Origin of the sequence: Fictibacillus sp. NRS-1165, assembly GCF_050468105.1 — a bacterium.
Classification (GTDB): Bacteria; Bacillota; Bacilli; order Bacillales; family Fictibacillaceae; genus Fictibacillus_C; species Fictibacillus_C terrinigri.
In genome coordinates this window covers 1-108,642 of record NZ_JBDPNU010000029.1, presented here as the reverse complement: position 1 = coordinate 108,642, position 108,642 = coordinate 1, and the positions used below count along the sequence as shown (strand labels likewise).

Below are 108,642 nucleotides of genomic sequence, written 5' to 3'. Positions count from 1 at the left end.
CTTTCTGGACAGCCCCTTTTTATGACTAGACGGACTGTTCCACCTTCTGCAGCATCGTGCCGTTTTGTTCAAAGTTGATATGCCAGGAAAGAGCTTTTTCCAGTACGTGAGGCGTTTGCCCCCCTCTTTCCCTCGCCTCCTCATAATAGGCAGTCAGCTGCTGCCGGTACATCGGATGGGCACAGTTTTGAATGATCTTTTCCACGCGTTCTCTAGGTGATAGACCGCGCAGATCCGCATAACCCTGCTCGGTGACAATCACATCTACATCATGTTCGGTATGATCTACATGGGAAACGAATGGAACGATGCTGGATATATTTCCGTTCTTGGCAACGGATTTGGTCACGAAAATACCTAGACGGGCATTACGTGCAAAATCCCCGGAACCGCCAATCCCATTCATCATCCTCGTTCCCATCACATGAGTAGAATTCACATTTCCGTATATATCCAGCTCCAGTGCGGTGTTGATCGAAATGAGTCCCATTCTCCGGATCAGTTCAGGATGGTTAGAGATCTCCTGAGGCCTGAGCACCAATCGGTCACGGTATTTTTCAAAGTTGGAGAAGACCTTGTCCATCTTCTCTGTGGATAGAGTGATGGAACAGCAGGATGCAAAACGCACCTTATCTGCGTCAAGCAAATCGAAAACCGCATCCTGCAGCACTTCAGAATAGACTTCCAGATCCGTAAACTCTGAATCCAGCAAGCCATGAAACACTGCGTTTGCAACCGATCCAATACCGGATTGAAGGGGTGCCAGTTTTTCTGTCAGACGGCCCGCGTTTATTTCATCCCTAAGAAACGAGATCAAATGCTGAGCCATGATGACAGTTTCATGATCCGGTTCTACAATGGTGGACGGGGAATCCAATTGATTCGTAAACACTATCCCCTTTATTTTGTCCACGTCTACCTTCATACCAGGTACACCAATTCTGTCATCAGGCTTCATCAGCGGGATAGGCGAACGCTCTCCCTGTTTCTCCGGCTCATATAGATCATGTATACCTTCCAGCAGTTCGGTTTGTGCGGTATTGATCTCAATGATGATGTTTTTCGCGTGCTGTGAGAAGACCATGGAGTTGCCGATCGATGTTGTCGGAATGATCATGCCGTCTTCCGTAACTGCAATCGCTTCCAAAATAGCATAGTCGATAGATTCCAAAACATTCGAACGAATCCATTCTGACGTATGGGACAAATGCTGATCCACAAAATGAAAATCTCCCGCGTTTATCCCCTTTCTCATGGTGGCATCCGCCTGAAAAGGAAGGCGCTTGTTCAGCATGTTCTTCTCTGCAAACAACTTATCAACATCTGATCCTAAAGAAGCACCGGTATACACATTTACTTTTAACGGCTCCTGCTCTGCCCGCCTTGCCAGCGCAAAGGGAACGGCTTTCACATCTCCTGCACGTGTAAAACCGCTCAATCCCAGGGTCATCCCATCCTGGATCCACGATGCCGCTTCCTCTGCTGATACAATCCGATCATGTAAGCGTTGATCTCTAATCCTGTTGTAAACGCTTTCCATTCTCTCCACTCCTATCTCTCTCTTTTCATAAGTGTAGCAAAGGAAAACTGGCATGCGGAGCTGAAGGGACAAAACACAAAAAATTAAGATAAGACAGAACATTCAGTTCTTAAAACAGAAAAGTTTTTTTCAGAACCCGAGCAGATTTCTAAAATAGCTCGCATAAGACTGGCTGACTGGCACCTGTTCTCCGTTCTCCATTTGTAATAAAAATGTGGAATGGGTGTCCGGATAAATCTCACGGATGTGATGAACGTTGACGATGAATGAGCGATGACACCGCACAAAGTCATCCTTTGGCAATAAGAAATCAAATTCATTCAGCGTGTCCTTATGGCTGCCCGTATGCTTTTCACTGACCACATATGTTCTCCGGTCCTTCGCCTCTAAATAGTGAATATCGTTGAACGAAATCGGAATCCAGCCATCTGCGCTTTTTACCGTAACCACTGTCTTGCCGCTCGTTAATGCCGGAAAGATTGCGGTGACACACCCCTTCAGCTCTCCTTGATCCATCAATGGAACCGCCATACCATAATAAGGAGTGCCAAAAATATCCCGGTTAATAAACTGAGATACTTTTTGTTTGGAGATGAGCGCCTTATGCGTAATGGTGCCTTCCTTAATTGCATCTCCCGGTTTGATCTTCAGGTTGATTCTTTTGCTTGGCTGATAATAAATGTATTGATCTGCATCTGTCACCGCGATGGAAGCTTCATTTGAAAATAGCTCACTGATTACATCAAGAAGCGCTGATGTTTTAAACCGTTCCATGGCTCACACCTTTTCTCTGTTTACTGATTTCTTTTATTTTATCATGAAAAAAGAGAACGGATTTCCGCTCTCTTTTAATTCTTTTCTTTTTCTGTAAGCTCCAGTGTAAATTCACCAACGGCCTTCTCCTTGTATAAATCCGTGAGGGATGTGGAATACTGGCTGATTTTTGCTTGGAATTGCAGTTCCATCTGAGGCACCTTTACTTCAAAATCATTTTGGTACAGCAGTGTAGTGATCTCGTGATACTCACTGTGCTTGACTTTAAATTTGAAACTTACTCTAATCAGCCCGTTGTCGGCTTCTGAAAGAAGAAAATCCGATACATGAATTTCCCTCTCATTAAGAAGGACGGTATTCACCATGAAAACAACTCCTAGAAGGATGACTGCTGTTAAATGCTGCAGGAACCGTCAGCGCATTGATCATCCTGATTTTTATTCTTCCCGTTATCGTTAAGCAACTGAATCGCGCTGTTGTTCTGTTCTTCTTCCCGAACCTTTTCAAGGACTTCGGTAAAGACTCCCTCCGGCTGAGCACCTGACACACCGTACTTTTGGTTGAATACGAAGAACGGAACACCCGTGATTTTGAGCTGAGAAGCTTCCGCCTCATCTTTACGAACATCATCCGCGAACTTTCCTTCCATTAATACAGCAAGGGTTTCCTCCCGATCAAGACCAGCCTCCGCCGCAAGTGTTGCAAGGGTTTCATGGTCGCTGATATCGTGGCCTTCTGTAAAATAACCTTTAAGTATGCGTTCTGTCACTTCCTTCAGCCGTCCCGTCTGCTTGGCAAAATGAGATACACGGTGGGCATCAAACGTGTTCGCCGGTTTCATGTTTTCGAAATCATAGGCTAAGCCAACTTCCCGAGCCCTCTGTGTCATCTGATCGTTCATGCCTTTTGCCTGCTCATAAGACATGCCGTATTTCTCTGAGAGAACGGTATGCATGTTTTTATTGGTTTCATTTTTGAATGAAGGATCAAGTTCAAAGCTTTTGTAAATAACTTCTACGTTTTCCCGTCCTTCGAACTCGTTCAGCGCGTTCTCGAACCTGCGTTTTCCAATATAACAAAATGGACAAACATAATCTGACCATATCTCAACTTTCATGATGTTACCCCCTATTTACTTTTAATATTCCCTATTGTATCCATAATCATTGATTCATGCAGAATTACTGCTCATAAAAGTAACCAGAGCATGCAGCTCTGGTTTCATCCAGCACGGATGTTACAAGCGGGATTTAGGAATTTACCGTCCACTTATTGTCGATTACCGTCCACTTTTTACGGTTTACATGCGGCTTTTGAACAATTACGTGCCAAACACAGCAGCTCATTCCCTGCCAATGAGCCCATCCATCTAGGCATTACTCCGCACTCTCTCGCTATATCGATGTTTCTCAAGCTCAACCCGTATGGTTTCAGGAATCACTTCGGATTTCCGCTGTTTGACATCATGGTTGACATAGACAGAAGTACCTTTTGCACATAGCCTTTTATCCTGGCGGATTTCTTCGTAAAGCTCCAGGCTTGTGTTTCCGATTCGTTTCACCCATGTATATACCTCGACCTCTCTTCCGAAATAGATCTGGTCTACATAGTCAACATTCATGTTCAGAATGATCATTTTCCAGTTTTGGAAGGAGCTGTCCGGTGTGAACAGTTTAAACAGTTTGTTCCTGCCGGCTTCGAACCAGATGGGTATGGTCGTATTGTTGATATGCCCTACACCGTCTGTTTCCGATACGCGCGGTTCAATGATGGTTTTAAACATATTTCTTCTGCCCTTTCGATTAGTTGATAGATGGAATTGCAGGTGCACCAGTATGGGCATTCTTGTAGATTGTAAAGATGTCTTCCTCTGATAGAGGCAGCGGGCTTCTCGCCAGTAAGCGTTTTTGTTTCACCGCATCCTTCGTCAGATCCTTGATCATTTCAGAAGGTATTCCATATTCTGCTAGAGTTGTTGGCAAATCTACTTCTTTCACCAGCCGTAAAAATAAGTCGAAATGATCTTCTTCAACACTGCCGAGGATTGTACGTACCTTGTCCATTTTTTCTGGACAGCTTGAAGCGATGTAAGACATGACGTAAGGAAGCAGAACCGCGTTGGATTCTCCGTGCGGCAGCTTAAACTGGCTGCCAAGCGGATACGCAAGAGCATGCACCCCTGCTACCCCTGCATTAAAAAAAGCAAGTCCGGCAATATAGCTTCCGTGACTCATTGCCTCTCTCGCCTGGCGGTCATGCCCTTGATGAACCGCTTTTTTTAGAGAGCCTGCGATCAGTTCCATCGCTTTAACGGCAAGGGCATCAGTGGCTTCATTCGCCTGGATGGAAACAAACGCCTCAACCGCATGGGTCAGGGCATCGATTCCTGTCGCAGCTGTTATCCTTTTCGGAACCGTCATCGTCAGCTGGGGATCAACAATCGCAGATCTGCAAGCAAGAAATCATGAGTGACCACATCCTTCGTTCCTTCAAGGGAAAGAACGGCAATATTGGTCACTTCACTTCCGGTACCCGAAGTCGTCGGGATCAGAACTTTGGGCAGTTCTTTATTCGTTAGTTCACGTGTACCTTCCAGGTTAAGATAGTCTTCAACATTGCCTTCATTCTGAGATACAACGGCCGTCAGCTTAGCAAGATCAAGCGTGCTTCCGCCTCCAAGTCCAATCACACCATCAAAACCACCGCTGCGCGTATAGTCCACCAGCCTTTGTCCGCATGACAGCGATGGCTCAGGTTCTACATCCGTATAAACACTTACGTTATACCCGCTGAGCAATGGCATGAGCTGCTCCTCGACCAGCCCCATCTTTAGCAGCGCAGCATCGGTAACCACCAGCAGATTGGCAGGTTCCCAGTTCTGTAGCTCATCACCAATCTTTTCAATAGAGCCCCATCCCGTATAGGATACTTTTGGAAATTTCAAGCTTGAGATCATTTCTTACCTCCTTCTTGCTTCATTTTTCTACTTCGCCTTTCCTATCGGTAATCCTTTAATGATTGCATACAAATGAAGCAGCCGTTTATAGGCTGCTTCATGTTTTTACTTTAAACCTGTCTCGCCCAATGGCGGTGCTGCGCTACAGCGTGGATAAAGGCTTCGCTATTTCGGCTTTCCAAGATTTCTACTCCAGCTGCACCCGTATCGACCCCCGCCGCAGTGCCTTCACCCGACGCCCCGATGGCTTTGTAGTGGGAAAACGCCTCATTGACAAAGGTTGTTGCTTCTTTCACGGCTTTTAAGCTATTCACACTGTCTTTTCCACCAGCCACATAAACGGCGTCGTAGAGGACCGAATCACTTGTAAGCAGCGTTTGGTCAACTTCCATCTCCTGGCCATCGCTGCTTGAGATCGGGTTAAGCGTCTCACTGACGATTTCCGAAGTGATTCCAGCGTGTTTCAAAGCATCTTTCAGCTCGCTGACTTCCTCAAAATCAAATCCGTCTTCAGCAAGGATCGCCACTTTGCGTGTTGCCGGAGTCTTAATCGTGTTTTCCTGACTTAATGCAGGGGAAGACGCTGTTTCCTGAGAAGGCTGACCACTTGCCGAAACTTTTACACCCACTCCCGCAGCAATCTGCTCGGCAAGTTCAGCATCCACGTTGCTGAACAGATTGACAACCTGCTGTTGAACACTCTTACTCTTCACTTTTCCGACTTCAAAACGGAACGCTTTAATAATATGCTTCTTCTCGACTTCCGTCATGCTGTTCCAGAAGAGCCTTGCCTGGCTGAAATGGTCCTTGAAGCTGTCGCTTCGCTGTTGAACCTTGCGGCCTTCGACTTTTTCCTGATAATGAACATAGCCGCCCTCTGCCTCTGCGGCAGGTGCCGGATCGTTATTTTCCAAAGAGTTTTTATGATAAGCTACCGGGCCTTGATTAATCGTCATGCGATGCATGCCATCACGCTGGTTGTTATGGAACGGGCACACAGGACGGTTGATCGGAAGCTCATGGAAATTGGGTCCGCCAAGACGGGAAAGCTGTGTATCTGTATAGGAGAACAATCGGCCTTGAAGGAGCGGATCATTCGAAAAGTCGATCCCCGGGACTACATGTCCCGGATGGAAGGCGACCTGTTCAGTTTCAGAGAAGTAATTATCAGGATTGCGGTTGAGCGTCATCTTCCCGATAATTTTCACGGGAATAAGTTCTTCTGGCCAGACTTTCGTCGGATCGAGCACATCAAAATTAAATTTAAACTCATCTTCCTCATCGATCATTTGTACACCAAGCTCCCATTCAGGGAAATCTCCTTTTTCGATGGCTTCATAAAGATCCTGGCGGTGGAAGTCTGGATTCTTACCGGCAAGACGCTGCGCTTCATCCCAAACAGGGGAATGAACACCCAGCTTCGGCTTCCAGTGGAACTTAACAAACCGGGCCTGTCCCTGGTCATTTACAAAACGGAAGGTATGCACACCAAAACCTTCCATCATACGGTAACTGCGGGGAATGGCACGGTCGGACATCGCCCACATTACCATGCCGATTCCGAATTATTGGCAACAAAATCCCAGAACGTATCATGAGCAGTGGATGCCTGAGGAATTTCATTATGCTGCTCCGGCTTAAACGCATGAACGAGATCCGGAAACTTGATGGCATCCTGAATGAAGAAGACAGGGATGTTGTTGCCGACTAAATCATAGTTGCCTTCCTCTGTATAAAACTTTGTGGCAAAGCCTCGCACATCGCGGACGGTATCACCAGACCCGCGTGAACCGGCAACCGTAGAAAAACGGACAAAGACCGGCGTTTTTACAGATGGATCCTGAAGGAAACCAGCTTTCGTAAACTCTTTCATGGATTCATAGACTTCAAACTCACCGTGCGCTGCATAACCTCTTGCATGCACAATCCTCTCAGGAATGCGCTCATGGTCAAAATGAGTCATCTTTTCACGGAAATGAAAGTCCTCCAATAATGTTGGTCCTCTTACACCGGCCTTTAAGGAATGTTCATCCTCTGAAACGCGAAGCCCCTGATTGGTGGTCAGTTTTTTTCCTTTATTATTCACTCTGAATGCCTGAAGCTGCTTCTCCTTCTTATTCTCCCCGCTGCCGCTTTTCGGATCGTTCGTACTCAATGATCATTTCCTCCTTGTATGTTCGTTTTCAAACTATAAATTTATGTAAACACAATAGAACGTTTCCCTTCCTTTTTAAAATTAAACTAGTTTATTAGAATACAAGATCGAATTGGTAAATAAATAAAAAATCAGCCGGAGTGGCTGACTATGGTCGTTTTCTGTTCATTTGATTTTTCTTAACGATCGACCTCACCGCTCCTTCGATTTCCTGATACCCCGTACAGCGGCATATGTTGGAATTGAGCCACTCGGCAATTGTATCGTCATTGGCATCCGGAACTGTGTTCAGCATCGCGTGGCAGTTCATAATAAATCCCGGAGTGCAGTACCCGCATTGAAAGGCAAAGTGCTCAACAAAGGCCTGCTGGATAGGTGTCCCTTTCAAACCTTCAATGGTTCCTTTCTCCCGCCTGCCGCTTTGCATGCCAAATAGGCGAGCAATTCAAGCTGGATGGAGGCTTTGCCGCCGTAACCGCCTCCTACAAACGGAGTTTCCACGATTACTTTCCCTATATCCACTTCAAAGTACTCATGAATCAGCCGTTTGATCATAAAAGGAGCCTGGGAAGAAGACGTGATGACGACGTCCCCGTTCGATCGAATCTCACACATAGAACACCTTGTTTCCATGGCCGCATGATCAGAGGGTGAAAACGAAAAGTATTCTTCCACTGTTACTTCACTTTCTGCCCACCCTTTCTCCATATTTCCTTTCCGGATCTTTGTCTGGTTTGCGATATTGGTGCCAGGCACCGGGTATACTCTTTCTTCTTTTTGATAGGTCCCTAATTGTTCGTGTACGAGGGGAGCGTCCTTTTTCAAAGCTTCTGTCGGATTATTGACAACGGGCAATGGTTCATATTCGATTTCAATCAGATCCGCAGCCTTTTTAGCCAGATGAGGTGTATCAGCTACAACAAGTGCGACTGCCTCACCGTGATACCTTACTCTTTCGGTTGCCAAAGGCGGACGGTCACGAATTTCTTCACCTGTAAGCGGAAAACGCTCCCCGGCAAGAACGGCCCGCACACCAAAAACTTGAGACGCCTTTTCTGTTTTAATGCTCTTGATTCGGGCGTGGGCATAAGGGCTGACGACCAATTTGGCATGGAGAATACCTGGCGAAGAGTCATCCGCCGTATATTTTGCCTTGCCTGACACTTTATCCCAGGCTTCTTGCCGGATTACACTTTTTCCAATGTAGTCCACGGCTATCCTCCCCCCGCATCTGTTCTTTGACCTCCTTGTAATCTTCTTGAGTATCAATATCTGAAAAAAGAGTAGGGTTACTGTAATGAACGATCTTGCCATTTAAATATTTATTAGTTCTAAAGATATGGCGTGCACCATGGTCTCCGGATATTCCTTTCACCTGTGCTGCCAGGTGCCTTGAAAAAACCACCGGTGGCCTCATTCGTTTTTGATGGCATGCTGCCACAAACGCCAATGGGGATTCTTTGTTAAAGTAAAGGATCAGTTCATTGATCATTTCTTTCGTAATAAAAGGCTGGTCCGCAAGAAGTACGATGATTCCGTCGGGTAAAAGCTCTTCTGCTTTTTTTATCCCGGCAACAAGAGAAGAAGACTGTCCCTGTACTGAATCTTTACATGTCAGCTGACTCCATTTTCGGTGATAAGGACTTTTATGGAATGAGCAGTCCATCCAGTCGAGGCGATCATCCTCTCTCGTCACTACAATAGTATGGTCGATCAACGATTGAACAGCTGCCCGGAACGCCCAGTTTCCCAGACATTCCGTGCCTAACTGAAGCCACAGCTTCGGGAAACCCATCCTCTCGCTCTTGCCCGCCGCAAGAAAAACAGCTACAATCTTTGCTTCTCTCATAAAATACTTCCTTCAGACCGCTTTTCCAGCCGATAAACCGAGATCAGCTCTGCGAGAATGCTTACTGCAATCTCATGGGGACCTGATGAACCGATAGGAAGTCCTATCGGTGAAAAGAGGAATGCTGGTATTTGTTTCGTTTCCAATAGCCCCTCTGTCCTGTTACGCGGCCCGAGCACACCAACATAGCGAAGATTTTCTTTGAGAATCAGAGACAGAAATTCTTTGTCTTGCTGAAAGTTATGGGACATGATTACCGCGAAATCTTCAGAGTTAAGAGCAAGCTTATCAAAAAGCTCTGAAGGAAAACCAACGATTAAGTGATCCGCAAAAGGAAATTCATCATGGTTGCATAACGCCGAACGGCAGTCACAAACGGTTACAGACCATCCCGTTTCCGATGCCAATTTAGCCACCGCCTTCGCATCTTCTCCCGCTCCGAAAATGACCAGCCGCCGCTTGGATTCAAACCGATACGAAAAGACCATGTGTTCTCCATTCGTTTTAATAAGTCCGTTTTTGATAATGGTTTCCTTCTTCATCTCTTTATTAAAGAAATTTTTAATGATTAGCCGCCTGCCATCACTCAAACATTCCTTGCGATGCAGAACTGTCTTTCCCTCTTCCAGGGACCGTTTCACATCAAGAAGCTGGCCGCGAAGATTTTCGTCTACCCTCTCCACTAAAACATAAAGCACCCCGCTGCAGCCCGACCCCGTTCCCCATAAAAGGTCTTCATCACTTTTTTGGTTATAGACAGCATATTGCGGCTGGCCGTCCAACAGAACCTGTCGGCTTCGTTCCTCCAGATCGCTTTCTACACACCCTGCACTGATCATTCCCGTTTTGCCGTCTTGATGAAATAGCAGCATCGCCCCTTCCTTCAGGTAAGAAGAACCTTCCACGTGAAGGAGTGTGGCAATTACACAATGCTCCTTCAATCCTTGTAATCTGTCAGCTATCTCATAAAATTGCAACTCTATGTTCACCCCCTGTAAGGCATCCTGCGAAATCACCTTTCAGTGAACGGAATCAACCTCATCAGCATGATTATATTCATGAGGAGCACAAACTTAGAATATGGGATTTTTACTCCTAAAAAACTTCACAATCCTGCCTCACAAATTTTATTGACACCCCATTACCATCCGTTTACAATGAGAGTCGAATCATTGAGAAAAAAATTTCAAGCCATAAAAAGGATACCGAGACCTTTACTGAAGGGCATCAGTAAAGGTTTTTTCACTTGATATTGTTACTGGAGGTACATTGCGTGTTAAAAAAATGCATGAGCTTTTTTAAGCTCGGACAGGCTACCATCGATCTTAAACTCGATTCCTATGAATTAAAGCCTGGAGAAAAGGTCAACGGATCTTTTCTTCTTAAAGGAAGATGGATGAAACAAATTATCAAACGGCTCGAATGTGACCTGATTGTTCAGAACGAAGAAGATCATACAGAGCGTATGATTGAATCCGTCACTACCATCTATATGTCTAAAGAGCTCCCCCCCGATGGCAGCATAGAAATCCCAATGTCCTATCAATTGCCCGAAAACCTTATATGCTCCTCCCCGATGGTTACGTACCGCCTCCAAACACGTCTCATCTGCGAAAACACCCGCTGTGTTGATCATGACGAGATTACAATCTGCAGTTAAAATAAAAATCCAGCCGTTTACATCCGGCTGGATTTATTTTGTGTTTATTTTCATTTGATGTTTTGTCATTAATCTCATTCCGCATTTGCACCGCATGCTGTGCTTCAGGTATTTAATCTCACTATGGCATTTGGGGCATTCGGTATGTTCGGCAGCAGCCATGATCACAGTCCTCACTTTTTATGATTTGTTTCTGCACTCGTTGCATAAACCATAGAATTCCAACGTATGATGGTCCACGACATAATCCGTTAATCTTGAAGCTGCAGATTCTACTTCAATCAATCTCGGGTAATTGAAATCGACAATCTTATGGCAAGATTCACAGATCACATGGTAATGCTTTTCGCCTGCTACTTCATATTTGCTGCTGCCATTACCAAAGGATAACTCGTTGATGATGCCTAAGTTTACAAATGATCTCAGATTATTATAAACCGTAGCCAGTGTAATGAACGACGGAAGCTGCCGATGAATTTCTTCAGCCGTCAAATGCTGCCCCGGAGAGATGATCGTCTGTAAAATAAGCACCCTTTGAGGGGTGACCCGCAAGCCGCTTTCTTTTAACTTTTGTTTGGTCAATTGCTCCGCATCCACGGTCAACATCCTCTTTTTTCTTAGTTTGGAAACAAGTATCCGCTCGTCAGCGGATACTTGTTAATTGAGAATTCATTATGACAATTGAGAAAAAAGTCGAATTAAAGCGCTTGTTGCGGAATCGCTAAACCAAGTCCATCCGCAATTCTTTTCCCATATTCAGGATCTGCTTTATAGAAATGCTGGATCTGACGAAGCTTAATTTCTTCTTTTTCTACCGGCCTCATCGCTTCCACAATGTTGTTAACAAGCCGTGTGCGTTCTTCCTCACTTAATAGGCGGTACAAGTCTCCAGCTTGTGTATAATGATCGTTATGATCATAGCCAACACTTTCGGCAACGCCGTATACAGGATAAGCGGCCTGTTTATTTTCAGGTGTTTCTTTAGGGCCTCCGAAGCTGTTCGGCTCATAGTACACTGAACCTCCGCCATTGCTGTCGAAACGCATCTGCCCGTCACGCTGATAATTGTTCACTTCATTTTTAGGACGGTTGATCGGCAGTGCCTGATGATTTGCTCCTACTCGGTAACGGTGGGCATCCGAATAGGCGAAAAGACGGCCTTGCAGCATCTTATCGGGAGAAACGTCGATACCGGGCACCAGTGTTCCTGGTGAGAAGGTTGCTTGTTCCACTTCTGCAAAGTAGTTTTCCGGATTTTTATCCAGCACCATTCTTCCCACTTCAATCAGAGGGTAATCCTTTTGTGACCATACCTTGGTGACATCAAATGGATCGAAGCGATACGTATTGGCATCTTCCAGCGGCATGATTTGAACATACAGTTTCCATGCAGGGAAATCACCTTTTTCAATCGCGTTAAACAGATCCTCCGTGTGGTAGTCAGGGTTTTCCCCTGCAATTTTAGCCGCTGCATCCGGAGCCAGATTTGCTACACCCTGCTCTGTTTTAAAGTGGTATTTGATCCATACGCCGTCTCCTTCAGCATTAACCCATTTAAATGTATGGCTGCCGAAACCGTGCATATGACGCAGGGTTGCGGGGATACCGCGGTCGGACATCAATATAGAAACCTGATGCAGGGATTCAGGTGAAAGCGACCAGAAATCCCATACGGCGGTTGGATTTTTCAGATGGGTTTTCGGATCTCTTTTTTGTGTATGGATGAAATCAGGAAACTTAATGGCATCTCTGATGAAAAAGACCGGTGTATTGTTCCCGACAAGATCATAGTTTCCTTCTTCTGTGTAAAACTTAACTGCAAAGCCGCGAGGATCACGGACAGTATCTGCAGATCCATTTTCACCTGCAACGGTGGAAAAACGTACGAAAAGAGGAGTGCGTTTTCCGACCTCAGATAAGAAAGCAGCTTTCGTATACTTTGTAACATCCTTTGTCACTTCAAAATATCCATGAGCCCCTGCACCTTTCGCATGAACTACACGCTCAGGCACTCGTTCTCTATTGAAATGCGCAAGCTTTTCCAATAGATGAACATCCTGGATCAAGGTAGGACCGCGTGAACCTGCTGTGATGGAATTTTGATTATCTCCTACTGGTGCTCCCCAACTGGTCGTCAAATGATTCTTATTCGTCAATTGTATCCCCCCAAAAGTTATTTAGAATTATTATAAATACAATGATAACACTTCTCAGTAAAAAATCAATACTTTTTTATAATTATTATTAATAAATAACTGAAATTATGTAGGATTTCTCAAAAAAGTGCCAAATAAATATTTACGAACACCTGTTCTTATGTTAATCTATAAAAGAAGGCGCGGATGGTAGCCGCACCTCCCCCGAATAATTCTCTTTGGCCAGCTCGATTAATCAGCTGGCCGCTTTTTTTATCCCTCGAATATAACGTATGCTGCAGATGCAGGAATTTTGCCTTAATCTATACTTTTCATAAACTCAGTATCTAATTTGTTCTATACAATAAAAACCCCCTCTTCCAAAATGAAGAGGGGGTGCACATGCTATCCTTTGAAAACGTCAGATACGATTTCATAGGATCGCAATCTTTCTTGATGATCAAAGATTTGAGCATTGACAATCATTTCATCTGCTTGTGTTTCATCGAGGAAAGCCTGAAGTTTTGTTTTAACCGTGTCTGGTGTTCCGATGATGGTCGTTCGAAGCGATTGTTCAACGGAAGCTTTCTCATAATTGGACCAGATCCCATCCATTGTTTCAACTGGCGGCTTGAGTTTGGAAGGAATGCCTCTGACAAGATTTAAGAACTGCTGCTGCATGGAAGTTGCCAGATAAGCGGCCTTCTCCTCTGTATCAGCCGCTATCACATTAACTCCTACCATAGCATATGGCTTGTCCAATGCCTGTGAAGGTTTAAAGTTTCTGCGGTATACATCAAGGGCAGGCAATGTATTGTCGGGAGAGAAATGGCTCGCGAATGAAAAAGGCAAACCTAGCTCCGCTGCCAGCCGTGCACTGAACCCGCTTGAACCAAGCAGCCAAATCGGAATGTCCAGCCCCTCACCAGGGATCGCTCTCACCGGATTGCCTGATCCGTCAGGTTTTAAGTAGGCGCGAAGTTCATCCACTTGCTCCGGGAAATCCTCCCCGTTGCTCATGTTTTCCCGCCTGAGAGCTTTAGCCGTCACTTGGTCGGTTCCTGGAGCTCTCCCTAATCCAAGATCAATTCTGCCAGGAAACAAGGATTCAAGCGTTCCGAACTGCTCAGCAATGACCAACGGGGCATGGTTCGGCAGCATAATACCGCCGGATCCTACGCGGATTGTCTCCGTTCCTCTTGCTACATGTCCGATAACAACAGCGGTTGCTGAGCTTGCGATTCCAGGCATGCTATGGTGTTCTGCCAGCCAATAGCGGTTATACCCCCACTTTTCTGCGTGCTGTGCTAAATCAAGGGTGTTTTGAAGAGATTCTGAAGCGGTTCCTCCCATGACGATAGGAGAAAGGTCCAGCACAGAAAATGGCATATCTTTCAGCTGCTTCTTAGCAGTTGGTGAATTTTCCTGGGACATGATTGTAGTCCTCCTTTCAAACGCCTTGCTATAAAAATTTCAGATAAGGATGTATTATTCTAAACCTTACTTTTGATTGTAACAACAAAATGTAAAGTATCTAAATTTTATGCTCAAGTTGTTCAAGCTAAACATTCAGCGGCAATCAGTTCATAGGAACGAATACGGTCTTTGATATCATGAGTAATCGTAACAATCATCATTTCGTCGGCTTCATAACGTAAATTCAGTTCTTGTAAACGTGATTTAACCTCAGCTGGGCTTCCGGTAATGGACAGCTTTTTCATCGAATCCAGCCACTCATGTTCCTCTGGAGTCAGGGGATATTGCTTTGCTTCCTCAAGAGAAGGAACACCATTTCTTCCCTCTCCCTTTGCCAGTTGGATCTTCCAGATTTGATTCGGGAGTGCTAAATCTTCAGCCTCTTCTTTTGTTTCTGCACATAGGGTTGAGACTGCCACAATGGTGTTTGGACCCGGCGACCAATGATTGCTTGTAAACTCGGATCTGTATTGATCAATGATATGAACTGCGTCCTGGTCACTCATAAACTCTCCAAATGCGTAGGACAAACCATGTTTTGCAGCCAGGATGGCACTTTTTTTGCTCGTCCCCAGGATCCATGGTTCAGGAAGAACCGCCGGCACAGGTGAAGGAGAAATCTTTGAGAACATCTCATCGGGCGGAAAGTCATTTTTGAAAAAATGAAGCAAGGTTTCTACTGACTCTGGCATCTTCCGGACGTGTTCCAAATAGTTATCCGAGAGTGCCATCGTTGCCTCCGCTGATCCCCCAGGAGCTCTTCCTATCCCTATATCCATTCTGCCAGGAAATAATGTAGCGAGGAGATTATACGTTTCTGCCACTTTATACGGCTTGTAATGAGGCAGAAGAACCGCTCCAGAACCTAAGCGGATCGTTTCAGTCTGCCCGCCGATATACCCTAGCATCACTTCCGGCGCGGGACAGGTAAGTCCAGGAAAATCATGATGTTCAGCGATCCAGTATCGCGTGTAGCCTAATTTCTCTCCCGCCTGCGCCAGGCTCAATGAGTTTTCAAGAGCCTGCTGGGCGGTCTGTCCGGCGGACACCGGCGATTGGTCTAGAATACTTAATCTCAAGAGCATTCCTTCTTTCTGCAAAGAGCTTTCCTTGCTTATCATTACCAATATATTAGCGAATTTCTATGAATCCTAAAAATAAAATGAACTGAAAAAAAAGCATGCCAATGACTTAGGCATGTTTTTTCGCAGGTTGAATGTTGCTTGTTTTGTTTTTTGTGAAGCAAGCTTCTCATTGTCAAAGTTAGATTCCGGAAGTAATTTACTTCTCTCCTGTAAATTTAATGCCTTTGACAAAATAGCGGTTAAAGAAAGCGTACAGAACCAGAATAGGGAGAGTAAAGACCATGGATGCGGCCATAATGTAATTCCAGAAGCTTATGAACTGTCCTTTAAAGGAATTCAGTCCGAGCGGCAAGGTAAACATGCTTTCATCAGACAAAATGACGAGCGGCCGCATGAAGTCGTTCCAGAATGCCATAAAGACAAAAATGGTCTGTGCAGCAAGTGCCGGTTTGGCCAATGGAAGAACAATTCTGAAGAATGTACCGAACTTGCCCAATCCATCGATGGCCGCTGCTTCTTCCACTTCTTTCGGAAAGTTGATGAAAAACTGCCGCATCATGAAGATAAAAGTTGCATTGACAGCTCCAGGAATAATCATGCCCTGGTACGTATTCAGCCACCCCAGTTCCTTAAGGATGAGGAAGTTCGGAATAAGCGTGACCTGAAATGGAATCATGAGAACAGCCAGGATGATGATGAAGATGCTCTTCTTGCCGGGAAAAGTGAGCCTGGCAAGAGCATACCCGGCCATGGAATTAAAGATCAGATTCAAAAAGGTACCCGCTGCAGCGATGAATAGACTGTTCAACAGCCAGCGGCCAAAGAGCGGCTCCCTTGTAAAAATTTCTTTATAGTTATCGAGTGTGAAATTTTCGGGTATGAAGTAAATGGTTCCGCTTACGATTTCACCGAGTGATTTAAAGGATGATGACAGGGCCCACAAAAACGGAAAAATAGTTATAACCGCGTAGATGATCAGAATCGCGTATAAAATAGTTCTGCCGATCGGTCGCTTTTTCACTGTATCCCTCCTTAGTAAAGTGATTCTTCTTTTGAAAATTTCCGCTGCAGCAAGGTCGCGATCAAAATGATGATGGACAGCAGGAAAGCTAGTGCAGCCGCATATCCCATTGTTCCGAGCGACTTAAACGCGTATTGATAGATTAAAAGCACGACAGTGAGCGTTGAGTTGTTCGGACCGCCCGAGCCGGCTGAGAAGATGTACGATTGGTCAAACAGCTGGAATGTGCCGATCAATCCCATGATGACAACGAAAGAAGTGACTGGCCGCAAATTGGGAACTGTGATATGCCAGAATTTTTGCATACCGCTGGCGCCGTCCAGCTCTGCAGCTTCATAATGGCTGTCCGGAATATCCTGAAGGGCTGCCAAATAGATCACCATAAAGAACGGTGCAGTTGCCCAAATGTTCATGATCATGATCGCGATCAGAGCTACATCCGGATCCCCGATCCAGTTATAGGTCGGCAGGTGAAGGATATTAAGAAGGTGATTGATCAATCCGTTCTGATTGTACATCCACATAAAGATCAACGTTAATACTGCCGATGAAGTCAACGTGGGTAAAAAGTAGACAATTCTAAAAAATTTCTGCCCTTTCATGCCTGCGTTAAGAGAGGCAGCCAGTACAAGAGCGAGCATCGTCTGCAATGGAACCACAATCACGACATATAAGACCGTATTTTTCAAGGCGATATGCGCCCTGTCGTCAAAAGTTACTTTTAAGAAATTATCCAGTCCGCGAAATTCATAATGAGAGCCTCCGAGCAGCTGCACTTTATGGAAAGAAAGGAAGATGGCATACAGGATGGGAGCGATTACAAAAATGCCAAGAATCACCAACACCGGTGTCATAAACAAGTAACCCTGTCCCGCTTCCCTTGTGCGTTTAATAAATGACTTGCCTCGTTTCATGTTCCTCACCTCTTTCTTTTATCATTCTGTTACTTTTATTTCTTTGTTAGCTTGTTTTTCAGCGTCCTTTAATGCTTCGTTCAATGGCCGTTCACCAAGATAGGCACTTAAGAACTGGTTGTTGAAATTATTCATGATGATTGGCAGCATCGGTCCGTCCTGCCAAACTGTTGCATACTTCGCTCCTTTAACGAGCGGACCTCGCAATTGGTCTTTGTCATAGCCTAATTCAGCCGCCACCGATTTTCGAGTCGGAAGGGCGAATCCTTTGCTTGTCCACTTCTTCATTCCTTCTTTTCCTGTCAAATATTGAATCAATTCCCAAGAGGCTTTTTTATGCTTTGATTCTGCATTCATCACATAGCCGACGGTGAAGGACATCGTTCCTTTTTTTCCATTGATCGTTGGCAGTTCTGCTGTTCCATAGTCCACCTTTGGAAATGTATCTTTCATAAAAGGGATGTTCCAATTCCCTTCCATTACCATCGCTGCCCTTCCCTGCCCGAACATTTCACCGCCGGAGCCAGAACCAACCTCGGATGGCTGTGCGGCTGTCTTGTCTTTCAGGTGCATCTCTAAAAATGGCTGGAGCGAGCGGACGACACGGTTCTGCGCGAAGGTGGCATGGTCTTTTGTGATTACTTGTCCGCCCTGAGACTCCGCCATGTAATAAAGCCGTTCTATCTGTGGCATGACACCCAGTCCATACACTTTATTGCCTTTCGTCAGTTTTTTTGCATCAGCGCGAAGTTTTTCCCATGTTCTTGGAGGCTCGCTGATGCCGGCTTCTTTAAACATTTTTTTATTATAAAAAAGGGCCAGGGTTGAATAATCCTTGGGGAACCCATAAATCTTCCCGTTCTCTTTAAAGGCATCCAGCTGCTGTTTTTCAAAATCCCCGATATCAAAGTCCTTGTCCACATACTTGTCGAGCGGTTCAATCGCTCCTGTTTGAATTAATCCAGGTGCTTCGAAAGCATCCAGGTAAAACACATCAGCCGCTGTACCCCCAATTAGCCGGGTCTTTATGACATCCATGTACTGGTCATTGATCTGGTTGAACTTGACGTCGATGTTTGGATGTGATTTCTCAAAGTCGCTCAATACATCCAGCAGAAGTTTTTTTTCAATGGGGTTACCTCCCCAGCCGCTTAGTGTAATTGTTGTTTTGTCATGTTTTGACTCTGTCTCTTCTTTTGAGCTGCATCCCGTAAGAAGAGAAGAAGCGAGCAAGGCAGCCACCCCGGCTGCCGAAATGGATTTTTTCAGCTTCATTGCGATACGCTCCTTTCTGAGGATCTGTTATGCCTGTTCACTTAGTAGTACCTCGTACCCGGTTGTGTTGTGGTCTACTGATACTACATCCTTTCCGTCTTTTTTTTTCACGGAGAGAGACAGATGTCCCTGTCCAATTTTAATGCGGGTTACCTTCAGTTCGTTGACTTGGTCGATCAGCCTAGGAGATAAGTGGATCACTCCGTTTAAGCCGTCAGGGAAAAGTCCGAGCATGGTCTGGATAAAAACAAACGGTGTTCCCGCAGCCCAGGCTTGCGGTGAACATGCAACCGGATATTTTACTGCTCTGCCGGCTGATGTGCCATAGCCGCAGAATAATTCAGGCAAACGGTCATATTCAAAGTCCTGGGCCGCTTGGATTAAACCGTCCATGATCTTATTTGCTTCTTTTTGGTGATTTGTTTTACTCATCCCCAGGAGAATCATGCTGTTATCATGAGGCCAGACGCTGCCGTCATGGTAGCTCATCGGGTTATACCCCGCTTCTCCTTCTGCCATCGTTCGGATGCCGTATCCTGAAAAGAATCGAGGCGAAACGAGTTGATCTACCGTCTGGTGTGCATGTATTTCATCCATCATACCTGAAAATAACACGTGCCCCGGATTGGAGGTCATCGTTCCTACTTGATTTTTATCTTTATCAAGGGCAATTGCATAAAAAGATTGATCTTCCATCCAGAACCGATCGTGGAAATTCCTTTTCAGCTGCTGTGCTTGCTCTCTCAGTCTTACTGCCTCATCCGATTTACCTGATTTTTCGTAGAGGTCTGCAATCCCCATTTTCGCCTGGTACACATACCCTTGCACCTCAGATAAAGCGATTGGAGTTTCAGCATAATCCCCGTTTCGATGCACGACCGAGTCGCCGGAGTCCTTCCACCCTTGGTTCGCGATTCCTTTGCTGGACTCTTGATGGTATTCGACAAATCCATCGCCATCCCGGTCACCATACTGATCAATCCATTTGAGAGCGTCTTCAACATTTTGCTTCAGCTCTTCAGCAAGCACAAGATCTCCGGTCCATTTTGTATATTCCGTTAAAAGAATCAAAAAAAGAGGGGTCGCATCAATCGTTCCGTAATAAGGTGTGAATGGGATCTGTCCTGTCGCCGCCAGTTCTCCATAGCGGATTTCATGCATGATTTTACCTGGCTGCTCATCACGCCATGGATCGGCTTTCGTCCCTTGTTGAGAAGCCATCGTCATCAATGTTCCTTTTGCGATTTCCGGATTAAAAGGAAGCATCTGAAGAGCGGCAATGAGGCTGTCCCTTCCGAATGGTACTCCGAACCACGGAAGTCCGGCAACTGGAAATCTCCCAAACCCGATGTCTGTCAGCAGTACCCGAAGATCAAGGACTCCGCGTTCTACCAATCTCTGAAGCGCTGGACTGTCACATTGGACTTTCGTTGTTCCTTCTTCCCACTCACGGTAAGAAGCTTCTAATTTTTCATGAGCATCATCAGGAGCGATCGCCTTGCCTGACTGACCGCCGATCTCAGGAATAATGGTAAAGGTCACAGACTGAACCTCCGAATGGCTCAATGAAAAGTGAAAGGTAATTCCTTCTGTGTCTGATACAATATCGGCTTTCCGATCCCAAGTTACCTTTGTAGCTCGCTTTACATGATCAGCACCTTCGTAATAGTAGTTGATTCCATTATCGGTTCGCTCTTCCCCAGAACGCTCCCCAACTTCACCGTATTGAAAACCGCGGACAATGAACATGTCAGTAAAATCAACATCCAGCAATAAACTAATATCAAACTCAACTGGTTTTGGAAAAAAGCTTTTTACCTGGATCGTTTCGTACAGCACTCCGTTATAGATTAAACGCTTTCTTTCTAGCTGGATGGACTCTCTCCAGAGGATCAGCTCACCGTCCTCCTCCATATGAGGGTTGGTCAGCAAAATTCTTGCACTGTAATTTTCATCTGCAGAAGATGAAAGCAGAATCGGATCTTCACCATTGATTTTTAAATCAAACTTGCTTAAAAAACGTGTATCCTTCGTGTAAAGCCCCAATCCATACGTGTTGTCAACAGGGATATTCCCTTTATCGTCTGTTAGTAGAAATAGATCGTTTTCTTTGATCACTCTGTAATCCATCGTTCTCCTCCTGGTTGAAACCGAAACGTTTCGGGACCCATCAAAAAATATAGAATCCGAAACGTTTTCGGTTCGCTCGTTTTAAAAACCACTACTCTTCGTGGTTTTTAGCTGTTGATTCTCTTTGAATTAAATTTGTATTTAATACTTTCTTGCGGCTGCCCGCTTTCCCCTCTAGAATCTGGATCAGTAAAATGGCTGATTCATAGCCGATCTGATAACGGTCCTGCGCTATCGTTGTGAGAGTCGGCGACGAATAGGAAGCCAGTATAATGTCGTCAAAGCCAGCAACAGACAGCGCTTGTGGAACTTGTTTCCCCATCCCGGCTGCGGCTTTTATGGTTCCAAGAGCCATTAAATCACTTGCACAGAAAATGGCGGTAATCTTGGGATTTTTCTTTAACAGTTCAGCTGCCTGGACCTGAGCTTCTGATTCCGAAAACGCACCATCTACTACATTTTCCTCTTTGAAGTCCAGCTTTGCTTCTTCCAATGCGAGACGGTAGCCCTCGAGCCGTTCTCGACTGACAAATGCCTGTTTGTGGCCGTTGATCATCCCGATCTGGCGATGCCCCAGTCCAATGAGATGCTCGACAGCTTTTTTAGCTCCTTCTTTATTGTCAGTAGTCACATATCCTACACTGTCGCTTTCAATGGGAATGTCGACGAGTACACAGGGAATATCGCTTTCGACTACTTCCCTGAGATAAGGGTCATCCGTTTTGATTCCCTGCAGGATTACACCGTCTACTTTTCTTTCCTGGCAAAGCTGATTATACGTTTTTTCCTGCTGCAATTCAGTATTCGTACTGAATAGGATGAGGTCATAGCCCCGTTTTCCCGCACAGTCATTGATTCCGCAAAGGACTTCATACGTAAAATTATCCTTGCTGCCTTCGATCTGCATCCCTGAAACAAGGAGCCCTATTGTTTTCGTCTTTTTCATCACGAGGCTTCGTGCCAAAAGGTTCGGGCTGTAATTCAGTTCTTTGGCAACGGCTTTAATTTTGTCTCTCGTTTTCTCGTTTACATCGGAATAACCATTAAGAGCTCTGGAAACAGTTGTCACTGAGACTCCGGCATGTTTTGCGATGTCTTTTATAGTAGCCACATGCATTCCTCCAAAACGTTTCGGGAACGTAATGTCTATACTATAACGTTTAGAGAAGGCGCTTTCAACCCTTTGGTTAAACTTTTCGATATGTAAAAGGAGATTCCAATCCGCGTTGTACCGCGTCTTGAGCATCTCCTTCGTGATTATTTCCCTTTTCTTATGTTAAATTGATCTTCAAGCATGCTCCAGTTATGAGGGAACGGCTCACCAAGCACCCAGTAGGCAATCCCCCGAAGGTTATAATATTTTAGCTGGTTGAATTTTGCCTGGGCGCTTTCTTCGTTCTCGAACCAGACTACATGTTTAACGCCTTTATCATCTGTATAGTTGAAATAGGGTGAATGAGCTTTGTTGTCGTACTTGATATCTGCGCCTTCCTTGATGGCGAGTTCAGAGGCCTCCTGCGGAGCGATTCGTTTGGCCGAAGGATTATCCTTTTTGTAAGGAAGAATCCAATCATAACCGTAAAGAGGGGCTCCCATTACAATCTTATTCCGCGGAATCACGGATGCAGCATATTCAATAACTTTCCTTACCTGCGGGATCGGTGACACCGCCATCGGCGGGCCTCCTGACCATCCCCATTCATAGGTCATGAGGATTACAAAATCCGCCAGCTGACCATGTTTTTTATAATCATGGGCTCCGTGCCATGGTCCTGACTGCTCATCACTCGTTTTAGGCGCAAGTGCTGTAGAGGTGATAAATCCTGCTCTTTTCACACGTGGCAAGATGGATGCCAGGAATTCGTTGTAAAGCTCTCTATCTTTTGAACGAATATGCTCGAAATCGATGTTGAGTGCCTTATATCCTTTTGCTCTCATCGTCTGAATGACATTTTTGATCAAACGCTCGGATACGGTTTTGTCTGTAAAAATTTTATGTGCCACATCAGGGGAGAAATTTCCTTCTGTAAAGTTAGTCAGGACGAGCATCGGAACTGACCCTTGTTTTTTTGCAGCGGCCAATGCCTGATCGTCTTTAATTCCGATCAAATTTCCGTCTGGTTTCACCCGATAGCTGAAAAATGCAACATAGGATAAGTGCCGGCCTACATCTTTAACTTCTTTTACAGCCGCCCTCGGGTCAACCGGTTCAAGAAAACCTATTGTGGAGATTTTGGTTTTCTTATGAGCCGTTTGTGACGGTTTTACCTCTTTTTGTTTACTGCCATTGTATTTTACCTGCTGCAGCCTCGGATGCTCTTTTCCGGCCTGATCTGCATCCGCAGCGCCCTCCTCCTGGCTTTTCGTGCCTCCGCACCCCGACAGTGCCAGTGATAGTGCAAATGTAATTGCGAGAATCTTCTTCAATTCAGTACCTCCTTTTTTCCTTATGTTTCCTTTACGAAATGGCAGTTATACCAGAAGATGACGAGCAAAATTTGGAAGCAGGGTCTTCAAAAAGGGGGGGAATTACGTTACGCTTGGAGAAACCAAAAGAAGAAAGGCGGGCAATACATGAAATGGCCTTATCTATGCATCGCAGGCGGAGCCGCTTTATGGGGAACCATCGGTATTTTCATTAAAGAATTGTCGTATATCGGGTTTACCCCCATTCAGATTGTTGTATTAAGGGCATTGAGCGCCTCCCTCGTGTTTATCATGATCACTTGTTCTTCTAACCACTCACTGCTCAGGATCAAATTAAAGGACAGCCATTATTTTATAGGAACCGGCCTGCTCAGTATCGCTTTTTTTAACTGGTGCTATTTTAAAGCCATGGAAGAAATGTCACTTTCGGCCGCTGCGGTGCTGTTATATACAGCTCCGGCTTTTGTCTTGATACTGTCACGCTTCTTTTTCAGGGACTTGATCACAGCCAAGAAGGTAACAGCGCTCGCTATTACATTCCTCGGCTGTCTGTTTGTTGTTGGTTATTTGCCTGCTGCGCATGCAGGCGTTTCACTGATCGGATTATTCACAGGTTTGGGAGCTGGGTTAGGATACTCTTTATACAGTATTTTTGGGAAAGCAGCATCCGTTAAATACCATACATTGACTATTACAACCTATACGTTTCTTTTTGCAGGACTGGCGTTATTTCCAGTCAGCGGCCTGTCCGCCTCTTTCCATCTGCTGGGCAATGGACAGACACTGCTCTATATTGCAGGGCTTGGAATCTTTCCAACTGTCCTTGCGTATCTTCTATACACAGTGGGACTCAGGCATGTTGAACCAAGCAGGGCCGCCATCGTTTCTACGATTGAGCCCGTTGTTGCCACACTCACCGGATTGTTTCTTTTTCAAGAAGCACTGACGGTCTGGCAGACTGCCGGTATTCTGCTCGTCATTTCTGCCGCAGTCGTTGTACAGGATAAAAAAACGCGGGAAACTCTTCAAAAAAAGATCAGTGCTTCCTAAAAAAAGAGGCGGGATCCAATGATTCCGCCTCTTCATCCTTTATTTTTTCTTGGCCAGCCATCGGGCCACATTTTCCGCATCCTTGCCTTGAATTAATTCTGCGGGCATACCGCCACCGCCATTTTTAATCTGTTTCATTATTTCTGCCTTGTTATGCTCTTTTCCGACTTCCTTCAACGCTGGCCCTGTACCGCCTTCCAGGTTGTTTCCATGGCAGCTGGCGCAATTTTGTTGATATGTTTTCTCCGCAGAAGCTGTATCCATTGTGCCGCTCTTTCCGCCTCCGTTGTCCCCGCCTGAGGAGCAGGCTGACAAAGCTAGAACCAATCCTAAAATAAACGTAATCTTTTTAAACATACATGTGGCCTCCCAAAATAGATAAATATTCCATTACATTCAAAGTTTCCACATCATTTAAGGATTTAAACATTTTTCCTATTTAATTAACTTTTCTAGAGAAGCGTCCGCATTTTGTTTACAATGAACCTATTACAACTACCCGAAATGAGGAATACAATGATGAAAGCTTTAACATTCCATGAATTTGGAGGACCAGAAGTATTGCAATATGAGGATGTTCAAGATCCAATACTGCGAAAGAATGAAATACTTGTTCGAATGAAAGCGATCGGTCTCAACTTTGCAGATGTTTATCGCAGAAAAGGGAATTATCACTTAAAAGGCAATCCTCCCTATATTGCCGGCTATGAAGGCGCAGGAGTGGTCGAGGAAGTCGGCGAAAATGTAACAGGTGTAAAACCAGGAGACCGGGTGGCCTTTGGCTGATGTGCCTTTTGCCAATGCCGAACTTGTCGCTGTCCCGAAAGACCACCTTATTCCTTTGCCTGAAGGCATCTCATTTGAAGCAGCCTCTTCCCTTCTGCTTCAAGGGCTGACGGCTCAATACCTGACAAAAGACAGCTATCCTGTTACTGCAGGCACCCTTCTTGTTGTGCATGCGGCAGCAGGAGGTGTAGGCCAGCTCCTTATCCAAATCTCCAAAGCATTGGGAAGTTCAGTAATCGGTCTAACGTCTTCTCCTGCAAAGAGGGAAGCAGCTTTGTCCGCTGGTGCAGACCATGTATTTCTCTACGATGAGGACTGGATATCTAAAGTAAAGGAAGTCTCTCCAGGAAATAAAGGAGCAGATGTGATTTACGATTCCGTAGGAAATACGCTTTCGGAGAGCTTTAATGCAGTAAAAATCGGGGGCACCGTCGTATTTTATGGAATGGCAGGCGGCGACCCGCTCCCAGTTGATCCCCGTATGCTGATGGACACTTCAAAAACACTCACAGGCGGGGATCTATGGAATGTCATTACCTCCCATTCCGAGAGAGTATTCCGCGCCAGTCAGTTGTTTGATATGATTCAATCCGGCTCTGTCAAAATCCCGGAAGTCACATCCTTTAAGCTTTCTGATGGTGCAGAAGCCCACCGTTTCTTGGAAAGCCGAAAGAGCACAGGCAAGATTTTGCTTATTCCCTAATGAAAAAGCGAGTGGTTCTCTCTGATTCCACTCGCTTTTTGCTATTCATATTGAAGGTGCAATGCCTTGATCCGTTCCTTCGTCATCGTAAGCAACAGCTGGTTATTGAGCGTTTTTGCCATCTTGTAGGTCAGCATTAAAAACTTCTCCAACCCTGGCTTACACCCTTTTACAAAAGCCAATTCATCACACTTTGTTTCAGAATGCAGATTGATTTCTCCTTCAAGGACAGGGTATTGTGAATGCCCGATCTCATGCCAAATGATCGCTTGCTTCATGTCTCTGTCTTTACAAAAAAAAGCATAATCATACACTACGATGAAACGGTCATATTTAGGATCAAGAGAAGAATAGCACAGCGTCAAAATTCGATTATCTATGTTCCATAAATGGAGCCATTGCTCGTTTTCAAGGCCAAACGTTCTCATGATTTCGGATTTATCTTCTATAATGGCTATACGCTCACCATATATTTCTTCATTTAAACTTTCACAGAGACAGATCACGGCCATCTCTCCTTTTTTTTCTTTCACCTCTTTCTTTTAACATATGTGACAACCTCTTTGACTATTCTGCGAGTTTACTTGACACAGCAAAAAAGCCTATCCATAAAGAATAGGCTTTTACCTTGCTTGCTTCTAGACAGGCAGCAAGATGGTTACAGTCGTCCCTTTATTTAATTTACTGGAGAAAGAAATCATCCCTTTATGATTTTCGATGATCTTAAGACTAACCATAAGACCGAGGCCGATTCACTTCTCCTTATTCGAATAAAAAGGCTCGCCAAGCCGGTTAAGCCTCTCCTCACTGATGCCGACCCCTTGATCTTGAATGGTTAAACACACCTGTTCTTTATGGAGTGAGGTTTTAATTTTTAAGGTTCCTCCACTGGCCATCGCTTCTATTGCATTTTTGATCACATTGATCAGCACTTGTTTGATTTGGTTTCCTTCACTTCTCACAAGTGGGAGATCGTCGGAAAGGCATGTTTTAAACTGGACATTGTTCAAGTTGGCTTCAGAATCGAGCAAAACGATCGTTTGCCGAATAAATTGGTTGATATCGTTCCATTTGTAGACCATATCGGTGTGAGGCTTGGCAAGAATCAGAAATTCATTAATAATCGATTTAATCCGGTCCAGCTCAGAGAGAATAATTTCGCTCACATGTCCACTAGCTAGTTTGTCAGATTTCCGGAGCAGCTCTTCTTTGTCTCTCAAATCCGTTATATCTTCTACAATTCCAGCTACCCGCCAAATGTTTCCGTGATCATTATAAATGGGGAATGCCCTTGAACGCACCCACCTTAATTCATTATCGGGCCGGACGATCCGATACTCTATTTCATATTCCGTTTCAGGAACGGACTCAAACGTGCCAGAAATTCGATCCATGTCTTCAGGGTAGACAGTACTTCAGAGCAGACTTTCTCATGGCCTGCTTCCAGGTGACCGAATATTTCCCGGACACTTCGGCCGATATAGATATCGGGATTCACTTTATGCTTTTTCATCCATTTCCCGTACATTCCCGTGTGAATCAAGTCTTTATCAAGCGTAAACACCGTGTCCTCCATGGAAGTGACGAGAGACCTGAACTTTTCCTCGCTTTTGCGGAGAGCTTCTTCGATTTTGCCTCTCCCTGTAATCGGATTAATCGTTACCACCACTTGGCGAGCACTTTCCTTGTCCATGCAAACGGGCATTGTGCTCACCACATACCAGTGGTACGACATTTTTTCAGACAAAACAATGCCAATGATTCTGTCCTTGATCGCCTGTCCTGTCCTTAATGTAATTTGAGAGGGATAATTGTTGAAATCCAGTGGGGATCCGGTTTCATCCAATGCTATGAATTTTGCTTGTTTGTACGAACAGCCTTCTACCTTTGCACTGGAAAGGCCCAGCATTTGACAGGCAGCTGAATTGATATGCTCGATAACTGCTGAGGAAGAAAGGATAGGCACCCCGCTTGCTACAGCATTGAATAGATTTTTAATATTTTCTGCAGTGTAGTATGCAGAGCCTGTACCCGTGCTTTCATCAATTAGTATCATATAAATCAACCTTAACTCAATATTTTAAAGATTGCTTCTCTTCCTTTCATCATAGCACAATCCCTCTTTTACATAAATTGTCTTTCTCCCTATTTGTAAAGAAAAACGGTATGCATAAACGAGCCCTTTTTTCGTAAAGGAGGTTCTTGTCCCTTTCTCGCATTCCATGAAATGAATATAGTATTTCAAAGGGGTGAATTAATATATGTCAAGAAGAAGTGAATCTTCTCGCCACCGGAGGGATGAATCCTCAAGAAGGAGAAGAAGTTCCTCATCAAGAAGAGGAAGAAGAAATGAATCCTCATCAAGAAGAGGAAGAAGAAACGAGTCCTCATCAAGAAGAGGAAGAAGAAATGAGTCTTCATCAAGAAGAGGAAGAAGAAACGAATCTTCATCAAGAAGAGGAAGAAGAAACGAATCTTCATCAGGAAGAGGAAGAAGAAACGAGTCTTCATCCAGCAGCAGTATCAATTTCACGGTTGATATTGAATCATCATCCAGCAGTTCAAGCAGTTCCAGCAGTTCAAGCAGTTCCAGCAGTTCAAGCAGCTCCAGCTCATCAAGCAGCTCTAGCAGCTTCCGCCGCTCAAGAATGAGATCAATGTTCCCTGTGCAGGGCGCTCAGCAGAATCGAAGAAACCAGCGTCCGATTCAAGTAAACTGCAACTGCGGTCAACAGAATCCAACCATGGGAGCCATGGACAGGAACAGACCAATGCAGCAGCGTCCAATTCAAGTTACTCAAAACTGCAACTGCGGCAGAGGCCAGAGTCCTACGATGGGAGCCATGGACAGGAACAGACCAATGCAGCAGCGTCCGATTCAAGTCACTCAAAACTGCAACTGCGGCAGAGGCCAGAGTCCTACGATGGGAGCCATGGACAGGCAGAGGCCGCGCTGCCGACGATTCTGTGAGAACGTTTGTCATTCTTTGTTCGGAAGACGAAGACAGCAGTGTATTGAGGATTGTCTTGCGTGTCGAGACGATCGAGGCAACGTGATGGGCACCATGGACGACAATGACTCTAACTGGAGATCACCAGGTAATAGAGGCGATGTGATGGGTGTACAAAGCGATATGAACGACGGCCACTACTGGGACTATGAATTTTAATCAGTAAAATTACAAAGGCACCCTCTTTCCTGTAAGGGGAGGTGCCTTTACATATTCAAGGATAATTCGCGGCTTGATCGGGCATTTTAGATAGATACGGAGGTGGATGCAGATGAAACAGTTTGATTTGGCTCATTTAACGAGTGAGCAAAAAGCAAAACTGGATCAGATGGAGAAAGAACTGGATGTCGTATTGATCGCTTGGGACAGGCAAGGGAAGGCAGACAACATCCAGCAAAACAATAATTTTGACATCTAAAAAACCCTTCGCATGAAGGGTTTTTTCATTGGTGCCAGGCACCATTTCAAGAAACATGAAAAGTCACAGGCTTCATGGCAGGCTCGATGCGTTTGAATTGATACCTGTTTTTCATAAGGTACTCCAGAAGCTTTGGAAGGCTTTCCAACGTTTCTTTCCTTTCGTGCAGCAGGATGACAACGGGTTCTTTACGATGTTCCATGTTTTTTATCTGAACGATGGAATATTCCACATACTGCGGGCTTCGGAACGACCAGTCCTTGCTGTCGATGGTCCAGTCCCACAGCTGATAACCGTGCTCTCTTACTGCATCCTGGTATGCTGGCTTCATATAAGGTGCACTGCCGTATGGCGTCCGAATAAGAACGGACTTTTTGCCCGTGATCTTCTGAAGCGCCAAATTATCCTGATCCATTTCCTGAACGACGGTTTCTTTTGTGCGGTAGATCTTTTTGGGATCATGGGAAACACCGTGGAGGCCAAGAGCCTGTCCTTCTTGATCCATCCGTTTAACGGCCTCGGGGAACCTTAAGATGTTCGGTTCCAGCATAAAAAACGTGGCTTTTGCTTGGAACTGGTTCAATATATCCAAGATCCCTCCCGATACATGGGAAGGGCCATCATCAAATGTTAAATAGACTGTTTTTCGTTCAGAAGGATCGATTTGTTTTTGCTTCGTTTCTGATTTATGTACAGCCGGAGCAATTGCGGCTTTTTTCGTTTTTTTGTTTTCTATCTTTATTTTCTTTGGTGTTTTTAGCTTCTTTACTGAAGTTTCATTCTTTTCTTGGATGTTATTTGTCTCTTTTTGTGACTGTGTAGCGGTTGATATGTGGGCGGTTGTCTTCTTGGCTATTTGAATCTCCGCGCCTGCATTGGCAGCTGTAGCAGTTTTCTCTTTCGGCTTTTTGGTTTCATTGGCGGTTTTTGGATGAGATGAATGCGATGCCGGCGTTTTCTGAGAATATGGCTTTTTCTTTATTTCCTCTTTATGCTGCTTTCCCATGGCCTCGTTTGCTTTAATTTTGTTCACATGCCATGTTCCGAAAATCACAAACAACGTTACTAAAGACAACACTAATAAAACCGCAGCTTCTCTTTTGCCGGCCTTTTGTCTTGCTTCCCCTATAGATTCTCTCACCGTTTCCTCACCTTATCTTTACATAACTTTTATACTCTCTCAGTATAAAGGTTTTTTTGTAAGAAAAGGTAAAAAAATAGAAAATTTTATAAAAATAGTAATAATTCCCCCGATGTATGCAAGATCATACGATTAGTCTTTCGCATCCTGGTCTGCCTGTTCATCGTCAATAGGCAGGAAGGACAAAACTTCTTTCACAATAGCATTAATTTTCCCGTCTATAAAAGAAGAACCGAACTTCTCTTTAGCCTTCTCAATCTCTTGCTGCACTTCTTTTTCGAACTGGATCAAAGGGACATCTTCTTCTGCTTCATTGTATAGGTCAATCATCGCTTCGAGCCCTTCCTGCATGCGGTCAATGGCATCACTATAGAGCTTCTTGCTTTTTTTGTTGAGCTTCATATTTTATCACCCGTTCTCATTATCTCCGTTTTTTTATGCCTAAATCCTTTTTTCTAGACATGTACCCTGTCCGTTTCCGGCATTCTTCATAAATTGAAAAGTGAGTAATGGCTAAACTTAAATTATAAAGGAGAGAACGTTTAATGTATCATTACGGTTATGGCTGTCATCATCCACGTGTTATTGTTCACCCTACCCAGTGCTGTGTTCAGCAGCACTTCTACACCGAAGAGGTGGTTCACGTCCATCCTGTGCAGATCCAGCATGTCAATCACCTGCTGTATCAGCACGTTCATGAATATCCTGTCTCCCAATATGAAACCTGCCAGGTTCATCACCAAAACATTCAATGCGGCGCCCCTCCTTGTTGCTGATCTGATCACTTTTCTGCCTGTGAAACCAAAGGTTCACAGGTTCTTTATATAAAAAGAGAAGAAGTGTTGAAACTCCAATCACACCGTGATATATTGATTTCTTGAATAAGCCTGACACCCGGCAAACAGCCAGGCTAAATTGGACGGTTGAATGAGCCAACCCTTGTGGTTGGTTTATTTGCTTGAATGGATTTTCACTGTGAAAGGGGGATTAATCATTAACACATGAAAAGCTATATTAAAGAATTCATCTTAATTATTGTTGGGTCATTCTTTTTCTCTCTTGGCGTAAACTGCTTCGCCATTCCAAATGAATTGGGGGAAGGCGGGGTCACCGGTATCTCCATGATCTTATACTACCTCTTCTCCTGGTCGCCAAGTTACACGAACTTTATTATGAATGGCATCCTTTTAGTGATCGGGTATAAGCTCCTTAACAAGCGAGTGACACTGTATACGGTCTTCTGCATTGTTTTCACATCGGTTTTCCTTCATATGACAGAAGGATTAGGCTCACCCGTTAAGGATACGATTCTCGCTTCCGTGTTTGCCGGTATCTTTATTGGAATAGGTCTCGGGCTGGTACTACGATCAGGGGGGACCACCGGAGGTTCGACCATACTTGCTCGAATGGCAAACCAGTATCTGGGCTGGAGCATCAGTGGTTCCATGCTCGGGTTTGACCTGTTGGTCGTACTGAGCTCGTATTTTGTCATCGGAGCACAGAACACGATGTATACCGTCATCTCCATTTACATCTCTACAAAAGTGCTTGATTACATTATTGAAGGCTTCGATACCCGTAAAGCGGTCACAATCATCTCCCAGCAGGCTGATGAAATTGCAAAAAAGGTAAACGACGACATGGACAGAGGTGTGACTGTGTTTTCGGCTCATGGGAGCTATACAAAGGAATCAAAAGAAATCTTATATGTAGTAATCAATAAACAAGAATTGTTTGAGATAAAAAAAATAGTGCATCGCATTGACGAAAAAGCCTTTGTCGTCATCCATGATGTCCGTGATGTCTTCGGGGAAGGATTCACTTTTCCAAAAACAGAGGTTTCCTGAGAACAAAAAAAGGCCTGCCGTTACGCCCAAAGAGGTTACGCCGGCAGTCCTTTTTGTTTGTTATACCGCTTGTTTGAGAATAAATTCTCTGATCGCATGAGCCACTCCATGCTGATCATTTTCCAATGTAGTAAAATGGCAAATTTCTTTAATTTCAGGCAGGGCATTACCCATTGCTATGCTCGTGCCCGCAAATTTCATCATCGGCCAGTCATTCAAGTTGTCCCCAATCGCAACTGTGTCCTGGTAGGGTATGCTAAAATGATCCGCCATTCCTTTTAATCCATTTCCCTTATTGGCCATTTCATGGTTGATTTCAAGATTGTGTTCTGCTGAACTCGTAATAGAAAGCCCTGTATATGCTAAAGCCGATTTTCGGATTTCCGCGAGTTTATCCAACGAATATGAGAACGGAAGAATTTTATTAATGGCCAGGTCATCTGTCCATATATCCCGGAAGGAAGAGATCGGAACTTGACCAAACTGCACCAGGTAGCCTTGAGCGGCTTTCCACAATTCTTCTGAGTTGATCTCCGGATTTGCTGATTTAACCATATCTATTTCAACCTGAACCCCTTTTTCTCCGAAATTCGGGGTATAGATTCCTTTATTCGTATGAAGATGGTAAAAAACGTTCATTTCTTCCAGTTGAGAGAGGATATTGAAGGCCGGTTCCTTTTGAAGGGGATGAGCCTGCACAATTTCCCCTTTATCATATAGGACAGCTCCATTGGCACCAATCACCGGGCATTCTAGACCTGCTTTCTCAAGAAGATTCAAAACATCTTCCACTGCACGGCCCGTACAGATGGCTACGATATTGCCTTGAGCCTGAGCCTCTTTAATGGCCCGCACGTTTTCGCTGCTGATAAACCCCTCCCTCATCAACAGTGTTCCGTCAAGATCGATTGCGATTAATTTCATGTTGTCCTCCTTACAGAATTATTGTTTCTACATCAGATTGTTCAAATAATGCCGTTAAATGGCGGTCGATTTCCTGGTCCGTCACTAAAATGTCAATGTCCTCCAGCCCGCACACCTTCTGAAAATAACTGCGGTTGAATTTCGTAGAATCAGCCAGTACGATGACTTGATCAGAACGCTTGATCATTTCCTTCAATAAAAAACCTTCTTCCTCAAAAGGAATGGTCAGCCCGTTTGAGGAGATGCCGCATGCTCCAAGAAAGAGTTTGTTGACCCTCATATCAGATAGATGCTGAATCGTTCTTGCTCCATAAATGGACCGGTGTTCATTGTTCAGCACCCCCCCAAGCATGTGGATCGACACGTTACCTTTACGGGACAGGATTCCTGCGATATCAATAGAGTTTGTTACGACTACATTACGATCAGTATTTATATTCTCAGCCAAATATTGCACTGTGGTGGATACATCCAGGAGAAGGTGGTCTCCATCCTGGATAAGGCCAGCGGCAAATTTCCCGATTTGTTTTTTTGCCTCAGAATCTTTTTTCAGGCGCTGATCGTAGTTAAATACTTCATGATAAAGAATTGGAAACTTCGCACCGCCCCTTGTTCGGACAATTTTTCCTTCTTCCTCAAGTTTTACCAAATCTCTCCTTGCCGTATCTCTGGAAACCTTATTCATTCTGCATATCGTTTCCATATCCACACGGTCATGCTGTTTTATATAGTTAACGATGGCTTCCATCCGTTCATCCTGATACATCTCTTTTTCACCCCTCGCTAAGTAATTATAAGTATTTCTAAGTATTGTTGCAATATTTTATGCAAAACCAAAAAAAAAATAAGCAAAAGTGATGCAAATCTTCACTTTTGCTTACATCTGCTTTTATTGAAGAGAAGAGAAGGCTTGATTCCAGCGCCTTGCGTCTCCAACCGCCTGTTGATCTGTTTCAATATCATGTGGTGCATTAGCTGTTCCAATCATATAATCTGCAAAGGACATACCCATAAAATCGAAAATATGCTGAAATTGCTGAATTAACGGCAATGCCTTAATCTTCGGCTGATCTCCACCGCATGTAACAACATAGACCTTCTTTTGGCTCATTTTCTTTTTAAATTCAAAACGGCTGTCCCGAAGGCTCTGTGACCAGCGATCTACAAAGTTTTTCATAAGCCCAGACATGCCGTACCAATAAACCGGGGTGGAAAAAATCAAAATATCATGTTCAAGCACCTTATCAATCACTTCGTCATAATCATCCGCTACAGGCTGAAAGCCCCCGTCCGCGTGCCTTAAGTCATCAATGGGCGTTATCTTTTTATCTTTTAAAATAATTGGAGTATATTCGATACCCTCAAGTGCAATTTCCGTCAGCTGCTGGGTATTTCCATCGATCCTGGAGCTGCCTATGATCGCTGCAATTTTCATTCCAATCCCACCCTTATAATAGTATTTTTCTGTATCATACAAGAGATTCCATGGTCCTGCCCAGCAACTGAACTTCAAGGTTATCGAAAATGTTCTTTTTTACGCTGTTTTGCTTTAAACGCACACCAAGAATTTCTGGAAGCTGCATAACTTCCAATGGCTGCATAGCCGTAAAAAAAGCCCATAACGATCCCAGCGATTAAATCCTGCCGGTGACTATAAAAAATGGATAGCACAAGACCGATCACCAGAGCTGCTGTCGGTATTAATGCCCTGGGCAGAGGGGTGAAAAGCTTAACGAGCTGCGTCAGGATCAGAACGATGGGAACAGCGAGCACTCCGTCCCAAAAATTGGTATGAATAACTGGAAAGACTTCCATGCGCGGTTCCTCTCTTTTTCTAAAGTACCCACAGTATGACCAATCTTTCAAAGGTGAAAACATACAAAAACAGGTGCCAGGCACCACGATTACACAAGTGTGTAATTGCGGTGCCTGGCACCTAGCCCTTAAACCTTTAACAAGCTTTCGACTTTTTGGATGAGGTCTTTCAATTCATTCTGAAAGGACTTCATCTTTTCCATTTTGTCCTCAAGCATATTTCGCTGTTCTTTAAGCCCTACCGCAATTTCTTCAAGTTCAGATTGCTTGAAGGTCTTGTCCCTTGACGTTTCATATTGCACTTTATGCTCCAGCACACGTCCTTTAATGCTAAGAAAATGCTGAAGTTCCTGTAAAGAAAAGCCGAGCACTTCCTTCGCATCCACAACTCGCTTCAACTGTTCAATGTCCTCTTCGGTGTATAGACGGACTTGTCCGTCGCTTCGCTCTGGAGGCTGTATGAGGCCGATCTCCTCATAGTAACGGATGGCCCTTTTTGTTATCCCCGTCATCTTTGCTGCTTCATCAATCTTTATCCAGTTCACCCTGATCACTCCCTATTATAAAGTATACATTTATGGTTACGTTAACGTCAACGTAACTAGAGGGGCAATATGCTGATACGGTGAGGAGTAAAGAGGTTTGTTCCTTGTTGAAATTGATGCGTTTGGTGAGTAAAGCGTGTCGAACCGCGAGTAAATGCCCCAAACCCGTGAGTAACGCACCCGCACAGTGAAGATTAGCCCCAAAACCACCTCAATTACCTCCTAATTACCTAATCAGGAATTGAAAAGACAATTTTTAAAAGAAAAACCTCAAGGATGAGCTTCCTGAACCATAAATTTGTTCCTATTTATCATAAAACCATTGAAAGATCAACCAAATTAAGATGGTTTGCACCTGCCACACGAAGATCAGCCAGTAAACCGCCTCTATTTGCATCTTTTTCCCTTTCCTGCAAACCGATTCCAAAATAAAAGAACCGCCAAAAGGGCGGTTCTGGTTAATTTCTATTAATAGTTTCGTTCCGACCATTGATTTTCTGTTATGGTGCTTTGAATTTTCTTTCCGGATGAGTTCATTGCCTTCACATCTTTTACATACCAGCCGCGGCCGTTGACAGAAGCATCTGTTTTATAAACAAAACGGACAAATTTAGAATTTTCCGGAAGAAATGCCGTCTGCTGCTTCCAACCATCACTTTTTCCTGTAAACGCCATATCCGTCTTTTGCCATGTCTTGCCGTCTGAAGATGCTTCAACGGTTCCGTTATCACTGTTCTTTTCAATCTCATACCAGGTGTGGAAGCTGATGCTTTCAGCAGGTTCACTTAGTTCAAAAACAACAGGACAGGTAATCGAGTCGCCGTAGCCAGCAAACCGTGCTTTTTCATTTCGTTTCAATGGAACAGGAATCGAGTCAGCAGCAGAACGCGCCACTTCCCGGCGTACAGGATTTAATGACGGAGTATTGCGCGTTGGATGAACGCGGTTGGTCAGAGTTAGAACGATCATCTTGTTTTTTTGGCTGACAACCATCGTCGTACCGGTAAAGCCCGTATGGCCTAGAGTCGCCGTATCCGATAGAGCATCCATGTACCAGCCTTGATCCAGCTCCCACCCCAGCCCATGGGAGTTGGAAGGAAACTGCGGAAGCTGATTTTCTTGAAGGAGTTCGACAGTAGATGGCTTTAGAATCCTCTTATGTCCATACTTTCCGTTTTGAAGCATCATATGAGCAAACACCGCCAGATCGTGTGCGGAGGAAAAGACGCCTGCATGGCCGGCAACACCATCAAGCGACCAGGCATTCTCATCATGTACCTCTCCCCATACGATGCCCCGGTTAATATATGGTTCATATTCTGTAGCTGCAATACGGGGTTTTAGGTAGGCCGGCGGATTGTACATCGTGTCTCGCATCTTCAGCGGACCCGTAATTACTTCTTTAACGTATTGATCCAGACTTTTTCCTGAAAGCCTTTCGACAAGAACACCCAGTGTAATCATATTCAGGTCACTATATGTATAGGTTGTTCCGGGTGCATTCTTTAATGGGTGAGTCAGCGCAATATGGAGACGTTCCTCTCTGTTGCTTCCCATCTTATATAAGGGAATGAACGGCTCAAAGCCGGAAGTATGTGTAAGAAGCTGGCGGATCGTCACGCTTTCCTTTCCGTTTTCCTTAAACTCAGGAATGTAGTCAGCCACTCGGTCATCCAGTTTAAATTTACCTTGTTCATACAGCTTCATTGCCGCTGTTGCCGTAAAGATTTTACTGATGGATGCCAGGTCAAAAATGGTATTTTTTGTAATCGGAACCGGATGCTCCATTTCTGTGAATTGATTATCCGTATAACGGGCGGCATAACCGTAAGCCTCCCATTTCGCAATTGAACCTTTCCTGGCAATTAATACAACACCGCCAGGGATCATCTTTGTTCCCATCGCTTTGTTCATCGTTGTGTCGATGCTGCTCAGTGATTCCGGGTGGAGCCCTGCACTTCTCGGGGTACCATTATGAATGACCGGTGAAGAGGAGCCCGGATGATTCCAGTCACCTCGCTGTTCATGATCCTGCTTTTCGCTTTGCGCCTTAGCCATCGCAGGCGTTCCTGCAGTTAAAGCAAGATTTATCCCTAATAAAATGGCTGCCGGCTGTTTCCATCTTCTTAACATTGCTTCTCCTCCGTTTTCAGAAAATTCAATTCATTAACTAAAGGGTAGCACGTTACACTGAAAAAGCCATGCCACTAAGGTCCTGATCTATATTTTTCCATTTCCTATTTTCCCATAACTTTTTCAATTACAAGACTTTCAACCAAGCACATTTACTAGACTTTATCCCCCCTCACAAATGAATAAAGCATGACTATTGCACCTGTTTTTTTCTTTACTTCCATACTATAATCTGATAGTTAATATTTTCTAAATATATGTTTATAGACAGGAAACGGAGAAATGGAGGGTGTTTAATGATCAGATGGCTTAAAAGAAAGAAATTCATTTCAAATGCATATATATCGCCAAACGATAGGAACCCCATTGATTCCCGTTCCTCAGCAGCAGCTCGTCTGGAGCCAAAATCCATTTCACCTGACAAAGAAGTTGAACATTATAACAGCAGGCTTTTGCAATTTGGCATTGATATCTGTCAGATGCCTAGGTGGACACCCCCGACAACGAATACTAGAAAAGAAGCCTTCATCATCGCATCATACATAGCAAACGACATTGAACTACGATCATTTTTTCTTAACAAAAGAAGTCTGCCCACCTCCCAGCTTTTAAAAAAGTTTCAAAAGAAGAGCATCACTCGATATGCCCCCTATATTATCGCTACAGCTCTTATCGTGATTGAAGACTATCATAATCTTAAAGGCTATTTGCCAGAATAGGAGGCCCCTTTCGATGACTAAGGGAATTGTGGTAGAAGTTAAACGCCGCCATTTAATCGTTCTGTCAGAGGGCGGCATTTTTCGCAAAGTTAAAGTTTCAAACAGACAATATAGTGTTGGCAGTGATATATACTTGCCGAACGAATCGGAAAAACAACGGGCGTTCCTGCTCCCCGCCATTAGATGGAAAACAGCGACAGTGTTTGTGATGGCCCTGATCTTGTTACTTTTCCAATTTGCTCCTTATACAGGACAAGGTGTCTATGCCTATGTAGGGATTGAAATGAACCCAAGCATTGAGCTCGAAATCGATGATGACATGCTCGTACAGAATATTAATGCTTATAATGCTGATGGAAAAAAAATTGTGGCGATACTCGAAGATTGGAAGAATCAGCCGATCGAGAAAGTTACAGAAAAGATATTTGAGATCTGCAGAGCAAAAGGATTTATTAAACCGAATCAGGAAGTCATCGTTACAACCACCATTAACAAAGATGTTTCAAAAAAAATACAGCGAAAGATCGAGCAAAAAATTAATTCTTTGATGGAAAAGAAAGCACAGGAAAATCAAATTGATATGACCTCATTAATTATGTCATATCAAGAGCGTAAACAAGCGAAAAAAATTGGCGTTTCACCCGGAAAATACGCGATTTTCATGGCTGCAAAAGAGGCAGGCATCCATATTACAAAGGCCGATATTAAACTAAAAAGCATTCAGGAACTGTCAGAAGTAGTGGGATCGATTAGCGACCTTCTCTCAACGGCACAATCGAATGAATATCACCGCGTTGCCGTTTATGTTCATATTGAACCTGCTGCAGGACAAACAACTGCCATTCCAAAAACGGTCAACGATGACTCTTTGACAATTGTCGCTGATCCAGCCATCGTAAAAGCTGCAGAGCCGATACCGGTCGTAAACGAGCCTGGTGCTCCTTCTGGAAGTTCAGACCAAAAAACTTCACCTGCATCAAGCAGCACGCCTCCCCCTTATGCAGGAAATGTAAAAGCACCAGCAGATGAAGTAAAATCAAATGGAGACGGACAGGCCACAACACCTTCTGCTCAGCCTTCGAGTTCCGTTTCAGTGCCAGAAAGAGCAGCGCCATCTCCAGCATCAGCAAACGAGACTGCCAAACCGGCTGAACCTGTGCCTGCCCCGGTTTCAAGCTCTAAGCCGGATGCAATAATACCAGCAGCAACAGAGAAAGAGAGCGGCGAACCTGCTCCTCCTCCAGCAAAAGAAGAAATTAAAAAGCCTGCTGCTGCTGTTCCGGTGAAAGAAAAAGAAGAAACAAAACCAGAAGAAAAATGCAATAAAGAGGAAAACCAGAATACGGACTCAGCAAAACATGGGGGCACTGATACAAAAACGGATCGTTCTGCTTCAACTGTTCCTGCAAATGGAAGTGCTGATTCCACAGTAACCAAAACATCTGACGAATCGCCGTCTAAAGAATCAGGACAGGAAGAAAGTCAAAGAAAACCAACTACATCGTCTGAAGATACATCCTCCCCTGAAGCGGAGGTTCCTGAAACTTCTCCTTCAACAGAAAAAATCAGGACTGCAGGTCCAGACGAACTGTCTTCATCGGATGAAACACCGTTACCTGATTCAGAGGACAGATTTGCTCCATCCGTTGATTCACCGCATGAAGAACCGCTTGCAGCAAATGAAACACCAGTGGCTCAGGATGAAACAGTCCCGGCTTCCGAGACGAATATGACAGAGAAGGCGGCAAAAGAACAGGCGGATTCAAGTGTAAGTAAAGAATATCATTCCGCTGATGACACGGTAGAGCATACTGAAGAAGTTGCAAGAGGAAAATCCTTTGAAACTGAAAGCCCTGTGTTGATCACGACCGCCGCTTAAAAGAAAATCCTGCCTGAACATTTTGTTCAGCAGGATTTTTTTATTGAAGGCGTGTTAGCCGTTCCTTTAAATAGCGATTTCTGCTCTTTATAAAATCTAAAATAAAATCGGGCTCATCATCAAAAAGAGAAAGTGACCGATGCTTATAAGGATCTTTCACGAGGTAAGGCCGCAAATTTTTATGCAGTTGAAAGATTTTCTGCTCTAAAGCCCTGCATGTAAACGCGTCTTCCAGCACTTCTTCCATGATTTGCTTATATTGGCGCTTGAATGGACGATGAAGTAAAAGCCGTGCCGTCAGTGAGTTATAGCCTTCAATTGGGACGTACCTGTTTCCCATGATATCCCCGTGGATATCCCTTCCCCAGGTTGCATCATAATCCCATGGCAGAATCTCAAAGCGGCCAGAATCACCGTTTTTATATAAAGCATAATTATGGATAAATCCATCAAAATTTTGTGTACATACGGCACCTGCGAGCCACTTAAAATATTGCTCCACGTCCAGAAGTTTTTCTATTTTGAGGGGAAAATCGTTTTCTGAGGCGGTAAGAATACACTTCATAAGTTTCCGCAGATTATTGAAGGAGTGGTCCTGATCATATTTTATTTCATAACCTGCAGTTATTGAACGCTTTTTCCTTTTCGTTGTGGGGTTATACTTGGAGAAGTTGGCATTTTCTGAAATGGCATAATAGATACTGCCCTCAGGCAGCCCTCTCTTTCTTAAAAATCTTTTATCCACCGACTCCAGCGCTAGATATATACCTTGATAAAGGTTGTTGATATAGAGGACGATATAATCGGCCTCAGGAGATAGCACACCGATCTCACGAAAGAAATCAAGGGAAAGCTTATTTCTCATCAGGGATGGATCTACATACTCTGCGTTCAAATGAATTTTTACTGCCCCATTAAAATCTTGTTTTTTTGAAAACTCAAGATCGTAGGATTTTTTAGGAAAGGACAAGATATGCGCACCCCTGAACTTTACTTTGGTGCTCCACGTTGTCCCGCCTGTTTTGATCTTCCCCTTAACAGGCTGCTTCGCCCACTTTCCTTTTTCAATGGTCTTTGCTCCTTTAATGGGAACTTTAAGGTAATATTTCGGTATCTCCTTATACTGCATTCCATCAGCCTCTTTCCCGTTTTACTTTATCTCTATGACAAAAAGAGCGGCACCGCTACAACCCAATTTTGTAAAAGTGGCATTTAATCTAAACGGATGTCCAAGCATAACGCAAAAACTTACGTACAATATTTTTGAAAAGAGGTTACAAGAGAATTCTTTTCACCTAAATAAAGTACGGGAGGTCTATTCATGGGCAGCGTATGGCATAATGATCCATCTGAAAGCTCCAGCGAATGTTCAAGCAAACATTCAAAGAAACGTTCCAGCTCAAGTTCCAGCTCAAGCACACATAAAAAGAAACATTCAAAACGTTCCAGCTCAAGCTCAAGTAAACACAAACATTCAAGCAAACGTTCAAGCTCAAGCTCGAGCTCAAGTTCAAGTAGAAGATCTGGTAAGAGATCTGGCCGCAGAAGCAGCAGCAGCAGCAGCAGTAGCAGCAGTCATCGATCACACAGAAGGAATCGAAAGATCGTGATTAAAGCGAACAAAGTGATTGTAAAACAAAAACGCAGTTCCAGCTCCGATTCCTGCCATTAAAAAAAACAGATAGGGCAATTGCTCTATCTGTTTTTTATGTCGATGGTAGGCAATAGCTGTTTTTTCATAGAAAGAGGCACTTGTACCATCGCCGATAGGTGCTTGTTTACATATATTTTTACTATGTAACAACAAAAATCAATCTACAGTTCTGAAAGGAGAACATGAATGTCTGACTTTGATATGGAATCATTGGTTGGCAAAAACATCTATGTGAACAAAGGGGGACCGGAAGCCAAGTCAGGAAAGTTGCTTCACATGGGCTATAACTATGTTGTTGTAGGTGCAGATAATAATGAAGGGTGCGTTTACTATGCGACCCATCACTTAAAGAGCTTTGGGGAAGCCGTCCAAAATGACAACAATCAACAGCAAAACGGCAATGAATACTCAAACCAAAACTCAAACCAAAACCAAACTTGGGAGTACTTCACACCTTCCTGCTTTTCCGCGATTATGGATAACATGATTGGCGAATACATCCAGATCAACCGCGGGGGCCCTGAATGTGGAAAAGGGAAACTGCTCGACAGCACTTACGATTATGTGGTCCTATCTAGTGACAACGACGGTGTCGTCTATTTTAATACCAAGCATATAAAAAGCATAAGTGTGGTTCAGCAGAACCAGCAATCAGATGATGACGGAGACGGTGAAAATGATTCTGAATCCGGCTCAGAGAGCGGAAAGTCTTCTGGAAAGTCTTCTGGCAAATCCTCTGGTAAATCTTCAGGCCAAACATCTGGAAAAAGCAGCGGAAAACAATGGTGGGAGCAACAAGATGAGAGCGGCTCTCAAAACCAAGCCGAGCAAGATCCTGAATACTTTAGAGAGTATGGCTTTAAAGATTTATTTGAACGCCTCAAATATAAAAAAGTTAAAATCAACCGCGGCGGTCCGGATTGTGTTGAAGGTATGCTGACAGATTACGTCGGCGGCTATGTCTGTGTGTATGGCGACAATGTCATTCACCGTATTCTTCCGCGTCATATTAAAAGCCTAAGCTTAAGCTATAACAACAACAACAATAATAACAATAATAACAACAATAACAACAATAACAATAAGGACAACAACAAAGATAACAACAAGGATAACGACAAGAACAAGAACAAGGACAAGGACAAGAATAACGACAAGAACAAGGACAAAAACAAGAACAATAAATCAGGTAAATCTAGCAAGTCTGGCAAGTAATCTCAAAAGCCCTTCAGAAACTCTTCTGAGGGCTTTACTCGTTTGCAGATTTCGATGTTTTGCTCAATTTTTTCTGGGACATACTTGTACTATCATGTTTGTAGGATGTGCTCTATGAAATTTGAAGAATTCTTTTTTTCATACCTGCGGCTCCCTATGCTGATTCGCTTATTCAGCATCATCGGATCCCTGATGATTCTTTTCGGTGTCCTCATTCATTTTTTAGAGCCGAAAAACTTTCCAACCGTATTTGTAGGAATCTATTGGGCGGTCATGACAGCGGCAACCGTTGGTTTTGGGGATTTTGTTCCCAGATCCTTTAGCGGCCGGTTTATCGCCATCCTTCTTGTTTTTTTGGGAGGATCTTTTATCGCTTTTTTTACCGTTCATGCGGCGTCAGCTGTTATTAAAAGCCAAAATAAATATAAAGAAGGGAAACTCATGTTTAACGGAACAGGACATCTATGTATTGTCGGATGGAATGAACGGGCAAAGCAGACCATCAGTACTCTATCACAAGAACAGGACTCATTCACCATCATGATCATTGATTCGTCACTGAATGAAAATCCATTGTCCAATCAAGGGGTATTTTTTATAAAAGGCAGCCCCGCTAAGGACGAGACGTGGGAGAAGGCTAACATTAAAGAGGCAAAGGCTGTTCTTTTGACAGCTGACCAAAATATGAAAGAAGCTGAAGCGGATATGCACACCATCCTATCCATTATTACAGTTAAAGGGCTTAATCCTTCCGTTCATGTGATGGCTGAAATATTGACACCGGAACAGCATAACAACAGCATGAGAGCCGGTGCCGATGAATTGATAAATACAACAAATCTTGCCAGTAACTGCATGGCTCAAATTAGTTTCCAATCGATGAGAAAAGGGTAAGGAACGGTTCCTTACCCTTTAGTCAGCTAACAATTGGGACTCTGTTTTTTCAATCAGTTTTTTGCCGATGCCGATCCATTTCTCATCGATTGATGCATCCGGATTCTGAGGCTCTGAGAACTGGTTTAAGCTTCCTGACAGGTTTCCTGCACTGACATTGTCATCGAGACCGATCTGATATTTGTGAGCGAGGAGGAACGGTTCTCCCAAGGTCACCATCGCTCCATCGTCACCGATTTCCTTTTCATACGCCGTAAACGGCACTCTGACGAATGTATAGCCGACTTCATCATCCAGTTTGTAATCAAAGTAGCCGTGGTCATAATCCCAGTTGCCTCCGATTGTATAACCAATCTGCTTAAGCTTATCCTCCAGTTCATTAAACGCAAACACTTCATTCTCCAGCTTGCTTTGTAACGGAATCATTCTTATCTCCTTTATTGGTAACGGTTTACCTTTTATCATCCCCCAAAAGCATAAAAAATAAAGCCCCTGCCCTGTGGGCTAGGAGCTTTATGATTTAAAGACGTTTTTCAAGTTCTTCCTTTTCTTTTTCAAAACCAGGTTTACCGAGAAGCGCAAACATGTTTTTCTTATAGGCTTCAACCCCTGGCTGATCGAATGGATTTACTCCAAGAAGATAGCCGCTGATGGCACAAGCCTTTTCAAAGAAATACACCAGATATCCGAAATGATACGGTGTCATTTCCGGAATGTTCACGATCAAGTTCGGCACGCCGCCATCCGTATGCGCAAGCAATGTCCCCTGGAACGCTTTCTTGTTCACAAAGTCCATGGTTTGTCCTGCAAGGAAGTTCAGCTTATCCAGGTTTTGATCGTCTTCCTCGATCGTCATTTCTTCACGTGCCTTCTCGACATTCAGGACAGTTTCAAACAAATCACGGCGTCCCTCCTGCACATATTGGCCCATGGAGTGCAGATCCGTTGAAAAGTCAACAGATGCTGGATAGATGCCTTTGTTGTCTTTCCCTTCACTTTCACCATACAGCTGTTTCCACCATTCGGAAACATAATGAAGGTTCGGTTCATAGTTCACCATCAATTCGATCGTTTTACCTTTATTGTAAAGCGCGTTACGAGCAGCTGCATATTGGTAAGCTTCATTTTCGGCAAGGTTCGGATTGGAATAATCCTTGCTCGCATCTGCCGCTCCGCTCATCATTTCTTCGATGTTTACACCGCTGACTGCGATCGGAAGAAGCCCTACCGCTGTTAGCACGGAATAGCGTCCGCCTACATCATCAGGAATCACAAAGCTTTCGTAGCCTTCTTCATCTGCCAGTGTTTTTAATGCACCTTTTGCACGGTCAGTTGTGGCATAGATACGTTTTCGTGCTTCTTCTTTGCCATACTTCTCTTCAAGGAACTTGCGGAAAATACGAAACGCAATGGCAGGTTCAGTCGTTGTTCCAGATTTAGAGATCACGTTTACGGAAACATCTTTGCCCTCTAATACATGAAACAAGTCTTTAACATACGTAGAAGAGATGTTTTGCCCTGCAAAGATAACCTGCGGGGTTTTGCGTTCTTCTTTAGAAAGCAGATTGTAGAACGAGTGATTGAGCATTTCAATTGCCGCACGGGCTCCTAAGTAAGATCCGCCGATACCAATCACGATCAGCACATCAGAATCACTTTTGATTTTTTCGGCACTTTTTTGTATACGCGCAAATTCTTCCTTATCATAGGCTGTCGGAAGATCGACCCATCCTAAAAAGTCGCTTCCAGCACCAGTTTTATCATGGATTTGCTCGTGTGCTGCTTTTACTAATGCAGATAAATTAGATACTTCATGCTCACCTAAGAAAGGCAAAGCCTTGCTGTAATCAAAATGCAGTTTATTGGCCATGTTTAAACGCCTCCGTTTTTTGTTCTGGTTTCTTTTACTTTAACCAAATAAAAAATGTTAATCAAGAAAACGGCCGCTTGAAAACGTTTACTCCAAGTAGTCGTAATATTTAGAAAAAATGCGAATCCTCTGAATAAAAAAAGAGAGGGAACTCCCCTCTTTTTCCTTATAGAGACATACGAAGAATTTCGAGTACATCCTTTTTATTCAACTTTTTAAAATTACCGAATTCACCATTTGCCATGGCTTTGTCTGCAATGAGATCAAGCTTTGAATCGTCGATGTCATAGTCTGCAAGCCGATGAGGTGCACCGATAGAAGTCCAGAATGCAGAAAGCTTGTCAATTCCTTCGAGCGCAACTTCACGGTCTGATCTGCCTTGTGGATCTACGTTAAACACACGGACAGCTAATTGCTTCAAGCGTTCAGGTCCTTGATCAAGCACGTGGCGAAGCAGGTTCGGGAACAGGATCGCTAATCCGCCGGCATGAGGAATGTCATAAACGGCCGAGACTGCATGCTCAAGATTATGAGTCGCCCAGTCACCTTTTACCCCCATAGCAATCATTCCGTTCAGTGCCATTGTCCCGTTATAAAGAATCGTTTCACGCAAATCATAATTTTCAAGATCATCTACTAATTTAGGAGCTGCTTCCATAACCGTTTTAAGGATGGATTCAGCAAAACGGTCTTGAAGGTGTGCATTCTCTGTATGGTTAAGGTACGTTTCAAGAACGTGAGACATCATATCCACCATTCCGTAGACCGTATGGTCTTTTGGCACTGTAAATGTATTCACTGGGTCAAGAATAGAGAACTTAGGGAACACCAGCGGGCTTCCCCATCCATATTTTTCATTCGTTTCCCAGTTTGTGATAACAGAACCAGCGTTCATCTCAGAGCCTGTAGCGGCCAGGGTAAGAACCGTACCGAACGGAATCGCATCTTTAGGAGTGGCTTTTTTGGTTACAAAATCCCAAACGTCCCCATCGTATTTGGCTCCTGCTGCGATCGCCTTAGTGCAGTCAATAACACTTCCTCCGCCCACTGCAAGGATGAATTCAACATTGTTCTCTTTGCAGATCTCAATCCCTTTTTTAACCGTAGTCAATCTGGGATTTGGTTCTACACCGGATAATTCATGAACTTCAGCACCCATTTTTTTTAGCTCGCCGGTTACTTGATCGTAAAGTCCGCTCCGTTTAATGCTTCCGCCCCCATAAACAAGCAGTACTTTTTTCCCGTAGGGTTCCATTTCAGAAGATAACTGGCTAAGCTGCCCTTTACCGAAAACTAATCTTGTCGGATTATAGTACGTAAATGAATTCATTTATTTTTTCCTCCTTCATTTCCAATACTTCGTTAGTATTATCTATCAGATGGAAATTAAAAGTAAAGAAATCGGCTTAAAGCACTGATAGCTTCGCAAAACTTAAACAAACATTTGAACAAACATTAAATTTCATAGGGAACGACGTTTATGTTTAAGTGGAAGGTGGAAATGTATAATCCTAACAGAAAGATGTCATCCTATTACTGCTATCTATTTAATCCCTAAGGGAGGTAATGCCATGAATGGATTACAGCGCACGGCATTAGCATTAGTTATCATTGGTGCCATTAACTGGGGTCTTATCGGTTTCTTCCAATTCGACTTGGTGGCGGCGGTCTTCGGCGGACAAGATGCAGCTCTTTCCCGCATTGTTTACGGGCTGGTTGGATTATCCGGCTTATACTGCCTGACTCTCCTTTTCAAACCGTCACATGAAGTTGAACGAGAAGACAGCATTGAAACCAACCGCGTGTAATATGTACGTTGAAATATAAAAAAGGTTCTTCCTCTAAGGGAAGAACCTTTTTTATTACTTCTTAAGGCGTTTGTTCAGTTGAGCTTGACGGTCTGTAGACTCTTTCAACCACTCTTTAAGTTTAGCTTCAAGTGTGTTAAAGCCTTTGGAAGAATCTTGAGCCGCTTGCTTCTTCGGTGCAGGACGGCGCTCCTTTTTAGGAGCTTGTGCCGGAGCTTCCTGAGTTTGACGGATGGACAAAGAGATCTTCTTAGAATCCTCGTCAACAGAAAGGATTTTAACCTGAACAACATCCCCCACTTTTAATACGTCGTTAATATCTTTAACAAAGCTATGAGAAACCTCAGAGATATGAACTAATCCCTGAACTTCGTCGTTTAAAGCGACGAAAGCACCAAACGGTTTAATTCCTGTTACTTTACCTTCAACGATGCTACCAACTTCAAAATTCATGAAAACACTCCTAACTATTTTTTAACCTATTAAGTATAACACATACAGGAAATAAAATAAAACGAATGAAACAGGATAAAACCTCCTGCCCATGCCTGTTTCCGCGCAAATAGGGCATAAGAATGACATTTGCATCATTCCCATACCCATATTTGCATGAAATGGAAACTTTTTTTACAAAAAATCAGACTAATTTCTCCGGATTTAACAAAGCTTCTGCTTGTTCTTCGGTCACATATCCTTTTTCTACAGCTACTTCTTTTACTGTTTTGCCCGATTGATAGCTTTCCTTTGCTACTTCTGCCGCTTTTTCATATCCTATTCTTGGATTTAATGCGGTAGCTATCGCCAGGCTTTGTTCCATCAATTCGTTAATACGGCCTTCATTCGCTTCAAGGCCGCTGAGACAGCGTTCGGCAAAGACCGTCATCCCCGAAGACAGAATGGTGATCGAATGAAGAAGGTTGAAGCCGATGACCGGCATCATGACATTAATCTCAAGCTGGCTGCCAATCCCGGCTGTAGTAATGCATGTATCATTGCCGATGACCTGGGCACAGATCATATACATGTTTTCAAGAATCACGGGATTTACTTTTCCAGGCATGATGGATGAACCCGGCTGAACAGCAGGCAGGATAAGCTCTGCTATTCCTGTCCGTGGTCCTGAGCTAAGGAGACGCAGGTCAGAGGAAATTTTAATCAGATGGATCGCTAGCTCTTTTAGATGGCTGCTGATCTGGATGGCCGCCCCGTTATTCTGCATGAATCGGAAGCGGTCCGTCGGGTTTCTGAACGGCAGGCCGGTTCTGTCGGCAACCTCCTTGATCGCGCGGTCCGCATATTCAGGGTGGGCGTTGATTCCCGTGCCTACTGCATTTCCCCCAAGTCCGATCTCAAAGAGGAAAGGCTCACTCTGTTTGAAGGCCTCATATACTTTTTGCAGGCTTTCCGCATATCCCCCAAATGAGTGTCCGAGCCGCATCGGAACAGCATCCTGCAAGTGGGTTCTTCCTGATTTGATGATATGGTGAAATTCCGCCTGCTTATTCCTCAGCGCAATTATCGTTTCCTCGAGCGCCGGATAAAGCTTCTCATACAGTTCCTGTGCTGCTGCGATATTGATGGCAACATGGATCGTATCATTGGTAGACTGGGCCATGTTTACATGATCGTTCGGATGGACCTTGCTCCAATCTCCTTTTGAACCGCCGAGAAGCTCAGAAGCACGGCTGGCGATTACCTCATTGGCGTTCATATTCTGTGATGTTCCTGCTCCAGCCTGATAAGCATCAACGACAAACTGATCTTTCAGTTTGCCTTCCATAATTTCCTCTGCTGCTTGAACAATGGCATTGGCTCGTTTTTCATCGAGCTCTCCGCAGTCCCGGTTGGCTGCAGCTGCGCTCGCTTTGATGATCGCCTGTGCCCTAACAAAAGCAAAAGGCAATGCTTGCCCGCTGATCGGGAAATTCTCCACCGCCCGCTGGGTCTGGGCCCCATAGTATGCCTCCTTGGGCACCTTCACTTCTCCTAGCGTATCCTTCGCTATCCGATATTCTGTCATCCTTGGCACATCTCCTTTCTGTTATCGGTACCTGGCACCACGATTACAAACATGTCAAAAAGGGGTGCCAGGCACCGTAATCCAGGCACCATAATCTACACATTCTCTGTATTCCCTTTTTTCCTTCTTTTATGGTTTAACTTTTGGGGAGCTGTCCATAATGATAAGGCAGCATTCAATATTCCCCCTTTTTCTTTTGACAGGCATGCCACCACATGCCTGTCTTTTTTGTCTTTTCTTGCATCGCAGAAAATAAAAAAAGCCTCCTAAACACAGAGACCTTGTACAGCAATACAAATCATTCAGAAGCCGCCCGGTTCGTCCTGTTCTTATGTAAGGAGATGACCCTGGCAGGAAATTTATTAATTTTTCGGTGCTCAGTCCTGAAACCGGCTTTTTTTTGTTTCATGAAAGTCGCTTTTGAAATGGGGCGGGGACGGGACCACGAAATAGACTCCGGGTTTCTCCAGGAATCATGGGTGATCAGCTCAGTTTTATAATAATAGCAATTCCCGCTTAAGTATTCTTCACATATATATAATACGGTGTGTTTACTATGCATCCGTTTTTCGCTCCATTTTTTGATACATTATCCCCTTTTTTATCCGCATTATTCATGGAAAGAGCCTGAAGTTAGATCTTCAAGCCCTTCACTTCCTTATCTAAAGAACCACCATAAACCTCCAAAGATAAGGAGAAGTATAAATATGATAATCAAGACAGCCCAAATCCAGCCGTAACCATATCCACCGCCGCCACCGCCGCCTACGCCATAGCCGTAGCCATAGCCATAGTACGGAAAGCCACCACCATAAGGATATGCCATATATTACAAACCTCCTTCATCTGTTGCGTCCTACACACTAATAAAATATGTTGGACCAAGGTAAAAAGGAATAGCGGCAAGCGCGGATTTTGTGCATGTTCAAGGAAATTATTTCTTTTGTAAAAGGAAAAAGATTGGACAAAATAATGGTGACGCAAGGATGATGGAGGAATGCAATGGAAATGAAAACACAGCCGCTGCTTACTCCGGCATATCGGAAAAGAATAGGCGAAGTCGAACTTTACTATGAAGATTTTCAGCATAAGAATTCTGATGCCCAAGTCCTCATTTTAATTCATGGGTTTCTTTCTTCCACCATCAGTTTTCGGCAGCTGATTCCCCATTTAACAGAAGATTATCGCGTGGTGGCCATTGATTTGCCGGGGTTTGGTAAAAGCGAAAAATCAAAAACCTTTAAATACTCACTGGAAAGCTACGGAAAGCTCGTGCTCTCGTTCATCAAAGAGATGGGATGGAAAGATGTCGTACTTATTGGTCATTCCATGGGCGGCCAGGTCGCACTCCATGCCTCGATGCAAGATGGAAAATGGATCAAGAAGATTGTACTCCTCGGCTGCTGCGGGTATGTTAAACGGGCGAAAACCACCATGATCTGCTGCTCCTATCTCCCCTTTTTCTCTTGGGGATTAAAAAGATGGGTGCTGAAAAAGGATCTTCGCTATAATCTAAGCGGGGTCCTCCATAATATCGACCTTGTTACGGACGATTTAATCAAGGATTATAGAGCACAATTTTTAGAGAAAGGATTCTTTGACAGCTTGATTCGTCTCCTCCGCCACCGAGAAGGAGACTTAAAGCCTTTTGAACTGAATACTATCGTTCATCCCATTCTTCTCATTCACGGCAACGATGATAAAGTCATCCCATTAACTACCGGTAAACGGCTTCACAGTGATTTAAAAAATTCGAAGCTCATCGTTTATAAAGATGCCGGACACCTCATCATGGAGGAAAAGCCGTTAGATTTAGCGAGAGACATCAAACAATTCATTTCAAACGAAAAAGAAGCGCTGCAGACGTCTGTCTGAGCGCTTCTTTGTTCATTGGTTGTTCTCCCGGCTCTTCATCATCTGCTGCCAAACCGAACCTGCAGCTTCCTCACCGCTTTGGATGCGTTCGAGAGCAATCTTTGCCTGCAGTCGCACTTCAAACTCTGGATCGTCTTCTGCGTCTTCTAGTGCCGGGATGGCCGTTTCATCTCCTACTTCAAACAGGAATCGTGCAGCGCGCCAGCGAACGAGCTTGTTCTTGTCATGAAGCGCGTCACACATGGCAGGAATGGCACTCGGATTCCCAAGGTCGGATAAACAATCTCCTGCCGTCCGGCGAACCGCGACGTTCTTGTCCTTCAATCCCGCGTTTAGGAGAGGAAGTACTGCCTTATCTTCGATCATGCCAAGATAAACAACGGCCAGGCGGCGGATGGAAGGTTTCGGATCCTTCAATGCCTGCTTTAACACCATAATATCATTAACGGTTGGATTCATTCGTTCCAAAGCGGCATACCGGGTGTGCCAATCTTCATCCTGCATTTTTTCAGCGACTTCGGATGTTGATACCTCCTCTTTTGGTGCTTCTTTTCCGGATTCCATGGCAAAGGCCTGTTCCACTAGTTTTTGAACCCGATCTTGATCATAAGCGGCCGCAATCTCTTCTACCACTTCCTGTGCGATTTGTTCAAACGTTCCGTAGCGAACACCCTGCTCTACCCATTGACGTTCCATCACAAGGTTATCAGACGCTTTTTGAGCTTCGAGCGCAGCTTTCATAAAACGCTCCGGAAGGCCGGCGCGCCGTTCTTCATTTTCGGTTTTCAATTTCACCTGCATCGGCAAGCCCCTGAACATTTGAATGAGGACTGTAATTTCCAGGTATTCTTCTTCCTTTTTCTCCTGTCCGGCAGCTTCAGACAGCTGTTCATCTGAATCTCCGAAAACTTCCCGGACACCAGCCAGCACCTCTTCCCAATCTGCCCGCGGATGGCGGTCAAGTGCGATGAAATCAGCCACATGGTAAACGCTTTTCACGCCTTCCACTTTGAAAATTTTTTGGATATAGTCAGGTGCACCCTCCAGGTTGTCCTTCGTGTAGTTGTAGCGTTCATTCCCCGGCAGCGTTTCGTCCATGTTAATTTTCATGGAGTTTGGACTCGGTGTTGGTTCAATGCCCTTAATTTTCATACGCTCACCCCTTAAATCAAATTCTGTTCTTTTATATAGGAAAGCACTTGTTGCTTTTCACGGTCAGTAAACTTATATTCACAGTCTACACCTTCATCATGAACGATAAAATCCTGAACCTCGCCATCACGATCGAATACAACAAGTGCGCTTGGATCATGCAGATCAGCAGGAAGCTTCGTCTGTCTTGACAGATCAAAATTCAAATATACATTAATCCAATGCTCGCCCTCCATCACTTCAGGATAAAACGCGGCAAAATCCGCTTCGAAATAATTTTGAAATCCATACTTATACATAATGTTCCCCCGTATTTGCTTTAAGCTTCACTTCTATTATAAACAATCGTCACAGTTGAAACAAAGATAGCGGTTTTTCTTACGTTTTACAGTTTTCGGCTCTGACACAAAAAGAGTTGATCATTGTCCTTTGACTTCGATCAACTCTTCGCGTGATTCCTTATATTTTTCTTAATACGGCACGAACGGGACTTCCGTCCGCTTCTTTTAGCGGCAAAGGCAGCGCGATCAACTCATATTCTCCTGGCTTTACATCATCAAGGACTATACCCTCTAAAATATGAATGCCGTTTTGGCGAAATGCATGGTGAGCAGGAAGCTCTTTGCTGTCGAGAGGATCCACTGATGGAACATCCACGCCAATGAGCTTTATTCCTTTTTCTGCTAAAAAGGCAGCCAGCTTTTCATCAAGATAAGTAATGCGTTCTGGAAAAACACTTCTGTCCTTCCAAGACCCCGTCTTAAGAAGCACGCGTTCCATTCCTTCTAGTGGGATGTCCGCCAGCTCCTCAGGCCCAACTGTATCTTTACCCGTAACATCTACCAACAGGGCCTTCCCGGCATAGAGCTCTATATCCAGATCCAGCACACGTTTCCCTTCATTGTCAAAGTGGTACGGTGCATCGATATGGGTTCCTGTGTGTGTGCTCATTTGCACTTTGCCGACATTCACGGATCCTGAATCCGCTTTCGTCCAGGCTAACTCGAACGAATACGGAGTGTCTCCTGGCCAGGCCGGAACAGAAGGAGTTAATGGCATGGAGATATCAATCAGTTTTCCACACATTAAGCGATCACCTCTCGTACGTTTGAAAATTTTTCATACTGTTTCTCTTTCATAATTTTCTTTAACCGATGAACAGCTGAATGGACATCTTCAAATGAAGTGTAGAGCGCTACAGGTGCGAGGCGGATCACATTCGGTGCCCGGAAATCAGGCACAATTCCGTTTTCTTTTAAACTTTTGCAGATCCTGGCTGCCTCCTCATGCTCGAGGCACACATGTCCTCCCCTCCGATCGTCATCTTTTGGGTTCCCAATGGAAAAACCAAAACCCGAAAGCTCTGTTTCAATCAGTTCCATCATATAGTTTGTCAGCTTAAGAGATTTTTCTCTCAGCCGATCCATGCCGGCCTCAGCAAAAATCTCGAGCGACCCGATTAATGGAGCCATACTTAAAACATGAGGCGTTCCGATCTGATAGGCACCTGCAGACTCAGCTGCAATAAAATCGTGATCCATATCAAACTGCTTTTCTTTATTCGAACCAAACCAGCCGGCAAGGCCAGGCTCCTTTCCAAAATGCTTTCGATTAACGTACAATCCTGCCACACTTCCTGGTCCAGCATTGAGGTATTTATAATTGCACCAGAACGCAAAATCCACTTCCCACTCTGACAGCTGATGAGGAACAGCACCAATGGAATGGCATAAGTCGAACCCGATAAGTATTCCACGCTGATGTGCTTCCTCTGTTAAACGTTTTATATCGAGAAGCTGGCCGCTTCGATACAAAACAGAGGGCAGCACAATGAGCGCAATCTCATCTGTCATTGCATCAATAATGTCTTCTTCCTCAATTAATCTTCCGTCTCGGCTTTTCACTCTGATTAAATGCTGGCCGGGATTAAGATCTAGCATTGACAGCTGGCTTTTCAAAGCATAAATATCGGATGGAAACGTTAATTCATCTGCCAATATTTTCTTTCGTGTTGCTGACGGCTTGAAAAAAGTGGAGGCCATCTGATGAAGGTTGCCTGTTGTTGAACCAGTAACAATCACTTCATCATGGTATGCGCCAATTAAGGGCGCGATTTTTTCCCCAAGCGCTTCACTTAACGTAAACCACGGATGTTTTCCGTTCATCCAGCCGTCAATTCCGAAATCTCTCCAATCTTTTAACGACTCCATCAGTGTTTTCTCTGCTCTTTTCGACAGAAGCCCCAACGAATTTCCATCTAAATATAGAACGTTTTGATGGGTATAAAATTCACTTTTAAGATGATGCAATGGATCCTTACTGTCCAATTCTTTCCATTTCTCTTTATCCATCAACGCCTCGCTCCTATTCTGTTTTATTATTTTATATTAAACAACTGGGAGCAAACTATCAATGTAAGCGGTTTCTTTACTGTTATATTACAATTACATAACAGGCAAATTACGACATATTACTAGAGAATAACATCCTATAATAAAAATGTGAATTAAGCACTATGAATTGGTTAAATTTGTATCATCAACTGCCTGTCGGTAACGCCACCCTCCAGTTACAGGGCAAACATGGCTGAAAAGCATGGACGCAAAATCACAGGTCTAAGGGAAATAACTATGGCGGCTGGATTACCTAGAAAACCACCAATTTCAGGAGGGAAACATGCAAAACCTAAACGAAACACATCTTGATCAAGAATGGGTAGTTTTGATTTTACAAGCTAAAAAATTAGGATTAAGCCTGGAGGAAGTACGAAAGTATCTGCAGCAATCCTACATACAACAAAATATGCCTTTAGTTAAAGCGACATCAGGGTGATGTCGCTTTTGCTCTATTTACAGCCTATAGTCCATAAATGTATAATGAAATCAAATTTGCAGTAAAAAAGAGGGATCATCATGATTGGTGAACTTGTGAAAAAATATCGAAAAGAAAAAGGTCTATCTCTATCCGCACTAGCAGAACGAGCAGGTATCGCCAAATCCTACCTCAGCTCCCTTGAGCGAAACATACAAACCAATCCTTCTGTACAGCTGCTCGAAAAGCTGGCCGCCGTCCTGGATATTCCTGTTGAAAAATTGCTGAATGAAAAAGCTGAGGTCAATGAGGCGGAGCTGGATTATGAATGGGCAGAGCTCGTAAAGGAAGCTATGGAGTCTGGTGTCAGCAAAGACCAATTCAAAGAATTCCTTGAATTCAACAAATGGAAAAATAAGAACCAAAGTTAAACCGGCGTCTGGATGGACGCCGGTTTTTTATACATAAAAATCGATGAGTGGAACGAGTTGCTTAAATGGATAAGGTATAATATAAGCTGTAGGCAGGTCCTTCTTGTTTTCCCATATCATCAATCGCTCTCTCACATAATCAAAAGGTGCTCTTCCCTTAAATTCATTATTAATATATAATTCACATGCGTTTTTTCCACAGTAAATCACCTTCACTTTATTTCCAGCCACTTCACTTAAATAGATTCCACTTTCGAGCCGTATCATTTCTTTGCATCATCCTTTGCCTGCTGTTTCCAGCGTTTATAGGTGTAACAACCGTGTCTCCTATTGATGGATACCAATTTTGCTTCCGTTACTGGTTAACAATCTTTATTAACTTAGCCTTCACAATATACCGGTGTGTCGGGTTTTTGAAGGGATAACAGGTAATTAAAGTGATGATGTTTTCGTTTGTTTTACTATGTAATACAGACAGATCAGTCGGATTGACGATATCTTTAGCGAACATCCGATACGTGAGGGCTTTTTCTTTTGTAGCAATGGTGATGAAATCTCCCATTTTCACTTCCGTCAATCTATTAAACTGTTTACCATACGTATAGCTTCTATGGGCAGCAATGGCCGCATTTCCGTTTTCACCGATGGCAGAAGTGCCGGAGATATGTCCAGCGGCAATTTTCAAATTGGCCAGACTGGCACCTTCCAGAATCGGTAAACGGAGGTGAATTCTTTTGATATCCAGTGTTCCAAGTAAACGGTTGGGCTGTGGACTTCTCATGGAGGGTTTCACAGGTTTTTCTGTTTCAGTGAAAACTTGATTTAACATTTTGTAGTTGTCCTTTGCTTGTTCGTTGGGCGGGTGATCCCATGACTTAAGTAATTGGTTCTCCTGGTTCGTGTAATAATAGCTCTTTAGCTTTGGATAACACATCGTTAAGATTCCAGCAGTGATCAGCACATATGCTAGCCACTTCATAACTTACTCCCTTTTAAAAGGATTTGGGATTACAGACTTCTTCACAAGCAGAAGAATTAACCCTGATGAGAAGATGAAAAAGCCTAGAATCATGATAGGATAAGGACTGCTTTCACCGGTTTTCGGCAAGGTTGAAATGCCTGGTGTTGTATTGTTTGATGGTGGATCAGTTTGTTTGGACGGCGGTGTGTTGTTGTCTGTTGTGGTGTCATCTTGATCGCTTGGCGGGTTATTGATATTAGAGTCTGAGGTCAATAGTACAAGTTCAAATTCAGTTTTCAATCCTTGAAATTCGTTTCCGGATTCCCAGGGAAATGAAATCGTTGCTGTTAGTTGTTCTTCTGTTCGTGGTTGTAGTTTACGCGGTTGTAGTTTCTTGAAGCCGCTGAGTTTTCCTTCATAAACAACTCCATTTTTATCACTTAATTTAAGAAGAAGCTGATTAAAGAATTTTTTAGAACCATTCTTGTAATTGGATTTTGTATTATAAGTAAAAGGAACATTTCCCTTGTTTTTTACCACTAAAGTTCTGGTCGCCCAGTCTCCGGGTTTCATGTTGTTCACATCAAAAAGAGACTCGGTTGGAGAGGTTGCAAGATCTATTTTTGAGGTTGTATTGGATGCATCTGTTTTCCCAAAAGGAAAAAAACAATAAGGGTAAGCAGCAGTGAAATGGAATATACAAACACAATTTTAAATTTATTTGAGTTAAATATCATGATCTGTACCTCCTCGCTTTTAATTTGGAGGTCTGACTTTGTTTCTCGCATAACATCTATACTATAAAAGAAAGGTGGGATGCCCCACCTTCCCTTTTAATTTAAATTACTTTACTACGCCAGCGCCCTGCTTGCCTTCAAATGTCCAATCAAGAGTTAAAGAATCACCTTGGAATTGGTTTTGGTCGGCCTTGTTCTCAACAAATTCATATTGTACATAAAGGGTATCTTTAGTACCAGCCGCTAGTTTTCCCCCTCTTTCAGCTAACCAGCCACCAAAGATATTGCCTTTTATTACATCTGGAGACAATGTTTTAAGATCTGCAAGTGTAGTTGAGTAAATCGGAACATCAAGCTTATCAGCATTTAGCAAGAAGTTGACACGGATATGTTTACCAAAGTCTTCACCTGCATTGTCACCTTTAGCATCAGTAACTTTGTAATCTGTAACTAAGTTAATAGTCGCTATGTCAAGATTCCCATCATTCGCTAATTTGAAAGAACGAAGCATTGTGTCACCAGGTTTGATTTTATCTACGTTAATAATCGTTGTTGGATTAGCATTTAAATCCAATGTTCCCGCTGCAAATGTTCCATTAGTTTTAGCTGAATCACTAAAGTATGCATAAGTTCCTCCACCTACTAAAGACAATCCTAATGCTGCTGAGGCTACCCCTAAACCTAATTTCTTTTTCAAACTCATGTTCAACTTCCTCCCCTTCCCCATTTTCCATGGGTATGTAGTTTTTATATTGAACCTGCAAAGAGGTTTCTCTGCAGAGTTGCAACCGTTAATTACTTACTGGCGGTGTCTCTTCTTTTTTTGTTACTTCGATTTCCCGAAAGGCTTTCCAGATGGTGACCACAGAGTAGATGAGAAGGAGAATTCCGGGAACGATCATCAATAAAGTGGTACCTTTTTTGGATTGTGCAAACTCCATTCCGTATCCCACATAAGGAACGGTGAACCCTTTGTATTCTGCGACTGCGTTGTTAGCAAGTACCGGTTCCAGGTCGGGGGCATCATTGTTATCACCCTTTGTGACGTATCTGGTATTTGATCCGCTGCCTTCCACTTTGTTTATCCTGTGGGTAATCAATTTATTTTCAGAAGCCTTAAAGGTTATGACGTCACCCTTTTTAAAACGGGTCATGTCACCACCAGGCTTAACTGCAATGATTGAGCCTGTGTGGATTCGCGGTTCCATGGAGCCGGATAGGACTGTTTTTAGCTGGTAACCGAGAAAACTAGGATCTCCTCCTGAAGCTTTTGACGAGATGACTACAACTGCCATAAACAACAGGGTTGCAAATAAAACCGTTGTAACAATATTGCTAAGCCATTTTTTAACTTTGATTGTCTTCATTACTATCACCCTTCTTTGAATCTGGAACTGTCATTTTTTGATCTATTGAATTTTGCTCGGCATCTTTTTCGGCGTCTTTGTTTACAGCTTCTTTGTCCTGTTCACCTTCATTGGTTTTACTATCTGCTGCTGGCTCTGGTTCTTTTGTTTCATCCTTAACTTCTGCAGGCTTTTCAGCCGGTTTTTCCTCTGTATTGTCATTACCTGAATCGCCAGACACTGGTTTCTTTTCTTTCTCGCTCTCTATATTTTCTTTTTTGCCATCCTTACTTTTATCTTCATCTGTATCTTGTTGATTACACCCAGTTATTGTAATTCCATCACTCCAAAGATCTCCCTTACCTGGATGTCCTGGTCTCTGGAATGCTTTAAACTTATAAACACCATCTTTCGTTGGCAAATATGTAAGGGTTTCTTTATGGTTCTTTGTCAGCGCATCAATTTTTCCAGTATCGACTTTACTGCCATCCTTTGGATTTCCTAGTTCAGCCCACCAAACTTCGTATTTAACAGGACCCTGCATCTTCTCACCCTTGTTTACTATTACAGCGCTAATGCTGCTGCATGAAGCTTCGTTAGATGCCGATAGGAAGGTCAGTGAGCTTTTATCCCACTTCCCGTCGTCGGTCTCCCAAGTCCCTGCCTTAATCGTTCCGCTAACTTTGGATGTATCATTAAAGTAGGCATTTGTAGTTCCGGTCAGACCGTAAAGGGAGTACATAAGTGAATAAAACATAATGCCACTTGTAAACTTAAAACATATACCCAATGCTTCTTTCTGAACTTTCTCAATCGCTTGCTTCTGATGTGTCTCCCTCCTTTTTTACTAAGGACTTAGACCCTGCTCGTGTTCATGTCGTTCTTATTAACGAACAACTCGTGTTCAGTATAGAACGATTTTACTATTTAAAAAACCTGCAAAATTGGTTAAATTTGTTCTTTTTAACGTACAAACGTCCTTGTTATCTTCTTCAATCGCCTTTTTTCTTAATTTTTCGTTATTTTCAAAGAACATTTCGTCCGTTTTAAAGAACATTCGCAAATTTCCCTTGAATTCCTTGCTAAATGACCTAGTATGGAGATAGGAGGAAAACGCTTACTATGAAAAAAATAACGATTATTTCAACCATCTGTGTGGTCATCTTGCTCTTAATACTTATTCAAGTCCTGAGAAATAAGCTGACTGAGGAAAGCAGCCATGAGCCTGCAAGCAGCGAGAGGCAAAATAAAAAAGCCGTAAACCCGCCAAAAAAGGCACAGCCCAAAGAGACCGTCCATACGGCAACCATCGGAGCAGTCGGGGATATCCTCATACATGACAGGGTGTACGATAAAGCGAAGAAACGTGATGGAACCTATGACTTTAATCCGATGCTGAAAGAGGTAAAGCCATATTTGGAGAACCCGGATATTACAGTGGCAAATCAGGAGACGATGATCGGCGGGGAGAAAATTGGACTATCTTCATACCCTTCCTTTAATTCGCCACAAGAGGTTGGAGATGCGCTGAAGAAAAGCGGTGTGGATCTGGTGACCATTGCGAACAATCATACGCTGGACCGCGGGGAAAAAGCGATTTTGAGTGCGATCAACCATTGGAACGAGATCGGAATGCCGTATACCGGTGCTTTTCAATCATCCAAGGATCAAAAGATAATCCGTATCCTGAAACGGAATGAGATCATCTTTTCATTCTTGGGCTATACCTATGGAACGAACGGGATCCCTGTGCCTAAGGACAAACCGTATCTCGTTAATCTGATCAATGTGGAGAACATGAAAGCCGACCTTCTTAAAGCAAAAAAAATCGCTGATGTTGTCGTGATCAGCCTCCACTTCGGAAACGAGTACGAGCGGATGCCGAATGAGTCACAAAAAGAGCTTGTGCAGCTGGCAGCGGATTCAGGAGCAGATATCATCATTGGGCATCACCCTCATGTGCTTCAGCCTGTGTCCTGGATCAAGAAAAAGAACGGAGAGCGGGCTTTTGCAGCCTATTCTCTTGGCAACTTCTTTTCAGGGCAGACAGGCCCTTACAAAAATATTGGGGGTATGATGGATATTAAGGTAAAGAAGATACAAAGAGGAAATAAGATAAAGATTGAGCTGGAGAATCCTTCATTTCTCCCAACCTGGGTGGACCGCTCATGGCAGGTGCATCCGATGAAGGACGTAAAAACACAGCAGAAACAATATCGTGAAATAAAAAAACATATGAACCAATATGTACCTGAGCTTCAGTTTTCATTTTAATATAGAAGAAGGAGACCTGGTCTGATCTGAACTGTATCCCCAAAAATCGGGGAAGATCAAACATGGTCTCCTTTTTATGCTTCGCCTTTTGATTTCGGGCTCTTCGTATCGCGTTTAGGAATATCGTCCACAAACTTATCGTCGGAGAATTCTACATCTGTCATGCTTTCGGTTGGGGTTTGATTGTTCTTGGCGGCAGCATTCGTGGAATGTTTTCTTTTAGCCATGATAAATCCCTCCTGATTTTATTTTCCTCTATAGTTTGTGAAGAAAAGGGAAATCTGATTCCAAAAGAAAAAGCATTCCGAAACGGAACGCTAATCGCCGATGGCTTTGCTGACGCAGTGGTCGCAAACGGATATTTGTCTTTCTTCCCAGCTGGTGAGCTCGTTGTTGCAAACCATGCAATGCTCGGACTGCATGGCCAGCTGGTCTCCTTGCTGGTTTTCTTCGTTCACAAAGTCCATGATGGAATCCGCCTCCTTCTCCCTAGTATATTCAAAAAAGAAGACTGCTTATTCTATACTATTGTTTGATATTTCTGACAAAAATCCTGCTTCTTCCATCATTATTTTTTAAAAATAAATACAAGCGAAAGAACAGCCCCGATACCACAGATTAACGATCAGCAGAACCATTGTCAGAATTTCCATGGTTTCTTACTCCCTTCAGTTTAAAAAAGGAGAAGCTCGCCTTTTTGCAGAATGTATCTTCCTTGTACAGGAGGAATGTGCTATGTATTTTTCCAAGATTAACAATGCTTCACTCACACTTGAGCAGGATGGAGGTTCATGGCTCCTAACCATCCCGAAGATGTATGGTGTTCCATATACATTGCATTGCTTCTTGTATCCAAAAAAGAGGCAGGTTATGAATTTATCTCCAGCTGTACACCAGAAAAAGTGGAAGTGATGATGATGAATGGAGATAACAAGGAAATAATAGTTCACCACGAAGATATGGACGGAATAAAAACATCTTATACCAAAATAGAAAGAAGCAGCTGATCGAACAGCTGCTTCTTTCTGCTTCTATTTATAGTTTAGTTTCAAGTGGCGCTGATAAAGAGTGATCAGGATTTGAATAACTGTTTGCCGATCGGCATGATTGATATAACTTTTCTTTTACTTTTCCATCTGATCACAGACGGTATGAAGATTACCGCACACAGGCACTTCTTTCCTTTCCTTACCGAATAGAGCATAAACTACCTTTATTACTATCATCGGTACCTCTAGGAAAATTTACATGCGTTTTTCTTCTTTTTTGTAATTTTTTTCAAAAAAAAGATTTTCTAGTCCCAACTAAACCGCTCTTCTTTCCAGGGATCTCCATACATGTGATACCCGTTCTTCTCCCAAAAGCCCGGTGTTTCCATGGGCAGGAATTCAATGGCTCGGAGCCACTTCGCACTTTTCCAGAAATAGAGATGGGGAACCACCGCCCGCAGCGGGTACCCATGCTCTGGCGTTAACGTTTGTCCATTGTGAGAATGAGCCAGCAAACTGGTTTCTTTCAAAAAATCATTCAATGGAAGATTTGTTGTCCATCCTTCTTCCGCATGCAGAAGGACGTATTTGGCCAAGGGATGAATGCCGACATGCTTCACAACATCCCTTACAGCAACCCCCTCCCATTCGTTATCCAGCCTGGACCAGCCGGTTACACAATGGATATCATTGGTTGCCGTTGATTTGGGAAGTGCCAGGATCTCCTCATAGGTAAAAGTTGTCGGATTTTCCACCATTCCGTAGATCTTCAGGTTCCAGTCATTTAAATCGTTATAGTAAGGAACATCGCCGTAATGGAGCACCGGCCAGCGGGTCGTAACATTCTGGTTGGGCGGTACCCTCTCCCGATCCTTTTTCTTCGGTGTTTTTCCAAAAAACATATTCTGCACCTCCATGAGATTTTATATGTAAACCTTGTATAAAAATTAAGTTGACAATTATCACTTCTCTGAATTACCATCAATATAGATAAATTACCACATGAGGTGAACATAATGAAATTTAGAGCGATTGATTTAACCCTCGCTGCGATGTTTGCAGCATTGATGGCCGTAGGAGGAAATATTACAGCATGGATGCCTGCCCTCGTCTTCGGATCAGTGCCTGTTACCCTTCAAACCTTCTTTTGCATTTTGGCAGGTCTGCTGCTCGGAAGCCGTCTCGGTGCTGTTTCCATGATCGTATACACGCTTGTCGGTCTGGCTGGCGCTCCTGTATTTGCAGGATTCTCCGGCGGACCTTCCATCATTTTCAAACCGACCTTTGGATTTATTTTATCATTTATACTTGCTGCTTATGTAGCCGGAAAAATCCTTGAACTTGCGAAAAAACCAAGTCTGCCGGTTTTCTTTACTGCTTCGTTTGCAGGTTTGATCGTGAACTACTTTGTCGGAACGACGCTTCTCTACGCCGCGCTGACCAACTGGGCTGCGGTTGATGGTGTCACCTATCTGGGCACTTGGAAAGGAATGCTTTTGTTCCTACCAAAGGATATTATTCTGACCGCGGTTACTGCAGTGATTTCACCACGAATCTATAAGGCAGTCTCTAAAAACCGCCGCACATCGAATTCAAATGCAGCATAAAAACAAAGAGGTACATCCCGAAAGCAGGGTGTACCTCTTTTTTATGCTTCGTACACAAGGTCAGCAAACTTTGTCGAATAAAAAGTTTTGACAATGGAAAGACGAATCACATATATTATAACCATCGGTTAGTAACCGATGGTTAGGAGCGATAAGTAATGGTAAGCAAACAAGAATTGCGTTCGGAAGAAACAAAGAATAAGATACTCAAGGCTGCTGGTAAACTATTCGGAAAGCGCGGATATGACGTTGTAACCATCAGAGAAATTGCAAAGGAAGCCGGATGCTCGCATACGGCTATCTACCTGTATTACAAAGATAAAGAATCACTGCTCCATCATTTGGCGATGCCGCTCTTACATGAGCTTAAGGAGCTGCTGGAGAAAATTGATCAACAAACAAATCTGAATGGTCCTGCCAAATTAAAAGCGATCTGTCTAACATTCATTGAATTTTGTCTCCTGCATCAAAGCATGTACATCACATTTATCAGTGCCAATGCATCCAGAGTGGATGAACAGGATCCGAAACTGCAGATCAACAAAGTACGGATTGAACTTTTTCAGCTGTTAAAGGATGTGCTGAACAATGCCCTCACACTATCTGAAAATGAACAGTCTCTTGCCTTTTCTCGTATTCTTTTCTATAACCTGCACGGCATGGTGAGCACCTACCTCAATCATAAAGAGCCGCTTCAAAAGCTGCTGGACCGTCTGTCATCCACCTTTGAACAAAGCATCGATGCCCTCTATCTCGGTTTTCAAGAAATCATAAAACAAGGAGCAAATAATGAAAGTTGAACAAATCTCCCCTCATATTTGGAGCCTGAAAACATGGATGATCATACCGATCCATGTCTGGGCTGTTCGCGGTAAAGAAGGGATCACCCTCGTTGATGCTGGGATCCCTTTGATGGCCAAAGGAATTTTAAATACAATTGATCAATTAAATGCTGGACCTCTTCAAAAAATCTTGTTAACACATGGCCATTCGGATCATACGGGCTCTATTTCAGCCATCTTGAAAGACCATAACATTCCGGTGTATGCCCATTCCGTTGAAATCCCTTATCTGGAGGGTGACCTTGCCTATCCTCGAAGAAAGAAGGCTGTTTCATCGGTCTCAAAAGGCATTACCCTGCCCCTTTCTGCCGGAACCGAAGGTGAACTTGAACTCATTGATGGACTAAGACCCTACCTTACTCCGGGATACTCTCCCGGACACACGGTTTATTACCACGAAGAAGATCAAGTCCTTCTCGCGGGTGATCTGTTCACGTCTAAGAAAGGAAGACTGAAAAAGCCGATGCCCATGTTCACGGCAGATATGGAAGAAGCCTTCAAGAGCAGCTCGATCGTCAGCCATCTCAAGCCGAAACGTCTAGAGGTTTGCCATGGAAACAGCGTTCTTCATCCCGAAGCACAAATGGCTGACTACCGTTTAAAGTCTGAAATTCAATAAGAAAGCGGGGAATCATCCATGGCCATCCTGGGGCCCATTCTTTTAGGTGTGCTTTTTCTCTCTGGGCTCTTTGTATTAGTAGCCTTTGGATACTGGGGATTTCACATGGTCAGCGGATTTTCAAAATATGTTCTCTGCCTTGTGGCTCCCCTTCTGGTGGCTGTCTTTTGGGGAACATTTCTTTCTCCAAAGGCATCGATACCGGTCCCTATCTCTTTGCGTACTTTGCTTCAGCTCACTGTGTTTGCCACTGGTACTATTGCGCTTTATTCCTCCGGACACTCTAAATCAGCCCTTTTTTCCTGACCGCCAGTTGCTCATCCGGTCTCTTGGACTATTAATTCTTTAATCCCTATTCTCTTCATAAAAAATCCCGAATGAAGGACGTTTTATAGTGTCCATCATTCGGGATAGTACATACCTTGGTTAGGTTAAAATACGTTCCTTAATAACGCTACGATCGTAAATACAATGATTAAAATAGGTATAGCTAAAATGATGTACCAAAAAATACGTGCTGCCAATGATTTCTTTTCGCTCATAACGAACCCCTTTACGGTTGTAACATTAGTATTGTCCTCATTTTAATCAAAATGCAGCAGCTATGTCCATTTCCTTGCACCCTTCATTCCTTGTATAAAATATAAAAAAGACCTTTCACTAGTATTTTATGATTTATGTGTTTCTAAGAACTGCTTTCCGTATTCTCCATGATGGTGAATGGTAGCGTGCTCGATTTGAACGGTCGAATGCTTAAGTTTATATTTATCTTTCAGCATTTCATTAATGGCGAGAATGATGCAGAACGGCTGGATGTTTTCATTAATGAAAACATGAGCGGTCAAAGAGTGATGATCGGTGGTTACCGTCCATAGATGCAGTTCATGAACATCCTCCACCCCTTCCACTTTATATATATCGGATCTGATCGCTTCCAGGTTCAAATCGTCCGGAACAGATTCCATCAGGATCAAATAGGATTCTTTAATGATCTTGTAACCGCCTGTAAATATAATCCCGCCAATGATTAAGCTAATTAAAGGATCAAAGAAATATAGATCCGTAAACTTAATGAGAATCGCAGAGATAATTACCCCTATCGAGCTGAGCAGATCACCGATAAAATGCCAGAGGGCGCTTTTTACATTTAAGTTTTCCTCTTCCTTCATGCTTCGGCTTAACACTATGGTCAGCACAAGGTTTACGGTGAAGCCGATCACTGCAATGATGAGCATCAATTTAAAGTCGATGGTTTCCGGTTTAATGAAACGTTTGATGCCCTCAATAAAAATACCAATGGCAATGATGGCCAGGGCAAGCCCGTTTAAAAAGGAAGCGATGATTTCAAAACGCAAAAAACCAAAAGTGAATTTGGCATTCGGCTGCCGGGTAGCCAGGTAAATGGCCAGCATACTTAAGCTGAGTGCCAGTACATCTGAGACCATGTGGGCGGAATCCGATAACAGCGCAAGAGAGTTGGAGATCAGCCCGCCGATTACTTCAACGATCGTAAAAAACAGGGTCAGCAAGAGGGTAATCCACAACGTTTTTTTTGACCGGCTCTGCACTTTTACATGAGGGAGATGGTGATAATCGTAATCCGCCATTGTACAATCCCCTTTCCTTTATGTATTTTAAAATAATTATAAAGTAATAATAATTATATTATAATACAGATCGAATCATCCCGCAATCCTCTTTTTCTTTCAGAGTATGTAAAAAAGCATGACAGGTGCCATGCTTTTCTGCAATATTATTTAAAATCCAATGCCAGCCGGGCTAACGTACGTACCATTACCCCTGTTGCTCCTTTGGGGCCGAGGCTCGAGGCCTTGGAGGAATAGGCTGTACCCGCAATATCCAGATGAACCCAAGGGGTTTTCCCAGCAAACTCTCCGACAAAAAGCCCGCCGGTTATGGCATGGCCCAACCGCCCTGTGGAGTTGTTCAAATCGGCCATGTCGCTTGATCTCAGCATATCTTTAAACGGTTGATGGCTGGGCAAAAGCCATATCAGCTCTCCTTCACTCCCTGCGGACCGGCTTACCTGGCCGAATAACTCCTCGTTATTTGTTAGTGCACCCGTCGTACAATCTCCTAAAGCAACGACCACTCCTCCAGTGAGCGTCGCAACGTCTACCAGATAGTCTGCTCCCATTTCTTTCGCATAAGTGATGGCATCAGCAAGGATCAGCCTGCCTTCCGCATCTGTATTACGTACTTCAATCGTTTTCCCGCTCAGCGATGTAAACACATCTCCGGGTTTCATTGCTTTTCCATTGATAAGATTCTCGCTCGATGGCACGACAAAAAGTAGGTTGGTCTTCGGTTTCAGCCGGCCGACCGCTTCCATCGTACCAAGTACGGCCCCGCTTCCTCCCATATCACTTTTCATTTCATGCATGTTAGCACCCGGTTTAATGGAATAGCCGCCTGAGTCAAACGTAAGCCCCTTACCGACCAGGGCAAGAACATGATCCCACGTATCCCTTCCTTTATACTTCACCGTGATCATCTTAGGAGGCTCATCTGAACCTTGTGATACGGCTAGGAGCGCACCCATGCCCAGCCTCTCCATGTCCTCCCTATCTAAAACTTCATATTCCATACCGAATTTGATGGCAATCTCTATCGCTGCCCGAGCAAGATCTGTCGGCGTCATAAGATTGCCCGGAGTATTGATAAGATCTCGTGCCGTATTAATCCCCGCACCAAAGGCATGGCCTGTCGCAAGCCCGGCCCCAGTCTGGCTGTTTGAACTGTAAACCGTAATTTCAGTGAGCTTCTTGTCGCGTTCATTCGTTCGCTCTTTATAGTTTTCAAATTCATAGCTTCCCGCTACAACCGCTTCCGCAAAAGCATGTGCGAGCTTATCACAAGACAATCGATCGCTTTCAAAGGTTTCCAGGACGATAGCTGCCTTTTCCCGCTTCTCCCGCTTCAGAAGCTGAACCGCTTTGCCGAACGCTTCTCTTATCGTCTCGTAGTTCGCGGCTGCCCGCCGTCCTAAACCGATAAAATAAAGCCGTTTCGCTCCAACAATCCCAAATGTATGAAGCTTCGTAACCGATTTTGCCGATGCTGAAAGGTCTCCTTCCCTCAAAAGCTCTGTAATATGGCCGTTAAATGCCGCATCTAGTTCGGCAGGAATTCCATCAAGTTTTTTGTGATCGGACCATATGCCGATCAATAACACTTCTTCCGGGTTGTTCTTATTCCAATTTGCCTTTACGGTAAACATACACAACCTCCTTCTGCATGGTATGCTACTGTCAGTTTATTCTTCCTGAGGATCATTTAGTAGCAGGATCAATTCCGGTAAGGCCGGCAGTTTATCCACATCCTCATAAGGGACACTGTCGATTTCATGAGGTATTGTTTTCAAACAGGCTTCCATAAAGCGATACACCTCTTGTAAATCGATTCCCCAATAAAAAGGCCGATACTCTTGGAGGTAACGGTGGGCGGCCTGCATCATACTCCTCGCACCTTTTACATTTCCATACTCATAATGATAGATCGCCACTGTCATCTGCAGCAGCCCTTTTAAAAAGTAATTCCCTTTATCGATCAGCCACATTTCCTCAAGCAGGTCATGGCACGTATAGTAATCTCCCTCATTGAACGAAATGAAAAACTCATAGTATTCCATTGGATAATCCATCAGTTCTCCCATCCCTTCTCCACTATGATAACAGAAGGTGCATTTTCTTCCGCCTTTAATGCCATCCCCTGCAGAACATTAGATTGCAAACCTTAAAAAAAGGGTATTATGAAAGCATTAGAACAACCTTATCTCGATACATTGTAGAAAAAGGCTGCGAGGAGACGATCTATGGACCTATTATTCAATTTTCCTTTACTTGCTTCCTTATTAGGAATATTAATGGCTCAATTTTTAAAAATACCAATTACCTACCTGGAGACAAAACAAGTGAGATGGGATCTGTTTATCAGTACAGGCGGTATGCCTAGTTCACACTCCGCCGCCGTTACAGGGCTTGCAACAGGAGTTGCTCTGAGAGAAGGATTGGGCAGCTCTATTTTTGCCGTTGCTGCTATGTTTGCCATTATTGTGATGTATGATGCGAAAGGAATCCGATGGCATGCAGGAGAACAGGCTGCCGTATTGAATAAGTTAGTGACAGACTTCCGGGAGCATGTGGAAGTCAGCCAGGCAATGAAAAAACAGGACGTAAAAGAAAAGCATAAACAATTAAAAGAACTTCTTGGCCACCAGCCGGATGAAGTCTTTTACGGCGCACTTCTTGGAATTGTCCAAACGCTGATCGTATACTGGCTTTTCTTCGTACTTTAAGGGGTGACGATTCGTGAGATTGATATCTATTTGTCCGAGCAACACAGAGCTAGTTGATTACCTTGGGTTGACAGAACAGCTTGTCGGTGTGGATGACTTTTCCGATTGGCCTGAAAGGGTCCGCTCCTTGCCGAGGCTCGGTCCGGACCTATCCATTAACATGGACATGGTCGAGGAACTGAAACCGGATCTCGTGCTCGCTTCTTTAAGTGTTCCAGGCATGGAAAAGAATGTAGAAGAACTGAAACGCCGCAACCTTCCGCACGTGGTTTACAATCCCACCACTCTTGAAGATATAGCCGAGGATTTGAAGGATTTGGGAAGTAGGACAGGCGTGGAAAAGCGTGCAGTTTCTCTCGTATCCCAATATAAAGAAATCATCAATGAGTATCAAACGTTCGCAGCCGGCATTAAAGAGAAAAAGCGGATTTACTGGGAATGGTGGCCAAAGCCTGTTTTTACTCCTGGCAGGCAGAACTGGCTGACACAGATTTCACATCTTGCCGGAGCTGAAAACGTTTTCGAAGATGTTGAACTGGCAAGTGTTCGAACCACCTGGGAGGATGTCATTCAACGAGATCCTGATGAGATCTGCATCGCTTGGGTGGGGGTTAGGAAGCAGAAAGTAAAACTCGAGCTTTTGGAAAAACGCCCGGGCTGGTCCGAGCTTAGAGCAGTAAAGGAGAAAAAAGTGCATATTCTTGAAGAACATCTCTTCTGCCGGCCTTCCCCCAGACTGATTGACGGTCTGCATAAACTGCATCAGGTGCTGTGGAAACAGCCGGTCTCTACAGCGAATTAATGATCTAGCAGAAAAGCTTCAAGCCGTTTGGCTTGAAGCTTTTTTTAATACAATTGTTTCCGGTTGACGTGCATGGTTTTTTTTTCATTCCATGCTTTGAGTTCCTGCTCAGTCACTGTCCCTGAACCGTTTTGAACGACATAGACCTTTAATGTTTTCTTGCCCCATTTTTCATAAACATCCTTTGTCGTTTCATAATAGAGGTCTATTTTTTTTCCCTTGATCGCTGAACCTGTATCGGCCACTACACCGAACCCATATCCTGGTACCCAAAGGATGGTGCCAATGGGAAAGATTGACGGATCGGCCGCAATGGTAGAATAGAGATCCCGCTTGACCCTTAATCCGGATTTTGTAATTCCATATGCGGGGTGTGCCTTATTTTTGCCAGTAGACTCCTCTCCAGCCGTATAACCTGTGGCGGTTACAGTGACCGAAGGATAAGGGGAAAAATCAAACTCCTTCACCGCTGAAACATTTTCCGGCTCTGCGGTTACAGTAAATTCTCGTTCCCAGAACAAAGACACCTCTTCGAGGGCCTGAGCGATAAACTTAATCACATCCACCTTCATGGATTGAAACAAGCTTTCCTGCTGTGTTTTCTGTTGAGAAGCCGCCCATTCGGTTACATCCTTAGCCTCCACACCTGAGATCGAGTGCAAGGTGGTTAGCAGAGCAAGGATAAACATAGCCGTCATCAAGAGACGTTTTATGGCATTTCGTATAAAACGCAAACTTTCACTCCTCTCTAAAACGTAGTATTTTCCAGGAGAGGTAAACTTTATACGGATAAACGTCTCAAATAGGAGCTTTTTGGCATAAAAAAAGAACCTTCTTAATATACACAGAAGATTCTAGAACATTTGATACCCTCTTACCCGAAGCATTTTAATGGCCAATCCGGCAAAAATGGCACCAACCATCCCGCTTGCAAGAATACAGATGTCTACAGTCTGAAGATGAATTAAATCATGGCCGAGTTCTGTAAAACTTTGTCCAGGGCTAGAAAAGTATTTAAAAAATTTCACATGATCAATGATCATGATCACGACCACCGGATAAATGACCGCCATAATCCATGTTGAACGAAGAAGCATGTTTAAAAGGAAACCAATTCCAAAAAAAAGGACGATAAATAATAGCATGGAAATAAACAACTGCGGTAAGTACATTTCTTCACCCCCGTATTCAAAGCTAGTTTACTGAAATAGGGGATTAAAGTCAATATTAGGATAAAGAAAAAGGAGCCCGGCATCATGGGCTCCCTTCATCCATTAGCTTTCCCTTTTTCCGCTTCCACAGCATTCCTCACAAGTTTCAGAGCCACCTAAAAGAAGCTGGAAATACCCCTTGCCTTCACAATATTGACACTTTTCCTGTGTTTTCGTTCTTGTTGATGTTTCCAAAAGATGACACTCTCCTTGTTTGAATTTTCTGATAATATATCAAGAATACAAAAACTTGAAAAGGCATCATTTCCGTCCATATCGTCCATGTAAGCGTAAACATGAGAAGATATCTAGTCATACATTCTATTTTCATACAATTTCAACGATTATCAAAAATTTTATAAGAGGTGTACCCAAAGACATCACCAGGATTTAAATGCTCGATTACGGTTTCAGTTTTCTCATTTAAAAAATGGTGAACCATCATCGAGGTCGCAGGGTCAGCCTTCAGTTCCTCGGGGGTGAGAAACCGTGCTTCCTCTATCTCTCCCTGCTGAGGCATTAATTTTCCGCCAGCAGCTTCAAGGAGAAAAACAACCATATTATCACTGATTTCACTTTTGATAACGCCCGTTCGGATACCGAGCACATGGATGGCTCTGCTCAAAATCCCTGTTTCTTCTTTCACTTCACGAACAGCAGCTTCATCCACCGTTTCACCTTGGTTCACAAAACCTGCTGGAATGGACCATCTGCCCTTTAGCCCGCCATACTTTTTCTTAACAACGAGCCATTTGCCGTCCTGGATGACCAGCCCTGCGGCTGCGAGCCAGACACTCCCTCTCTTTTTCTTCGAACTCATAAAAGTGAATCCCTCCTAAACATAAAAAGAGCAGAGGCCCCGAAGGACTTCTGCTCTCATCATATCATGCCGTCAGGCATTAAAATAATTTAAGTTTACCTTTTTTGATGACCATTGGAATGCCGCCAAGCAAGAAAAGATAACGGTTATCGATCACTTTTTTCATGGCTGAAGCTGTGGAACCGAATAATTTTTTGTTTCCAACGACGCCGATCGCTTCACCTTTACCAAGAGAAGCTACAGTACCTTTAATGTCCGGCTTGAATTCCTCAAGCTGCCCTCCGCCATTGATCAGCGTTTTCAAGTTGCGGCCAATCGTATAAGCCTGCTGAATGGCAATTTGTGCGGTTGGGGGATAAGGTCGGTTGATTTCTTCATTGATAATAAGAGCACAGTCACCTGCAACAAAGATATAGTCATATCCAGGCATGCGAAGGTCTTTATCAACTTTTACACGGCCACGCATGGTTTCGAATCCAGCTTCTTCAACCAGGTGGTTACCACGTACTCCGCCAGTCCAAACAACAGTAGCGGCCTTAATTTCTTCCCCAGAAGCAAGAAGAACGCCATCTTCGTTACATTCTTTGATCGGTGTGTTCACGAGGAACTCAACACCGCGGCGCTCAAGGTTGTTGATCGCGTATTCAACGAGCTCTTCGTCAAATCCAGGAAGAACGTTTGGAGCGGCTTCTATGTTAACGATACGAACTTTTTCACGAGGAATATCATATTCTTTGCAAAGCTCAGGAACACGGTCAGCCAGCTCTCCGACAAATTCGATTCCTGTAAAACCAGCACCGCCGACAACGATATTGATCAGTTCTTGTTTCTGCCCTTCGTTGTTGTAACGAGCAAAGTTATATTCAATGTGTTCGCGGATTTCACGGACAGAATTGATGCTGCGGATGCTGAATGCATGTTCTTTTAAGCCTTGGATTCCGAATGTTTCAGGATCTGATCCAAGAGCAATGATAAGATAATCATACGTTAATTCACCATTTGCAAGGATTACGCGCTTCTCATCTTTTTTAATCTCAACAACCGTATCCTGTACAAAGTTGATTTTGTTTGTATCGATGATGTCATCGATCATGATACGTGTTTTATCGTGGTGCAGCGTACCAGCCGCATTTTCATGAAGCCATGTGGTTTGGTAGTGATAGTTATGCTTGTTGACAAGCGTAATATCCGCATTGTTTAAACCAAGCTCTTTTTCCAGGCGGACAGCTGACATCATACCGCCGTATCCTCCACCAATAATTAAAATTTTTGGCTTACTCATATGATCACTTCCAGTTCAGATTTTTTATAGTTTGACCTAACCAATAAGGAAATATGATAGACAAAAAGTTTGTGACGTATTTCACGTAGTAGGACAAAAATAAAGACGAAAACTGTCACAATTTCCCCATGTTTTTTCCTATTTCATCTTAGTCCTTTTCTTCTTATATTTCAACCGTTTTTTGAAAAAAAGCGATAAACCCTTGACATAGACAATACACCCTCTAGGTCCAGCATCGGCCATGAAATCACATTGTTTGTATTATCCTTTCCTTTCCCTCTCATTCTTACTATAATGGAGGGAGAATGATAATATTCTCGGGGGTGGAAGTATGACAGAAGAAAATCTGTATGATATTACGATAATTGGCGGAGGTCCGACAGGATTGTTTGCAGCATTCTATGGAGGAATGCGCCAAATGAAAGTAAAAATCATTGAAAGCATGCCACAGCTCGGAGGACAGCTCGCTGCCTTATATCCAGAAAAATACATATATGATGTAGCCGGGTTCCCGAAGGTGCTTGCCCAGGATCTTGTGAACAATCTAAAAGTCCAGGCAGAGCAGTTCAATCCGGAAATTGTACTCGAAGAATCCGTTCAAAGCGTTGAGAAAAAAGAACAACATTTTGAACTGACAACAGATAAAGATAAGCATTATTCCAAAGCGGTGATCATTACTGCAGGTGTCGGTGCGTTTCAGCCAAGACGTCTGGAGCTCGATGAGGCGAAAGCTTTTGAAGGAAAAAATCTGCATTATTTCGTGAATGATCTTCAAGCCTTTGAAGGCAAAAAAGTTTTAGTCGCAGGCGGAGGAGACTCTGCGGTGGATTGGTCACTCATGCTGGAGCCAATCGCTGAAGAAGTCACACTTACTCACAGGCGCCCTAAATTCCGGGCACACGAACACAGTGTCGAACAATTGCTGAATTCCAATGTACAAATTAAAACTCCGTATCAGATTAAAGAGCTTGCAAATGACGGTGAAAAGATTACCCATGTGATTCTGGAAAATGGTGAGGAGCAAGAAAAAATCGAGGTGGATGCTGTCATCGTCAATTATGGATTTGTATCTTCTCTAGGACCGATTAAGAACTGGGGACTTGATATTGAACGAAATTCGATAATCGTGAACTCTCGAATGGAAACAAACGTGAAGGGGATCTATGCGGCAGGAGATATTTGTTCTTACGATGGAAAAGTCAAACTGATTGCTGCAGGATTCGGAGAGGCTCCAACCGCTGTCAACAACGCGAAGACTTATATTGATCCTAAAGCGAAAACCCAGCCTCAGCACAGCACCAGCCTATTCTAATGAAAAAGTGCGGGACGCAAAGGAGGAATAAAGTTTTATGAACCGCCAATGGACGGAAGACGAGCTATATACTGCCGAACTGCTTCAGGAACTTCAGCGTAAAGCCAGTTCCCTCCACATTACCGATGAGTCCTTTCTTGAAAATGTCCGGGAATCGCTGCCCGAGCTTAAGCAGCTATTAATAAAGCTCGAAGACTCGCTGGAATAAAGTGGTTCTTGGATTAGCTGTATGATATGTGATACAATTGGTTTAGCAGACAAGAGCTGCTCATAAACCCATAAATATGACCCGGTGTCGGCACACCGGGTTTTTTCGTACATAAATAAGGAGATTAACGATGAACATATATATCATCATTGGCATCGCATGCTTTATACTTGGAACCGGATTAATGATGGCAAGCAGCCGGAATACCGGCAGAAGAAAATGGGTCATGATGGGATTATCAATCGTGAGTGATTTGATCGGACTGATCTTTCTTCTTTATCTGGGGAATTAATATTCTTTTATGAAGGTGGTTAGCAGCAGGCTAAACACCTTTTTTCCTTTTTCATTTCGTTTCCTTATTAATATCTCATTTTGAAATTGCTGTTCATTGATCACTGCCACTTCGTAATCCACCGTTGATTCCTGCCCTTTAACGTAATCTTCATAGGTCTTTTGCAGGTAAGCTTCTGCTTCTTCCCTCGTATTGAATTCGATTTCGACAGTTAGCCCTGGCCTTCCCTTAGATTGTCTGCGTACTTCAATGACATATTTCATTTATGACACACTTCGGTAGAGAAAGAGCCACAGCACAGTGATCATCAGGAGACCGGGCCATCCACCGAAAACAAATCCAGCTGCAAATACGAGCAATACAGAAAGGCTGGCCAGCAGCCATGACAGCACGTTTCCCAAGCGTTGCGCGTGACGGTTCATCATCTCCACTCTTCTCTCCCTCTACAGGATGATTGATCAAGTGGTATAAACATATTCTGTAAAACCGTAAATATTGCAAAAAAAACCTCCCTGCCAGCCAGAATCGGCAAGCAGGGAGGTTTTTTTGATTGTATTAGCACTCTTCTGGAGTTCCAGCATTAGTTGCTGTTTTAAAGGAGGAACCGCATCCGCAAGAAGCAATCGCGTTCGGATTGTTAATCGTGAATCCTCCGCCCATCATGTTCTGTTTAAAATCAACAGTTGTACCATTTAAAATCTTGGCACTTTCATCATCCACAACAATCTTAAGGCCGTTAATCTCCTCTTGGTGATCGTTGCTTTGGGTTTCTTTATCAAATCCCATGCCGTATGAAAGGCCGCTGCATCCTCCGCCTTTAACTCCGACACGAAGGAAAAGTCCTGTTTCTTCCTCTGCTGCAAGCATCTCTTTAATTCTGCCTACTGCGGCATCTGTAAAGTTTACGATCATCTCTCTGCACTCTCCTTCATTGAAGGTTTTATAACTTTATTATACAGGGGCAGCGCCAAACTCTCAAGGTTTCGGCCTGCCCTTTAAAATGACTTATCTCTTTCAATCTTCAGTATAAGGTTATGGGTTTCATCAATTTTACGGCTATAACTTAACACTTCCGGATGATTCAGTCCAAATAGGCCGGCTGTCTGAATCATCTTTTCGCGGAGCACTTCGATCTGCTCATTATAATGGTTCAGCCGTTCGCAATCAGCGGTATTGGTCATTTGTAACACTCCCTGGTTCAAAACCTGGTGGTTCCATTATTCTACTTTATATTCAATATTTTTACAATGTCAGACGTTCAACATTATGTATTCTGCTATATTTTTATCATTTTGTCTTGATTATCTTTGAAAAGTAAAAAAAAATTAATTTTTGTTACACAAATGTGATATAGCAGGCAAATTGTACCTTCCTTGTCCTTCCAAACAAATGAGCGTATAATAGACTGCGTATTCTTTAGTAAAAAAAGTCCGCTCAAGATAAAGGCAGCAATCAAAAAGTTTGATTTCGCAGGATCCATTCCTGCACAATAGATCGTATATACATATTATTTAGAACGGGGGAAAAGTAATGGCGATCATTACACAAGAAACAAAAATTTATGACATTGCTGAAAAAGTCCGTAACGGTGAACGTCTTTCCATTGAGGATGGACTGTTTTTATACGAAACCAACGATATTCTAGGGGTCGCACAATTGGCGAATGAAGTAAATGCCCGGAAAAACGGAGATAATGTTTATTTTATTGAAAATATGTACATTAACCCGACTAACGTATGTGAGGCAACATGCAGTTTCTGCGGTTTCAAACGAAAGCCTGGTGAAGAAGGCGCTTATACGATGAACGAAGAACAGCTGCTTGAGTATGTAGAAAAACGCTGGAATGATAATATCCGTGAATTTCACATTGTCGGAGGCCATAATAATGAAGTGCCTTTTGATTACTATCTGGACACCATTCGTGCACTAAAAAAACATTATCCAAATGCGGCTGTCAAAGCTTATACTGGAGCAGAGATTGAATTCTTCGCCCGATTATCCGGTTTATCAATGAAGGAAGTGCTTGAAGAGCTTGTTAAAGCAGGCTTGGATACCATGCCTGGTGGCGGAGCAGAAATTTTGACAGAACGCTACCGTGAAAAGATGAGTCCGGACAAAGCTTCCACCGATCAATGGCTCGAAGCACATGAGATCGCTCACGGCCTTGGACTTCGCACGCATGCAACCATGCTGTACGGTTCAATTGAAACTAAAGAAGAACGCCTTATCCATATGGACAGAGTTCGCAAGCTTCAGGATCAAACCAACGGATTTATGGTGTTTATTCCGCTTGCGATGCAGCCAAGAACAGCTTCCATGGGGCTTATGCGCCGAACATCAGCATTTGATGACATGCGAACCATCGCGATCAGCCGCTTGATGCTGGATAATTTCGACCACGTCAAAGCATACTGGATCAACATCGGCGTCCAATTAACACAAATGGCATTAACATTTGGAGCAGATGACATTCATGGAACATTGATCGAGGAAAGAATTTCTCACTCTGTGGGTGCTCTTACTTCACAAGGCATCACTCGTAAAGAACTGGTTCATTTAATTAAAACAGCCAATAAAAAACCTGTAGAACGTGATACCTTCTACAACATTATTAAAGAATATTAGACACAAAGCTGCCGGACATACCCGGCAGCTTTTATCTTAACTTTTCCTCAGTCCAGAAGTAATCATCATCTGCGTTTAAGATCGTCAGCTTGCTGTGGCAGCATGGCATAACCAAGAGCTGCTTGATGCCCTCTTTCGCACTGTTCAGCTTCTCTTCAGAAAAGGTTGTCAGCACATTGGATTTGCCGCAGAACGGGCATTCATTTATATAAATATCGTCCATCATTTTATCGTATGGCCAAGAATTCTCAAATGTCAGCATATCGACTGGCTTTTTTGTTGCAACATCCAGGGTTCCCCTCCTTGTGTTTATCATCTCCTCACCTATTGTATACCAGATGGCCAAAAAGCTGTGTTATTTCTTTTACCCATTCTTTTCCGTTCATAATCTTTTTCTTTTTCAGAAAGCAACTAAACTTTTGTAAGTCAAAACAGTTCCCAAATTCCTTTTTATACAGTATAATAAGCAATGTATTCTACAAAAAAATAGCGATCCATCTTCGGGGCAGGGTGAAATTCCCGACCGGCGGTATTTGAAGATTCCCTCTTCATTAGCCCGTGAGCTCATAAGAAGAGCTGAAACGCATCGCTTACAGCCGACAAGCACTGGAACCCACTGACCATAAAAACGCCTTTTTGTTTTTTGGCGGGAGTAAAGTGACGTGGGGCTTTAGGCGTTTAAAGCTAGACAACGTTTCGCGCTTCTTGTCTGCTGATCTGGTGTAATTCCAGAGCCGACAGTAAAGTCTGGATGGGAGAAGATGACGGTGCATCGTTCAGTTCTTTTACAATAAAGAGGTCTATTGTAAAATGACTGAGCCCTCGCTCAACAGCATTCAAAGGACGTGCTATTCCTTTATGTTTCTTTGGTGATGCCTGACACTCTCCCTTAGCTTTGAATTAAGCTAAGGGTTTTATAATGTTGGCAGGGGTGCACTGCATTTGAAATCAGAGATGGCGCAACAAAGGAGAGATTTCAACATGCAAAAGGGAAAAGTTTATAAGATGGTGGCTGTTTCCATGCTAAGCAGCATTGCGTACGTATTACAGTTATTGGATTTTCCGTTTCCGGGTCTTCCGTCCTTTCTTCAAATCGACTTCAGCGAAGTTCCTGCGCTTCTTGCAGCGATCGTATTTGGACCGCTTGCAGGGATTGGGGTTGAAGCCATTAAGAACTTTCTTCATTACGGAATGGTCGGCAACCTGACTGGTGTTCCGGTTGGAGAACTGGCGAATTTTATCGCCGGAACGATCTTCATTATTCCAGTCTCCTACTTCTTCCGCAAATACCGTACAACAAAAGGCTTATCCGCAGGCTTGGTCAGTGGAACGGTTTTAATGACCCTAGCCATGGGAGTATTGAATTACGTGCTCATCCTTCCCGCCTACACCTGGTTCCTTAACTCGCCGCAAATGTCCGGTGAGGCGATGATGAACCTGATCTTAGTAGGGATTGCACCTTTCAATGTGATCAAGGGTTTGCTTATCACCCTTCTGTTCATTGTGTTATATACTAGGATTCAGCCTTGGCTGAACAGACAATATCAGCATTCATAAAAATAAGAAACTGGCCCAGTGATGAGCCAGTTTTTTTTATTTAAAACATTGGGTTTTCTTCAAGAAACTTATAAACGTTCCCGACCAGTTCATCCGGAGATTCTCCGTGAACAATCTCTCCGTTCACTAAAGCGAATAGAGAACGGGCACACTGTCCACAATATCCGAGACAGCCGTATTCAATCACATCAAGGTCATAATCCTGTTCTAATTTTTCAAGTGCACGCTGTGAGCCGTTGGCCAGGTTGCTGACACAAAATTCAATTATCGGCTTCATCTTATCACCTCGCCTTACTTTTCTATCCTATCTTGTCCGAAGTGGACAGTCAAACCCTTTCACTTCTCACTCTTAGTTTTTCGTGAAAATGGTTGAGAAATTAGAGTAAAATGCTATACTTAGAAGTGTTTGAATGTGAAATCGCTTCCGATGAAGCCTGTAAAGAACGTTTGCTGCAATTATTGATGACTTTAGTAAACATAGTGCCATAGAAAGAAGGGAAACACAATGAAACACCTAGTTTTGCTTGGCGGAGGATATGGGGGAATGCGCCTCATGAAGCGCCTGCTCAATTCATCTGAGCTTCCATCCGACGTCCAAATTACTTTAATCGACAAGCTTCCTTATCATTGTTTAAAAACTGAATATTATGCGCTCGCTGCTGGAACCATTTCCGACCACCATATCCGGGTGCCGTTCCCTGAACATCCACAGCTTCAGGTAAAATACGGAGAAGTGACCGGCCTTGATCTTGCCGGAAAACAAATCCACCTATTAGATGATGAAACTGTGACGTATGATGAATTAGTTATTGGCTTAGGGTGTGAAGATAAATATCATAATGTCCCCGGTGCAGATGAATATACACTCAGCATCCAGAGTGTGGATAAGTCCCGTGAGACGTATCAAGTTTTAAATAACCTGCCTCATAACGGCGTAGTCGGTGTTGTCGGTGCCGGGTTGAGCGGTGTTGAGCTTGCAAGTGAGCTTCGCGAGAGCCGTTCCGATCTTAACATTAAACTGTTTGACCGCGGGCCGATCATCCTTAATGGCTTTAAACCCCGGTTGAGCAACTATGTACAAAACTGGTTCATTCAGCATGGTGTTGAAGTAATCAATAATTCTAATATTACACGCGTCGAAAAAAATGTGCTATACAATCACGACACCGCTATCGAATGCGATGCCATCGTCTGGACCGCCGGCATTCAGCCAAACAAGCTCGTACGTGAGCTTGATGTGGAAAAAGATGCTCAAGGCCGTGTAAAACTGACCAAATATCACCATCTTCCAAACGACGAAAATGTTTTTGTAGTCGGTGACTGTGCGAGCATGCCATTCTCTCCAAGTGCACAGCTTGCAGAGGAACAGGCAGAACAAATTTCAGATATTCTTCTTAAAAAATGGAGAAATGAACCGATGCCTGAGCTTGAAGAGATCAAGCTGAAAGGTGTTATGGGATCCCTGGGCAAGAAGAGCGGTTTTGGTACGATGGGAGGAGCTTCACTTATCGGCCGAGTTCCCCGCCTGTTAAAGTCTGGTATCCTCTGGCTCTATAAATATCAAAATTAAAGTAAAAAAATCCATCGAGTGATCACCCGATGGATTTTTCTTTTGTCGAATAAAGATCATTGATAGCCATGCTTCTCCATGATTTCATAAATATCTTTTAGTCTTGGATTTCCTTCTGCTACAATTTCATCGTTGATTACAACGACTGGATAGAAAAGGTCTTCTTCCACGATCTGAAGAGCGAATCTTTGGTTTTCCCCTTCTGTCGGCGAAAAGATATCCACGTATTCTATACGGAAAAGCTGATCGGGAAATTTTCGGGAGATGGCCGCTTCCAGCCACTCTGCTGTTTCTTTTGATGTCGGGAGGTTTACGCAGCTCGCACATTTTTGTTCTCCGCCGAAAACTTTAATTGTGATATGACTCATGTCGATTTTCTCACCCCAGTTTGAAGTCCCCTGCTTTCTTTTATTGTAATAGATTCTTCTTCGATTATAAAGCTGAATTCTTTTCAAGGTTGTGATACGTGCACATGGATTTTTTCATTCAAAACCCGTATAATAAAGATAAGTTTCTATTGAAAGGAGCATTTTATTATGGCTACGGAAATTTCTATGCGTGAGCAAGTTGAAGAAGTTCTAGATAAATTACGCCCATTTTTGCTTCGTGACGGCGGTGACGTTGAACTCGTTGACATCGAAGACGGAATCGTTAAGGTGCGTTTGATGGGTGCATGCGGAAGCTGTCCTTCCTCAACCATTACCTTAAAAGCAGGGATCGAGCGTGCTCTTCTTGAAGAAGTGCCAGGTGTCGTTGAGCTGGAACAAGTATTCTAATTGAAGATAAACAATAAAAACCCCCGTGACGGAAACTGTTTGGACACACAGCTCCTTCACGGGGGTTTATTATTTATGCAGGGAGTGAGAGCTGCTCAACACGGACTCCTATTGAGTCCGGCATTACCGTTTTGCAGACGTACCCCTCAAATGCAGATGCCAGGCTGTCCTTGATCCGTTTACCGCTATTTTTCGGCACAAAGCAGATGACTGTCGGTCCTGCGCCACTTATGGCTGTTCCATATGCGCCATGATCCGACGCTTTCTGCTTAATTTCCGCAAAATCAGGGAACCAGCGCTGCCGATAAGGCTCATGCAGCAAATCTCTCTCCATCATTTTTCCTGCCGTCTTCCAGTCGTTCGTAAGTAAGGAAGCAACGAGTACATTGCTTACCGCACTCGCCTGTGTCGCCTGAGAATGAGGCAGACTTTTCGGCAAAGCTTCCCTCGCCTTGCTCGTCAATAGTTCAAAGGAGGGGATAACAAGCACCATTTCCACCGCTAAATCGTGTATTTGTACGGTTTCCAAACGATTATCTCCGTAGCAGCTGATGGCCAATCCTCCGTTAAGCGAAGGGATAACATTATCAGGATGACCTTCCATTCTGCAGGCTATTAAGGCTTTCTCTTTTTTAGACAAAGAAAGTGAGAGTACGCGGTTTGCCAGCTCTATGCCTGCAACAATAGCTGCAGCACTGCTTCCAAGACCTCTGGATAAAGGAAGCTCGCTCTCCACTTCAAGGGAACAGCAAGGCAGTTCTTTACCATACTCCTTTGCTACCAGCAATGCTGCTTCCTGAATAAGATTCGTTTTTTCCCCATTCAGCTCTTGCAGCTCTTTTCCAATATAGGAAATTTTCCAATGTGAAGACGTGCACACGTTCACTGTCAGGTACATCGTGATCGCCAAACCAATCGAGTCAAAGCCTGGCCCTAAGTTTGCTGTGCTGCCCGGGACCTGAACGGAAAACGGAGAAAAGGTCATTTTAGAACACAACCCTTCATGGCCTCCCGTAATTCTTCGATTTTATTGGAAACGGTAACCGGATTGACTGCGACTGTATCCATGGCTGTTTCTGGATCCTTCAGCCCGTTTCCGGTGAGGACCGCAACAACCTTTGTGCCTTTGGCAAGCCTGCCGCTTTTTACGAGCTTCGAGATGCCCGCAATGGACGAGCAAGAAGCAGGTTCAGCAAAGATCCCTTCTTTTTTGGCCAGCAGGTGGTAAGCCTCCACAATTTCCTGGTCACTGACACTGTTCACTCCTCCGTTGGACTGTTGAACGGCTTCAACTGCAAAATTCCAGCTGGCTGGATTTCCGATTCGGATCGCAGTGGCAATCGTTTCCGGATTCTTCACTACGGCGTTATTCACGATCGGGGCAGCTCCCTCTGCCTGGAATCCTTGCATGCTTGGAAGCCCGCTTCCTTTTTTCTCATGGTATTCTTTAAACCCTTTCCAATACGCTGAGATGTTGCCGGCGTTGCCGACGGGAATAGCCAGCACACCAGGCGCTGATCCAAGTGCATCCACAATTTCGAAAGCTGCTGTTTTCTGTCCCTCGAGCCTGAACGGATTGACAGAGTTTACGAGTGTAACCGGTTCTTCTTCACTTAGTCGGCGGACCATCTGAAGAGCTTCATCAAAATTTCCGTCGATCTCAAATACTTCAGCCCCATACATTTTAGCCTGTGCCAGCTTGCCCAGGGCTACTTTGCCAGAAGGAATAACTACAATGCACCGAAGTCCTGCTCTCGCTCCATAGGCAGCGGCAGCTGCACTCGTGTTGCCGGTTGAGGCACAGATGATCGCCTTGCTTCCTTCTTCCTTCGCCTTTGCCACAGCCATTACCATCCCGCGGTCCTTAAAGGAACCCGTAGGATTCGCACCTTCATATTTGACATAAAGCTCAATGCCCCATTCTTTTGAAAGGTGTTCAAGCGGGATGAGCGGTGTATTCCCTTCCAGCAGAGAAAGTTCCGGTGTTTCATCTGTCACGGGTAAAAAATCTCGATATTGATGGATCAGTCCTTTATAGCTCATTATGCTCCTCCTTCAACTCTGTAATGGCTCTTGATGACCTTAACGATTCCTGTATCTCTTAACTGTTGATAGATTTGTTCATTTTGGTGCTTCGTTGTCGTGTGGGTAACGAGAACGACTTCAGCTACTCCGTCTTCATCCACCGGTTTTTGAAGCAGCTTTTCCAGGCTGACTTGATTTTCAGCAAATACAGAAGTCAGTGCAGAAAAAGTTCCCGCTTCATCTTTTACATGCAACCGGTAAAAATACTTCCCTTCAATTTCTTCCGCTTGCTTTAATTGTTTCTCAAACTGAGGAGCCACCACACTTTTACCGTTCACACCAAGCCTCATGTTACGCACCACTGCCACAAGGTCTGAAACAATGGAAGTGGCCGTCGGCAACTGCCCCGCGCCGGGGCCGAAGAACATTGTTTCACCGACTGCTTCTCCGTAAATGTATACCGCATTATTTTCGTTTTGGACGGATGCCAGAGGATGGGTGTCTGGAAGCAGCGTCGGTTCTACGCTCACTTCAACTTTGCCCCCGTCTTTTCTTGCGTTTCCGATTAATTTCATGGAGTAGCCGAACTGGCGTGCATACTCCAGATCTTCACTCGTAATGTTTGAAATCCCCTTAACTTCTACGTCATCAAGGTGAATATTCATGGAAAAACCAAGGGATGCCAGTATCGCCATCTTCCGGGCAGCATCGATTCCTTCCACATCTGAAGTCGGGTCTGATTCTGCATAACCCAACTCCTGTGCCTCTTTCAACACTTCTTGGAAGGTTAAATTCTGTTTGTCCATCTTCGTTAGAATATAGTTGGTCGTTCCGTTGACGATCCCCATCATTTTTGTGATTCGGTCTGAGGCCAAGCCGTCCACAAGCGTTCGGATGATCGGGATTCCTCCTGCCACACTCGCCTCATAAAACAAGTCGCAGCCATTTTTTTCTGCGGTTGACAGCAATTCTGCCCCATGCAGCGCCATGAGATCCTTATTGGCTGTAATCACATGTTTTTTATTGTTCAATGCCTGCAAGATATATTCTCTGGCTTGCTCGATGCCTCCGATCACCTCAATCACAACGTCTATGTCTGGATGATTCACTACATCTTCAGCACTGCTCGTTAATAATTCTGGCTTAATTACGCAAGCTCTTTCCTTTTCCAGATTTTTTACAAGCACTTTTTCTATGTAGACCGGACAGCCTACGCGATGAAGCAATTCCTCTTGATGGCCTTCCACCATTCGGACGACTCCGCTTCCTACCGTTCCCAGTCCCAATAATCCTACAGATACGTTCTCAACCATTGCCAACACTCCTGTCCTCACTGAAAATACATATGTTTATATATTAAGGACAATTGTAGACCCTATTTCCATTTGAGACAACCGGGAGTTTTGTAAAGATTTTGATAGCGCTTTCATTTTTGGATATAAAAAGCCTCTTTTATCATTAAAAGAGACCCTCCGATATTTTTCATCCTCTCTTGAAACCGCCCTCGGAATGAAGGATCTGCCCTGTAATCCAGCCGCTTTGATCACTGGCAAGAAATCGGACCAGCCTGGCTGCATCATCAGGCATTCCAACTCTTCCTGAAGGAAAACGGAGAGCAAGCTGCTGATGGATTTCATCGTCCATCCATCCTGTATCTGTCGGCCCAGGATTGACGGCGTTCACAGTAATCCCTTTATCTGCCACCTCTTCACTAAGAGTAACAGTCAGTGCATCAATCGCCCCTTTAGTAGTCGCATAGGCAATTTCACCGTCATCGGACCTTTCGATTGGCCGGACGTCATGTTGATGATCCTTCCACCGTACTCTCCCTTCCAGCGGCGGACATATTCCACACAAAGCATAGCCGTTGCCCGAACATTAATTTGATAATGCTTGTCCAAATGTTCTGCGGTCAACGTCTCAATCGTATCATTCACCGAATAACAAGCATTGTTCACAAGGATAGATGGTGATCCCACGGCTCCTTCAGCTTCATCAAATAGCCGTGCATAGGAGTCGGCGTCCGCCAGGTTTAATTCCATCTTGCCGGCGGCAGCAGCCCCATATTCCTTTAACTCCTTTAAGAGGGTTTCGGGATCGCGTTCTTTTTTTCCCCATGGCATTCCCTCATCATAGCTGGACCAGTACGTAAAAAAGACGGAGGCACCCCCTTCTGCAAGTGTCCTGCAGAAAGCTGCACCCAGCCCTTCCAGCCGGCTTACACCTGTAACTATTGCAACTTTACCTGACAATTCTCTATTCATCGACATTACCCTCATTCCTATTCATCGCTCATTAACAGCAGCAGGAGGCTTTAATCCCTGTAATACATGAGCGATGTTCTTCACCGCCAGTCTTGCCATCATAAGACGAGTCTCAATGCTTGCGCTTCCAATATGGGGAAGCGCTGTCAAGTTGGCATGGCGTAAAAGCGGGTGATCTGACGGGATGGGTTCTTCCCGAAACACATCCAGACCCGCCCCTCTGATCCAGCCTTGTGTCAAAGCCTTGTCCAACGCCGTTTCATCCACAACACCGCCACGGGAAACATTAATAAACATCACCGTGTCTTTCATCATTTTAAAAGCCTTTTCATTGAACAGGCCTTTTGTATCCGGAGTTAGAGGTGTTAAACAAACAATATAGTCCGATTCTTTCAGCAATTCCTCAAACGTTCGATAGAATAGCCGTCCATGCTTCTCTTCAGCCTCTGGCTTACGCCGGCGGTTATGATAAAGCACATTCATTTCGAAACCTGCTGCCCGTTTGGCAACCGCTTCGCCAATTCGGCCCATACCTACAATCCCCAATGTTTTATGATGGATATCTGTACCGGCAAGAAGAAGAGGGCTCCAGCTGTTCCATTTTCCATCTTTAACATATTCTGCTGCTTCAGTTATTCTCCTCCCGGCTGCCATCAATAAAGCAAATGCCAGATCTGCCGTAGTATCTGTAAGCACATCCGGAGTGTTGCAGACTGTAACCCCGCATTTCGAAGCAGCATCAACATCGATATTGTCGAATCCAACCGCTAGATTAGCCACTACCTTTAATTGCCGTGCCTGAAGCAATAGCTCTTCATCAACTTTGTCTGAGAGCATCGTCAGCAAGCCTGCCGCTTTCTCGGCTTTTTCCATTAGAATTTGGCGAGGCACCGGCTTATCCTCTTCCTGCCACATTTCTACCTTAGCGATTTTTTTTAGCTCGGCAAGTGTTTCTTCCGGCAGTTTTCTTGTTATGTATACATAAGGCTTCATGACACCACTCCAAACTTTTTATTTTATTTTCTCACGTTTGCCTAACCCGTTCAATTGTGTTAATGCCGGACAGGCGTGGAGCTGGAAATGAAAAAAAGCGCTTCACGAAGAGCGCTTTTACGTACTGGGGAGAAGCCAGTCAACGATTGGAATCTGAAGGCGGTCAGCAGGCAAGCCAATCAATGGAAAAAATGATCTCAGGAAATTCTCGTTCTGCTCTTCCCGCAGCAGATACTCTGTAAATCGATGCAGTGACAGCTCCTTGCCGATTTCCCGTTCATCCTTATAATGTTTCTCAATCAAATCATAATACCATACCGGAAATAAAAGACGGCCGTACAGGAGCCTCCATCCTTCTCTTTTTAAAGGGTTTACTTTCTCGTAATCATCAAGGAAAGATGTGACGCTCTCCGGTGTAAAGTTTTTTTGGTAGACGCAGGACCTGATCCATTCTGCAATATCGCGTACAGGATGATCCAATACCCAGCTCGTTGGAAGCTTTACATAATCCTCTTCAAACTGAAGCCATGAGTTTTCCTGAAAGCGTTCGTGGCATATGGATGGGCCGGCCTCATCCTTCATGGAGTCTTCAATGTTGTAATCGATCATATATTGAATGGCATTTTCTGAAAGGCCTTCATAATAGGGAAACGTAGTCAAGAACAATTGATCAAATTCTGTTTTAACCGGCTTCACAAAAACTTCCCTGTACCACTCTTTGGCCTGATCCACCCTGTTCATCCACAGGACAGCCCAGCTTCCATACAATAAACTGTCCGATGGGGCCGGCGGAGGAGGAAGCTCCCTTCCGTTCTTATGAAAGGCGGCAAGTTCTTCGCCCAGCTGCCGTTTTTCAGAGGCCGTGCGCTCTGATTTTTCAATTTTAAATAAGAGGATGGCCTCCCCCTCAATATTGGCATTGGGCAGGTTCGTCATTGTAGGAAAAAGATCCGCAATCCCTGTCTCCCCCTTGTATCTTAAGTAATCGCTGAAATAAACAATCTCTTCAATCCGGTCAATCGTAATCTTTTTCTGCGGCACAACCAAATATTGTTCTCCTCCAGAAACAAAATAACGATATCCGCTGATGTTTCTCTTGTCTTCACAATACAATTGGTAATGATGATAAATATCCCTCTCGAACATAGCCTCACCCCAACTCCTTCAATAATTATAGTCTATGACCCAACACCTATGATGGTTATTAAATTTTGGGTGGACTCATAAGTTAGGTCTGGACACATATACTATAAAAAGCTTAACGTCGTGAAAGATAAGGAGAACTATATGAGAGAGAAAAAGGTAGAGAATGTTGAGGAAACAGCTATGCGCCTTCTAAATGAACGGGGCGTAACTTTAAAGGATATCGCGGAACTTGTTTATTTTCTTCAGGTGCCTTACCATCCTGACCTTGATTTATCTGTCTGCCTCCAAAATGTGGAACGGGTCGTAGCAAAGCGTGAGGTGCAAAATGCCATATTGACCGGGGTTCAGCTTGACATACTCGCCGAGAAAAAGGTGCTGGAAGGCCCTCTTCAGGAAATCCTGGAACGAGATGAGAGTTTGTATGGCATTGATGAAATTATTGCACTTTCCATCGTTAACATATACGGATCCATCGGTTTTACAAACTACGGATTCATTGATAAACAAAAACCGGGAATCCTTGAAAAATTGAACGATAAGTCCACAGGAAAAGTAAACACGTTCCTGGATGATATCGTCGGTGCGATTGCCGCTGCGGCATCCAGCCGTCTTGCCCACCGTGCAGCCAATACTGAATGAGGCCCCGGGTTTGAAGCATCTTAATGATGAAAACGGGCTTTATGGAAAAGGAACTGCCCCCTATTGTCAGACATGCTCACAATGAGGGGGGCAGTGTTCCTTTTATTCAAATGCTTTCCATTCATCCAATCCATTCACCGTATAGGTCGGTTGAACATCAACTTGGCCAAGATGCTCTTTCTGGGTGACTCCAGTGTGAACAAGAAGTGTATCGAGGCCGGAACGTATTCCAGCTAAAATATCAGTATCATAATTGTCGCCGATCATCAGGGTATCTTCCTTCGCTGTGCCAAGCTCTTCGAGTGCCATCTCCATAATAATCGCTTCCGGCTTACCAATAAAGGTTGGTTGTACCCGTGTGGAAACAGCCACTACAGAAGTCAGCGAGCCGTTTCCAGGCAGCAGGCCTCTTTCAGTAGGCAGAGCAATATCTCCGTTCGTGGAAATAAACCTCGCCCCATTCCTTACTGCAAGACACGCGATCGTTAATTTTTCATAGTTGATCGAACGGTCGATTCCCATGACGACAAAATCAGGCTGCTCCTCAGTAAGGATGAAGCCTTTTTCCAATAATGCCTGCCGGATTCCTTCTTCTCCGATGCAATACACAGTTGCGTCACGTTTGATTTTTTCAATATAGTTGGCAGTAGCCATGCTTGTCGTGTACACATGATCTGAAGTGGCCGGAATTTCAAAGTTGTGCAGAACAGAAGCCACGTCTTCCTTCGTTTTTGATGAGTTATTCGTCACAAAAAGATACGGAAGGCCTCTCCTGTTAAGTTCCTGAACGAATTGCACCGCCTCTTCAATCCGTTCCTTTCCTCTGTACATCGTTCCATCCAGATCAATTAAATAACCTTTATAAGTTTTCATTCCACAAACTCCTTTTTTCATTCACAGGTTAGTGTACCAAAAATGGGGCCATCCTAACAAAAATTTAAATTGCTTGTCTCTCTGTTCACTTTGCTTTTTGGTCCAGATAAAAACCAGGAGGGGGTTCCTCCTGGTTTTTAATCCGGTGCTCCTGGCTGAAAATATTCAATTCTCTCACGGTCAGGACCATAGAAGAAAATATACTGTGAACCATCCGGCAACGATGTCACCTGATCTTGGGCAAACCGGACACTTTGTTTCTTCAGCTCCATTATCTCTTTCGGGAGATCATCTACAGTAAACGCCACATGATTCACTTTTCCTTCTTCAGCCAGCTGTCTGTCATGCCTGCCACCAGCTCCAGCAGAATCTCCCCTTCCAGATTCAAGAATACAAGCTCGTTTGCCGGATTGCTGTGGTTCATTCGTTTAATCACATCCAAGTAAAGGAAATCGATTCTTCCACGTTTTCAACCATTATTCCTATATGCTCAAGCTTCCTTACAGCCATTCCTATCATCCCTTCCTAAAAGGCACAAACTTGTCCCTAGGTATAGTAGAAAGGGAATGGATTGCATAGCCCGTTACTGGCCGCTTGGAACCGGACTGATCACCGCAAGTGCCTGCTCCAGATCATAGATGATATCATCGATCGTTTCAATGCCGATCGATAGCCGTACCATCTCAGGCGATACTCCAGCTCTGCGCTGCTCTTCTTCGGTGAGCTGCTGATGTGTAGTGCTTGCCGGATGGATAATCAATGACTTAGAATCCCCGACGTTTGCCAAGTGAGAAAATAGCTTGACACTTTCAATGAGCTTTCTTCCTTCTTCTACTCCGCCCTTTACACCAAACGTGAGAATCGCTCCAGATCCTTTAGGCAGGTACTTTTGCGCTAGCTCATGGTACTCATTGTCTTCCAGTCCCGGATAGTTCACCCAGTCCACAGCAGGGTGTTCTTTTAAGTATTTTGCCACCTTCAGTGCATTTTCACTGTGACGTTCAACACGCAGCGCAAGTGTTTCAAGCCCTTGAATAAAGAGGAACGAGTTAAACGGCGAAACGCAAGATCCGAGATCCCTGAGCAATTGGACACGAGCTTTGATAATATAGGCAAGCGGTCCGACTGCTTCTGTATAAACGACGCCATTATAGCTTTCATCCGGCTCCGTAAGTCCGGGAAATTTTCCGTTCGTCCAGTCAAACTTACCGGAATCTATGATTAATCCGCCAATGGATGTTCCATGTCCGCCAATGAATTTGGTAGCAGAGTGAACGACGATGTCGGCTCCATGCTCGATTGGACGGCAAAGGTAAGGTGTGGCAAACGTATTGTCCACGATAAGCGGAACCCCTGCTTCATGCGCAATTTCTGCAATGGCTGAGATATCTGCCACATCAATTTTCGGATTCCCGATCGTCTCGATGTAAACGGCTTTTGTCTTTTCAGTAATAGCATCTCGGAAAGACTGAAGGTTATCTACTTCAGCAAATTTAAAGTTGACGCCGAGCTTCGGCAGTGTGTTGGCAAACAGGTTATATGTTCCCCCATATAAAGAACCGGAAGCTACAATTTCGTCCCCTGCTCCCGCTATATTTAAAATCGAATAGGTAATCGCCGCCTGGCCGGATGACACCGCCAGTGCACCGACGCCGCCTTCAAGCTTTGCAATCGTCTGTTCAAACGCGTCCTGTGTCGGGTTCATGATTCGGCTGTAGATGTTCCCGAACTCTTTTAAACCAAAAAGGTTGGCTGCGTGCTCGGTACTATTGAATTGATAAGACGTTGTCTGGTAAATAGGAACGGCCCTTGCACCTGTTGTCGGATCTACCTTTTGTCCCTCGTGCAATGAAACCGTCTCAAAACCATATTCTCTTTCTTCACTCATGTTCAATCTCTCCTTTTAAAATGTAGTTGTTAGACAGCGGCAAGGATCTGAGTAAATGTTAGCCATAAAAAAGACCTCTTCTAAAAGAAGAGGTCGCAGTTTTCACCGTCGGCTCTCATCTTTCAGAACATTTGCGTGTTCTGCTGAAATTAGCACCATGCATTTCTGCTGGTTGCCGGGTATCATCGGGTCAGTCCCTCCACCTCTCTGGATAAGATACATCTGAATATTAAGTTAGTTTGAATAATACTGAACTTTAAGATGCAAGTCAACCTTTTTCTAAAACTTTTTAAAATCATACCGGAAGGGTAATACAGCTGAGAAACGAAAAATGATGATATGTCATTTAGATAGAGTATTGGTCGCTGTTTTTTTGGGTGATGTTTATGCAGTGGCAGACTCGCCAGTTGGGTGCCTGATGAGTGAGGGCTGCTTGCTTGATTATCCTGAAAAAAATGAATGCAACGAATCCTGTCGGATGGTATCGTGTATAAACGTTTTGAACATAAATGGGCAGTTTTTGAACATAATTCCGATCTTCTGTACATAAAGTCGCAATTTTTGGACATACATCCGTACATTTGAACATAAATTCTGTGGTGGAGCTATTTTGCGAGTAAATATGCCACTTTTTCAAACCAATTAAGGCGGAAATATCCCTCTCGATGTAAATTAACTCAAAATCATTCGTATTTTGCCGGAAAAGCCTCAGTTGCTGCCCTTTTGTATCGTTTTCCTCTAAAAGGATCAGGCAGAGAGAGGATCGCCTGATCTTTTTATTATCGAAATGGCCACTTTTATTATCGAACGAAGCTTTTGTCTTATTCCAATCAGCCCAAACCACACAGCGCTGGGCAAAAGCGGCCGATCCTGCCGGAGACAGTATACTTTTGAGTATCTACTCAGTTCCGTTCAATAGGGAGGCTCTATGGCAGTTTCAGGCCTTACTGGTGGAACCGATGTGCACATAACTTCCTGAAGTCTTTAGAACAACAACAGAAGGCCAGAATGAAGGGCGGATGAATTTTAAAAATCCAATAAAAAATAAACCCTATTGGCCGATCAGCCAGTAGGGTTTTAAGCGTTCTTCTCTTCGGAAATCAAATATTTGCAATACGAGCCGCCTTTTGCAAGGCATTCAGTGCGTTCCACATGGTCTGTACCAAGCATTCTCTGGAACAAAGAAAGCTCACATGAACAGGCATGCTGATATTCGTTTGCCACTTTTGCGATCGGGCAATTAAATTCTTTTAATTCATATTGGCCGTTGTCTGTTTTTTCCCATTCGACCATATAGCCGGCTTCATTTTGAATATCGGCTAGTTCAGCCACTTTTTGCTCGAAGCTTTTGTTCTCCATCCGTTTCTTATACTTTTCATTTAAGCGGTTTTCACGGCGGACAAAAAGTTCCTGCACAGCTTTTTCACCGGCAATCTCCTGAATGTCTCTCATAAACTCAACGGTCAGTCCGGAATAATTGCGTGGAAATTGTTCGTCCGCAGTTTCGGAAAGCTGATACACATTCAGCGGCCGTCCCATTGCCTGGCGGACCAGGGTGGATTCAACGAGTCTGTCTCTCTCTAATGTATTTAAGTGGCGCCTTACAGCCATCTCTGTAATGCCAAGACGGCCGGCCATTTCAGTAACCGTTAACTTTCTATAGCGCTTAAGCATATGAATGATTTCTGAACGGGTAGAGGTGTTGTTAGCCATAGCCATAAATCATCACCTTCCTTACCATTATCTTACAGCATTTGCTAGCAAAAGTACATTCTAAACAAAAATGTTTAGAAATACAATTGCTCTGTTAGTTCTGCTGATCGTCGGGGAGGAAAGCAGAAACAGGTCCCAGTTCTTGTTCAATGTAACGCCTTACATCTGAAGGAAAGCTTTCGATCGATCCTGCATTTTCTATAAGAACTTCAGATATTTCTTTGTGGCTGACACTCGCGAATTGCTGAACAAGCATTTTTCGCAATGCTATCACCTTTTTTAATCGTTCAGCATTTTCTGCACTGATGACTTTTTCGTCTTCAAGGATGTCCAATATGTCTTCATAACTGCCTGGGTCTCTCATAATAAAACCGTCAATCATCGAATTGCCTACATCAATCATGCTTTCAATGATTACATGTGCTGCCCGCTCAAGTGCCAGTTTTTCAGCATCACTTTCCTTCCCGGCCAGTTTTTTTGCCTGTTCAAGCAGAAATTCCAGATATTCCAAGTGGTGTTCAATCTTTTTTCTGTCAACGAAATACATAGGTCTCACCCTGCCTTGTCATTTTGCATAGTCCTTTTTAGTTTATCACAAAAAGTAAAGGGAACAACGAAAGCACCGGCCTATTTTCTTCTAAAGAGTTGTCTGCTATCATGAAAAAGTAAAAGGGAAAAGCCCTTGCGGCAAGGAGGACTGAATGTGGCAGAAGAACGCTTTTTTCTATATGACGATACGGAAAAATCTGAGACGCGTTTCGTAAGTTTTATGGGAACGAATACCCGATTTGACCTCGCCATCGTTAAAACAGGAAGGCATTACGGAAAAAGCCTGATACTTGATCTGCAGGGAAGCCGTTTTTCCATCATAGGAGAAGATGACCTTGCGGAAGAGGGCTACTTGGAGCATGTTTTTCAGCTTAGTGAGGAAGACGCACAGGAGCTTCGGGAGTTCCTTTACGAAACCTTATAATGAGCGGAAAAATTACCCACACAAAAAAAGCCGAACCCTGGGCAGTTTAAAAAAAGGATAGAGTATCTTCTATCCTTCACCTGCCTGAAGGGAATGGTTACTTTGTATAACAAGGATAAAGAAACGTATACAGATTTCTCCAATGTGGAAACCGGAAGGCGCTATGTCCTGCCTGAGGACTTTCCTGAAGGGCCCTACGGATCACCGATCAATGCGAAGCTCGGCAAATCCACTCCCTGGAAAGAAAATCAGCGGTATTACAGTGCCTTTAATTATGAGTATAAAAATCTTCATGCCGGAATGGAACGCCAATATCCCGGTGCTCATACTACGCATGACGATCCAGGAGAAGATTCAGAAGAACCTTACCAAAACTTTAAATAAGGCAGGCTGATAGCCCCCGATCATCAGGGGGTTATTTTCTTCAGCACAAAATAAGGGCAGCCGAAGTTACAATACTCATAAATGTATTCAGGAAGGGTGCTGATCTTCGTATCATACGTCGCTTTATCATGCCCATCTTCAAAAAACCCACGCAGCCTGAGCTGTTCATAGCCAATATCGCCGACAAGATAATCATACTTATGTAAAATTTCGCTGTACCTTGACTTCAGCTGTTCCTCGTCAAAGGCCTCTTTATTATTTTCTATTAGTTCGTAGCAATGCTCACCAATACAAATCATGAACTCACCTCACCTATATATTTTACCATGTCCCTTAAAAATACAGCCAACAATTTCTTTGTAAAAAGTTTTTTATTGTGGTCAACCTAAGGATAAGGAGGTGAATCACATGAATAAAAGATTTACTGCATTGATGATCTTAACCTTTGCCCTGTTTACCGCTGCGTGCTCGGATGACGACACGAGAAAAGAAACGACAAGCGGCTATAAATTTTCGAACACCAGCTACAAAAATTATAAAAACGAAAATAACACCATGGGAACCGACAGAAGATATGGGGATTTCGGCTTTGTACGCCATGAATTCAAGGGAGAGAACAGAAAACCTCTTACTTCCAATCAAATACCAAAAATGGATCGCCAAAAGCTGGCTGACATGATCACTGACATGGCCGTGCGCCTTCCAAACATTAAAGACATGGCAGTTCTTGTTACAGATGAAGAGGTACTTATGGCTTATGAAACAACCAGCAAAAATCGCATCGCGATGGCAGATAGCGTAAAGAGAACCGCTTTTTCCGTTGTTCCGCGCTATTATCATGTTTACGTTTCCGATAAAAAAGGAATGATCGGCAAACTCGAACAGTATCGTTCCGTCAACTATGATACAGAAAATGCTGAGGGAATTATCGACCGCTTAATCGCACAGATGAAAAAATCTCCGCAAGGGTACAAAGTCAGCGATGGAGAAAACCAGAACGGAGAGATGAAAGGCGAAATGCACAGCAAGATGAATAACATGAAAAGATAAATATAAAACATATTCCGCAAAACAAAAAAAGCCGGATTTCCGGCTTTTTCTTATTAGTTGCTCTGAACGGCTTTGTTGGCAGCGTTCACTTGTTCATCTGCATGGTAAGAAGAACGGACAAGCGGGCCTGCTTCACAATGCTTAAATCCTTTGCTGAGCGCGATTTTGCGAAGCTCTGCAAATTCGTCTGGATGGTAATATTTTTGAACTTTTAAATGTTTTTTCGTCGGCTGAAGGTATTGCCCTACAGTCACAATATCAACGTTGTTCGCACGAAGATCATCAAACGTTTCAATAATTTCTTCCCAAGTTTCCCCAAGGCCGATCATGATGCTTGATTTTGTAGGAATATTTTCGTTCATTTCTTTTGCACGGCGCAGGAACTCAAGCGTGCGCTCGTACGTGGCGCGCGCTCTGACTCTTGGAGTCAAGCGTCTTACCGTCTCAATATTATGGTTCATGATGTCTGGTTTGGCATCCATTAGTACGGCAAGGTTTTCCTGAACTCCCATCATATCGGATGGCAGAACTTCAATGGAACAGAATGGATTGCGTCTTCGAATCGCTCTAACCGTTTCCGCGAAAACAGCGGCGCCTCCATCTTTTAAATCGTCTCGGGCAACAGCGGTAATCACCACGTGCTTTAATCCCATCTGTTCAACGGATTCCGCTACGCGTTCCGGCTCCTGAAGGTCCAGTTCTGTCGGCAATCCCGTCTTAACTGCACAAAAACGGCAGGCACGGGTACAAACATCACCAAGAATCATGAAGGTTGCCGTTTTTCTTACTGCCCAGCACTCGTGGATGTTCGGGCAGCGCGCTTCTTCACAAACGGTATGTAGTTTCTTCTCGCGCATCATTTTTTTGAGGCCTTTATAGTTATCGTTTGTGTTCAGCTTTATTTTTAGCCATTCCGGTTTACGGATGTGCTCTTCCTTCTTAGCCAAAATCCTCACTCCAATTCATCGTCCTGCACATAAAAACAGTGTGCTTTTAAAAGTAGAGATACATTAGAAACTTTAACATAACTGGCGAGAAAACTCCAATCCATGATATTTCCATCATTTATATAATATGAAATTTCTTTTACCAACCAAACTAAGGATATGATGCAGAAAAGGAGTGGAGATGCTCACCATGAAAACTTGGCTAAGACTTTTTTTGTTTGCTTCCTTGATCGGATTCATTTTACCAGAGCAGGAAGCCTTGGCAGCACGAACCTATAACCAAGAAGATGTTCAGAGACTGGCATTATATAAAAAGATGGAAACGGTAACGCACATTCCCTGGTATTACTATGCAGGTGTCGACCAATATGAACGGAGTGTACGCCGTGCCAGAAAAGACCTGCCTAAAGCTTCGGGATTAGTCGGCATTTATTTCTCGCCTATTCAATGGTCCGGCCCGTTAAATCCGAACATGGATGACAAAAGCCCGGATTCGATTCGAATCTTTGGCGGTGCCGGCATGGATGGAAATAATGATGGATTTGCCGACCGAAATAATGACGAAGACTTGCTGTACACGTTTTCTAACATTATCCAAAAGTATGGGTTCGATGAAGAAAATTTTAGGATCGGGCTTTGGGAGTTCTACAGAAGGGATAAGGCCGTAAGTATCATAATGGAGAATGCTGAAATCTATAAAGCCTATGGCACAGTTGCGCTTAATAAGCATGCCTTTGTCGTGCCTCTCCGATCCAATTACAGCTTTAGAAATACATGGGGGGACCGCAGGGGATATGGCGGCCTGCGCATTCATGAAGGAACCGATATTTTTGCAGACTATGGTGTCCCTGTAAAAGCAACATCTTACGGAATCATCGAAATAAAGGGCTGGAACCGATTTGGCGGCTGGCGGATCGGGATTCGTGACATCAATAATGTTTATCACTATTTTGCACATCTGTCCAGTTTCAATAAATCCATTGAAAAAGGATCGATCGTAGAGCCTGGTATGGTTGTCGGTTATGTAGGAAGCTCTGGGTATGGCCCACCCGGCACTTCAGGCAAATTCCCTCCCCACTTGCATTATGGCATGTATAGAGACAACGGGTATACCGAATGGGCCTTTGATCCCTATCCCTACTTGCGTGCATGGGAAAGGCAGGAGCGGACAGCCTCGCGGTTGCGTCGTTAAGAAAAAAACCACCCGCTGTTCACAGGCGGGTGGCTTTTGTTTGAAAAGGTTAAATTTTTTCCATCACAAGAAAATCGTGTGAGTACTTATTTTTCCCATCTACAATGCCGGGTGTTTCAGAAACCAGCTTCCATTCAGATTCATCGATTTCCGGGAAATACGTATCACCTTGAAAGCTTTCGTTGATTTTGGTGATGTACATTCGCTGGACATAAGGCATGAACAATGAAAAAACTTCGGCTCCGCCAATTACACATACTTCTTCTTCCTTCCGCTCCAATGCTTGCTGTACCGAGTGAATGATCGTACATCCTTCTGCCTGAAATGATTCATTTCTTGTCAAAATGATATTCTCACGCCCGGGAAGGGGTTTGCCGATGGAGTCGAAAGTTTTGCGGCCCATTACGATCGGCTTGCCCATCGTTACTTTCTTAAAATACTGCAGATCTGCTGGAAGATGCCAGGGAAGTTCGTTGCGGTTTCCGATCAGCCCGTTCTCATCCATAGCAAATACAAAGGAAATCATACGGACACCTCACCTTTAATCCGTGGATGATGCTCGTAATTCAAAAGCTCAAAATCCTCAAATTTGAAATCAAAAATAGAAGTGACTTCTGGATTTATTTTCATCACAGGCAGAGGTTTAGGCTCTCTGGTAAGCTGCAGCTTCACCTGATCCAAATGGTTTAAATAAATATGCGCGTCACCGACCGTATGTATAAATTCACTCGGCTTCAAGCCGCATACTTGAGCAATCATCATCGTTAACAGCGCATAAGAGGCGATATTAAAAGGCACGCCAAGAAACAGATCTGCAGAACGCTGATAAAGCTGGCAGGATAATTTTCCGTCAGCAACATAAAATTGAAAAAGGGTATGGCATGGCGGAAGGGCCATTTTTGGAACATCAGAAGGATTCCATGCTGAAACTAAGAGCCTTCTGGAATCCGGGTTATGCTTGATATCATGGATCAGGTTGGAGATCTGATCGATCGTCTCACCGTTTGGCGTCTGCCATGAACGCCATTGATGGCCGTAGACAGGACCTAAATCCCCGTTTTCGTCAGCCCATTGATCCCATATTGAAACTCCGTTCTGTTGAAGATAGGCAATATTCGTATCACCTTTTAAAAACCAAAGAAGCTCATGTATGATGGACCGTAAATGAAGTTTTTTAGTGGTAACTACCGGAAATCCCTCTTGGAGGTCGTATCTCATCTGCCTTCCAAAAACAGATATGGTCCCTGTTCCCGTACGGTCTTCTTTCCTTGTTCCATTCTCCAGCGTGTCTTGCAGTAGATTCAAATATTGTTTCATTTCACCGGGGCACCTCACTTTACATTATTACTATCCTATATCCTACCTTAAAAGAGTCTCTCTTGCATCGTTTTCAAGATAAAATCATTTGTCTCAATTTAATTACAAAATTAAAAATTATATCCATTTTCTTCACATCATTGTTATACTGAATATAAAGTTAACTCGGGATTGAAATACAGGGGGGATGACCTTGGATTTCAAAAGGCTAATACAGTGGATGTATTACTTGCAGGTTGCCTTTTTTGTAAGCGGAATCTATCTTCTATTGGTATACATCCTGACCAGCAATTCAAAGCGTATACAAGTCATGAGCGGAGTGCTTTGTTTTAACCTCATCTCCCTTAAGGTGATGAGAGACCGAAGCAAAATCTAAAAACTGTACCCAGAAATGGAGTACAGTTTTTCTTTATACCATTTTCAGCAAAGCATCCCTACCGGCCATTCCAACTTCAATGCCAATGGCATAAGCTTCAGTTGTAATGGATTCGAGCGGCGCGTTGATCAACTGATCGATGGTGCGCACACCTACGGCTCTTCCGGCAATGATCTTACGGTCTGAGAGCTTTTCGTTCAAGAGGGCGACGTCCAATGCCCCGCACATGATATACCCTTTGTCATTATAAACAGCTAGCAGGCTTGTTTTCGGCAGCTGGACGGTAACCGCGGTAAATGGATGTCCGTCAATGATTACCGGGTTTAATTCAATCATGTTCTACACCCCTTTCCTCCTATATTGTATGTACCAAAGGAGAAAGAGTGCGTCCACTACTGCCCAATCCCTGTCCTCAGTTTCCATTCAAGGAGATCCCGAAGTGTTTCAGGCAGCATAAACCTTTTTGTTTTATTTCTGGCAATTTCGGGGTAAAATTTCCCGAATGTAAACATATCAATAACGGTGACTTTGTAAACTTGTTCATCCTTAACAGGTTCACCATTCATCCAAATCCTTCTGAGATGAACCTGCTGGTCATCAAGTATCGTTTCTTCTACTCTGATCCCTGAAAACGCCATACGGCCCATGACCTTCCCTCTAAAGCCGAATCCTCTCACTTCCTTGTGGATCATCTCTAAGCTTAAACCCGCTTGGACGATCTCCTTGATCTCATCTCCGGTCAAATCGACGATGCATGGATTAATGGGATGTGGACAAATGCGATGGAGGTCTCCTTTTGTGACACGACCAGCAGGCAGACTCTCTAAAATAATTCCGGAATTAACCATCGAATAAGAGGTCTTGGACCATTCTTTCAGCGCATCCGCCATCAGCTGGGCAAAAGGGGATGGTTCGTACCATGAGATATGAAGGGGTTCCTGCAAAATGGCAACTTCCGTTTCCAGCACCTTCTCTCCTCTTTGCTTGAGTTCTAGAAGAAGCTCAGCTCCTCCACTGTCTTCTGCTTTGTCAGACAGATCGATAAGCCCCGCACGCTTTGATGTGATTTTTTTAGTTGCCGGCTCATACTCAATGGTGATTTCACCGAGATATACGCCAAATTTTCCGGTTTGTGCGACCAGTGTTCCATTTATCATTTTTCCTTCTGGAAGCACATGGTGGGTATGGGCACCAAGAATGAGGTCAATTCCTTTGATTTCCTGAGCCATCCTCTCATCAAAGTTTAAGCCCAGGTGGGATAAAACAACGACAAGATCACAATTTTTTCTCAATTCAGCAATAATTTCAGGGAGATATTTGAATGGATCCTCTACCTGCCAGCCTAATGAATGATAAAAGGCCTGAAAAGCTACAGTGACTCCAGCAACCCCGATCCGAAGCCCATCACCTGTCGTGAACACCTCAGTAACTTTTGCCCAATGAGGGCGTTCTCCATTTTCATCAAAAAGGTTAGCCGCCAGTATCGGGAAATCTGCTTGAGTATAAAGAGCGTTCAGTTCTTCTTTTGTAAGTGTAATGCCTTCATTATTGCCAATGGTAACTGCATCTGCACCAGCTTGATTAAGAAGGAGCGTATTTCCTTGTCCTAATGTCCCTTCTGTCAGTGGATTGGCACGGTCCATAAAATCTCCGCAATCAAAATAAAATAGAGAATGCCCCTTTGCAGAGGCCTCCCTACGTTCCGTGTGGATCTGTTTAACAATCCGCGGCCAAAACTCAAAATGGCTGTGTACATCATTGGTGTGATAAATTTTTAATGTATTTAACATAGTGCCCCCTGAACCATAAGAACCTGCCCTTAGCGCAGCAGGCCATTGTAAACTCTATTGCCTTTGTTTTAAAACAAATCAAGCTGTCTTGGAGACAGCCCCTCATAATTGAGGCCCAGCATATCAATAAACTGTCTCGCGTTATCTGCTGCATCCCCGCCAGAATTGTTGTTAAACAGCACGACAATCTCCTTCGTACGTTCTTTTAATGACTCCACATGCCTCTTCCATTCCGTCAATTCTTCCTTATTGTACCGATACAAATATCGAACTTCTCTCCAGTTCTCTTGTCCATGATTGTTCCATCCATGAACATTCCTTCCATGCAGCCGGATAATCGTCAGGTCCTTAGACGTCGGTTCAATTACGGAAGGAACGGAACCCTGACCCGCTTGAGGTTCATCACAAATCGTGTGGATCCAGCGTTCATCCCGCATAAATTCCAGGGTCCTTTCCCTCATCTCAGGCAAGAACCATGATTGATGGCGAAATTCGAGCGCAACCGGAATATCCTCCATCATTTCTCTCGTAAACCTTAGCATCTGCACACTTTCCTTATTGCATTCAAACCAAGGCGGATATTGAAAGAGTACAGCCTTCATCTTCCCGGCCTCGCGTACAGGCTGAATGGAGGCTTTAAATAAATCGAACATCTCTTTTGTGGATTCGAAAGGAATTTTCCCTCTGGAATGCCCGGTCATCCCTTGGTAGGCTTTTATGATAAAAGAAAAGCGGTCCGGGGTATCTTTGATCCATTTTTGGTAGTTCTTCAGCGGCTGGATGGCATAGAACGAGGAATCCACTTCGACCACTGGAAAAAACCCGCTGTACAGCTTTAATTTTTCAGTGGATTTCGTTCCTTCCGGATATAATGACTGGTGGTCCCCCCACCCCGTTACTCCAATCAGTATCATAGGCTTTCTTTCTCCTCATTATGAATGGTTATACTTTCTATTCCCCCAAAAATACATTATGTAAAAAAAGCGAACCCCGTATTGGCGTTCGCTTTTTGATTTGCTGATATAAACCGATAGAAGCTTCCATCGGATCGTAAGCGGCACGGAATTTATTCTAGAAGCAGTAGTTCCACCTCATATATTCCGAAATTCTGGCATATAATTTTTAATCTTCTTAGTCATTTATCTCAGAGTTTAAAACTTATGTCAAGTCGTACACGATCAACAAGCAGAGTTAAATATACGTTAGTTCTATTTTTACTTATACTGTTTCAAGATCTGTTTGATCTCCTTTTCCACTAAACCATAAAGATTAACAGATCTAGCAGAGTTCCTTATACTTTTAAGACCCTCCAACTGAACCATCATGTTTCTTGCTTCCGCCAAATAAGAGATGGCTTCCTTCATTTTGTCTTTATAAGGTTTAGTGGTTCTTTCGATTTCTGCGGCGAACGTTTCATCCGTACCAGGGGTAATACAAGCTTCGTACATATCTATGATCTCATCTGTTTCCCGATCAGGATCGTATTCATGAGGGGCTGTACTATCAAATATGGCGATGCCTTTTTCACGAAGAATGACCATGTCCAAACTGTTCGGATCAAATCCGCAGTGGTAGATCTCAACATCGTATCCCTTTTCTTCTCCAGCAGCTGCAATCCTCTTAAGCATTGTGGATTTCCCCGACCCCGCTCTGCCTTTAATAAAATAACGTTTCCCAATACTTTCTGTTAGATTTTGGACATAGTCAACCGCGCCATTTGGAGTTGCAGCACCAAGGAACCGATGTTTTACATTTGAAGTTTTTTCAGCTGTCTCCTCTCCATAGAAAAGATCAATCAGCTCATTTGTCAATTGGTCGGCTTTAGCAAAACTCATGTTAGCGATATAGATATCTTCAATGTCATCATGTGCTTTAAGTGATTCCGCAAATGTTGTATATGCTTTTTCAAATTTTGCACAGATGTCCATCTGAAGCTGATGGATTTCATCATTATTTTCAGAGGGATATTTAGCGGCCCATTCACTTTCAAGAATGGTTACTTGCAGATTTTCGCTTGCTATGTGCTTGCGAATATCAGGCACTGCATCATCAATGATTGCAACACCGGCATCGGGAACAATTAACCCTTCTGACCACTCATTATTAGATGCACAGTGCAAATATTCAATAGTATGGCCTTCAGCTCTTAAGGTTTCACCTATTGTATTCACGAAAGCAGATTTATCGGAACGTAACCCCCCTTGAAGTAAAAACACACGGTTTAAACCCCTTAATGCAGAGTCATATAGACTAACATATCCTTTAGCTGTGTTCCCACCTGCAAAATAATGAAGCGCATTTCCACGCATAGAATCACCCTTTCCCTTTTCTGCTAACATATGTTCACCATGAATAAGGGTGAATGCCTACCAATCAAAAGGTAAAAATCTTGCAGGAAATGGAAAAGGTTCTGCTAATGCTTGTTTTGAAGTGACTATAGAAAATAAAAAAAGCTGAAGATTACTCTGCAACTAAAAATTATACATGATCATAAATTTCTCATTTTATTTCAATTCTAAATTAGGAGTCTTATCCATCCATTGACGAAATTGCTGTAAATATCGCTGAAGATATCGTTGGGTTTTTTCATCACTAAGGCACTTGTGAAATCATCACTTTTTGAAATGGAAGAACATGTGCTTGAATGGCCTCAAGTGTTTGTCTGATTTGCATCTGTGAAAAAGCTTTTCCTAAACCTCCAGGGTTGCTCCGATCACACCTACTGGTTTTCTATGTAGTACTGAAGATTTTGGAGGTCCATACCCCTCTCCACTAATCTATCTGTTAGTTTATAGCCACAGAATTGTAAAAATAACCCGTTTTTAAAATGTCATCCTTGTGGAAAAGAATAGGATAAAGACTATGGGGTATATGATGTTCATGTTCATGGCGAACCAAATTAAAAAAGACAGCTTCCTGCTGTCTTTTTTTATGGACTGTTTTCGCCAAGTTTGTGCTTATCCAACAGCCAAATGATAACGGCGATATTGTTATGTACCCGTCCCCTATACGAAAGAATAACCCTGCAGAAAGGGGTAGTCAAAAGCAGATTTATTTAATCAATGGATTTTTCATTTTTTTGATTTGTCCAAACAATACACATTCCTTTTTCATAATGTGTGTATAGAGGGTCTAAAGTGAGACAAGCCTTCAAATTGAACAAGCAAGAGTGTTCGTATTGAATTGGAGCAATAAAAAAAGCCTCTGCCATGAATTCGCCCGAATACTAGGAGGGATGGGAAGTCTGGATGAAAATGGTGTTTGTTTGGTACAAAAATTTCGAAACCTTAATTTTACAATTTTAGGAAGAAAGACAAAGTCACCATTAGTTATTCCTCAATTTTTCTCGTTTGAAGATGTAGATAGTAAAGGACGAGCCTTAAACTTGGGGGAGACGGTCCTTTTGCAAGAGGAGATTAATCCTTTATTAACCGAACTTCGAAAACGGGATATTATTGTGACCGCCGTTCACAATCACTGGTTATTTGAAGAGCCTAGAGCCATGTATATGCATTTTGAATCAATTGATGAGCCATTGTCTTTTGCAAGAAAAGTAAGAGCGGCATTCAGGGTATTGCGAGGCTGAAAAAAACCAAGAGAGTTTACTCTCTCTTGGTTTTTTATGATACTGTAATATTCATCATTAACCCAAGGTACATGGCACAAATAAAGAACAAACCAAAAATTACAGCCACGATTGGCGTTACTTTTGTAATAAGCTAAACGAAGACCTCCACAAAGAATGAGTAGAAGCCTTTATTTATTTAAAGGTAAACGTATATACACTGTAGTTCCCTCCCCGAGGACACTGGTGATCCAGATTGTTCCTCCGTGAGCTTCAACTAGTTGTTTAGCAATGGTAAGTCCAATTCCGCTACCACCAAATTGTCTGTTCCTGGACTTTTCACTTCGATAAAAACGCTCAAATACTTTTTTTACATCTTCTTCGGGGATTCCGATTCCAGTATCTTTAATAGTGATGAAGACAGTATCAGGTTCTTTCTGGCTTGTAATGATTACATTACCACCTGATGGTGTAAACTTTAGTGCATTGGTCAATAGGTTAATAAATAGTTGTACCATTCGTTTTTTATCTAACCATAGATTGATACGAACTGAATCAGAGTATTTAACGTCGACTCCTTTTTGATCAAACGACTGCTTTAAGGTAGAAATACTCTGTAGGATCACCAGATCTAGCTCCTCTTGTTTCTTTTCTAAAATAAAGTCAGGAGCTTCAAAAGTGGTCAACTGCTCCAAATCCTGTACTAACAAAATAAGCCGCTCAATTTCTTCTCTAAAAGAATGCATTCGGTCAGGAGTAGCTTCAAAAATCCCATCTTCAATCGCCTCTAAATGACTTTTTAAAGTTGCCAAAGGTGTCCGCAGCTCATGAGCAATGTCGCTGGTCATGTTTTTTCTTACAGCTTCCTGATTTTTTAGCAGTGCAGCAAGTTCGTTTAAGGACTGTCCCAATTCATTCAATTCATCATTCCCCTGATTGTTTACTCTGACATCCAGATCTCCTTTTGCCATTTTTTCAGCTGCCATTCTCATCTGTATAAGAGGTCTGGACAATCTGTTGGCTACGATATAACTGAGGACACAAACTAAGACAAAGACGCCAAGAGATGTCCATAAGATGGAACCGATAACCGCTCGTTCAAAGTGGATGGTTAAAGGTGTTATGGCTCGAAACTCAGGTGCATCGATTTGAAACATTTTAAAATGGTGATGAACTTCCAACATAACAATGAGGCTCGAAATAAGAAGTATTGATGTGGCTGCAAGGATAAAAACGATCGTTAAACGAGCATGTAATCCCTTAATCTTCATAAGAACTCCCTTTGAACTTGTAGCCTAAACCAAACACAGTTTGAATGTACTGAGGCTGTTTAGGATTTTTCTCAATTTTATGCCGGAGGTTTTTGATATGCTGATCAATTGCTCGCGGATCCCCTTCGTAATTAAATCCTAAGACTTTTCCAACGAGCTCATGCCTTGAAAACGTCCGTTTAGGATGCCTCGCAAAAACCAAAAGGGTCTTATATTCTTTAGGGGTTAAGCTGACTTCTGTTCCGTTCAAAAAGACCTCATTGGAGGTTGAGTCAATTGTTAGCTCACCACCATTATAAGAAATACGATCGGCAAGAAGATCGTATTCATTTGCCCTCCTCAATATGGTTTTCACTCTCATCACAAGTTCCTTAGGACTAAATGGTTTGACCATATAATCATCTGCACCTAAGGATAGACCTTTGATTCGCTCTTGTTCCTTTACTTTTGCCGTTAACATTAAAATGGGAACTGATATTTCTTGCCTGATAATGTGACAAACGTCTTCACCAGTGATATCCGGCAACATTAGATCTAGAATGATAAAATCAATATGGCCTTTCCTTACTTGGTTTATGGCATCCTGTCCTGTTGAGGCTTCTATCGTTTGAAATCCATCGTTTCGTAAATAGGACGAGACAACTTCGAGAATCTTATCTTCGTCATCAACCACTAAAATTGTTTTCATTCTTTCCTCTCCCTGTAATACTTATTGACTATTATAGCGGAAGATATGGTTCATGCACTTTATAGCCTATTTATCGCCAGCAATGGAACAAAATAAAAAAACGTTGGAATAATAACCTCTAACAAGACGTTTAGGTTGGAGAGATATACATGAACCATGATGGACATAGGCATCATCAACATCACCGATTTTGAGCAAGAAGAACAATAAAACGAGAGCGTCACAATTTATAATGGATACGCTCTGATCCGATTTATTCAGGTTGAAATTCGCTTTCTGTTACCCATTTGTGATTTTTGACTTTTTCTCCGCCCGTCGTTGGAGTGTAGTCAACCATATAAACTGTGGTTTTTTCAGCTGATTCAATCACGGCCGAAGCTCCCTTCATGCCTTTCATATGGTCCGCATTTAGTGTGACTTTTTTTCCAGTTTTAAGGGACTTGTTTCCTGCATCCTTGATTTCCTCCTGAATCACCCACTTGTGATATTTAACAGGGTCACCGCCTGTTGTTGGTGTATAAGTAACCACATACGCAGTTGTATCGTAGGCACCCACAATTGTCGCTTTAGCCCCGTTCATACCTTCCATATGACTCGCTTTAATAATGGCCTGGCTTCCCACTTCATATTTTGGATTTTTTGCTTCTTTTAAACCTTTCGGAACTTCACCAGAACTGGAATGGTCCATCCCTTTATGATTCATTTGTTTTTTGTCATGTTCCTTACTGCCGTTACCATCGTTATTTGAGCATGCACCTAACGCAAGTGAAAGAGCAAGGATTGTTGATACAAATAAACCTTCTTTAGTCTTCATCTTTTATTTCCTCCTTTTTTTCGAATGGAAACAAAATAAAATAGGTATCTCCCCTACTTAGTTAAGTATAAATAAGAGTTGTGTAGAAGTTGTGTAGAAAGCTACTAAAATCATCTTTTACTTAAAAATTAATCCCTTTGTATATGGTCAACTTTATAATAAAACGAGTTATTTAAGTATTGTTTCAAAATATTAGTGACGTTTTGACGGGGTACTATGGAACGACCCCAAATTATCATTTATTTTGTTCCGAGGCTTTGACATTAAAAGAAAGGAGGAAGGAGCATATGATTTCACCTTAATCATTAGGGTCAAGACATGGCAAATCCCATCTCCACCTTATGCACTTGTTACTCTAACTATTGACTATTGGGAATAGCAGTATCAAAACATAAAGATATATTTCATTAGAATAAGCTGGCTAGTTAACAAAAAAATAGTTTTCGGAAACCTAAAAAACCGATCTACTGATGAACTGTAACCTGAAT

122 protein-coding genes, 8 pseudogenes and 2 riboswitches are annotated in these 108,642 nt (G+C 43.5%); of the genes and pseudogenes, 39 read left to right on the top strand and 91 right to left on the bottom strand.

The window, feature by feature from the left end; all coding sequences use genetic code 11:
* Positions 1–25: 25 nt before the first annotated feature.
* The 11 genes and pseudogenes from ABHN01_RS14835 to ABHN01_RS14785 form a co-directional block, all read right to left on the bottom strand.
* Complete coding sequence (locus ABHN01_RS14835) at positions 26–1,540, bottom strand: acetyl-CoA hydrolase/transferase family protein (protein ID WP_429876180.1); 1,515 nt, start codon at positions 1,538–1,540, stop codon at positions 26–28.
* A gap of 129 nt (positions 1,541–1,669) precedes the next feature.
* Entirely contained in the window at positions 1,670–2,314 is a 645-nt protein-coding gene (locus ABHN01_RS14830) for a LytTR family transcriptional regulator DNA-binding domain-containing protein (RefSeq protein ID WP_429876179.1), read from the bottom strand.
* A gap of 74 nt (positions 2,315–2,388) precedes the next feature.
* Positions 2,389–2,679, bottom strand: coding sequence for a DUF3219 family protein (locus ABHN01_RS14825; RefSeq protein ID WP_429876178.1), 291 nt, complete (start codon positions 2,677–2,679; stop codon positions 2,389–2,391).
* 29 nt (positions 2,680–2,708) lie between these two features.
* Positions 2,709–3,431, bottom strand: coding sequence for a DsbA family oxidoreductase (locus ABHN01_RS14820; protein WP_429876177.1), 723 nt, complete (start codon positions 3,429–3,431; stop codon positions 2,709–2,711).
* A gap of 252 nt (positions 3,432–3,683) precedes the next feature.
* Positions 3,684–4,097 carry an acyl-CoA thioesterase gene (locus tag ABHN01_RS14815; protein ID WP_429876176.1) on the bottom strand — a complete coding sequence of 138 codons (414 nt, stop codon included), beginning with the start codon at positions 4,095–4,097 and terminating at the stop codon, positions 3,684–3,686.
* A 19-nt stretch (positions 4,098–4,116) separates the two neighbouring features.
* Positions 4,117–5,270 (bottom strand): annotated as a pseudogene (locus ABHN01_RS14810) (iron-containing alcohol dehydrogenase).
* Between the two features lie 110 nt (positions 5,271–5,380).
* A pseudogene (locus ABHN01_RS14805) lies at positions 5,381–7,353 on the bottom strand (catalase); the annotation flags it as partial.
* A 220-nt stretch (positions 7,354–7,573) separates the two neighbouring features.
* Positions 7,574–7,825, bottom strand: a pseudogene (locus ABHN01_RS14800) ((2Fe-2S)-binding protein); the annotation flags it as partial.
* 2 nt (positions 7,826–7,827) lie between these two features.
* Positions 7,828–8,637: pseudogene (locus ABHN01_RS14795) on the bottom strand (xanthine dehydrogenase family protein molybdopterin-binding subunit); the annotation flags it as partial.
* Positions 8,591–9,274, bottom strand: a complete 684-nt coding sequence (locus ABHN01_RS14790; RefSeq protein WP_429876175.1) for a nucleotidyltransferase family protein — start codon at positions 9,272–9,274, stop codon at positions 8,591–8,593. The gene ABHN01_RS14790 and the pseudogene ABHN01_RS14795, both read right to left, overlap by 47 nt.
* Positions 9,271–10,251, bottom strand: a complete 981-nt coding sequence (locus tag ABHN01_RS14785; RefSeq protein WP_429876174.1) for an XdhC family protein — start codon at positions 10,249–10,251, stop codon at positions 9,271–9,273. The genes ABHN01_RS14790 and ABHN01_RS14785 overlap by 4 nt, the downstream gene beginning before the upstream one ends.
* A gap of 296 nt (positions 10,252–10,547) precedes the next feature.
* On the opposite strand from ABHN01_RS14785, the gene ABHN01_RS14780 reads away from it, so the two are divergent.
* Positions 10,548–10,934 carry a sporulation protein gene (locus ABHN01_RS14780; protein ID WP_429876173.1) on the top strand — a complete coding sequence of 129 codons (387 nt, stop codon included), beginning with the start codon at positions 10,548–10,550 and terminating at the stop codon, positions 10,932–10,934.
* Positions 10,935–11,114: 180 nt separating this feature from the next.
* Here the strand turns inward: ABHN01_RS14780 and ABHN01_RS14775 are convergent, their stop codons facing one another.
* From ABHN01_RS14775 to ABHN01_RS14730, 10 genes are all read right to left on the bottom strand, one after another.
* Positions 11,115–11,540 (bottom strand): Fur family transcriptional regulator, encoded by a 426-nt coding sequence (locus ABHN01_RS14775; RefSeq protein ID WP_354005798.1) that lies wholly within the window; start codon positions 11,538–11,540, stop codon positions 11,115–11,117.
* A 92-nt stretch (positions 11,541–11,632) separates the two neighbouring features.
* The gene (gene katA, locus ABHN01_RS14770; RefSeq protein ID WP_429876172.1) at positions 11,633–13,090 is read right to left on the bottom strand and encodes a catalase KatA; all 1,458 of its coding nucleotides are present in this window, start codon (positions 13,088–13,090) and stop codon (positions 11,633–11,635) included.
* Positions 13,091–13,474: 384 nt separating this feature from the next.
* Positions 13,475–14,503 carry an LLM class flavin-dependent oxidoreductase gene (locus ABHN01_RS14765; protein WP_429876171.1) on the bottom strand — a complete coding sequence of 343 codons (1,029 nt, stop codon included), beginning with the start codon at positions 14,501–14,503 and terminating at the stop codon, positions 13,475–13,477.
* A gap of 122 nt (positions 14,504–14,625) precedes the next feature.
* Positions 14,626–15,624: an LLM class flavin-dependent oxidoreductase gene (locus tag ABHN01_RS14760; protein ID WP_429876170.1), complete on the bottom strand. Its 999-nt coding sequence runs from the start codon at positions 15,622–15,624 to the stop codon at positions 14,626–14,628.
* Positions 15,625–15,826: 202 nt separating this feature from the next.
* The gene (locus ABHN01_RS14755; protein ID WP_290398552.1) at positions 15,827–16,651 is read right to left on the bottom strand and encodes a carbohydrate ABC transporter permease; all 825 of its coding nucleotides are present in this window, start codon (positions 16,649–16,651) and stop codon (positions 15,827–15,829) included.
* An 11-nt stretch (positions 16,652–16,662) separates the two neighbouring features.
* Positions 16,663–17,565, bottom strand: a complete 903-nt coding sequence (locus tag ABHN01_RS14750) for a carbohydrate ABC transporter permease (protein WP_429876169.1) — start codon at positions 17,563–17,565, stop codon at positions 16,663–16,665.
* Positions 17,566–17,586: 21 nt separating this feature from the next.
* Complete coding sequence (locus ABHN01_RS14745) at positions 17,587–18,840, bottom strand: ABC transporter substrate-binding protein (protein WP_429876168.1); 1,254 nt, start codon at positions 18,838–18,840, stop codon at positions 17,587–17,589.
* A 27-nt stretch (positions 18,841–18,867) separates the two neighbouring features.
* Positions 18,868–20,970 (bottom strand): amylo-alpha-1,6-glucosidase, encoded by a 2,103-nt coding sequence (locus ABHN01_RS14740; protein ID WP_429876167.1) that lies wholly within the window; start codon positions 20,968–20,970, stop codon positions 18,868–18,870.
* Positions 20,971–21,061: 91 nt separating this feature from the next.
* A complete protein-coding gene (locus ABHN01_RS14735) occupies positions 21,062–22,081 on the bottom strand; it encodes a LacI family DNA-binding transcriptional regulator (RefSeq protein ID WP_429876166.1) in 1,020 nt (339 codons plus the stop codon).
* A 146-nt stretch (positions 22,082–22,227) separates the two neighbouring features.
* Entirely contained in the window at positions 22,228–23,397 is a 1,170-nt protein-coding gene (locus tag ABHN01_RS14730) for a glycosyl hydrolase family 18 protein (protein WP_429876165.1), read from the bottom strand.
* A 147-nt stretch (positions 23,398–23,544) separates the two neighbouring features.
* Between ABHN01_RS14730 and ABHN01_RS14725 the strand changes: the two genes are divergently transcribed.
* The gene (locus ABHN01_RS14725; RefSeq protein WP_429876164.1) at positions 23,545–24,447 is read left to right on the top strand and encodes a DMT family transporter; all 903 of its coding nucleotides are present in this window, start codon (positions 23,545–23,547) and stop codon (positions 24,445–24,447) included.
* Positions 24,448–24,486: 39 nt separating this feature from the next.
* On the opposite strand, the gene ABHN01_RS14720 is transcribed toward ABHN01_RS14725, so the two are convergent.
* Positions 24,487–24,804 (bottom strand): c-type cytochrome, encoded by a 318-nt coding sequence (locus ABHN01_RS14720; protein WP_429876163.1) that lies wholly within the window; start codon positions 24,802–24,804, stop codon positions 24,487–24,489.
* 162 nt (positions 24,805–24,966) lie between these two features.
* Here ABHN01_RS14720 and ABHN01_RS14715 point away from each other — a divergent pair.
* A pseudogene (locus ABHN01_RS14715) lies at positions 24,967–25,936 on the top strand (quinone oxidoreductase family protein).
* A 41-nt stretch (positions 25,937–25,977) separates the two neighbouring features.
* On the opposite strand, the gene ABHN01_RS14710 reads toward ABHN01_RS14715, so the two are convergent.
* The 3 genes and pseudogenes from ABHN01_RS14710 to ABHN01_RS14700 form a co-directional block, all read right to left on the bottom strand.
* Positions 25,978–26,442 (bottom strand): hypothetical protein, encoded by a 465-nt coding sequence (locus ABHN01_RS14710; RefSeq protein WP_429876162.1) that lies wholly within the window; start codon positions 26,440–26,442, stop codon positions 25,978–25,980.
* Positions 26,443–26,574: 132 nt separating this feature from the next.
* A pseudogene (locus ABHN01_RS14705) lies at positions 26,575–27,330 on the bottom strand (ATP-binding protein).
* The gene (locus ABHN01_RS14700) at positions 27,276–27,992 is read right to left on the bottom strand and encodes a PAS domain-containing protein (protein WP_429876161.1); all 717 of its coding nucleotides are present in this window, start codon (positions 27,990–27,992) and stop codon (positions 27,276–27,278) included. The pseudogene ABHN01_RS14705 and the gene ABHN01_RS14700 overlap by 55 nt, the downstream one beginning before the upstream one ends.
* Positions 27,993–28,234: 242 nt before the next feature.
* Here ABHN01_RS14700 and ABHN01_RS14695 point away from each other — a divergent pair, with 242 nt between their 5' ends.
* The 3 genes from ABHN01_RS14695 to ABHN01_RS14685 all read left to right on the top strand — a co-directional run bounded on the left by ABHN01_RS14695 (position 28,235) and on the right by ABHN01_RS14685 (position 29,365).
* Entirely contained in the window at positions 28,235–28,588 is a 354-nt protein-coding gene (locus ABHN01_RS14695) for a hypothetical protein (protein ID WP_429876160.1), read from the top strand.
* Positions 28,589–28,593: 5 nt separating this feature from the next.
* Positions 28,594–29,106: a hypothetical protein gene (locus ABHN01_RS14690; protein WP_429876159.1), complete on the top strand. Its 513-nt coding sequence runs from the start codon at positions 28,594–28,596 to the stop codon at positions 29,104–29,106.
* 112 nt (positions 29,107–29,218) lie between these two features.
* A complete protein-coding gene (locus ABHN01_RS14685) occupies positions 29,219–29,365 on the top strand; it encodes a hypothetical protein (protein ID WP_429876158.1) in 147 nt (48 codons plus the stop codon).
* 46 nt (positions 29,366–29,411) lie between these two features.
* Here ABHN01_RS14685 and ABHN01_RS14680 read toward each other — a convergent pair whose 3' ends face one another.
* Together ABHN01_RS14680 and ABHN01_RS14675 are read right to left on the bottom strand one after the other, a co-directional pair.
* Entirely contained in the window at positions 29,412–30,506 is a 1,095-nt protein-coding gene (locus tag ABHN01_RS14680) for a polysaccharide deacetylase family protein (RefSeq protein ID WP_429876157.1), read from the bottom strand.
* Between the two features lie 132 nt (positions 30,507–30,638).
* Positions 30,639–30,908, bottom strand: coding sequence for an atypical membrane-integrating protein (Mistic protein) (locus ABHN01_RS14675; protein ID WP_429876156.1), 270 nt, complete (start codon positions 30,906–30,908; stop codon positions 30,639–30,641).
* 143 nt (positions 30,909–31,051) lie between these two features.
* Between ABHN01_RS14675 and ABHN01_RS14670 the strand changes: the two genes are divergently transcribed.
* Entirely contained in the window at positions 31,052–31,282 is a 231-nt protein-coding gene (locus ABHN01_RS14670) for a CotD family spore coat protein (RefSeq protein ID WP_429876155.1), read from the top strand.
* A gap of 225 nt (positions 31,283–31,507) precedes the next feature.
* Positions 31,508–32,353, top strand: coding sequence for a YitT family protein (locus ABHN01_RS14665; protein WP_429876154.1), 846 nt, complete (start codon positions 31,508–31,510; stop codon positions 32,351–32,353).
* Positions 32,354–32,413: 60 nt separating this feature from the next.
* Here the strand turns inward: ABHN01_RS14665 and ABHN01_RS14660 are convergent, their stop codons facing one another.
* The 6 genes from ABHN01_RS14660 to ABHN01_RS14635 all read right to left on the bottom strand — a co-directional run bounded on the left by ABHN01_RS14660 (position 32,414) and on the right by ABHN01_RS14635 (position 37,770).
* Positions 32,414–33,277 (bottom strand): Cof-type HAD-IIB family hydrolase, encoded by an 864-nt coding sequence (locus tag ABHN01_RS14660; RefSeq protein WP_429876153.1) that lies wholly within the window; start codon positions 33,275–33,277, stop codon positions 32,414–32,416.
* A 10-nt stretch (positions 33,278–33,287) separates the two neighbouring features.
* Entirely contained in the window at positions 33,288–34,043 is a 756-nt protein-coding gene (locus ABHN01_RS14655; RefSeq protein WP_429876152.1) for a DeoR/GlpR family DNA-binding transcription regulator, read from the bottom strand.
* A gap of 123 nt (positions 34,044–34,166) precedes the next feature.
* On the bottom strand, positions 34,167–34,706 hold the full coding sequence (locus ABHN01_RS14650; protein ID WP_429876185.1) for a flavodoxin family protein: 540 nt from the start codon (positions 34,704–34,706) through the stop codon (positions 34,167–34,169).
* 86 nt (positions 34,707–34,792) lie between these two features.
* Positions 34,793–35,092 (bottom strand): hypothetical protein, encoded by a 300-nt coding sequence (locus ABHN01_RS14645; protein WP_429876151.1) that lies wholly within the window; start codon positions 35,090–35,092, stop codon positions 34,793–34,795.
* 128 nt (positions 35,093–35,220) lie between these two features.
* On the bottom strand, positions 35,221–35,637 hold the full coding sequence (locus tag ABHN01_RS14640; RefSeq protein WP_429876150.1) for a MerR family transcriptional regulator: 417 nt from the start codon (positions 35,635–35,637) through the stop codon (positions 35,221–35,223).
* Positions 35,638–36,105: 468 nt separating this feature from the next.
* Positions 36,106–37,770, bottom strand: a complete 1,665-nt coding sequence (locus ABHN01_RS14635; protein ID WP_429876149.1) for a serine hydrolase — start codon at positions 37,768–37,770, stop codon at positions 36,106–36,108.
* A 296-nt stretch (positions 37,771–38,066) separates the two neighbouring features.
* Here ABHN01_RS14635 and ABHN01_RS14630 point away from each other — a divergent pair, with 296 nt between their 5' ends.
* Both ABHN01_RS14630 and ABHN01_RS14625 read left to right on the top strand, forming a co-directional pair.
* The gene (locus ABHN01_RS14630) at positions 38,067–38,489 is read left to right on the top strand and encodes a hypothetical protein (protein WP_429876148.1); all 423 of its coding nucleotides are present in this window, start codon (positions 38,067–38,069) and stop codon (positions 38,487–38,489) included.
* A 13-nt stretch (positions 38,490–38,502) separates the two neighbouring features.
* The gene (locus ABHN01_RS14625) at positions 38,503–40,368 is read left to right on the top strand and encodes an anti-sigma-I factor RsgI family protein (RefSeq protein WP_429876147.1); all 1,866 of its coding nucleotides are present in this window, start codon (positions 38,503–38,505) and stop codon (positions 40,366–40,368) included.
* A 40-nt stretch (positions 40,369–40,408) separates the two neighbouring features.
* Here the strand turns inward: ABHN01_RS14625 and ABHN01_RS14620 are convergent, their stop codons facing one another.
* A complete protein-coding gene (locus ABHN01_RS14620) occupies positions 40,409–41,497 on the bottom strand; it encodes a CotH kinase family protein (protein ID WP_429876146.1) in 1,089 nt (362 codons plus the stop codon).
* Positions 41,498–41,708: 211 nt separating this feature from the next.
* On the opposite strand from ABHN01_RS14620, the gene ABHN01_RS14615 reads away from it, so the two are divergent.
* The 3 genes from ABHN01_RS14615 (at position 41,709) to ABHN01_RS14605 (ending at position 44,131) form a co-directional block, all read left to right on the top strand.
* The gene (locus ABHN01_RS14615) at positions 41,709–41,978 is read left to right on the top strand and encodes a hypothetical protein (RefSeq protein WP_429876145.1); all 270 of its coding nucleotides are present in this window, start codon (positions 41,709–41,711) and stop codon (positions 41,976–41,978) included.
* A gap of 230 nt (positions 41,979–42,208) precedes the next feature.
* A complete protein-coding gene (locus tag ABHN01_RS14610; RefSeq protein WP_429876144.1) occupies positions 42,209–43,237 on the top strand; it encodes a hypothetical protein in 1,029 nt (342 codons plus the stop codon).
* 114 nt (positions 43,238–43,351) lie between these two features.
* On the top strand, positions 43,352–44,131 hold the full coding sequence (locus ABHN01_RS14605; protein WP_429876143.1) for a potassium channel family protein: 780 nt from the start codon (positions 43,352–43,354) through the stop codon (positions 44,129–44,131).
* Between the two features lie 18 nt (positions 44,132–44,149).
* Here ABHN01_RS14605 and ABHN01_RS14600 read toward each other — a convergent pair whose 3' ends face one another.
* From ABHN01_RS14600 to ABHN01_RS14590, 3 genes are all read right to left on the bottom strand, one after another.
* Complete coding sequence (locus tag ABHN01_RS14600; protein ID WP_429876142.1) at positions 44,150–44,557, bottom strand: YugN-like family protein; 408 nt, start codon at positions 44,555–44,557, stop codon at positions 44,150–44,152.
* Between the two features lie 94 nt (positions 44,558–44,651).
* Positions 44,652–46,001, bottom strand: coding sequence for a glucose-6-phosphate isomerase (locus tag ABHN01_RS14595; RefSeq protein WP_429876141.1), 1,350 nt, complete (start codon positions 45,999–46,001; stop codon positions 44,652–44,654).
* A gap of 166 nt (positions 46,002–46,167) precedes the next feature.
* Positions 46,168–47,331 (bottom strand): iron-containing alcohol dehydrogenase, encoded by a 1,164-nt coding sequence (locus tag ABHN01_RS14590; RefSeq protein ID WP_429876140.1) that lies wholly within the window; start codon positions 47,329–47,331, stop codon positions 46,168–46,170.
* A 241-nt stretch (positions 47,332–47,572) separates the two neighbouring features.
* Here ABHN01_RS14590 and ABHN01_RS14585 point away from each other — a divergent pair, with 241 nt between their 5' ends.
* The gene (locus tag ABHN01_RS14585; protein ID WP_290398522.1) at positions 47,573–47,809 is read left to right on the top strand and encodes a DUF378 domain-containing protein; all 237 of its coding nucleotides are present in this window, start codon (positions 47,573–47,575) and stop codon (positions 47,807–47,809) included.
* Between the two features lie 54 nt (positions 47,810–47,863).
* On the opposite strand, the gene yugI is transcribed toward ABHN01_RS14585, so the two are convergent.
* From yugI to ABHN01_RS14570, 3 genes are all read right to left on the bottom strand, one after another.
* On the bottom strand, positions 47,864–48,262 hold the full coding sequence (yugI, locus tag ABHN01_RS14580; protein ID WP_053357353.1) for a S1 domain-containing post-transcriptional regulator GSP13: 399 nt from the start codon (positions 48,260–48,262) through the stop codon (positions 47,864–47,866).
* 184 nt (positions 48,263–48,446) lie between these two features.
* Positions 48,447–49,829 (bottom strand): class II fumarate hydratase, encoded by a 1,383-nt coding sequence (locus ABHN01_RS14575; RefSeq protein WP_429876139.1) that lies wholly within the window; start codon positions 49,827–49,829, stop codon positions 48,447–48,449.
* Positions 49,830–50,487: 658 nt separating this feature from the next.
* Positions 50,488–50,655 (bottom strand): sporulation protein YjcZ, encoded by a 168-nt coding sequence (locus ABHN01_RS14570; protein WP_290398520.1) that lies wholly within the window; start codon positions 50,653–50,655, stop codon positions 50,488–50,490.
* Between the two features lie 176 nt (positions 50,656–50,831).
* On the opposite strand from ABHN01_RS14570, the gene ABHN01_RS14565 reads away from it, so the two are divergent.
* Complete coding sequence (locus tag ABHN01_RS14565) at positions 50,832–51,704, top strand: alpha/beta fold hydrolase (protein WP_429876138.1); 873 nt, start codon at positions 50,832–50,834, stop codon at positions 51,702–51,704.
* Between the two features lie 12 nt (positions 51,705–51,716).
* Here the strand turns inward: ABHN01_RS14565 and ABHN01_RS14560 are convergent, their stop codons facing one another.
* From ABHN01_RS14560 to kynU, 4 genes are all read right to left on the bottom strand, one after another.
* On the bottom strand, positions 51,717–52,856 hold the full coding sequence (locus ABHN01_RS14560) for a conserved virulence factor C family protein (RefSeq protein ID WP_429876137.1): 1,140 nt from the start codon (positions 52,854–52,856) through the stop codon (positions 51,717–51,719).
* An 11-nt stretch (positions 52,857–52,867) separates the two neighbouring features.
* Positions 52,868–53,155, bottom strand: a complete 288-nt coding sequence (locus ABHN01_RS14555; RefSeq protein ID WP_429876136.1) for a hypothetical protein — start codon at positions 53,153–53,155, stop codon at positions 52,868–52,870.
* A 160-nt stretch (positions 53,156–53,315) separates the two neighbouring features.
* Positions 53,316–53,942, bottom strand: coding sequence for an arylformamidase (gene kynB, locus ABHN01_RS14550; protein WP_429876135.1), 627 nt, complete (start codon positions 53,940–53,942; stop codon positions 53,316–53,318).
* Positions 53,942–55,207 carry a kynureninase gene (gene kynU, locus ABHN01_RS14545; RefSeq protein ID WP_429876134.1) on the bottom strand — a complete coding sequence of 422 codons (1,266 nt, stop codon included), beginning with the start codon at positions 55,205–55,207 and terminating at the stop codon, positions 53,942–53,944. The genes kynB and kynU overlap by 1 nt, the downstream gene beginning before the upstream one ends.
* A gap of 214 nt (positions 55,208–55,421) precedes the next feature.
* Positions 55,422–55,506, top strand: a riboswitch (cyclic di-GMP riboswitch).
* 26 nt (positions 55,507–55,532) lie between these two features.
* Here kynU and ABHN01_RS14540 point away from each other — a divergent pair.
* Both ABHN01_RS14540 and ABHN01_RS14535 read left to right on the top strand, forming a co-directional pair.
* Positions 55,533–55,688, top strand: coding sequence for an anti-repressor SinI family protein (locus ABHN01_RS14540; protein WP_429876133.1), 156 nt, complete (start codon positions 55,533–55,535; stop codon positions 55,686–55,688).
* 80 nt (positions 55,689–55,768) lie between these two features.
* Positions 55,769–56,098, top strand: coding sequence for a helix-turn-helix domain-containing protein (locus ABHN01_RS14535; protein ID WP_062233274.1), 330 nt, complete (start codon positions 55,769–55,771; stop codon positions 56,096–56,098).
* A 27-nt stretch (positions 56,099–56,125) separates the two neighbouring features.
* Here the strand turns inward: ABHN01_RS14535 and ABHN01_RS14530 are convergent, their stop codons facing one another.
* The 6 genes from ABHN01_RS14530 to tapA all read right to left on the bottom strand — a co-directional run bounded on the left by ABHN01_RS14530 (position 56,126) and on the right by tapA (position 59,956).
* On the bottom strand, positions 56,126–56,365 hold the full coding sequence (locus ABHN01_RS14530) for a hypothetical protein (protein ID WP_429876132.1): 240 nt from the start codon (positions 56,363–56,365) through the stop codon (positions 56,126–56,128).
* An 88-nt stretch (positions 56,366–56,453) separates the two neighbouring features.
* On the bottom strand, positions 56,454–57,077 hold the full coding sequence (locus ABHN01_RS14525; RefSeq protein WP_429876131.1) for a class D sortase: 624 nt from the start codon (positions 57,075–57,077) through the stop codon (positions 56,454–56,456).
* 3 nt (positions 57,078–57,080) lie between these two features.
* Positions 57,081–57,758 (bottom strand): TasA family protein, encoded by a 678-nt coding sequence (locus ABHN01_RS14520; protein WP_429876184.1) that lies wholly within the window; start codon positions 57,756–57,758, stop codon positions 57,081–57,083.
* Between the two features lie 144 nt (positions 57,759–57,902).
* Positions 57,903–58,499 carry a CalY family protein gene (locus ABHN01_RS14515; protein ID WP_429876130.1) on the bottom strand — a complete coding sequence of 199 codons (597 nt, stop codon included), beginning with the start codon at positions 58,497–58,499 and terminating at the stop codon, positions 57,903–57,905.
* A gap of 88 nt (positions 58,500–58,587) precedes the next feature.
* On the bottom strand, positions 58,588–59,163 hold the full coding sequence (gene sipW / locus ABHN01_RS14510) for a signal peptidase I SipW (RefSeq protein ID WP_429876129.1): 576 nt from the start codon (positions 59,161–59,163) through the stop codon (positions 58,588–58,590).
* The gene (gene tapA / locus ABHN01_RS14505; protein ID WP_429876183.1) at positions 59,144–59,956 is read right to left on the bottom strand and encodes an amyloid fiber anchoring/assembly protein TapA; all 813 of its coding nucleotides are present in this window, start codon (positions 59,954–59,956) and stop codon (positions 59,144–59,146) included. Before tapA ends, sipW begins: the two co-directional genes overlap by 20 nt.
* Positions 59,957–60,264: 308 nt before the next feature.
* Between tapA and ABHN01_RS14500 the strand changes: the two genes are divergently transcribed.
* Positions 60,265–61,416 carry a CapA family protein gene (locus tag ABHN01_RS14500; RefSeq protein WP_429876128.1) on the top strand — a complete coding sequence of 384 codons (1,152 nt, stop codon included), beginning with the start codon at positions 60,265–60,267 and terminating at the stop codon, positions 61,414–61,416.
* Positions 61,417–61,490: 74 nt separating this feature from the next.
* Here the strand turns inward: ABHN01_RS14500 and ABHN01_RS14495 are convergent, their stop codons facing one another.
* Positions 61,491–61,643 carry a hypothetical protein gene (locus ABHN01_RS14495; RefSeq protein ID WP_290398505.1) on the bottom strand — a complete coding sequence of 51 codons (153 nt, stop codon included), beginning with the start codon at positions 61,641–61,643 and terminating at the stop codon, positions 61,491–61,493.
* Between the two features lie 90 nt (positions 61,644–61,733).
* Positions 61,734–61,883, bottom strand: a complete 150-nt coding sequence (locus ABHN01_RS14490; protein ID WP_290398504.1) for a hypothetical protein — start codon at positions 61,881–61,883, stop codon at positions 61,734–61,736.
* Positions 61,884–62,207: 324 nt separating this feature from the next.
* Here ABHN01_RS14490 and ABHN01_RS14485 point away from each other — a divergent pair, with 324 nt between their 5' ends.
* Complete coding sequence (locus tag ABHN01_RS14485) at positions 62,208–62,423, top strand: hypothetical protein (RefSeq protein WP_429876127.1); 216 nt, start codon at positions 62,208–62,210, stop codon at positions 62,421–62,423.
* Between the two features lie 287 nt (positions 62,424–62,710).
* On the opposite strand, the gene ABHN01_RS14480 is transcribed toward ABHN01_RS14485, so the two are convergent.
* Positions 62,711–63,307, bottom strand: a complete 597-nt coding sequence (locus ABHN01_RS14480; RefSeq protein WP_429876126.1) for a sulfite oxidase-like oxidoreductase — start codon at positions 63,305–63,307, stop codon at positions 62,711–62,713.
* 114 nt (positions 63,308–63,421) lie between these two features.
* Between ABHN01_RS14480 and ABHN01_RS14475 the strand changes: the two genes are divergently transcribed.
* The 4 genes from ABHN01_RS14475 (at position 63,422) to ABHN01_RS14460 (ending at position 65,779) form a co-directional block, all read left to right on the top strand.
* A complete protein-coding gene (locus tag ABHN01_RS14475) occupies positions 63,422–64,012 on the top strand; it encodes a biotin transporter BioY (RefSeq protein ID WP_290398501.1) in 591 nt (196 codons plus the stop codon).
* 158 nt (positions 64,013–64,170) lie between these two features.
* A complete protein-coding gene (locus ABHN01_RS14470; protein WP_429876125.1) occupies positions 64,171–64,812 on the top strand; it encodes a TetR/AcrR family transcriptional regulator in 642 nt (213 codons plus the stop codon).
* Positions 64,802–65,473, top strand: a complete 672-nt coding sequence (locus ABHN01_RS14465) for an MBL fold metallo-hydrolase (protein ID WP_429876124.1) — start codon at positions 64,802–64,804, stop codon at positions 65,471–65,473. The genes ABHN01_RS14470 and ABHN01_RS14465 overlap by 11 nt, the downstream gene beginning before the upstream one ends.
* An 18-nt stretch (positions 65,474–65,491) precedes the next feature.
* Positions 65,492–65,779: a YrdB family protein gene (locus ABHN01_RS14460; RefSeq protein WP_429876123.1), complete on the top strand. Its 288-nt coding sequence runs from the start codon at positions 65,492–65,494 to the stop codon at positions 65,777–65,779.
* A 362-nt stretch (positions 65,780–66,141) separates the two neighbouring features.
* Here the strand turns inward: ABHN01_RS14460 and ABHN01_RS14455 are convergent, their stop codons facing one another.
* From ABHN01_RS14455 to ABHN01_RS14445, 3 genes are all read right to left on the bottom strand, one after another.
* Entirely contained in the window at positions 66,142–67,080 is a 939-nt protein-coding gene (locus tag ABHN01_RS14455; RefSeq protein WP_429876122.1) for a cation diffusion facilitator family transporter, read from the bottom strand.
* 146 nt (positions 67,081–67,226) lie between these two features.
* Positions 67,227–68,714, bottom strand: coding sequence for a leucyl aminopeptidase (locus ABHN01_RS14450; RefSeq protein WP_429876121.1), 1,488 nt, complete (start codon positions 68,712–68,714; stop codon positions 67,227–67,229).
* A 36-nt stretch (positions 68,715–68,750) separates the two neighbouring features.
* On the bottom strand, positions 68,751–69,140 hold the full coding sequence (locus ABHN01_RS14445; RefSeq protein WP_429876182.1) for a DUF309 domain-containing protein: 390 nt from the start codon (positions 69,138–69,140) through the stop codon (positions 68,751–68,753).
* A gap of 168 nt (positions 69,141–69,308) precedes the next feature.
* Here ABHN01_RS14445 and ABHN01_RS14440 point away from each other — a divergent pair, with 168 nt between their 5' ends.
* On the top strand, positions 69,309–69,791 hold the full coding sequence (locus tag ABHN01_RS14440) for a divergent PAP2 family protein (RefSeq protein WP_290398497.1): 483 nt from the start codon (positions 69,309–69,311) through the stop codon (positions 69,789–69,791).
* Positions 69,792–69,804: 13 nt separating this feature from the next.
* Complete coding sequence (locus ABHN01_RS14435) at positions 69,805–70,593, top strand: cobalamin-binding protein (protein ID WP_429876120.1); 789 nt, start codon at positions 69,805–69,807, stop codon at positions 70,591–70,593.
* Positions 70,594–70,637: 44 nt separating this feature from the next.
* Here the strand turns inward: ABHN01_RS14435 and ABHN01_RS14430 are convergent, their stop codons facing one another.
* The 5 genes from ABHN01_RS14430 to ABHN01_RS14410 all read right to left on the bottom strand — a co-directional run bounded on the left by ABHN01_RS14430 (position 70,638) and on the right by ABHN01_RS14410 (position 73,906).
* On the bottom strand, positions 70,638–71,318 hold the full coding sequence (locus ABHN01_RS14430; protein WP_429876181.1) for a 3D domain-containing protein: 681 nt from the start codon (positions 71,316–71,318) through the stop codon (positions 70,638–70,640).
* A gap of 129 nt (positions 71,319–71,447) precedes the next feature.
* Positions 71,448–71,765 carry a YuiB family protein gene (locus ABHN01_RS14425; protein WP_290398495.1) on the bottom strand — a complete coding sequence of 106 codons (318 nt, stop codon included), beginning with the start codon at positions 71,763–71,765 and terminating at the stop codon, positions 71,448–71,450.
* Positions 71,766–71,867: 102 nt separating this feature from the next.
* Positions 71,868–71,999 (bottom strand): YuiA family protein, encoded by a 132-nt coding sequence (locus tag ABHN01_RS14420; protein ID WP_290398494.1) that lies wholly within the window; start codon positions 71,997–71,999, stop codon positions 71,868–71,870.
* A gap of 142 nt (positions 72,000–72,141) precedes the next feature.
* Positions 72,142–72,624: an NUDIX hydrolase gene (locus ABHN01_RS14415; RefSeq protein WP_290398493.1), complete on the bottom strand. Its 483-nt coding sequence runs from the start codon at positions 72,622–72,624 to the stop codon at positions 72,142–72,144.
* 79 nt (positions 72,625–72,703) lie between these two features.
* The gene (locus tag ABHN01_RS14410) at positions 72,704–73,906 is read right to left on the bottom strand and encodes an NAD(P)/FAD-dependent oxidoreductase (protein ID WP_290398492.1); all 1,203 of its coding nucleotides are present in this window, start codon (positions 73,904–73,906) and stop codon (positions 72,704–72,706) included.
* A gap of 331 nt (positions 73,907–74,237) precedes the next feature.
* Here ABHN01_RS14410 and ABHN01_RS14405 point away from each other — a divergent pair, with 331 nt between their 5' ends.
* The 3 genes from ABHN01_RS14405 to ABHN01_RS14395 all read left to right on the top strand — a co-directional run bounded on the left by ABHN01_RS14405 (position 74,238) and on the right by ABHN01_RS14395 (position 75,718).
* The gene (locus tag ABHN01_RS14405) at positions 74,238–75,218 is read left to right on the top strand and encodes an NAD(P)/FAD-dependent oxidoreductase (RefSeq protein WP_429876119.1); all 981 of its coding nucleotides are present in this window, start codon (positions 74,238–74,240) and stop codon (positions 75,216–75,218) included.
* A 37-nt stretch (positions 75,219–75,255) separates the two neighbouring features.
* Positions 75,256–75,426: a hypothetical protein gene (locus ABHN01_RS14400; RefSeq protein WP_429876118.1), complete on the top strand. Its 171-nt coding sequence runs from the start codon at positions 75,256–75,258 to the stop codon at positions 75,424–75,426.
* A 130-nt stretch (positions 75,427–75,556) separates the two neighbouring features.
* Positions 75,557–75,718, top strand: a complete 162-nt coding sequence (locus ABHN01_RS14395) for a hypothetical protein (RefSeq protein ID WP_290398489.1) — start codon at positions 75,557–75,559, stop codon at positions 75,716–75,718.
* Here the strand turns inward: ABHN01_RS14395 and ABHN01_RS14390 are convergent.
* The 4 genes from ABHN01_RS14390 to ABHN01_RS14375 all read right to left on the bottom strand — a co-directional run bounded on the left by ABHN01_RS14390 (position 75,715) and on the right by ABHN01_RS14375 (position 76,899).
* The gene (locus tag ABHN01_RS14390; RefSeq protein ID WP_290398488.1) at positions 75,715–75,981 is read right to left on the bottom strand and encodes a hypothetical protein; all 267 of its coding nucleotides are present in this window, start codon (positions 75,979–75,981) and stop codon (positions 75,715–75,717) included. The genes ABHN01_RS14395 and ABHN01_RS14390 overlap by 4 nt on opposite strands.
* Complete coding sequence (locus tag ABHN01_RS14385) at positions 75,982–76,140, bottom strand: hypothetical protein (protein ID WP_429876117.1); 159 nt, start codon at positions 76,138–76,140, stop codon at positions 75,982–75,984.
* Between the two features lie 133 nt (positions 76,141–76,273).
* On the bottom strand, positions 76,274–76,630 hold the full coding sequence (locus tag ABHN01_RS14380; RefSeq protein WP_290398486.1) for a HesB/IscA family protein: 357 nt from the start codon (positions 76,628–76,630) through the stop codon (positions 76,274–76,276).
* An 83-nt stretch (positions 76,631–76,713) separates the two neighbouring features.
* Positions 76,714–76,899, bottom strand: a complete 186-nt coding sequence (locus ABHN01_RS14375) for an aspartyl-phosphate phosphatase Spo0E family protein (RefSeq protein ID WP_290398485.1) — start codon at positions 76,897–76,899, stop codon at positions 76,714–76,716.
* 349 nt (positions 76,900–77,248) lie between these two features.
* Between ABHN01_RS14375 and mqnE the strand changes: the two genes are divergently transcribed.
* Positions 77,249–78,343: an aminofutalosine synthase MqnE gene (mqnE, locus tag ABHN01_RS14370; RefSeq protein ID WP_290398484.1), complete on the top strand. Its 1,095-nt coding sequence runs from the start codon at positions 77,249–77,251 to the stop codon at positions 78,341–78,343.
* A gap of 31 nt (positions 78,344–78,374) precedes the next feature.
* On the opposite strand, the gene ABHN01_RS14365 is transcribed toward mqnE, so the two are convergent.
* Complete coding sequence (locus ABHN01_RS14365) at positions 78,375–78,659, bottom strand: hypothetical protein (RefSeq protein ID WP_429876116.1); 285 nt, start codon at positions 78,657–78,659, stop codon at positions 78,375–78,377.
* Positions 78,660–79,324: 665 nt separating this feature from the next.
* Here ABHN01_RS14365 and ABHN01_RS14360 point away from each other — a divergent pair.
* Positions 79,325–79,900, top strand: a complete 576-nt coding sequence (locus ABHN01_RS14360) for an ECF transporter S component (protein WP_429876115.1) — start codon at positions 79,325–79,327, stop codon at positions 79,898–79,900.
* A 40-nt stretch (positions 79,901–79,940) separates the two neighbouring features.
* On the opposite strand, the gene ABHN01_RS14355 is transcribed toward ABHN01_RS14360, so the two are convergent.
* Positions 79,941–80,177, bottom strand: coding sequence for a YuzB family protein (locus ABHN01_RS14355; protein ID WP_290398481.1), 237 nt, complete (start codon positions 80,175–80,177; stop codon positions 79,941–79,943).
* A gap of 228 nt (positions 80,178–80,405) precedes the next feature.
* Here ABHN01_RS14355 and ABHN01_RS14350 point away from each other — a divergent pair, with 228 nt between their 5' ends.
* Entirely contained in the window at positions 80,406–81,470 is a 1,065-nt protein-coding gene (locus ABHN01_RS14350; RefSeq protein ID WP_290398480.1) for an NAD(P)/FAD-dependent oxidoreductase, read from the top strand.
* A 56-nt stretch (positions 81,471–81,526) separates the two neighbouring features.
* Here the strand turns inward: ABHN01_RS14350 and ABHN01_RS14345 are convergent, their stop codons facing one another.
* Complete coding sequence (locus tag ABHN01_RS14345) at positions 81,527–81,838, bottom strand: YuzD family protein (protein WP_429876114.1); 312 nt, start codon at positions 81,836–81,838, stop codon at positions 81,527–81,529.
* A 168-nt stretch (positions 81,839–82,006) separates the two neighbouring features.
* Here ABHN01_RS14345 and ABHN01_RS14340 point away from each other — a divergent pair, with 168 nt between their 5' ends.
* The gene (locus tag ABHN01_RS14340) at positions 82,007–82,246 is read left to right on the top strand and encodes a NifU family protein (protein WP_290398478.1); all 240 of its coding nucleotides are present in this window, start codon (positions 82,007–82,009) and stop codon (positions 82,244–82,246) included.
* Between the two features lie 73 nt (positions 82,247–82,319).
* Here the strand turns inward: ABHN01_RS14340 and thrB are convergent, their stop codons facing one another.
* The 6 genes and pseudogenes from thrB to yutH form a co-directional block, all read right to left on the bottom strand.
* Complete coding sequence (gene thrB, locus ABHN01_RS14335; protein WP_429876113.1) at positions 82,320–83,243, bottom strand: homoserine kinase; 924 nt, start codon at positions 83,241–83,243, stop codon at positions 82,320–82,322.
* Entirely contained in the window at positions 83,228–84,289 is a 1,062-nt protein-coding gene (thrC, locus tag ABHN01_RS14330; protein ID WP_429876112.1) for a threonine synthase, read from the bottom strand. The genes thrB and thrC overlap by 16 nt, the downstream gene beginning before the upstream one ends.
* A complete protein-coding gene (locus ABHN01_RS14325) occupies positions 84,289–85,584 on the bottom strand; it encodes a homoserine dehydrogenase (protein WP_429876111.1) in 1,296 nt (431 codons plus the stop codon). The genes thrC and ABHN01_RS14325 overlap by 1 nt, the downstream gene beginning before the upstream one ends.
* 169 nt (positions 85,585–85,753) lie before the next feature.
* A pseudogene (locus ABHN01_RS14320) lies at positions 85,754–86,535 on the bottom strand (SDR family oxidoreductase).
* Between the two features lie 21 nt (positions 86,536–86,556).
* Positions 86,557–87,528: a 2-hydroxyacid dehydrogenase gene (locus ABHN01_RS14315; RefSeq protein WP_429876110.1), complete on the bottom strand. Its 972-nt coding sequence runs from the start codon at positions 87,526–87,528 to the stop codon at positions 86,557–86,559.
* Between the two features lie 117 nt (positions 87,529–87,645).
* Positions 87,646–88,674: a spore coat putative kinase YutH gene (gene yutH / locus ABHN01_RS14310; RefSeq protein WP_290398472.1), complete on the bottom strand. Its 1,029-nt coding sequence runs from the start codon at positions 88,672–88,674 to the stop codon at positions 87,646–87,648.
* Between the two features lie 141 nt (positions 88,675–88,815).
* On the opposite strand from yutH, the gene ABHN01_RS14305 reads away from it, so the two are divergent.
* Positions 88,816–89,313 (top strand): phosphatidylglycerophosphatase A family protein, encoded by a 498-nt coding sequence (locus tag ABHN01_RS14305; protein ID WP_290398471.1) that lies wholly within the window; start codon positions 88,816–88,818, stop codon positions 89,311–89,313.
* A 102-nt stretch (positions 89,314–89,415) separates the two neighbouring features.
* On the opposite strand, the gene ABHN01_RS14300 is transcribed toward ABHN01_RS14305, so the two are convergent.
* From ABHN01_RS14300 to ABHN01_RS14280, 5 genes are all read right to left on the bottom strand, one after another.
* Positions 89,416–90,186 (bottom strand): TIGR01457 family HAD-type hydrolase, encoded by a 771-nt coding sequence (locus ABHN01_RS14300; RefSeq protein ID WP_429876109.1) that lies wholly within the window; start codon positions 90,184–90,186, stop codon positions 89,416–89,418.
* Positions 90,187–90,323: 137 nt separating this feature from the next.
* Positions 90,324–90,503, bottom strand: coding sequence for a VOC family protein (locus ABHN01_RS14295; protein ID WP_429876108.1), 180 nt, complete (start codon positions 90,501–90,503; stop codon positions 90,324–90,326).
* A gap of 266 nt (positions 90,504–90,769) precedes the next feature.
* Positions 90,770–92,074 (bottom strand): homocysteine synthase, encoded by a 1,305-nt coding sequence (locus ABHN01_RS14290; protein WP_429876107.1) that lies wholly within the window; start codon positions 92,072–92,074, stop codon positions 90,770–90,772.
* Positions 92,075–92,186: 112 nt separating this feature from the next.
* A riboswitch (SAM riboswitch) is annotated at positions 92,187–92,292 on the bottom strand.
* 859 nt (positions 92,293–93,151) lie between these two features.
* Positions 93,152–93,793: a helix-turn-helix transcriptional regulator gene (locus ABHN01_RS14285; RefSeq protein ID WP_429876106.1), complete on the bottom strand. Its 642-nt coding sequence runs from the start codon at positions 93,791–93,793 to the stop codon at positions 93,152–93,154.
* 88 nt (positions 93,794–93,881) lie between these two features.
* Entirely contained in the window at positions 93,882–94,334 is a 453-nt protein-coding gene (locus ABHN01_RS14280; RefSeq protein WP_429876105.1) for a DUF86 domain-containing protein, read from the bottom strand.
* Between the two features lie 156 nt (positions 94,335–94,490).
* Between ABHN01_RS14280 and ABHN01_RS14275 the strand changes: the two genes are divergently transcribed.
* Positions 94,491–94,760 carry a DUF3055 domain-containing protein gene (locus ABHN01_RS14275; protein WP_290398466.1) on the top strand — a complete coding sequence of 90 codons (270 nt, stop codon included), beginning with the start codon at positions 94,491–94,493 and terminating at the stop codon, positions 94,758–94,760.
* 93 nt (positions 94,761–94,853) lie between these two features.
* Positions 94,854–95,144, top strand: a complete 291-nt coding sequence (locus ABHN01_RS14270; RefSeq protein ID WP_429876104.1) for a hypothetical protein — start codon at positions 94,854–94,856, stop codon at positions 95,142–95,144.
* Positions 95,145–95,167: 23 nt separating this feature from the next.
* Here the strand turns inward: ABHN01_RS14270 and ABHN01_RS14265 are convergent, their stop codons facing one another.
* On the bottom strand, positions 95,168–95,443 hold the full coding sequence (locus tag ABHN01_RS14265) for a YutD family protein (RefSeq protein WP_290398464.1): 276 nt from the start codon (positions 95,441–95,443) through the stop codon (positions 95,168–95,170).
* Positions 95,444–95,552: 109 nt separating this feature from the next.
* Here ABHN01_RS14265 and ABHN01_RS14260 point away from each other — a divergent pair, with 109 nt between their 5' ends.
* Positions 95,553–96,194, top strand: a complete 642-nt coding sequence (locus tag ABHN01_RS14260) for a YhcN/YlaJ family sporulation lipoprotein (protein WP_429876103.1) — start codon at positions 95,553–95,555, stop codon at positions 96,192–96,194.
* Between the two features lie 53 nt (positions 96,195–96,247).
* Here the strand turns inward: ABHN01_RS14260 and lipA are convergent, their stop codons facing one another.
* Positions 96,248–97,141: a lipoyl synthase gene (gene lipA / locus ABHN01_RS14255; RefSeq protein ID WP_429876102.1), complete on the bottom strand. Its 894-nt coding sequence runs from the start codon at positions 97,139–97,141 to the stop codon at positions 96,248–96,250.
* 190 nt (positions 97,142–97,331) lie between these two features.
* Here lipA and ABHN01_RS14250 point away from each other — a divergent pair, with 190 nt between their 5' ends.
* Positions 97,332–98,333 (top strand): M23 family metallopeptidase, encoded by a 1,002-nt coding sequence (locus tag ABHN01_RS14250; RefSeq protein WP_429876101.1) that lies wholly within the window; start codon positions 97,332–97,334, stop codon positions 98,331–98,333.
* 49 nt (positions 98,334–98,382) lie between these two features.
* Here the strand turns inward: ABHN01_RS14250 and ABHN01_RS14245 are convergent, their stop codons facing one another.
* Both ABHN01_RS14245 and ABHN01_RS14240 read right to left on the bottom strand, forming a co-directional pair.
* Positions 98,383–98,859 (bottom strand): dihydrofolate reductase, encoded by a 477-nt coding sequence (locus tag ABHN01_RS14245; protein WP_429876100.1) that lies wholly within the window; start codon positions 98,857–98,859, stop codon positions 98,383–98,385.
* Complete coding sequence (locus tag ABHN01_RS14240; protein ID WP_429876099.1) at positions 98,856–99,650, bottom strand: thymidylate synthase; 795 nt, start codon at positions 99,648–99,650, stop codon at positions 98,856–98,858. Before ABHN01_RS14240 ends, ABHN01_RS14245 begins: the two co-directional genes overlap by 4 nt.
* Before the next feature lie 193 nt (positions 99,651–99,843).
* Here ABHN01_RS14240 and ABHN01_RS14235 point away from each other — a divergent pair, with 193 nt between their 5' ends.
* A complete protein-coding gene (locus ABHN01_RS14235) occupies positions 99,844–100,026 on the top strand; it encodes a hypothetical protein (RefSeq protein ID WP_429876098.1) in 183 nt (60 codons plus the stop codon).
* Positions 100,027–100,059: 33 nt separating this feature from the next.
* Here the strand turns inward: ABHN01_RS14235 and ABHN01_RS14230 are convergent, their stop codons facing one another.
* The 5 genes and pseudogenes from ABHN01_RS14230 to ABHN01_RS14210 form a co-directional block, all read right to left on the bottom strand.
* Complete coding sequence (locus tag ABHN01_RS14230; protein WP_290398457.1) at positions 100,060–100,362, bottom strand: YunC family protein; 303 nt, start codon at positions 100,360–100,362, stop codon at positions 100,060–100,062.
* Positions 100,363–100,418: 56 nt separating this feature from the next.
* The gene (locus ABHN01_RS14225; RefSeq protein ID WP_429876097.1) at positions 100,419–101,816 is read right to left on the bottom strand and encodes a bifunctional metallophosphatase/5'-nucleotidase; all 1,398 of its coding nucleotides are present in this window, start codon (positions 101,814–101,816) and stop codon (positions 100,419–100,421) included.
* 68 nt (positions 101,817–101,884) lie between these two features.
* Positions 101,885–102,730, bottom strand: coding sequence for a DUF72 domain-containing protein (locus ABHN01_RS14220; RefSeq protein WP_429876096.1), 846 nt, complete (start codon positions 102,728–102,730; stop codon positions 101,885–101,887).
* A 300-nt stretch (positions 102,731–103,030) separates the two neighbouring features.
* Positions 103,031–104,125 carry a hypothetical protein gene (locus ABHN01_RS14215; RefSeq protein WP_429876095.1) on the bottom strand — a complete coding sequence of 365 codons (1,095 nt, stop codon included), beginning with the start codon at positions 104,123–104,125 and terminating at the stop codon, positions 103,031–103,033.
* 195 nt (positions 104,126–104,320) lie between these two features.
* A pseudogene (locus tag ABHN01_RS14210) lies at positions 104,321–104,572 on the bottom strand (NADPH-dependent FMN reductase); the annotation flags it as partial.
* Between the two features lie 422 nt (positions 104,573–104,994).
* Between ABHN01_RS14210 and ABHN01_RS14205 the strand changes: the two are divergent.
* Entirely contained in the window at positions 104,995–105,402 is a 408-nt protein-coding gene (locus ABHN01_RS14205; protein ID WP_429876094.1) for a DUF1259 domain-containing protein, read from the top strand.
* A 170-nt stretch (positions 105,403–105,572) separates the two neighbouring features.
* Here ABHN01_RS14205 and ABHN01_RS14200 read toward each other — a convergent pair whose 3' ends face one another.
* From ABHN01_RS14200 to ABHN01_RS14190, 3 genes are all read right to left on the bottom strand, one after another.
* Positions 105,573–106,652 carry a sensor histidine kinase gene (locus ABHN01_RS14200; RefSeq protein WP_429876093.1) on the bottom strand — a complete coding sequence of 360 codons (1,080 nt, stop codon included), beginning with the start codon at positions 106,650–106,652 and terminating at the stop codon, positions 105,573–105,575.
* The gene (locus ABHN01_RS14195) at positions 106,642–107,340 is read right to left on the bottom strand and encodes a response regulator transcription factor (protein WP_429876092.1); all 699 of its coding nucleotides are present in this window, start codon (positions 107,338–107,340) and stop codon (positions 106,642–106,644) included. Before ABHN01_RS14195 ends, ABHN01_RS14200 begins: the two co-directional genes overlap by 11 nt.
* A 253-nt stretch (positions 107,341–107,593) precedes the next feature.
* Positions 107,594–108,154, bottom strand: a complete 561-nt coding sequence (locus ABHN01_RS14190) for a YdhK family protein (RefSeq protein ID WP_429876091.1) — start codon at positions 108,152–108,154, stop codon at positions 107,594–107,596.
* Between the last annotated feature and the right edge of the window lie 488 nt (positions 108,155–108,642).

Excerpts from the sequence above, each read along its gene's own strand:
- ABHN01_RS14835 (WP_429876180.1), bottom strand. The coding sequence starts at position 1,540 with ATGGAAAGCGTTTACAACAGGATTAGAGATCAACGCTTACATGATCGG.
- ABHN01_RS14830 (WP_429876179.1), bottom strand. The coding sequence starts at position 2,314 with ATGGAACGGTTTAAAACATCAGCGCTTCTTGATGTAATCAGTGAGCTA.
- ABHN01_RS14825 (WP_429876178.1), bottom strand. The coding sequence starts at position 2,679 with ATGGTGAATACCGTCCTTCTTAATGAGAGGGAAATTCATGTATCGGAT.
- ABHN01_RS14820 (WP_429876177.1), bottom strand. The coding sequence starts at position 3,431 with ATGAAAGTTGAGATATGGTCAGATTATGTTTGTCCATTTTGTTATATT.
- ABHN01_RS14815 (WP_429876176.1), bottom strand. The coding sequence starts at position 4,097 with ATGTTTAAAACCATCATTGAACCGCGCGTATCGGAAACAGACGGTGTA.
- ABHN01_RS14790 (WP_429876175.1), bottom strand. The coding sequence starts at position 9,274 with ATGAGAGAAGCAAAGATTGTAGCTGTTTTTCTTGCGGCGGGCAAGAGC.
- ABHN01_RS14775 (WP_354005798.1), bottom strand. The coding sequence starts at position 11,540 with ATGTTGACCGTGGATGCGGAGCAATTGACCAAACAAAAGTTAAAAGAA.
- ABHN01_RS14765 (WP_429876171.1), bottom strand. The coding sequence starts at position 14,503 with ATGTCCCAGGAAAATTCACCAACTGCTAAGAAGCAGCTGAAAGATATG.
- ABHN01_RS14750 (WP_429876169.1), bottom strand. The coding sequence starts at position 17,565 with ATGAAACGAGGCAAGTCATTTATTAAACGCACAAGGGAAGCGGGACAG.
- ABHN01_RS14745 (WP_429876168.1), bottom strand. The coding sequence starts at position 18,840 with ATGAAGCTGAAAAAATCCATTTCGGCAGCCGGGGTGGCTGCCTTGCTC.
- ABHN01_RS14740 (WP_429876167.1), bottom strand. The coding sequence starts at position 20,970 with ATGGATTACAGAGTGATCAAAGAAAACGATCTATTTCTACTAACAGAC.
- ABHN01_RS14725 (WP_429876164.1), top strand. The coding sequence starts at position 23,545 with ATGAAATGGCCTTATCTATGCATCGCAGGCGGAGCCGCTTTATGGGGA.
- ABHN01_RS14720 (WP_429876163.1), bottom strand. The coding sequence starts at position 24,804 with ATGTTTAAAAAGATTACGTTTATTTTAGGATTGGTTCTAGCTTTGTCA.
- ABHN01_RS14700 (WP_429876161.1), bottom strand. The coding sequence starts at position 27,992 with ATGATACTAATTGATGAAAGCACGGGTACAGGCTCTGCATACTACACT.
- ABHN01_RS14695 (WP_429876160.1), top strand. The coding sequence starts at position 28,235 with ATGAATCCTCAAGAAGGAGAAGAAGTTCCTCATCAAGAAGAGGAAGAA.
- ABHN01_RS14690 (WP_429876159.1), top strand. The coding sequence starts at position 28,594 with ATGTTCCCTGTGCAGGGCGCTCAGCAGAATCGAAGAAACCAGCGTCCG.
- ABHN01_RS14685 (WP_429876158.1), top strand. The coding sequence starts at position 29,219 with ATGAAACAGTTTGATTTGGCTCATTTAACGAGTGAGCAAAAAGCAAAA.
- ABHN01_RS14675 (WP_429876156.1), bottom strand. The coding sequence starts at position 30,908 with ATGAAGCTCAACAAAAAAAGCAAGAAGCTCTATAGTGATGCCATTGAC.
- ABHN01_RS14670 (WP_429876155.1), top strand. The coding sequence starts at position 31,052 with ATGTATCATTACGGTTATGGCTGTCATCATCCACGTGTTATTGTTCAC.
- ABHN01_RS14665 (WP_429876154.1), top strand. The coding sequence starts at position 31,508 with ATGAAAAGCTATATTAAAGAATTCATCTTAATTATTGTTGGGTCATTC.
- ABHN01_RS14660 (WP_429876153.1), bottom strand. The coding sequence starts at position 33,277 with ATGAAATTAATCGCAATCGATCTTGACGGAACACTGTTGATGAGGGAG.
- ABHN01_RS14655 (WP_429876152.1), bottom strand. The coding sequence starts at position 34,043 with ATGTATCAGGATGAACGGATGGAAGCCATCGTTAACTATATAAAACAG.
- ABHN01_RS14645 (WP_429876151.1), bottom strand. The coding sequence starts at position 35,092 with ATGGAAGTCTTTCCAGTTATTCATACCAATTTTTGGGACGGAGTGCTC.
- ABHN01_RS14635 (WP_429876149.1), bottom strand. The coding sequence starts at position 37,770 with ATGTTAAGAAGATGGAAACAGCCGGCAGCCATTTTATTAGGGATAAAT.
- ABHN01_RS14630 (WP_429876148.1), top strand. The coding sequence starts at position 38,067 with ATGATCAGATGGCTTAAAAGAAAGAAATTCATTTCAAATGCATATATA.
- ABHN01_RS14625 (WP_429876147.1), top strand. The coding sequence starts at position 38,503 with ATGACTAAGGGAATTGTGGTAGAAGTTAAACGCCGCCATTTAATCGTT.
- ABHN01_RS14620 (WP_429876146.1), bottom strand. The coding sequence starts at position 41,497 with ATGCAGTATAAGGAGATACCGAAATATTACCTTAAAGTTCCCATTAAA.
- ABHN01_RS14615 (WP_429876145.1), top strand. The coding sequence starts at position 41,709 with ATGATCCATCTGAAAGCTCCAGCGAATGTTCAAGCAAACATTCAAAGA.
- ABHN01_RS14610 (WP_429876144.1), top strand. The coding sequence starts at position 42,209 with ATGTCTGACTTTGATATGGAATCATTGGTTGGCAAAAACATCTATGTG.
- ABHN01_RS14605 (WP_429876143.1), top strand. The coding sequence starts at position 43,352 with ATGAAATTTGAAGAATTCTTTTTTTCATACCTGCGGCTCCCTATGCTG.
- ABHN01_RS14600 (WP_429876142.1), bottom strand. The coding sequence starts at position 44,557 with ATGATTCCGTTACAAAGCAAGCTGGAGAATGAAGTGTTTGCGTTTAAT.
- ABHN01_RS14595 (WP_429876141.1), bottom strand. The coding sequence starts at position 46,001 with ATGGCCAATAAACTGCATTTTGATTACAGCAAGGCTTTGCCTTTCTTA.
- ABHN01_RS14590 (WP_429876140.1), bottom strand. The coding sequence starts at position 47,331 with ATGAATTCATTTACGTACTATAATCCGACAAGATTAGTTTTCGGTAAA.
- ABHN01_RS14585 (WP_290398522.1), top strand. The coding sequence starts at position 47,573 with ATGAATGGATTACAGCGCACGGCATTAGCATTAGTTATCATTGGTGCC.
- yugI (WP_053357353.1), bottom strand. The coding sequence starts at position 48,262 with ATGAATTTTGAAGTTGGTAGCATCGTTGAAGGTAAAGTAACAGGAATT.
- ABHN01_RS14575 (WP_429876139.1), bottom strand. The coding sequence starts at position 49,829 with ATGACAGAATATCGGATAGCGAAGGATACGCTAGGAGAAGTGAAGGTG.
- ABHN01_RS14570 (WP_290398520.1), bottom strand. The coding sequence starts at position 50,655 with ATGGCATATCCTTATGGTGGTGGCTTTCCGTACTATGGCTATGGCTAC.
- ABHN01_RS14565 (WP_429876138.1), top strand. The coding sequence starts at position 50,832 with ATGGAAATGAAAACACAGCCGCTGCTTACTCCGGCATATCGGAAAAGA.
- ABHN01_RS14560 (WP_429876137.1), bottom strand. The coding sequence starts at position 52,856 with ATGAAAATTAAGGGCATTGAACCAACACCGAGTCCAAACTCCATGAAA.
- ABHN01_RS14555 (WP_429876136.1), bottom strand. The coding sequence starts at position 53,155 with ATGTATAAGTATGGATTTCAAAATTATTTCGAAGCGGATTTTGCCGCG.
- kynB (WP_429876135.1), bottom strand. The coding sequence starts at position 53,942 with ATGTGTGGAAAACTGATTGATATCTCCATGCCATTAACTCCTTCTGTT.
- kynU (WP_429876134.1), bottom strand. The coding sequence starts at position 55,207 with ATGGATAAAGAGAAATGGAAAGAATTGGACAGTAAGGATCCATTGCAT.
- ABHN01_RS14540 (WP_429876133.1), top strand. The coding sequence starts at position 55,533 with ATGCAAAACCTAAACGAAACACATCTTGATCAAGAATGGGTAGTTTTG.
- ABHN01_RS14535 (WP_062233274.1), top strand. The coding sequence starts at position 55,769 with ATGATTGGTGAACTTGTGAAAAAATATCGAAAAGAAAAAGGTCTATCT.
- ABHN01_RS14530 (WP_429876132.1), bottom strand. The coding sequence starts at position 56,365 with ATGATACGGCTCGAAAGTGGAATCTATTTAAGTGAAGTGGCTGGAAAT.
- ABHN01_RS14525 (WP_429876131.1), bottom strand. The coding sequence starts at position 57,077 with ATGAAGTGGCTAGCATATGTGCTGATCACTGCTGGAATCTTAACGATG.
- ABHN01_RS14515 (WP_429876130.1), bottom strand. The coding sequence starts at position 58,499 with ATGAGTTTGAAAAAGAAATTAGGTTTAGGGGTAGCCTCAGCAGCATTA.
- sipW (WP_429876129.1), bottom strand. The coding sequence starts at position 59,163 with ATGAAGACAATCAAAGTTAAAAAATGGCTTAGCAATATTGTTACAACG.
- ABHN01_RS14500 (WP_429876128.1), top strand. The coding sequence starts at position 60,265 with ATGAAAAAAATAACGATTATTTCAACCATCTGTGTGGTCATCTTGCTC.
- ABHN01_RS14495 (WP_290398505.1), bottom strand. The coding sequence starts at position 61,643 with ATGGCTAAAAGAAAACATTCCACGAATGCTGCCGCCAAGAACAATCAA.
- ABHN01_RS14490 (WP_290398504.1), bottom strand. The coding sequence starts at position 61,883 with ATGGACTTTGTGAACGAAGAAAACCAGCAAGGAGACCAGCTGGCCATG.
- ABHN01_RS14485 (WP_429876127.1), top strand. The coding sequence starts at position 62,208 with ATGGCTCCTAACCATCCCGAAGATGTATGGTGTTCCATATACATTGCA.
- ABHN01_RS14480 (WP_429876126.1), bottom strand. The coding sequence starts at position 63,307 with ATGTTTTTTGGAAAAACACCGAAGAAAAAGGATCGGGAGAGGGTACCG.
- ABHN01_RS14475 (WP_290398501.1), top strand. The coding sequence starts at position 63,422 with ATGAAATTTAGAGCGATTGATTTAACCCTCGCTGCGATGTTTGCAGCA.
- ABHN01_RS14470 (WP_429876125.1), top strand. The coding sequence starts at position 64,171 with ATGGTAAGCAAACAAGAATTGCGTTCGGAAGAAACAAAGAATAAGATA.
- ABHN01_RS14465 (WP_429876124.1), top strand. The coding sequence starts at position 64,802 with ATGAAAGTTGAACAAATCTCCCCTCATATTTGGAGCCTGAAAACATGG.
- ABHN01_RS14460 (WP_429876123.1), top strand. The coding sequence starts at position 65,492 with ATGGCCATCCTGGGGCCCATTCTTTTAGGTGTGCTTTTTCTCTCTGGG.
- ABHN01_RS14455 (WP_429876122.1), bottom strand. The coding sequence starts at position 67,080 with ATGGCGGATTACGATTATCACCATCTCCCTCATGTAAAAGTGCAGAGC.
- ABHN01_RS14450 (WP_429876121.1), bottom strand. The coding sequence starts at position 68,714 with ATGTTTACCGTAAAGGCAAATTGGAATAAGAACAACCCGGAAGAAGTG.
- ABHN01_RS14440 (WP_290398497.1), top strand. The coding sequence starts at position 69,309 with ATGGACCTATTATTCAATTTTCCTTTACTTGCTTCCTTATTAGGAATA.
- ABHN01_RS14425 (WP_290398495.1), bottom strand. The coding sequence starts at position 71,765 with ATGTACTTACCGCAGTTGTTTATTTCCATGCTATTATTTATCGTCCTT.
- ABHN01_RS14415 (WP_290398493.1), bottom strand. The coding sequence starts at position 72,624 with ATGAGTTCGAAGAAAAAGAGAGGGAGTGTCTGGCTCGCAGCCGCAGGG.
- ABHN01_RS14410 (WP_290398492.1), bottom strand. The coding sequence starts at position 73,906 with ATGAGTAAGCCAAAAATTTTAATTATTGGTGGAGGATACGGCGGTATG.
- ABHN01_RS14405 (WP_429876119.1), top strand. The coding sequence starts at position 74,238 with ATGACAGAAGAAAATCTGTATGATATTACGATAATTGGCGGAGGTCCG.
- ABHN01_RS14400 (WP_429876118.1), top strand. The coding sequence starts at position 75,256 with ATGAACCGCCAATGGACGGAAGACGAGCTATATACTGCCGAACTGCTT.
- ABHN01_RS14395 (WP_290398489.1), top strand. The coding sequence starts at position 75,557 with ATGAACATATATATCATCATTGGCATCGCATGCTTTATACTTGGAACC.
- ABHN01_RS14390 (WP_290398488.1), bottom strand. The coding sequence starts at position 75,981 with ATGAAATATGTCATTGAAGTACGCAGACAATCTAAGGGAAGGCCAGGG.
- ABHN01_RS14385 (WP_429876117.1), bottom strand. The coding sequence starts at position 76,140 with ATGAACCGTCACGCGCAACGCTTGGGAAACGTGCTGTCATGGCTGCTG.
- ABHN01_RS14380 (WP_290398486.1), bottom strand. The coding sequence starts at position 76,630 with ATGATCGTAAACTTTACAGATGCCGCAGTAGGCAGAATTAAAGAGATG.
- ABHN01_RS14375 (WP_290398485.1), bottom strand. The coding sequence starts at position 76,899 with ATGACCAATACCGCTGATTGCGAACGGCTGAACCATTATAATGAGCAG.
- mqnE (WP_290398484.1), top strand. The coding sequence starts at position 77,249 with ATGGCGATCATTACACAAGAAACAAAAATTTATGACATTGCTGAAAAA.
- ABHN01_RS14365 (WP_429876116.1), bottom strand. The coding sequence starts at position 78,659 with ATGATAAACACAAGGAGGGGAACCCTGGATGTTGCAACAAAAAAGCCA.
- ABHN01_RS14360 (WP_429876115.1), top strand. The coding sequence starts at position 79,325 with ATGCAAAAGGGAAAAGTTTATAAGATGGTGGCTGTTTCCATGCTAAGC.
- ABHN01_RS14355 (WP_290398481.1), bottom strand. The coding sequence starts at position 80,177 with ATGAAGCCGATAATTGAATTTTGTGTCAGCAACCTGGCCAACGGCTCA.
- ABHN01_RS14350 (WP_290398480.1), top strand. The coding sequence starts at position 80,406 with ATGAAACACCTAGTTTTGCTTGGCGGAGGATATGGGGGAATGCGCCTC.
- ABHN01_RS14345 (WP_429876114.1), bottom strand. The coding sequence starts at position 81,838 with ATGAGTCATATCACAATTAAAGTTTTCGGCGGAGAACAAAAATGTGCG.
- ABHN01_RS14340 (WP_290398478.1), top strand. The coding sequence starts at position 82,007 with ATGGCTACGGAAATTTCTATGCGTGAGCAAGTTGAAGAAGTTCTAGAT.
- thrC (WP_429876112.1), bottom strand. The coding sequence starts at position 84,289 with ATGAGCTATAAAGGACTGATCCATCAATATCGAGATTTTTTACCCGTG.
- ABHN01_RS14325 (WP_429876111.1), bottom strand. The coding sequence starts at position 85,584 with ATGGTTGAGAACGTATCTGTAGGATTATTGGGACTGGGAACGGTAGGA.
- ABHN01_RS14315 (WP_429876110.1), bottom strand. The coding sequence starts at position 87,528 with ATGAAGCCTTATGTATACATAACAAGAAAACTGCCGGAAGAAACACTT.
- yutH (WP_290398472.1), bottom strand. The coding sequence starts at position 88,674 with ATGTTCGAGAGGGATATTTATCATCATTACCAATTGTATTGTGAAGAC.
- ABHN01_RS14305 (WP_290398471.1), top strand. The coding sequence starts at position 88,816 with ATGAGAGAGAAAAAGGTAGAGAATGTTGAGGAAACAGCTATGCGCCTT.
- ABHN01_RS14300 (WP_429876109.1), bottom strand. The coding sequence starts at position 90,186 with ATGAAAACTTATAAAGGTTATTTAATTGATCTGGATGGAACGATGTAC.
- ABHN01_RS14290 (WP_429876107.1), bottom strand. The coding sequence starts at position 92,074 with ATGAGTGAAGAAAGAGAATATGGTTTTGAGACGGTTTCATTGCACGAG.
- ABHN01_RS14285 (WP_429876106.1), bottom strand. The coding sequence starts at position 93,793 with ATGGCTATGGCTAACAACACCTCTACCCGTTCAGAAATCATTCATATG.
- ABHN01_RS14280 (WP_429876105.1), bottom strand. The coding sequence starts at position 94,334 with ATGTATTTCGTTGACAGAAAAAAGATTGAACACCACTTGGAATATCTG.
- ABHN01_RS14270 (WP_429876104.1), top strand. The coding sequence starts at position 94,854 with ATGGTTACTTTGTATAACAAGGATAAAGAAACGTATACAGATTTCTCC.
- ABHN01_RS14265 (WP_290398464.1), bottom strand. The coding sequence starts at position 95,443 with ATGATTTGTATTGGTGAGCATTGCTACGAACTAATAGAAAATAATAAA.
- ABHN01_RS14260 (WP_429876103.1), top strand. The coding sequence starts at position 95,553 with ATGAATAAAAGATTTACTGCATTGATGATCTTAACCTTTGCCCTGTTT.
- ABHN01_RS14250 (WP_429876101.1), top strand. The coding sequence starts at position 97,332 with ATGAAAACTTGGCTAAGACTTTTTTTGTTTGCTTCCTTGATCGGATTC.
- ABHN01_RS14245 (WP_429876100.1), bottom strand. The coding sequence starts at position 98,859 with ATGATTTCCTTTGTATTTGCTATGGATGAGAACGGGCTGATCGGAAAC.
- ABHN01_RS14240 (WP_429876099.1), bottom strand. The coding sequence starts at position 99,650 with ATGAAACAATATTTGAATCTACTGCAAGACACGCTGGAGAATGGAACA.
- ABHN01_RS14230 (WP_290398457.1), bottom strand. The coding sequence starts at position 100,362 with ATGATTGAATTAAACCCGGTAATCATTGACGGACATCCATTTACCGCG.
- ABHN01_RS14225 (WP_429876097.1), bottom strand. The coding sequence starts at position 101,816 with ATGTTAAATACATTAAAAATTTATCACACCAATGATGTACACAGCCAT.
- ABHN01_RS14220 (WP_429876096.1), bottom strand. The coding sequence starts at position 102,730 with ATGATACTGATTGGAGTAACGGGGTGGGGGGACCACCAGTCATTATAT.
- ABHN01_RS14215 (WP_429876095.1), bottom strand. The coding sequence starts at position 104,125 with ATGCGTGGAAATGCGCTTCATTATTTTGCAGGTGGGAACACAGCTAAA.
- ABHN01_RS14200 (WP_429876093.1), bottom strand. The coding sequence starts at position 106,652 with ATGAAGATTAAGGGATTACATGCTCGTTTAACGATCGTTTTTATCCTT.
- ABHN01_RS14195 (WP_429876092.1), bottom strand. The coding sequence starts at position 107,340 with ATGAAAACAATTTTAGTGGTTGATGACGAAGATAAGATTCTCGAAGTT.
- ABHN01_RS14190 (WP_429876091.1), bottom strand. The coding sequence starts at position 108,154 with ATGAAGACTAAAGAAGGTTTATTTGTATCAACAATCCTTGCTCTTTCA.